General features: G+C 59.4%; 101 protein-coding genes, 2 tRNA genes and 3 pseudogenes (2 of these 106 cut by a window edge). 45 read left to right on the top strand and 61 right to left on the bottom strand.

From position 1 onward, the window contains the following. From pyk to I6G83_RS22045, 3 genes are all read right to left on the bottom strand, one after another. A protein-coding gene (gene pyk, locus I6G83_RS22055; protein ID WP_054307257.1) for a pyruvate kinase crosses the window boundary here: on the bottom strand, nt 1-1,100 show its 5' portion. Its footprint begins 328 nt before the window's first position; 1,100 of the gene's 1,428 nt are visible here — the first part of the coding sequence; it begins with the start codon at nt 1,098-1,100; its stop codon lies beyond the left edge, outside the window. A 272-nt stretch (nt 1,101-1,372) separates the two neighbouring features. Beyond that, the gene (locus tag I6G83_RS22050) at nt 1,373-1,846 is read right to left on the bottom strand and encodes a FidL-like protein (protein ID WP_082394688.1); all 474 of its coding nucleotides are present in this window, start codon (nt 1,844-1,846) and stop codon (nt 1,373-1,375) included. A gap of 1 nt (nt 1,847) precedes the next feature. Next, nucleotides 1,848-2,672: a winged helix-turn-helix domain-containing protein gene (locus tag I6G83_RS22045; RefSeq protein WP_072186164.1), complete on the bottom strand. Its 825-nt coding sequence runs from the start codon at nt 2,670-2,672 to the stop codon at nt 1,848-1,850. Between the two features lie 584 nt (nt 2,673-3,256). Here I6G83_RS22045 and I6G83_RS22040 point away from each other — a divergent pair. The 11 genes from I6G83_RS22040 to I6G83_RS21990 all read left to right on the top strand — a co-directional run bounded on the left by I6G83_RS22040 (nt 3,257) and on the right by I6G83_RS21990 (nt 14,397). After that, nucleotides 3,257-3,778, top strand: a complete 522-nt coding sequence (locus I6G83_RS22040) for a fimbrial protein (RefSeq protein WP_054307254.1) — start codon at nt 3,257-3,259, stop codon at nt 3,776-3,778. 78 nt (nt 3,779-3,856) lie between these two features. Beyond that, on the top strand, nt 3,857-4,402 hold the full coding sequence (locus tag I6G83_RS22035) for a fimbrial protein (RefSeq protein ID WP_054307253.1): 546 nt from the start codon (nt 3,857-3,859) through the stop codon (nt 4,400-4,402). Nucleotides 4,403-4,442: 40 nt separating this feature from the next. Next, nucleotides 4,443-6,974, top strand: a complete 2,532-nt coding sequence (locus I6G83_RS22030) for an outer membrane usher protein (protein ID WP_054307252.1) — start codon at nt 4,443-4,445, stop codon at nt 6,972-6,974. Between the two features lie 55 nt (nt 6,975-7,029). Further along, entirely contained in the window at nt 7,030-7,785 is a 756-nt protein-coding gene (locus tag I6G83_RS22025; RefSeq protein WP_054307251.1) for a fimbria/pilus periplasmic chaperone, read from the top strand. Nucleotides 7,786-7,844: 59 nt separating this feature from the next. Further along, entirely contained in the window at nt 7,845-8,408 is a 564-nt protein-coding gene (locus tag I6G83_RS22020) for a fimbrial protein (RefSeq protein ID WP_152972228.1), read from the top strand. 80 nt (nt 8,409-8,488) lie between these two features. Then, on the top strand, nt 8,489-9,010 hold the full coding sequence (locus tag I6G83_RS22015) for a fimbrial protein (RefSeq protein ID WP_054307249.1): 522 nt from the start codon (nt 8,489-8,491) through the stop codon (nt 9,008-9,010). Nucleotides 9,011-9,042: 32 nt separating this feature from the next. Beyond that, nucleotides 9,043-9,576, top strand: coding sequence for a fimbrial protein (locus tag I6G83_RS22010; protein WP_054307248.1), 534 nt, complete (start codon nt 9,043-9,045; stop codon nt 9,574-9,576). Nucleotides 9,577-9,624: 48 nt separating this feature from the next. Then, nucleotides 9,625-10,662, top strand: coding sequence for a fimbrial protein (locus tag I6G83_RS22005; protein ID WP_054307247.1), 1,038 nt, complete (start codon nt 9,625-9,627; stop codon nt 10,660-10,662). Nucleotides 10,663-10,713: 51 nt separating this feature from the next. After that, nucleotides 10,714-11,718: a fimbrial protein gene (locus I6G83_RS22000; protein WP_161805798.1), complete on the top strand. Its 1,005-nt coding sequence runs from the start codon at nt 10,714-10,716 to the stop codon at nt 11,716-11,718. Nucleotides 11,719-12,061: 343 nt separating this feature from the next. After that, nucleotides 12,062-13,789, top strand: coding sequence for a PglL family O-oligosaccharyltransferase (locus I6G83_RS21995; RefSeq protein WP_314732498.1), 1,728 nt, complete (start codon nt 12,062-12,064; stop codon nt 13,787-13,789). Further along, on the top strand, nt 13,786-14,397 hold the full coding sequence (locus tag I6G83_RS21990) for a response regulator transcription factor (protein ID WP_054307244.1): 612 nt from the start codon (nt 13,786-13,788) through the stop codon (nt 14,395-14,397). Before I6G83_RS21995 ends, I6G83_RS21990 begins: the two co-directional genes overlap by 4 nt. A 64-nt stretch (nt 14,398-14,461) precedes the next feature. Here the strand turns inward: I6G83_RS21990 and I6G83_RS21985 are convergent, their stop codons facing one another. Beyond that, nucleotides 14,462-14,680 (bottom strand): hypothetical protein, encoded by a 219-nt coding sequence (locus tag I6G83_RS21985; RefSeq protein ID WP_054307243.1) that lies wholly within the window; start codon nt 14,678-14,680, stop codon nt 14,462-14,464. Further along, nucleotides 14,670-15,320, bottom strand: coding sequence for a hypothetical protein (locus I6G83_RS21980; RefSeq protein WP_054307242.1), 651 nt, complete (start codon nt 15,318-15,320; stop codon nt 14,670-14,672). The genes I6G83_RS21985 and I6G83_RS21980 overlap by 11 nt, the downstream gene beginning before the upstream one ends. A gap of 503 nt (nt 15,321-15,823) precedes the next feature. On the opposite strand from I6G83_RS21980, the gene I6G83_RS21975 reads away from it, so the two are divergent. From I6G83_RS21975 to I6G83_RS21965, 3 genes are read left to right on the top strand one after another with little or no spacing between them, the layout of a single operon-like run. After that, complete coding sequence (locus tag I6G83_RS21975) at nt 15,824-16,720, top strand: ABC transporter substrate-binding protein (RefSeq protein WP_054307241.1); 897 nt, start codon at nt 15,824-15,826, stop codon at nt 16,718-16,720. Then, nucleotides 16,717-17,655, top strand: a complete 939-nt coding sequence (locus tag I6G83_RS21970; RefSeq protein WP_054307240.1) for an amino acid ABC transporter permease — start codon at nt 16,717-16,719, stop codon at nt 17,653-17,655. The genes I6G83_RS21975 and I6G83_RS21970 overlap by 4 nt, the downstream gene beginning before the upstream one ends. Continuing rightward, nucleotides 17,648-18,409, top strand: coding sequence for an amino acid ABC transporter ATP-binding protein (locus tag I6G83_RS21965; protein ID WP_054307239.1), 762 nt, complete (start codon nt 17,648-17,650; stop codon nt 18,407-18,409). The genes I6G83_RS21970 and I6G83_RS21965 overlap by 8 nt, the downstream gene beginning before the upstream one ends. A 2-nt stretch (nt 18,410-18,411) precedes the next feature. On the opposite strand, the gene I6G83_RS21960 is transcribed toward I6G83_RS21965, so the two are convergent. The 5 genes and pseudogenes from I6G83_RS21960 to I6G83_RS23685 form a co-directional block, all read right to left on the bottom strand. Then, nucleotides 18,412-19,746 (bottom strand): MmgE/PrpD family protein, encoded by a 1,335-nt coding sequence (locus tag I6G83_RS21960; RefSeq protein WP_054307238.1) that lies wholly within the window; start codon nt 19,744-19,746, stop codon nt 18,412-18,414. Nucleotides 19,747-19,762: 16 nt separating this feature from the next. Beyond that, a complete protein-coding gene (locus tag I6G83_RS21955; RefSeq protein WP_054307237.1) occupies nt 19,763-20,098 on the bottom strand; it encodes a hypothetical protein in 336 nt (111 codons plus the stop codon). Continuing rightward, nucleotides 20,095-21,279 carry an amidohydrolase gene (locus I6G83_RS21950; protein ID WP_054307236.1) on the bottom strand — a complete coding sequence of 395 codons (1,185 nt, stop codon included), beginning with the start codon at nt 21,277-21,279 and terminating at the stop codon, nt 20,095-20,097. Before I6G83_RS21950 ends, I6G83_RS21955 begins: the two co-directional genes overlap by 4 nt. Then, on the bottom strand, nt 21,280-21,816 hold the full coding sequence (locus tag I6G83_RS21945) for a GNAT family N-acetyltransferase (RefSeq protein WP_054307235.1): 537 nt from the start codon (nt 21,814-21,816) through the stop codon (nt 21,280-21,282). It lies immediately after the preceding gene. Nucleotides 21,817-21,947: 131 nt separating this feature from the next. Beyond that, a pseudogene (locus I6G83_RS23685) lies at nt 21,948-22,139 on the bottom strand (adenylosuccinate lyase); the annotation flags it as partial. Between the two features lie 353 nt (nt 22,140-22,492). On the opposite strand from I6G83_RS23685, the gene I6G83_RS21935 reads away from it, so the two are divergent. Genes I6G83_RS21935 through I6G83_RS21925 form a run of 3 tightly spaced genes read left to right on the top strand, consistent with a single transcriptional unit; the run spans nt 22,493 to nt 24,547 of the window. Further along, nucleotides 22,493-22,915 (top strand): dehydroquinate synthase/iron-containing alcohol dehydrogenase family protein, encoded by a 423-nt coding sequence (locus I6G83_RS21935; protein WP_054307233.1) that lies wholly within the window; start codon nt 22,493-22,495, stop codon nt 22,913-22,915. 4 nt (nt 22,916-22,919) lie between these two features. After that, nucleotides 22,920-24,251, top strand: coding sequence for an LLM class flavin-dependent oxidoreductase (locus I6G83_RS21930; RefSeq protein ID WP_054307232.1), 1,332 nt, complete (start codon nt 22,920-22,922; stop codon nt 24,249-24,251). 11 nt (nt 24,252-24,262) lie between these two features. Then, nucleotides 24,263-24,547, top strand: coding sequence for an aminotransferase class I/II-fold pyridoxal phosphate-dependent enzyme (locus I6G83_RS21925; RefSeq protein WP_371851008.1), 285 nt, complete (start codon nt 24,263-24,265; stop codon nt 24,545-24,547). Here I6G83_RS21925 and I6G83_RS23605 read toward each other — a convergent pair. Beyond that, nucleotides 24,495-24,661 (bottom strand): annotated as a pseudogene (locus I6G83_RS23605) (Arm DNA-binding domain-containing protein); the annotation flags it as partial. The gene I6G83_RS21925 and the pseudogene I6G83_RS23605 overlap by 53 nt on opposite strands. A gap of 158 nt (nt 24,662-24,819) precedes the next feature. Next, nucleotides 24,820-24,895: transfer RNA gene (locus I6G83_RS21920), tRNA-Asn, on the bottom strand. A 319-nt stretch (nt 24,896-25,214) separates the two neighbouring features. Here I6G83_RS21920 and nac point away from each other — a divergent pair. From nac to I6G83_RS21905, 3 genes are all read left to right on the top strand, one after another. Beyond that, nucleotides 25,215-26,138 carry a nitrogen assimilation transcriptional regulator NAC gene (nac, locus tag I6G83_RS21915; protein ID WP_015672978.1) on the top strand — a complete coding sequence of 308 codons (924 nt, stop codon included), beginning with the start codon at nt 25,215-25,217 and terminating at the stop codon, nt 26,136-26,138. Between the two features lie 172 nt (nt 26,139-26,310). After that, nucleotides 26,311-30,399, top strand: a complete 4,089-nt coding sequence (locus I6G83_RS21910) for an autotransporter outer membrane beta-barrel domain-containing protein (RefSeq protein ID WP_062779071.1) — start codon at nt 26,311-26,313, stop codon at nt 30,397-30,399. A 166-nt stretch (nt 30,400-30,565) separates the two neighbouring features. After that, nucleotides 30,566-35,686 carry an autotransporter family protein gene (locus I6G83_RS21905; protein WP_062779074.1) on the top strand — a complete coding sequence of 1,707 codons (5,121 nt, stop codon included), beginning with the start codon at nt 30,566-30,568 and terminating at the stop codon, nt 35,684-35,686. Nucleotides 35,687-35,823: 137 nt separating this feature from the next. On the opposite strand, the gene I6G83_RS21900 is transcribed toward I6G83_RS21905, so the two are convergent. The 11 genes from I6G83_RS21900 to mtfA form a co-directional block, all read right to left on the bottom strand. Then, nucleotides 35,824-37,041, bottom strand: a complete 1,218-nt coding sequence (locus I6G83_RS21900) for a multidrug effflux MFS transporter (protein ID WP_232238934.1) — start codon at nt 37,039-37,041, stop codon at nt 35,824-35,826. Between the two features lie 55 nt (nt 37,042-37,096). Then, entirely contained in the window at nt 37,097-38,296 is a 1,200-nt protein-coding gene (locus I6G83_RS21895; RefSeq protein ID WP_054307529.1) for a cytochrome P450, read from the bottom strand. 14 nt (nt 38,297-38,310) lie between these two features. Next, complete coding sequence (locus tag I6G83_RS21890) at nt 38,311-38,568, bottom strand: acyl carrier protein (protein WP_054307530.1); 258 nt, start codon at nt 38,566-38,568, stop codon at nt 38,311-38,313. Between the two features lie 30 nt (nt 38,569-38,598). Beyond that, nucleotides 38,599-39,150: an NADPH-dependent FMN reductase gene (locus I6G83_RS21885; RefSeq protein WP_054307531.1), complete on the bottom strand. Its 552-nt coding sequence runs from the start codon at nt 39,148-39,150 to the stop codon at nt 38,599-38,601. A 4-nt stretch (nt 39,151-39,154) separates the two neighbouring features. After that, nucleotides 39,155-40,855 carry an acyl-CoA dehydrogenase family protein gene (locus I6G83_RS21880; protein WP_054307532.1) on the bottom strand — a complete coding sequence of 567 codons (1,701 nt, stop codon included), beginning with the start codon at nt 40,853-40,855 and terminating at the stop codon, nt 39,155-39,157. After that, complete coding sequence (locus I6G83_RS21875) at nt 40,845-42,593, bottom strand: acyl-CoA dehydrogenase (RefSeq protein WP_232238933.1); 1,749 nt, start codon at nt 42,591-42,593, stop codon at nt 40,845-40,847. The genes I6G83_RS21880 and I6G83_RS21875 overlap by 11 nt, the downstream gene beginning before the upstream one ends. Beyond that, nucleotides 42,593-44,341 (bottom strand): fatty acyl-AMP ligase, encoded by a 1,749-nt coding sequence (locus I6G83_RS21870; protein WP_054307533.1) that lies wholly within the window; start codon nt 44,339-44,341, stop codon nt 42,593-42,595. The genes I6G83_RS21875 and I6G83_RS21870 overlap by 1 nt, the downstream gene beginning before the upstream one ends. Continuing rightward, nucleotides 44,338-46,059, bottom strand: coding sequence for a thioester reductase domain-containing protein (locus tag I6G83_RS21865; protein ID WP_054307534.1), 1,722 nt, complete (start codon nt 46,057-46,059; stop codon nt 44,338-44,340). The genes I6G83_RS21870 and I6G83_RS21865 overlap by 4 nt, the downstream gene beginning before the upstream one ends. 11 nt (nt 46,060-46,070) lie before the next feature. Continuing rightward, nucleotides 46,071-54,221, bottom strand: coding sequence for a non-ribosomal peptide synthetase (locus I6G83_RS21860; RefSeq protein WP_054307535.1), 8,151 nt, complete (start codon nt 54,219-54,221; stop codon nt 46,071-46,073). Nucleotides 54,222-55,148: 927 nt separating this feature from the next. Continuing rightward, a tRNA-Asn gene (locus I6G83_RS21855) sits at nt 55,149-55,224 on the bottom strand. A 102-nt stretch (nt 55,225-55,326) separates the two neighbouring features. After that, complete coding sequence (gene mtfA / locus I6G83_RS21850; protein ID WP_054307538.1) at nt 55,327-56,115, bottom strand: DgsA anti-repressor MtfA; 789 nt, start codon at nt 56,113-56,115, stop codon at nt 55,327-55,329. 194 nt (nt 56,116-56,309) lie between these two features. Between mtfA and I6G83_RS23675 the strand changes: the two genes are divergently transcribed. From I6G83_RS23675 to I6G83_RS21825, 6 genes are all read left to right on the top strand, one after another. Further along, complete coding sequence (locus tag I6G83_RS23675; protein ID WP_255265495.1) at nt 56,310-56,432, top strand: hypothetical protein; 123 nt, start codon at nt 56,310-56,312, stop codon at nt 56,430-56,432. 62 nt (nt 56,433-56,494) lie between these two features. Next, nucleotides 56,495-57,298 carry an alpha/beta hydrolase gene (locus tag I6G83_RS21845; protein WP_015672974.1) on the top strand — a complete coding sequence of 268 codons (804 nt, stop codon included), beginning with the start codon at nt 56,495-56,497 and terminating at the stop codon, nt 57,296-57,298. After that, nucleotides 57,295-57,666, top strand: a complete 372-nt coding sequence (locus I6G83_RS21840; RefSeq protein ID WP_054307032.1) for a RidA family protein — start codon at nt 57,295-57,297, stop codon at nt 57,664-57,666. Before I6G83_RS21845 ends, I6G83_RS21840 begins: the two co-directional genes overlap by 4 nt. 168 nt (nt 57,667-57,834) lie before the next feature. Continuing rightward, nucleotides 57,835-59,238: an amino acid permease gene (locus I6G83_RS21835; protein WP_054307031.1), complete on the top strand. Its 1,404-nt coding sequence runs from the start codon at nt 57,835-57,837 to the stop codon at nt 59,236-59,238. Between the two features lie 122 nt (nt 59,239-59,360). Continuing rightward, on the top strand, nt 59,361-59,900 hold the full coding sequence (locus I6G83_RS21830; protein ID WP_174545394.1) for a type IV secretion protein Rhs: 540 nt from the start codon (nt 59,361-59,363) through the stop codon (nt 59,898-59,900). 12 nt (nt 59,901-59,912) lie between these two features. Next, on the top strand, nt 59,913-60,320 hold the full coding sequence (locus I6G83_RS21825) for a putative T6SS immunity periplasmic lipoprotein (RefSeq protein WP_054307030.1): 408 nt from the start codon (nt 59,913-59,915) through the stop codon (nt 60,318-60,320). A gap of 32 nt (nt 60,321-60,352) precedes the next feature. Here I6G83_RS21825 and paaY read toward each other — a convergent pair whose 3' ends face one another. The 13 genes from paaY to paaA form a co-directional block, all read right to left on the bottom strand. Next, nucleotides 60,353-60,949, bottom strand: coding sequence for a phenylacetic acid degradation protein PaaY (paaY, locus tag I6G83_RS21820; RefSeq protein ID WP_054307029.1), 597 nt, complete (start codon nt 60,947-60,949; stop codon nt 60,353-60,355). A gap of 11 nt (nt 60,950-60,960) precedes the next feature. Beyond that, complete coding sequence (gene paaX, locus I6G83_RS21815; RefSeq protein ID WP_054307028.1) at nt 60,961-61,902, bottom strand: phenylacetic acid degradation operon negative regulatory protein PaaX; 942 nt, start codon at nt 61,900-61,902, stop codon at nt 60,961-60,963. A gap of 91 nt (nt 61,903-61,993) precedes the next feature. Continuing rightward, complete coding sequence (paaK, locus tag I6G83_RS21810; protein WP_054307027.1) at nt 61,994-63,301, bottom strand: phenylacetate--CoA ligase PaaK; 1,308 nt, start codon at nt 63,299-63,301, stop codon at nt 61,994-61,996. A gap of 16 nt (nt 63,302-63,317) precedes the next feature. Further along, complete coding sequence (gene pcaF, locus I6G83_RS21805; protein WP_015672965.1) at nt 63,318-64,523, bottom strand: 3-oxoadipyl-CoA thiolase; 1,206 nt, start codon at nt 64,521-64,523, stop codon at nt 63,318-63,320. Next, nucleotides 64,520-64,960 (bottom strand): hydroxyphenylacetyl-CoA thioesterase PaaI, encoded by a 441-nt coding sequence (paaI, locus tag I6G83_RS21800; protein ID WP_054307887.1) that lies wholly within the window; start codon nt 64,958-64,960, stop codon nt 64,520-64,522. Before paaI ends, pcaF (I6G83_RS21805) begins: the two co-directional genes overlap by 4 nt. After that, nucleotides 64,957-66,492 (bottom strand): 3-hydroxyacyl-CoA dehydrogenase, encoded by a 1,536-nt coding sequence (locus I6G83_RS21795; RefSeq protein WP_054307888.1) that lies wholly within the window; start codon nt 66,490-66,492, stop codon nt 64,957-64,959. The genes paaI and I6G83_RS21795 overlap by 4 nt, the downstream gene beginning before the upstream one ends. Nucleotides 66,493-66,494: 2 nt before the next feature. Further along, on the bottom strand, nt 66,495-67,286 hold the full coding sequence (gene paaG / locus I6G83_RS21790) for a 2-(1,2-epoxy-1,2-dihydrophenyl)acetyl-CoA isomerase PaaG (protein WP_054307889.1): 792 nt from the start codon (nt 67,284-67,286) through the stop codon (nt 66,495-66,497). 3 nt (nt 67,287-67,289) lie between these two features. Further along, entirely contained in the window at nt 67,290-68,063 is a 774-nt protein-coding gene (gene paaF / locus I6G83_RS21785) for a 2,3-dehydroadipyl-CoA hydratase PaaF (protein WP_054307890.1), read from the bottom strand. Between the two features lie 9 nt (nt 68,064-68,072). Continuing rightward, nucleotides 68,073-69,131 (bottom strand): 1,2-phenylacetyl-CoA epoxidase subunit PaaE, encoded by a 1,059-nt coding sequence (gene paaE, locus I6G83_RS21780; protein WP_015672960.1) that lies wholly within the window; start codon nt 69,129-69,131, stop codon nt 68,073-68,075. A 14-nt stretch (nt 69,132-69,145) separates the two neighbouring features. After that, complete coding sequence (gene paaD, locus I6G83_RS21775) at nt 69,146-69,643, bottom strand: 1,2-phenylacetyl-CoA epoxidase subunit PaaD (protein ID WP_054307909.1); 498 nt, start codon at nt 69,641-69,643, stop codon at nt 69,146-69,148. A gap of 11 nt (nt 69,644-69,654) precedes the next feature. Then, nucleotides 69,655-70,413, bottom strand: a complete 759-nt coding sequence (gene paaC / locus I6G83_RS21770) for a 1,2-phenylacetyl-CoA epoxidase subunit PaaC (protein WP_015672958.1) — start codon at nt 70,411-70,413, stop codon at nt 69,655-69,657. Nucleotides 70,414-70,420: 7 nt separating this feature from the next. After that, nucleotides 70,421-70,708, bottom strand: coding sequence for a 1,2-phenylacetyl-CoA epoxidase subunit PaaB (gene paaB, locus I6G83_RS21765; RefSeq protein WP_015672957.1), 288 nt, complete (start codon nt 70,706-70,708; stop codon nt 70,421-70,423). 15 nt (nt 70,709-70,723) lie between these two features. After that, nucleotides 70,724-71,662, bottom strand: coding sequence for a 1,2-phenylacetyl-CoA epoxidase subunit PaaA (gene paaA / locus I6G83_RS21760; protein ID WP_015672956.1), 939 nt, complete (start codon nt 71,660-71,662; stop codon nt 70,724-70,726). Nucleotides 71,663-71,981: 319 nt separating this feature from the next. On the opposite strand from paaA, the gene paaZ reads away from it, so the two are divergent. After that, the gene (paaZ, locus tag I6G83_RS21755) at nt 71,982-74,060 is read left to right on the top strand and encodes a phenylacetic acid degradation bifunctional protein PaaZ (protein WP_062779077.1); all 2,079 of its coding nucleotides are present in this window, start codon (nt 71,982-71,984) and stop codon (nt 74,058-74,060) included. 54 nt (nt 74,061-74,114) lie between these two features. On the opposite strand, the gene I6G83_RS21750 is transcribed toward paaZ, so the two are convergent. Further along, nucleotides 74,115-75,656: a sensor domain-containing diguanylate cyclase gene (locus tag I6G83_RS21750; RefSeq protein ID WP_054307863.1), complete on the bottom strand. Its 1,542-nt coding sequence runs from the start codon at nt 75,654-75,656 to the stop codon at nt 74,115-74,117. Between the two features lie 135 nt (nt 75,657-75,791). Between I6G83_RS21750 and I6G83_RS21745 the strand changes: the two genes are divergently transcribed. Beyond that, complete coding sequence (locus I6G83_RS21745; RefSeq protein ID WP_054307864.1) at nt 75,792-75,986, top strand: hypothetical protein; 195 nt, start codon at nt 75,792-75,794, stop codon at nt 75,984-75,986. 11 nt (nt 75,987-75,997) lie between these two features. On the opposite strand, the gene I6G83_RS21740 is transcribed toward I6G83_RS21745, so the two are convergent. Next, a complete protein-coding gene (locus tag I6G83_RS21740; RefSeq protein WP_054307865.1) occupies nt 75,998-76,417 on the bottom strand; it encodes a VOC family protein in 420 nt (139 codons plus the stop codon). Nucleotides 76,418-76,668: 251 nt separating this feature from the next. On the opposite strand from I6G83_RS21740, the gene I6G83_RS21735 reads away from it, so the two are divergent. Both I6G83_RS21735 and I6G83_RS21730 read left to right on the top strand, forming a co-directional pair. Next, nucleotides 76,669-77,442 (top strand): SDR family oxidoreductase, encoded by a 774-nt coding sequence (locus I6G83_RS21735; RefSeq protein ID WP_015672951.1) that lies wholly within the window; start codon nt 76,669-76,671, stop codon nt 77,440-77,442. A gap of 54 nt (nt 77,443-77,496) precedes the next feature. Continuing rightward, nucleotides 77,497-78,414, top strand: coding sequence for a LysR family transcriptional regulator (locus I6G83_RS21730; RefSeq protein WP_054307866.1), 918 nt, complete (start codon nt 77,497-77,499; stop codon nt 78,412-78,414). 1 nt (nt 78,415) lies between these two features. Here the strand turns inward: I6G83_RS21730 and lpxL are convergent, their stop codons facing one another. Beyond that, nucleotides 78,416-79,336 (bottom strand): LpxL/LpxP family Kdo(2)-lipid IV(A) lauroyl/palmitoleoyl acyltransferase, encoded by a 921-nt coding sequence (gene lpxL / locus I6G83_RS21725; RefSeq protein WP_054307867.1) that lies wholly within the window; start codon nt 79,334-79,336, stop codon nt 78,416-78,418. Between the two features lie 331 nt (nt 79,337-79,667). Between lpxL and I6G83_RS21720 the strand changes: the two genes are divergently transcribed. From I6G83_RS21720 to I6G83_RS21705, 4 genes are all read left to right on the top strand, one after another. Further along, complete coding sequence (locus I6G83_RS21720) at nt 79,668-79,865, top strand: DUF883 family protein (protein WP_072186191.1); 198 nt, start codon at nt 79,668-79,670, stop codon at nt 79,863-79,865. A gap of 15 nt (nt 79,866-79,880) precedes the next feature. Further along, nucleotides 79,881-80,129: a GlsB/YeaQ/YmgE family stress response membrane protein gene (locus I6G83_RS21715; RefSeq protein WP_054307869.1), complete on the top strand. Its 249-nt coding sequence runs from the start codon at nt 79,881-79,883 to the stop codon at nt 80,127-80,129. A gap of 104 nt (nt 80,130-80,233) precedes the next feature. Next, nucleotides 80,234-80,638, top strand: a complete 405-nt coding sequence (locus I6G83_RS21710) for a YidB family protein (RefSeq protein ID WP_015672946.1) — start codon at nt 80,234-80,236, stop codon at nt 80,636-80,638. Nucleotides 80,639-80,857: 219 nt separating this feature from the next. Next, nucleotides 80,858-81,940 (top strand): endonuclease/exonuclease/phosphatase family protein, encoded by a 1,083-nt coding sequence (locus tag I6G83_RS21705; RefSeq protein ID WP_054307870.1) that lies wholly within the window; start codon nt 80,858-80,860, stop codon nt 81,938-81,940. Nucleotides 81,941-81,973: 33 nt separating this feature from the next. Here the strand turns inward: I6G83_RS21705 and I6G83_RS21700 are convergent, their stop codons facing one another. Further along, a complete protein-coding gene (locus tag I6G83_RS21700) occupies nt 81,974-82,978 on the bottom strand; it encodes an NAD(P)H-quinone oxidoreductase (RefSeq protein WP_054307897.1) in 1,005 nt (334 codons plus the stop codon). A gap of 164 nt (nt 82,979-83,142) precedes the next feature. Next, nucleotides 83,143-83,352: a hypothetical protein gene (locus I6G83_RS21695; RefSeq protein ID WP_054307896.1), complete on the bottom strand. Its 210-nt coding sequence runs from the start codon at nt 83,350-83,352 to the stop codon at nt 83,143-83,145. Nucleotides 83,353-84,161: 809 nt separating this feature from the next. Between I6G83_RS21695 and cspE the strand changes: the two genes are divergently transcribed. Beyond that, nucleotides 84,162-84,374, top strand: coding sequence for a transcription antiterminator/RNA stability regulator CspE (gene cspE, locus I6G83_RS21690; RefSeq protein WP_015672942.1), 213 nt, complete (start codon nt 84,162-84,164; stop codon nt 84,372-84,374). 174 nt (nt 84,375-84,548) lie between these two features. Here cspE and I6G83_RS21685 read toward each other — a convergent pair whose 3' ends face one another. Both I6G83_RS21685 and I6G83_RS21680 read right to left on the bottom strand, forming a co-directional pair. Then, nucleotides 84,549-84,980 carry a hypothetical protein gene (locus I6G83_RS21685; protein WP_054306026.1) on the bottom strand — a complete coding sequence of 144 codons (432 nt, stop codon included), beginning with the start codon at nt 84,978-84,980 and terminating at the stop codon, nt 84,549-84,551. A gap of 201 nt (nt 84,981-85,181) precedes the next feature. Continuing rightward, complete coding sequence (locus I6G83_RS21680; protein ID WP_054306027.1) at nt 85,182-85,820, bottom strand: hypothetical protein; 639 nt, start codon at nt 85,818-85,820, stop codon at nt 85,182-85,184. A gap of 361 nt (nt 85,821-86,181) precedes the next feature. Here I6G83_RS21680 and I6G83_RS21675 point away from each other — a divergent pair, with 361 nt between their 5' ends. Both I6G83_RS21675 and dsrB read left to right on the top strand, forming a co-directional pair. Further along, the gene (locus tag I6G83_RS21675) at nt 86,182-86,547 is read left to right on the top strand and encodes a hypothetical protein (protein WP_138111612.1); all 366 of its coding nucleotides are present in this window, start codon (nt 86,182-86,184) and stop codon (nt 86,545-86,547) included. A gap of 120 nt (nt 86,548-86,667) precedes the next feature. Continuing rightward, entirely contained in the window at nt 86,668-86,868 is a 201-nt protein-coding gene (gene dsrB / locus I6G83_RS21670) for a protein DsrB (protein WP_041412152.1), read from the top strand. A 226-nt stretch (nt 86,869-87,094) separates the two neighbouring features. Here dsrB and rcsA read toward each other — a convergent pair whose 3' ends face one another. Continuing rightward, nucleotides 87,095-87,727 (bottom strand): transcriptional regulator RcsA, encoded by a 633-nt coding sequence (gene rcsA, locus I6G83_RS21665; RefSeq protein ID WP_054306028.1) that lies wholly within the window; start codon nt 87,725-87,727, stop codon nt 87,095-87,097. Between the two features lie 712 nt (nt 87,728-88,439). On the opposite strand from rcsA, the gene I6G83_RS21660 reads away from it, so the two are divergent. Next, entirely contained in the window at nt 88,440-89,180 is a 741-nt protein-coding gene (locus tag I6G83_RS21660; RefSeq protein WP_054306029.1) for a GNAT family N-acetyltransferase, read from the top strand. Here I6G83_RS21660 and I6G83_RS21655 read toward each other — a convergent pair. Beyond that, nucleotides 89,167-90,582, bottom strand: coding sequence for a pyridoxal phosphate-dependent decarboxylase family protein (locus I6G83_RS21655; RefSeq protein WP_054306030.1), 1,416 nt, complete (start codon nt 90,580-90,582; stop codon nt 89,167-89,169). The genes I6G83_RS21660 and I6G83_RS21655 overlap by 14 nt on opposite strands. Nucleotides 90,583-90,685: 103 nt before the next feature. On the opposite strand from I6G83_RS21655, the pseudogene I6G83_RS21650 reads away from it, so the two are divergent. Beyond that, nucleotides 90,686-91,550: pseudogene (locus I6G83_RS21650) on the top strand (LysR substrate-binding domain-containing protein). A gap of 614 nt (nt 91,551-92,164) precedes the next feature. Beyond that, nucleotides 92,165-94,864, top strand: a complete 2,700-nt coding sequence (gene mgtA, locus I6G83_RS21645) for a magnesium-translocating P-type ATPase (RefSeq protein ID WP_054306031.1) — start codon at nt 92,165-92,167, stop codon at nt 94,862-94,864. A gap of 14 nt (nt 94,865-94,878) precedes the next feature. Here the strand turns inward: mgtA and I6G83_RS21640 are convergent, their stop codons facing one another. The 3 genes from I6G83_RS21640 to I6G83_RS21630 all read right to left on the bottom strand — a co-directional run bounded on the left by I6G83_RS21640 (nt 94,879) and on the right by I6G83_RS21630 (nt 96,588). Continuing rightward, nucleotides 94,879-95,652 (bottom strand): DUF3307 domain-containing protein, encoded by a 774-nt coding sequence (locus I6G83_RS21640; RefSeq protein ID WP_054306032.1) that lies wholly within the window; start codon nt 95,650-95,652, stop codon nt 94,879-94,881. 2 nt (nt 95,653-95,654) lie between these two features. Then, nucleotides 95,655-96,254, bottom strand: coding sequence for a hypothetical protein (locus I6G83_RS21635; protein WP_054306033.1), 600 nt, complete (start codon nt 96,252-96,254; stop codon nt 95,655-95,657). Nucleotides 96,255-96,408: 154 nt separating this feature from the next. After that, nucleotides 96,409-96,588, bottom strand: a complete 180-nt coding sequence (locus tag I6G83_RS21630) for a hypothetical protein (RefSeq protein ID WP_015672931.1) — start codon at nt 96,586-96,588, stop codon at nt 96,409-96,411. Nucleotides 96,589-96,804: 216 nt separating this feature from the next. Here I6G83_RS21630 and I6G83_RS21625 point away from each other — a divergent pair, with 216 nt between their 5' ends. The 3 genes from I6G83_RS21625 to arsC all read left to right on the top strand — a co-directional run bounded on the left by I6G83_RS21625 (nt 96,805) and on the right by arsC (nt 98,932). Further along, a complete protein-coding gene (locus I6G83_RS21625) occupies nt 96,805-97,137 on the top strand; it encodes a metalloregulator ArsR/SmtB family transcription factor (protein WP_054306034.1) in 333 nt (110 codons plus the stop codon). 64 nt (nt 97,138-97,201) lie between these two features. After that, nucleotides 97,202-98,491, top strand: coding sequence for an arsenic transporter (locus I6G83_RS21620; RefSeq protein ID WP_054306035.1), 1,290 nt, complete (start codon nt 97,202-97,204; stop codon nt 98,489-98,491). Between the two features lie 15 nt (nt 98,492-98,506). After that, nucleotides 98,507-98,932, top strand: a complete 426-nt coding sequence (arsC, locus tag I6G83_RS21615) for a glutaredoxin-dependent arsenate reductase (RefSeq protein WP_054306036.1) — start codon at nt 98,507-98,509, stop codon at nt 98,930-98,932. Between the two features lie 39 nt (nt 98,933-98,971). On the opposite strand, the gene benD is transcribed toward arsC, so the two are convergent. The 11 genes from benD to I6G83_RS21560 all read right to left on the bottom strand — a co-directional run bounded on the left by benD (nt 98,972) and on the right by I6G83_RS21560 (nt 108,526). Next, nucleotides 98,972-99,754, bottom strand: coding sequence for a benzoate diol dehydrogenase BenD (gene benD / locus I6G83_RS21610; protein WP_015672927.1), 783 nt, complete (start codon nt 99,752-99,754; stop codon nt 98,972-98,974). Then, the gene (gene benC / locus I6G83_RS21605; protein ID WP_054306040.1) at nt 99,735-100,784 is read right to left on the bottom strand and encodes a benzoate 1,2-dioxygenase electron transfer component BenC; all 1,050 of its coding nucleotides are present in this window, start codon (nt 100,782-100,784) and stop codon (nt 99,735-99,737) included. Before benC ends, benD begins: the two co-directional genes overlap by 20 nt. An 11-nt stretch (nt 100,785-100,795) precedes the next feature. Continuing rightward, entirely contained in the window at nt 100,796-101,281 is a 486-nt protein-coding gene (gene benB, locus I6G83_RS21600; RefSeq protein ID WP_015672925.1) for a benzoate 1,2-dioxygenase small subunit, read from the bottom strand. Continuing rightward, nucleotides 101,278-102,639, bottom strand: a complete 1,362-nt coding sequence (locus I6G83_RS21595) for a Rieske 2Fe-2S domain-containing protein (RefSeq protein WP_054306041.1) — start codon at nt 102,637-102,639, stop codon at nt 101,278-101,280. The genes benB and I6G83_RS21595 overlap by 4 nt, the downstream gene beginning before the upstream one ends. Nucleotides 102,640-102,723: 84 nt before the next feature. Further along, nucleotides 102,724-103,653 (bottom strand): catechol 1,2-dioxygenase, encoded by a 930-nt coding sequence (gene catA, locus I6G83_RS21590; RefSeq protein WP_054306037.1) that lies wholly within the window; start codon nt 103,651-103,653, stop codon nt 102,724-102,726. A gap of 135 nt (nt 103,654-103,788) precedes the next feature. Further along, complete coding sequence (gene catC, locus I6G83_RS21585; protein ID WP_015672922.1) at nt 103,789-104,079, bottom strand: muconolactone Delta-isomerase; 291 nt, start codon at nt 104,077-104,079, stop codon at nt 103,789-103,791. Between the two features lie 13 nt (nt 104,080-104,092). After that, on the bottom strand, nt 104,093-105,208 hold the full coding sequence (locus I6G83_RS21580; RefSeq protein ID WP_054306038.1) for a muconate cycloisomerase family protein: 1,116 nt from the start codon (nt 105,206-105,208) through the stop codon (nt 104,093-104,095). Between the two features lie 3 nt (nt 105,209-105,211). Further along, nucleotides 105,212-105,970, bottom strand: a complete 759-nt coding sequence (gene pcaD, locus I6G83_RS21575) for a 3-oxoadipate enol-lactonase (RefSeq protein ID WP_054306039.1) — start codon at nt 105,968-105,970, stop codon at nt 105,212-105,214. Then, on the bottom strand, nt 105,970-107,172 hold the full coding sequence (gene pcaF / locus I6G83_RS21570; protein WP_062779080.1) for a 3-oxoadipyl-CoA thiolase: 1,203 nt from the start codon (nt 107,170-107,172) through the stop codon (nt 105,970-105,972). Before pcaF (I6G83_RS21570) ends, pcaD begins: the two co-directional genes overlap by 1 nt. Beyond that, nucleotides 107,150-107,830 (bottom strand): 3-oxoacid CoA-transferase subunit B, encoded by a 681-nt coding sequence (locus I6G83_RS21565; protein ID WP_054307844.1) that lies wholly within the window; start codon nt 107,828-107,830, stop codon nt 107,150-107,152. The genes pcaF (I6G83_RS21570) and I6G83_RS21565 overlap by 23 nt, the downstream gene beginning before the upstream one ends. 9 nt (nt 107,831-107,839) lie before the next feature. Beyond that, nucleotides 107,840-108,526 carry a 3-oxoacid CoA-transferase subunit A gene (locus I6G83_RS21560; RefSeq protein ID WP_054307843.1) on the bottom strand — a complete coding sequence of 229 codons (687 nt, stop codon included), beginning with the start codon at nt 108,524-108,526 and terminating at the stop codon, nt 107,840-107,842. Nucleotides 108,527-108,777: 251 nt separating this feature from the next. Here I6G83_RS21560 and I6G83_RS21555 point away from each other — a divergent pair, with 251 nt between their 5' ends. Then, nucleotides 108,778-109,602 carry an IclR family transcriptional regulator domain-containing protein gene (locus I6G83_RS21555; RefSeq protein ID WP_371851007.1) on the top strand — a complete coding sequence of 275 codons (825 nt, stop codon included), beginning with the start codon at nt 108,778-108,780 and terminating at the stop codon, nt 109,600-109,602. A gap of 120 nt (nt 109,603-109,722) precedes the next feature. Here I6G83_RS21555 and I6G83_RS21550 read toward each other — a convergent pair whose 3' ends face one another. Together I6G83_RS21550 and I6G83_RS21545 are read right to left on the bottom strand one after the other, a co-directional pair. Beyond that, entirely contained in the window at nt 109,723-112,005 is a 2,283-nt protein-coding gene (locus tag I6G83_RS21550) for an FdhF/YdeP family oxidoreductase (protein WP_054306348.1), read from the bottom strand. Nucleotides 112,006-112,477: 472 nt separating this feature from the next. Further along, nucleotides 112,478-113,443: a Dyp-type peroxidase gene (locus I6G83_RS21545; RefSeq protein WP_054306347.1), complete on the bottom strand. Its 966-nt coding sequence runs from the start codon at nt 113,441-113,443 to the stop codon at nt 112,478-112,480. 315 nt (nt 113,444-113,758) lie between these two features. On the opposite strand from I6G83_RS21545, the gene I6G83_RS21540 reads away from it, so the two are divergent. Next, nucleotides 113,759-114,577, top strand: the 5' end (the start) of a protein-coding gene (locus I6G83_RS21540) for an FdhF/YdeP family oxidoreductase (protein ID WP_054306346.1). The gene runs 1,497 nt beyond the window's last position; 819 of the gene's 2,316 nt are visible here — the first part of the coding sequence; it begins with the start codon at nt 113,759-113,761; its stop codon lies off the right edge, out of view.

Genomic DNA, 114,577 nt, shown 5'->3' with positions numbered 1-114,577 from the left:
CCCGTCCGGGAGAGCACCACCAGATGCGTCAGCGGTAAGGCTTCGGAAAGCGCGCGGATAGTGCGGCGGAGATCGCTTTCACTGCTGATGCGGGCAGGCGACGCCGCGGGATTGCGCCCGGCGGCGGCCAGTGCGGCAATACGGCTGATGCGGTCAACGGCTTCGACCGGGTAGCGCCCTACGGCGGTTTCACCTGAAAGCATCACCGCCGATGCCCCGTCAAGCACCGCATTGGTGATATCGCTGACTTCGGCCTTGGTGGGGAGAGGGTTGTCAATCATGCTGTGCAGCATTTCTGTCGCCACGATGGTCGGCTTACCCGCCCGGGACGCTTCGCTGAGGATCCGTTTCTGATACAGGGCGACGTGGTCAATGGAGGTTTCTACGGCCAGATCGCCACGGTCGATCATAATTACATCCGCGGCGTCCACAATATCGGCAAGATGAGCGATGCCGCCGCTGTTTTCAACCTTTGCCACAATGCGCGGAACGGGGGCTGCGATCAGCGCGCGAATGGCCTCGATATGCTCGCGGCTTTCGACAAAGCTGATGCCGATATAATCAACGCCAATGGATTTGGCAAAGGCAATCATGGCGCGGTCTTTGTCGGTGACCAGGGATTGCCCCAGGTCAATGCCGGGGACGTTGATGCCTTTGCGGCTTTTTAATTTGCCGTCCATATTTGCCCGCAGGTAGATGTCCCTGTCCTGAATTTTTTCCACCACGAAGGACAGTGTGCCGTCGTCGGCAAAAATCTGGTTGCCCGCGGATAATTTCTCATGCAGGTGTTCATAGCCGACCGGCACTTTTTCCGTGCCGTCATGGCGGGTGTCCGTCGTCAGAATGATCGTATCGCCGCGGTTAAATGAAGGCTCATGAGCAAGCTGCAGCGTGCGAATTTTGCGCCCCGGAATATCCAGCAGAATCGGCACGTCCGGAACGGTGTGGCGCAGCAGGGCCACGGTTTCAGCGTGCCATTCCGGCGTATTGTGCGAGCCGTTTAAGCGCGCAACGGACATGCCGGCATGACGCAATTTAATTAATACGTCGGGGTGGTTTGAGGCTGGGCCGATAGTGGCGATAACGCGAGAGTGGGTCATAAATGGCTCCTGTTTCAATTTCGGCTATTTATGACAGTTTTATGACGGCACGATAAATCATTAAAAAACATTTAATAGATAAAATGATTATTACGCAGAAATATTCTCCGGAGAACTAAGGAATGGCTTCATTTCTATTATTTAGAATTATATATATTATTTTTTTCTAATTATAACCCCCACGCTGGCAGCTCAGACAAGGGGGGAGCGTTGGCCGGTTCTTCACACTCTGTTTATGCTGCCGCCGGCCGGTTATCCCGGCCGGCGGCGCCTCAGATTTTCTGGCACAGCATGGTGGGGAAGGAGAGATGGCTGAACAGGATCAGATTCTCGTTCAGTTTGGAGATGTCCACCGGGTAGCCGGGCGTTTCCCCGCCGATTTCATAAAAATAAGCCAGCATCGCCTGCGGCGTATTATCCAGCGGCTTGGGCCGGCTATGGGTAAACTTCACGGTGTAAAAGCCGTCGCGCGCGGCGCGGGCATAGGTAAAGTAGATCATTCGGTCCAGATGTGCGGCTTTCTCGCGGGTTTGTATCGTGCCGACAATATCCACGTAGCCTTTTCCCGCCGGCTCGAAGAAGTAGTGTGCGTTCGCATGCAGTGAAATGGGCGTGTTTTCCGTCACGTTTTTGCGGACCCGCATTTCGGCTTCACAATGCAGCAGCGCCGTGGCGGCACGGGCCGGAAATTGCGGGGCCGATAACAGCGCTATCAGGCTAACCATAAAACAGATTCGTGTCTTCATGCTAATTCCCTGCAAAATTTTTGATGGTGTAGCAGCGTTCGTATTTTTCCGTGGTGGTGACCGAACAAACGCCCATAAAGCTGACCTCGTTGAATTTATCCTCGGCCCACATTTTTTTATAAAAGATCACGTTTTTGATGTGTCGGCAGTCCAGCTTTTCTGCGGCAATATCCTGTTTGGCCATAGCGATCTGCACGTTTTTGCCATAGGCATTTTTATAGTCCAGCGAGTACACCTCGCAGCTGCCAAGGGTGAAAAGGTAGGAGTACGGCTCCGGCACAATCTTCAGCTGCCTGGGCGTGTGAATATAGTCATACCCCAGCCAGACGCTTAATACGCCGAGTAACGCCATGGCGATACCGCGTTTTACATAGCGGCGGCGTGCGCCGCTTTTAGCGGCCGGCGTTGTTGTCAAAGCCGTTTTCTCGCTCAGTTCGTGCTGCCGTTGCTCATCGATGCGTTTGTCATCCTCGCTCTTTTTTTCTTCCTGTTCTCGGTGCTCTTCCTGCGGCGGTGAGGTGGCCCGCTGGGCGATCGCATCGGCGTCGGAACGGGTTTCCGCATGCATAATAGCGCGTAACGCCGGCTCTATCTCGGCGTCCAGACGAAAGCCGACCTTCGGCACGGTAGTGATGATCTTTATGTTTTCACTCAGGCTGGAGAACGATTTGCGCAGCTCGCTGATATAGGTATTTAAGTTACTGTTGGAGCCGGTAAAACCATAGTCCTCCCACACGTTGCGCAATAAAGTTTCTCTCTCCAGCGTGGTGCCGTTGAATTTGATTAACTCCAGCAATAAGCGGTTAGCCGGGTTGGATAAGTTCACCTTTTGCGATGGATCGTTATGTAAAGCGAGCGTTTTTTCCGATGGTGTATAAACAATGATTAAATTTATTATGTATTTCATAAGGATGGGATGATTCCTAGTTATAATAATGTTTATAGGGTTATACACTCGGTAAACGACCGTCAAGTCACTATGGTAAATATTTTCACTTAATATAATCCAGCTAAACTTGAGCCTGGTTAAAAAAACTTTACGCGACAAATAAAAACTTATTATTCTTTATTAAAATCTTTGTATCTATGTTTTGTTGGTGTAAAAAACTATATATCTTGCTGTTTAAGGTATGTTTTGCTGTTTGTTGCCGATATTCCCTATCATTGTCATCGCTGTCACGGCAGACCTGTATACCTGTTTGATGGGAGTCTGTTTCCTGACATTCAGAGGTAAAAACTCTCTAATAATGGAATAAGAAAATTCTTCTGTTTATAGGTTGATTCGGAATGCATATCACTTTCATTGCGTAAGTGTGGGCGGTGTGCAGAGAAGGCAGGGAGGCATGACAATGCGCATTAATAAATGCACAACCATGACACTACATTGGAATTTAATAAGGAATTTAACAAATGAAATTAAACAAAATCATGATGGCCGGCGTATTGGTATTCGGTGCTTCCACCATGGCGCACGCAGGCAATCAGGGACAAGGGGTGGTTAATTTCAAAGGAGCGATTATTGATGCGCCATGTTCCATCTCGCCAGAAACCGTTGATCAGACCGTCGATCTGGGGCAAATCTCCAAAGTGGCTCTGAAAGACGGCGGCAAATCCGTCAAGAAAGAGTTCCAGGTGCTGCTGGAAAACTGCGAGCTGGAAAAAGACAAGAGCACCGTTTCTCTGACCTTCACCGGCGTTGAAAACAGCGACGGCCGTCTGGAAATTAACGGTACGGCAAAAGGTGCCAGCATCGCGCTGGTGGATACCGCAGGCAAACCAATCAAACTGGGCACCGCAACTGCCGCACACAAGCTGGCCGAAGGTAAAAACATTCTGCGTTTCGGCGCTTACCTGCAGGGTGACGGTGCGTCTGCAGCGGTCGTTCCTGGTGATTTCACCAGCGTTGCTGACTTCACCATGTCTTACCAGTAATCGCCAGCGAGTCAATGAACACATGCGGGTAGCCATACCCGCATGTTATCCCATAAAGGATTATGTGGTGGAAACGTGATGCGTTGGTTGAAACCCTGGATAACCGCGGTTCTTTTATTGTTATTGGTAATGCCTGCTATGGTTCCTGTCGCGTCCGCCGCTCTATCCGGCTGGGGAACGGTGCATATGGGGGGCGCGATTATTGACAGCGCCTGTGCGATTGCGGCCGGCGAGCGCGATCAAACGGTCGATATAGGGACGGTTCCCGTCAGTCAGATCATCAGTCAGGGGCAGGGTAACGCCATTCCTTTTAGCGTGCGCCTCGTTAACTGTTCGCTGGAAAGATATGCCTCAACGCTGCCCGACTGGCACTATTTTCGGATCACCTTTGACGGACCGGCGGAAAGCAACGGGTTCGGCCTGCAGGGTGAAGCGAAAGGCCTGGCCATCCAGATTAGTGATGAACAAGGCAATGTGGCTGCGCCCGGCGTGGCGATGCCCAAGAACGACATTCACCCAGGGAATATGCAGCTGAATTATTTTGTCAAGCTGGTTGGGAATAAACAAAGGCTACGTACCGGCGATTATTTTTCTACGATCAGATTCAAGCTCGATTATTACTGATCGGTAGCCGATAAATTTATATTACGCAAGGTCTGCAGATATGGATTGGTGTTCTGCTAGGGGTTTCTTTCGCCCGAAAACAATAGGGATATTAATTGCGCTCGCCATTAACGGTTTACCTGCCTGTGTGCTGGCGAGCGACGCAATTGAATTTAACACCGACGTGTTGGATTTGAATGACCGAAATAATATTGACCTCAGCCAATTTTCTCGTCGCGGATATATTATGCCGGGTGCATATAACATGACGATCCGGCTGAATAAACATGAATTACCGGAACAGCAGGTTATGTTCTATGTGCCTGACGATGACGACAAGGGCAGTCAGGCCTGCCTCTCTCCGGCGCAGGTGGCGCAGCTGGGGCTGAAAGAGGATATCAACAAGAAACTTACGTGGTGGCATAACGGCGAATGTCTGGATATGCACAGCCTGAAGGGGATGGAGGCTACCGGCGATCTGTCGGCGGCGGCGCTGTATCTCAACATGCCGCAGGCCTATCTGGAATATACCTCCGAGGACTGGGATCCGCCCTCGCTGTGGGATGACGGTATTTCCGGCCTGCTGTTTGATTATAACGTCAACGCGCAGGGCACCCGCCAGCAGCGGGACGGCGAGCGCGATTATGACTTCAGCGGCAACGGTACCGCCGGCCTGAACGTCGGCGCCTGGCGCCTGCGCGCCGACTGGCAGGGCAATATCAGCCATCAGAGCGGCAGCGGTCAGGGCACGGAAAAGAAGCTGGACTGGAGCCGTTACTACGCGTTCCGCGCCCTGCCTGCCTGGCGCTCGCGCCTGACGGTGGGGGAAGACTACCTGGATTCGAACGTGTTCGACAGCTTCCGTTACACCGGCGCCAACCTGCGCTCCGACGACAATATGCTGCCGCCTAACCTGCGCGGCTATGCGCCGGAGGTGGTCGGCGTGGCGAAAACCAACGCCAAGGTGACCGTCAGCCAGCAGGGGCGGGTGCTGTATGAGACGCAGGTGGCGGCGGGGCCGTTCCGCATTCAGGATATTAATGACGCCGTGTCCGGCAAGCTGGACGTGCGGGTGGAAGAGCAGGACGGCAGCGTGCAGAAGTTCCAGATGGAAACCGCCAGCATTCCGTACCTGACCCGGCCGGGCAGCGTGCGCTACAAACTGGCGGCGGGCAAGCCCTCCGACTGGCAGCACCGCACGCGCGGGCCGATGTTTGTCGGCGGTGAATTTTCCTGGGGCGTCAGCAACGGCTGGTCGCTGTTCGGCGGCAGCATCCTCGGCGGTGATTACAACGCGCTGTCGCTGGGGGTAGGCCGCGATCTGCTGATGCTGGGGGCGATTTCGTTTGACGTGATCCAGTCGCGCGCGCATATCCCGCAGGATGGGACGCTTAGCGGCGGTTCTTATCGGGTGAACTACTCAAAAAACTTTGATGAGTACGACAGCAACATCACCTTTGCCGGCTATCGCTTTTCGGAAAAGAACTTTATGACCATGAGCGAATATCTGGATGCGCGCTACTACGGCTATCAGATTGGCAGCAGCAAAGAGATGTACACCATCAGTTTTAATAAGCAGTTCCGCGACCTGGGGGTCAGCACCTTTATCAGCTACAACCACCAGACCTACTGGGACCGGGCGGCGAACGACCGCTACAACCTGACGGTATCGCACTACTTCGATCTGTGGTCGATGCGCAATCTGAGCCTGTCGCTGTCGGCTTACCGCAATACCTATGACGGCGTCAAAGACGACGGCGCCCATTTGTCGCTGTCGATCCCCTGGGGCAGCAGCGGCAGCCTGAGCTACAACGCCTCAATGGCGAAAGGGGATAACGGCAACAGCCTGAGCTATTACGACCGTATTGATGAACACAATAACTATCAGGTCAGCGTCGGCAAGACGCGCAGCGGCGCCTCGGTCAGCGGCTATATGAACCACGAAGCCGATGCCGCGCAGCTGAGCGGCAATATCAGTTACCAGGAGGGGCAATACGCCGCGCTCGGCCTGTCCGCGCAGGGCGGGGTGACGCTGACGCTGGAAGGCGGCGCGCTGCACCGCGTCGGCACGATGGGCGGCACGCGCCTGATGCTGGATACCGGCGGCGTCGCGGGCGTACCGGTGCGCGGCTACGGCAGCACCAGCAGCAGCAATATGTTCGGCAAAGCGGTGGTGACCGACATTAACAGCTACTACCGCAATAAGGCCAGTATCGATCTGAACGAACTGGCGGACAACGCGGAAGCCAGCGATTCGGTGGTGCAGGCCACCCTGACGGAAGGGGCGATCGGCTACCGACGCTTTAATGTGATTGCCGGTGAAAAGGCCATGGCGATGATTCGTCTGGCGAACGGCGATACGCCGCCGTTCGGCGCCACGGTGTTTAACCTGCGTAAGCAGGAGACCGGCATCATTAACGATAGCGGCAAGGTTTACCTGAGCGGCATCAAGGCGGGCGAAAAAATGCGGGTGTTCTGGAACGGCGCAGCGCAGTGCGCCATTTCGCTGCCGGATCCGCTGCCGAAAGACGGTTTCAACCACCTGTTGCTGCCGTGCCGGCCGCTGGAACCGTCGGCCAACGCGGCGCGGTAGCCTGTTCTTCCGGCATAGCGCAGTTTTTATGATGATTGAATGGAGTAATGAAGGAATGAAACCAAGTACTTTGCTGATGATGTCCGCCTGCCTGCTTAGCGGTGCGGCGATGATACAGCAGGCCAGTGCCGCCATCGCCCTGGATCGCACCCGCGTGGTGTTCGACGGCGGCGCGAAATCCGTCAGCCTGAACGTCAGCAATCAGAACCAGCAGCTGCCCTATCTGGCGCAGGGGTGGATTGAAGACGAACAGGGCAACAAGATCAGCGACCCGCTGGTGGTGCTGCCGCCGGTGCAGCGTATTGAGGCCGGCAAGCCGAGCCAGGTGAAAATCCAGGCGCTGCCGGGCGTCAAACAGCTGCCGCAGGACCGGGAAACGCTGTTCTATTTCAACCTGCGTGAGATCCCGCCCAAAAGCGACAAGCCGAACACGCTGCAGATTGCCCTGCAGACGCGGGTCAAACTGTTTTACCGCCCGCCCGCGATTATGCAGGGCGTCGAGGCGCTGACCAAACCCTGGCAGGAAAAGCTGACGCTGACCCGGCAAGGCGACCGTTATACGGTGAATAACCCGACGCCGTATTACGTCACGCTGGTGGATGCCAGCAGCCGGAAGAACGGCAAGAGCGCGCCGGGTTTTGAACCCTTTATGGTGCCGCCGCTGGGCAACGCCAGCCTGTCGGTCAGCGCGGCGGCGCTGGGCAGCGCGCCGGTGCTGACTTACATCAACGATTACGGCGGCCGTCCGCAGCTGACGTTCCACTGCGCCGGCAACGGTTGCCAGGTCGTGGCGGAAAACCACCGCAGTTAAGCCGGTAAGGGGGCAAGGGAATGACCATCATACGCAGTCAATCAGGCCTGTCGGTCGCCATGCTGTTGCTGTGCGCGTCGGGGCTGGCCCCGCGCGCCGCCGCTGCGGCGGATAACTGGCAGGTGGAAGGCGCCAACGGCGTGCTGCACGTGCACGGTGTGTTGACGGAAAGCGCCTGCCGGCTGGAGATGAGCTCCGCCGAACAGAGCGTATCGCTGGGCAATACCGGCAGCGGGCGTCTGCAGCAGGCGGGCGATCGCGGCGAGCCGGTGGCTTTCCAGCTGCGGCTGCGCGACTGCATCCGCACCAACGGCAGCAGCCGGGACGAGCGCGGCGGCGTATTGAGCTGGGGCGCCAACCAGCCGCTGGTCAGCGTGCGTTTTATCGCGCCGGCGGATGATGACAATGCGCAGCTGATTAAAGTGCAGGGCGTCTCTGGTTTAGGCCTGCGCATGCTGGATGCCGCAGGGCAGGATATCCGGCTGGGTTTTCGCGGTAAGCCGCAGTTCCTGACGCCGGGTCAGGACGTGCTGACGTACCGGGTGATGCCGGAGCGCACCGCCGCGCCGCTGCAGGCCGGCGCGTATCACAGCCAGATTAATTTCAGGCTGAATTATGACTGAACGGCGCAAGCGTATAACCAGTGATTGAACAGATGGCAACAGGACGCGGGCCATTTTCTTAAGGCCGACGGAGAGGGTTTATGCATCGTTATTCAAGCCGCAACCGGAGTATTTGGCCGGCGATGGGGATATTTTTGCTGGCGCCGGTTTTTTCCCCCGCTCAGGCGGTGACGGGCGGCAGCGGCGGTACGGAAATAAAAATTTTTGGCACGTTAGTGGAACCGCCGCCGTGCCAGATTAATAACAATCAGGTGATCGATGTGCCGTTTGGCGAGATTGGGGTCAACAGAATCGACGGTAAGAATTATTTACAGCAGATCAATGCGCCGCTGGATTGTAAAACCAGCGAGGTGAAATGGGATCTCTGGATGGAGGTTCACGGCCAGGCGACGGCGTTTGATAAAGCCGCCATCCAGAGTTCCGTTACCGATCTGGGGATCCAGCTGATGATGGACGGTCAACCGCTGGAGCTGAATAAGCCGGTGCTGATTTCGCCTGTCCCGGCGCTGAAATTTGAGGCCGTACCGGTAAAAAAAGCGGGTGCGGAGCTGCCTGAAGGGGCGTTTGACGCCTCTGCCACGCTGCTGGTGGAGTACCAGTAATGTTTTGGGATCATTGGCGAAAAGGAGCTGCCATGCGAACCGTCATTTACCGTCAGGGCCTGGCGCTGCTGTTAAGCCTGCTGATGCCCGTCCCCGTGCTGCAGGCCAAGGAGAATTTGTATTTCCACGGCTCGCTGGTGGCCGAGCCCTGCACGCTGGCGCCTGAGGATGCAGAGATCGAACTCGACTTTGGCAACGTGGTGGATAAGTACCTGTACCTTAACCAGCGCACGGCCGGAAAAATGTTTTCCATCCGTTTGACGCAGTGCGATATCAGGCTGGGGAGCCTGGCGGAAATCACTCTGAAAGGGGAGGAAAGCGGCGCGCTGCCCGGCCTGCTGCAACTGGCGGGCGGCAGCCTGGCACAAGGCGTGGCGATCGGGCTGGAATCCACCGAAGGGCAGCCGTTGCCGATCAACAAGGTCTACCGTCACCAACTGCATGACGGCAGCAATACCTTTAACCTGATGGGCTACGTGCGGGCTGAGCCTGACGCGCTGAAGAACCATACGATTACGCTCGGCAGCTTTAGCGCGGCGTTGACGCTGATGGTTGATTATCCCTGAGCGGGACGCAGAGAAACGTCATATCACATGGTCATGACGAATGAGTGAATGGAGAAAGAGGAGCAGAGAATGAGGATAACGGCTGTGTTGCTGGGAGCACTGACGGCGCTAGCCGTTCAGGCGGAGCCGAATAATACCTGCTGGTCTGATCCGGTTAATATCGCTTCGGTGGACATTTCGTTGGCGTCTTTCTCCAGTAATCGGGCGGGCGCAGAGGCACGGATGACATATTCAACCAATCCGCAACGGTTCAGTGCTATCTGCAACCGAAGCGCTGAAGGCTTTACCATGACGCATTACGTTGATATGGGGCCGAGTTTGATACCGTCGGATATCAATCCCGGTTATTTTAAATTGAGTAATGATATTGATATCAGGATTGCTAGTGAGAGCATGAATTCTCCGGGGTATAGGTATTTCCCTTTGGCTCCTCCTTACTCATTAGAGGCAAATGGTAGGCCGCCTGTCGGACAAGGCGTTGTAGTGAATGATTTCTATGTCGCCGGGAGTGGAATAATAGATTTAAGATTAAGGCGGGATATTATTGGCGGGGCGATCGTGGTGCCCTCCAATACCGAGTTGTTCTCCGCCTACCGGATTATGAATTCTCGGCCTTTTGCACCACGTGCCAGTCGCCCAGTCGTCCAGGCTCGCACGCGTTCTGGCGGACAGGTGATACCGGTGACGCCGGAATGTTCGATTAATCAGGGAAATACGATCGGTGTTAATTTCGGCGTACTGCAAACGAGCCGGATTTCCAGTGAAAGCCGTAGTGACGCGTTCTATAGCAAAGATATTTCCTTGAACTTTAGCTGTAATACCAGCCTGACGCAGGATATTAAGGTGCAGCTGGTGGCAGACAGCACAGATTTTTCTGCCGACCTTATCCGTTCCGATCACCGTGAGTTGGGATTCTCGCTGAAGCATAATGGGAGTTTTGTTAAACCGATGGGCTCATTTATCGCCCGGATTGAGAAAGGGGCGGGGAGTGAGAGTATCGTCTTGGCACCGGTAAAAGATCCGCATGTTTCATTGCAGGGCGGTGAGTTTCACGCCTCAGCGACGTTGGTGATTACGTCGCTTTAGTATGGGATAGTGAGAAGTTGTTTACATTATATTATGGATATGAAAAATAACATGAAATGGACGCTGTTGTTGATCCCGTTATTATTCTGGCTGCCCGCCCACGCGGAGCTGGATAATACCTGCTGGGGGGATCCGGTGAATATTGCTGTGGTGGATATTGCTGCTGCGCCTTTTACCAGAAATACCAAAGGGGCTGAAGCAATAATGAAGTATCGAATGAACCCTATAGAGTTTAGTGGGATTTGTAATAGGAGCGTAAATTATATGTCAATGACCCATTATGTTGACATGGGGCCGACGCTTGTACCCTCTGAGATGAATGCTGGGTATTTTAAATTAACTGATGATGTGGATGTTAGGATAGGGAGTGGCTCACCAATTAAATACTTCCCTTTGGTACCTTCTGATGGGTTGATTGGCTTGAAGTCTCCCAGCTCATATGGGGAAAATATAAAGGTTTCTGGGTTCAGTGTGGCCGGTAGTGGGATCGTGGAGATAAAATTAAGGCGGGATATTATTGGCGGCGCTATTGTCGTACCGTCAGATACCGAACTTTTTTCAGCCTACAGGGTTATGGATTGGCTACCTCCTCCGCCGCGACCAAGCCGGCCGATAGTTCAGGCGCGTACCAAAGGCGGCGGACAGGTGATAGCGATAACGCCGGAATGCTCGATTAACCAGGGTAACGTTATTGAGGCGAATTTCCATACGCTGCAAACGGATCAGGTGGTCAGCCGCAGCGATGGCGAACGCTACAGTAAAGATATCGCCCTGCGCTTTAGCTGTAATAGCAGCCTGACGCAGGATATTAAGGTGCAGCTGGTGGCGGATAGCGCCGGTTTTTCATCAGATCTTATCCGTAGCGATAATAGCGCCTTAGGGTTCGCGCTAAAACATCACGGTCAGTTGGTGAAGCCGATGACCTCATTCCCCGCCCGGCTTGACGCGGGGACGGGCAATGCAACGGTTACCCTGACGCCGGTAAAGGATCCTGACGTTGCGTTAACCGCCGGTGCTTTTAACGCTTCGGCCACCTTGGTGATTACGTCGCTTTAGCTTCCGGTTTTCTTAAAAACTTATTCTGCTTTAAATTAACGTTTAAATAAGACTCCGTAAGAACGCTGTCATCTTATTTGTTCTTATTTTATCTGATAATCATGCCTCTGGTGTTTTATAAGTGGAGTAATACACCGATCATGAAAGGGCTTGGCGGGTGCGCAATAGTTGGCTATGGGGTGAATTAAATAACGGTGTCGCTGCAGGCCGCCTGTCGTATCAGTAGCTGTTAAGCCTCATTGCTGAATAAATATATTTATCTGCCAGGCGACAGTCTTGTTTATTTTAATCAGGGATCGTTTTAGGAATGGCGTCATTGAAAATAACGCATTGTACTACCGCTGTGTTGTTATATCAGCGGCTGCCGGCGCTGGTTTTGTGCCTGTGGTTTGTCGTTGTCATGCATATTTATCTACCAAACGGCGGCGGTATTGGCCTGAACCTGCCGCTCAATGTGCTTACCTGGATGGCGATGGCCGGGGTGACGCTCATTATTTGGCAATGCCGGCCAAAAAATAAATATCTTACGACAACGCTGGCCGGCCGATTATTTTTTATCGGCGCGGCGCTGCTGTTTATTCCGTTGGCCTATACGCAGCCGGAGTGGCTGGCGCAGGCCGGCTGGCGTCTGGCGGGGCTGGCGGGCGGCCTGCTGTTTTACTTCACCCTGTCGCAATATCGTATGCCGCTGCGTTTTCGTCGCCTGCTGCTGCAAATGATGCTGTGCGCGGTGGCGCTGCAGGCGGCGCTGACGCTGTGCCAGCTGTTCTGGCCGGGGCTGACGCAGGCGTGGATGGAGTATGTGCCCGGCGGTCGTCCCTATGGCATTTTCCAGCAGCCGAACGTGCTGGGCAGCTTTATCGCCATGGGCGTGGCGCTGGCGCTGATGCTGTGGCTCCAGCCGCAGTTTCGCCTGTCTGTTCGGGTTGCTGAACGCTGGCGCAGCCGGCTGCTGGCCGGATTGCTGCTGCTGTTGCCGGCGGTGCTGGTCTGGGTACAGTCGCGCACCGGCTGGCTGGCGGGCATGGCGGCGGCGATGCTGATGCTACTGATGCACCGGCGTAATGCGCCACGGCGCAGCCTGACGGCCGCGCTGTTGATGGCGCTGGGGGCGGGACTGGGGCTGCTGGCGCTGTGGCAGGGGTTACTGGCTGAGCAGGGGCTGCGCCATGTCAGCCATACGGTCTCCAACCATGCGCGTTACACCATGCTGCGCGACACGCTGGCGATGATTGCCGAACAACCGTGGTCAGGCTGGGGATACGGCGGTTTTGAGTACAGTTTTCAACATTTTCGCGTGCATCAGGCGCTACCGACCGCCGTGACGGAGATTGCCCGCCATCCGCATAACGAGCTGCTGCTGTGGTGGGTGGAAGGCGGCGTGGTCGCCCTGGCCGGCGTCGGGCTGTTTATCGCCGGCGGCATCGTCCTGCTGCGGCACATCCTGCGCCTGGCGCAGGGCGAGAGACGGCGGGAAGCCATCGCGCTGCTGCTCGTGCTGTTGCCGCTGCTGCTGCACACCCAAACGGAATACCCCTTTTACCTGTCGTTGCCGCACTGGATGGCGTTTTTGATGCTGCTGGCGATGCTGGAGCGGCGCGCCATGCCGGTGATGCGTCGCCGGCGTTTGTCGCCGTGCTGGCGCATGCCGCTCGGCCGGGGAATACAGGCGCTGGCGTTAGCGACCCTGGTGATGATGACGGGGGCGTTAAGCGGCGGTTATACGCTGACGCTGGCGGAAAGGGGCGGTTTTCGGCTGATGGGCGAGATGGACGCCATGTCATGGTTTAGCGATTGGGCATATCGCGATCGTCGTCAGTTTGACCGGCAAATGTCTTCTCTGCTGACGTTTAACCAGACGGGAGATGAACGGCGTTTGCAGCAGTATGCATCCTGGGCGGACCGTTATTTGAGGCGTCGCGTTGACGCCAATGTTTACGCCGCGCTGATCCAGATTTTGCAGTACCAGCAACAGGACGTACCGGCGGAACAGCAACGACGTGAGGCGGCGCTGTTGTTTCCTACAGACGCGCGTTTTCAGCCTATGACATCTGATGAGGGAGCGTTATGAATCAGACCATTTCCGTTTTTATCGATGACCCGGACCTTTTTTTTGTCGCGGGCTTAAGGCTGGCGCTGGAGCAGCACTTTAGCCTCCGGGGGATTGCACTGTGTTATTTATACAGTACGGCCTCGCCGGCCGATCTGGTGATTATCGCCGCCGGGGAAGGGGTTGCGGGGCAGTTTTGCCACCTGCCGCGTCCGGATTATTGGATGCCAACGGCATACCTGACCCTGCGTGAGCGGCCGGAAGTGCCGCTGCTGACGCTGCCGGCCTGCCAGCGGGAAACCGGCCGCCTGTACCGTTGCGATCCGCTGGAAAAAATCATGCGCCAGATTGACGTCGCCCTGCAGGCCAGTGAAATGCACCATGCGCGTATGCATCGCTGTTATTGGTGCGACAAGCATGCATTAACGCCGCGCGAATATGAGATTGTGCGGCGTTTCGGCCGTGGCGAACTGCCGCAGGATATTGCGGCGCAGTTGCGGCTCAGTGTCAAAACCGTCAGCCTGCACAAACGCGCGATGATGCGCAAGATGCACCTGAGGAACAACGCAGATTTGTATCACTGGCTGCAGAATGGCGGCTTAAACAACCCGCCGGTCTCATCACGATAAAGACAAAAAGGCAGATGCCGTTATGCCTCTGCCTGCTGCTATTGGATCAGAATCGCTTAAAACGCTACTCATCGGGGCGTTCAGGCAGAATTTTAACAATAAGGTATACAGCGGCGATACTAATGGCAATGTATATAAATCGTTCATGCCATGTTTCAAAGTGGAAGAACCAGTAGATACATAAAAAAACCAACGCCCCGCCAAGCAAAGAAACAGCATACTCCAGGAAGCTATGAAACATGCGCTTCCCGATTGATAATCTTTCTTTTTTATCACTTGCCATAACTAACCTCTTTCTCTACAAGGTCCAGAATCTGATTGAATGCTGCTTCTCCCTGCGATCTTCTCACTCTTAATGCTTCAACAAAAGGATGCAATGCCGGCTCAACAAGAAAATAAAGGAAGTCATGGTTTCTTTGACGCAGCGCGTAATATATTTCTGGTTCAGTGCGTTGAAGCCGTCGAGAGGTATAAATACTACGCTCTGCCATGCCGCCTGCCAATAGCGTATTGCCGACAATACCGCCTCGCAGTGCGACCATAAGAGTGCTGCGCTGGGCTATCGATGTTGCTATTTTTTTTGATATTATGGAGTTGGTTATTGCACGGCCAAATATGGACGATCCAATTTTAGCGTAAATTTTATCTCTTTTATTTTCGGGCATGTATTGATTGAATTTGTTTAATACGGTTTCTATCGTTCTTGCAAGATTTTCATTTTGAAGAATGCCGTATCGAACAGCTTTAATAAGTCTGAGGCGTTCCGTATCCCGGTGATGTCTGGAGTCAGTGTCCAGATAACTATAAGCCAGATAGCCTAAGTCTTGAGGCACCGATAATACGCCATCAACGAAACCAACGGCCGTTTCGGGAGAAATAATAATCTTCGCGATACGCTTCGCTATGTCTTTGTAAGTTTTCATACAGATTCCCTTCTTACTATTTTTTTCGTTAGACTAAAGCAAAGATAAAGTAAAAACAACTCTAATTTTAATTTGTGCTCTTTTGTGGGAGGAAAACAAATGAATTATAAATATAACAATTAACTGACCCCGGAAATACTGACAATAATGAATCAATCAGCTTTTACGATTGAGAAATTGACTCGATGAATGATTAAGTGCGTACGCTGATTGAAGGGGGGATTGGACTTGGACTGACCCGTATGCGGCAGGAGCGGCTGCCGGCCCTGGGGAGTCCATGGTTTGAATGAAAAGAGCTCTTAAGTCTGCCCCTGACTTTCCCACTTTTTCGAAATCTTTATCTCTTTTTTTAATTTGTCAATAAAAGGTATATGCCCGCAAAATCAGGTCTAAGGCAGGGCAGGTGTTGCTCTATGAATGATAAAACCCCTCTGATGGCCTTGCCTCTTTTACCGCACCTCTTTTGTGGTTTTGACAGCGTTTAACCAGGAAAAGGCTTCTTTATGACGTTATCTAAGTTACTGCTCCCTTTGCTGATTGCCGGGAATCTTTCTTCTGCGTGGGCTGCCGAACAGATTGTTTCGTCTTCCACCACCTTTCATGTCACCACTGATGATGCGCTGAAAAGTAAGCTTCCGGCGGATATTGCCAAACGCGGATATATCGTTGCAGGCACCAATCCGAATACTCCGCCAACCACTTTTTTTCAGGAAGACAATAAAACGCTCGCCGGGCGTGAGATTGATGTGATGAATGCCGTGGCGGCAAGGCTCGGTGTGGAAGTGCGCTGGCAGGATACCGGCGGTTTCGACAACATCATTCCGGGGCTGAAATCCGGTCGCTATGACGTCGCGCTATCCAATATCAATGCGACCAAAAAACGTCTCGAGCAGGTCGATTTCGTCAGTTATTACGATGCGTCGCGCTTGGGTGTGATCTCGCGTAAAGACGCCAATATTGCGCCATTTACCTCTTTTGATGCGGTGTGCGGGCAGGAAGTAGGGGCAGGAGCGGGCACTACGCAGATCGGGCGTCTTGAAGCGGCCAGCAAAATTTGTACTGATGCCGGTAAACCGCCGATCAAGATTGCCGTATTCCCGGATCGTCCTTCAGGCGTACAAGCTGTGGTCAGCGGTCGGGTACCGATGTTCTTCGGCCCGTATGAAGGTCTGACGTATCAGGTTAGCCAGGTTAAACCGCTGGCGCTGACCGGCACCATTCATGTGGATGATGCGCCTGTATCTGTGGCGTTTTCTAAACAGTCGGGACTGGAAGATGCGGTGCAGGCATCCCTGAACTCGCTGATCAAAGACGGCACTTACCAGCAGATCCTCGATAAATGGTCCATCGGTTTTGGCGCAGTCAAAGAATCAAAACGTAATGAAGAGATTTTCGGATGAGCAGTGAAACACACGAACAGCAGCCGGAAGCACTGCGGATCGTCGGTAAAAAATATATCGGGCGCTGGATAAGCGCCCTGATCGTATTGCTGATATTGCTGGCTATGGGGAACTCCATGCTCAGCAATCCGCGTTTTGAATGGTCGGTGATCGCCGAAAACTTTACCGGCCCGTCGATCATTCAGGGCGTACTGATGACGTTGCAATTGACCGCAATTTCCGTGGTTTTTGGCTTTGCAGGCGGCACGGTTCTGGCATTGATGCGCCTGTCATCCAATCCGGTGCTTGTCGCCGTCAGTTGGGGGTATACCTGGTTTTTCCGCGGGGTGCCGATGCTGGTTCAGTTGTTTCTCTGGTACAATATTGCCGCGCTTTACCCGAATATTTCGATTTCGCTGCCGTGGGTAGGTGAAATCTGGAGCGCTTCCGCGAACTCCCTGATTAGCCCGTTCAGCGCCGCCGTGATTGCATTAGTCATGCATCAGTCTGCCTATGCCGCGGAGATTATTCGCGCCGGTATTCAGAGCGTCGGCGCTGGACAAATCGAGGCGGCACGCGCCTTGGGTTACCGCCCGTCGCAGATATTTCGCCACACCATTTTGCCGCAGGCGATGCGGGCTATTCTGCCTCCTGCGGGGAATGAAGTGATCGGTCAGCTGAAAGCCACGGCGGTCGTTTCGGTGATTTCATTACAGGATGTGCTGTTCTCGGCGCAGATTATTTATCAGCGCACCTATGAAGTGATCCCGCTGCTGCTGGTCGCCACATTGTGGTACCTGTTGCTGACGTCGTTGCTGTCGGTGATCCAGTATTACGTTGAACGACATTTTAGTCGCAGCAGTCACCGTAAGGTGAAACGTAAAGTCACGAAAACCGGAGCAGTCCGCACGGTCAGCACTGTCAGTCTCAGCGCAGGAGAAACCAGCCATGGGTGAAGCCATTGAATTTCGCAAAGTCACCAAGCGTTTCTCCGGTAATACCATTCTGGATGAAATCAGTCTCGATATTCCGGCCGGTTCGGTCACGGTGATCCTCGGGCCTTCCGGCTCAGGGAAATCCACCTTGCTGCGCTGTATCAATCATCTTGAAAAACTTGATGGCGGCACAATCCGCATCGGTGGCGAACTGGTTGGTTATCAACAGAAAGGAACCGCGTTGTATGAACTGGGCAGCCGCAAAATTGCCGCACAGCGCAGCCGCACCGGCATGGTGTTTCAGCAATTTAACCTGTTTCCGCACCGTACGGTTTTGCAAAATATTATCGATGCACCGCTGCGGGTGAAGAAGCAAAACCGTCAGCAGGTAGTCAGTAAAGCCCGCGCGTTGCTCCAGCAGGTCGGATTAGGCAGCCGCGAAGATGACTGGCCTCAGCAGCTTTCCGGTGGTCAGCAACAACGCGTGGCAATTGCCCGTGCGCTGGCGATGGACCCGGAAGTGATGTTATTCGATGAACCGACCTCCGCGCTGGATCCCGAACTGGTGGGCGAAGTGTTGCAGGTGATCAAAAAGCTGGCGCATTCAGGGATAACTATGGTGATCGTCACCCACGAAATCGGCTTTGCACGTGAAGTGGCGGATAGCGTCATCTTTATGGAGGGCGGAAAAATTGTGGCGTCGGGACCGACGAAAAGCGTGCTGGATGAAGCGGAGAACGTCCGTGTCCGCCATTTTCTGTCGACTGTTTTATAACGTCATCCCGTCACCCGTTTCCCAAACAACATCTTTGCCAGCCGTGGCAGACTGCCGCGGCTGTCCAGCCTGCTCAGTGCCACGATTTCTGTCCGCTGTGCGTCAGTGAAATCCGGCAAGCAGACGCGCAGTTTCGCCGGTAAATCAAACGGGATCGCCAGACTTTGCTGACGGGTGAAACGCCGTTGCAGCAGACTGCCGTCGCGTAAGAATACCGTCACCTGATGAAAACGTGCAGCGGGGTTCAGCTCGTCCGGCGGTGCGGAGAAATCCGGGCAACGCGAGACACGTCCTGCCAGCGCGGCTGTGCCTGCGTCCACCGCCTGCGGGGTGAAATCCTCTAAACGTAAGTTTCCGCGCAGCAGACAGGCTGCAATCACGTATTCCAGACTGAACCGCGCTTCAACGCCGGTTGCCGGTTTTCGCACCGACGCCGCAATATCACCGCCCGGCGGGAAAGACACCTCGATCCGTTCGATGGCGCCGATCAGTGCGTCTGTGCTTTGACCGGTTTGCAGCCAGTCATGACGAATAGTCCGCGCGGCATCGGCAGCGCTGTGCGTGCCACCGCAGGTCGGATAGGGTTTGAATTCCAGACCGGGCGAGACAATCCGCCACGGCGCGCCCCAGTCTGAAATGAGTTTTTCCGGCTGTTGCTGGCCGGCGCAATAAGCCGATAAAAAGCTGTCAAGCACATTGTCTGTCTGGCCGTGAAAGCCTGCCAGCATCAGCTGTGCGGCAATGACGGCGGTCTGCGCCGCTAACCCGGCGTGCAGCGGTTTGACGTCACTGCCGAACTGCGCACGTAAACCTGCGGATTGCGTCGCCGCGATACCCAGAATCAACGCCGTTTGCCGTTCAGTGGCATTCACCAGCCGCGCACAGGCCGCGGAGGCCGCAATCGTGCCGAGCGTGGCGGTATTGTGAAAACCGAGTTTGTAATGCTGAGAACCGGCGGCCAGCCCGAGGCGTCCGGCCATTTCCACTCCGGTCACGTACGCATCGAGAAACTGCGCGCCGCTGATGTCTGGTCGTTGTGAGGCCAGCGCCAACAGCGCGGGCAAAATCACCACGCCGGGATGGCCGCGAAAGTCGGGATGGAAATCATCAAAATCCAGCGCGTGACCGGCATACCCGAGCAGTAACGCGTGAGTTGCCTGATCGTCAGCGCGGTAAACCTGATGCAAACTGTTCAGTCCTGCATCGGGTAAATCGCCGTGTAAAACCGGCAGGGTGACTGCCAGAAAATCCAGCAACCCTTCGCGGGCTGCTTCATGAGCGGCTGGAGAAGGGGATGAACTGAGGATAAGTTTTGCCAGCGACTGCGTTAATGTCATAGGCTCATCTCCCGCTTCAAGCCCGAGTAACCGGAGATAATAAATCAACGAAATGTTCACGCTCGCAGAGCGCATGCAATTGCGTCAGAAAGGGGGCTGAAACCGGGATCCCGTCGCGCTGGCGTTGCCGATACCTCTGGTTTTCCGGTTCACCAGCCACTACCTGGGTATCAGGGCGCCATTTCCCTTCCTGGAGTAATTTGTCGTAATGCGACGGCATTGATATGCCGTGAGAATCAATGCCCAGCAAATCGGTTTCCAGCGCAATATTTTCGGGCATTCCCCACCCGGTAAAAATGGTCATGGCCTGCTGAAGACGTAATTGCGCCGAAAAATGCTTCCGCTGACTCATGCGATTTTATCCTTACGGAGAATTTCCTCACTGAGAGTGCGCAGCGCTTGTACCGCCAGTTGCGACAGGTAATGTGCAGTCGGAAACAGGGCGCGATCATCAACGCGAAATTGCGGATGATGCAGCGCGTAAGGGCCGCCGGAGCCGATCATGATGAACGCGCCGGGCAATTTTTGCTGATAGAACGCGAAGTCTTCCCCAATCGGGCTGGCTTCAACGCGGCGGGCTTCGAAGCCGGAGCCTTCACCATGCGCCAGCGCGAAATCCACCCATTTGGCCGTGTTGTTCACCGACGGTGGGCCGGGTTGCCAGTCGAGGATGATGTCGGTATCAAATGCAGCAGCGATGCCCGCGAGAACCTGCCGGAAACGGCGTTCTATCAGTTCCCGTGTGTCCTGATTAAAGGTGCGGACGGTGCCTTCCAGCCAGGCGGAATCCGGGATCACGTTCCAGGTACTGCCGCTGTGAACCTGAGTGATGGAAACCACCGCGTTGTGTGCGGACTGCACGTTGCGGGCGATTAGGGTTTGCAACGCGGAAATCACCTGTCCGGCGATAATAATCGGGTCGTTGCCTTCGTGCGGACGTGCCGCGTGGCTGCCGGTACCGGAGATGGTGATCGCAAAGCGATCCACGCCCGCTGTTAATGCGCCTTCTTTGCTGCCGATAACGCCGACCGGTAAAGAAGGATCGTTATGAATGCCGAAAATGACGGCGGCGTTGTCGAGTGCGCCGGTGTCAATCAGCGCCGGGGCACCGTGACCGGTTTCTTCCGCCGCCTGAAACAGAATGCGCACCGTGCCGAAAAGAGAATCTTCCTGTGTTTTCAGCAAAATCGCCGCGCCAAGCGCCGCCGAGGTATGGAAATCGTGGCCACAGGCGTGCATCACACCGGGATTTTGCGAGGTGTAATCCACTCCGGATTTTTCTTCAATCGGCAGGGCATCAATATCAGAACGCAGCACCACCAGTTCGCCGGGATTGATGCCGCCAATTTCTGCCACCAGACCGGTTTTTAGCGGCAAATCTATCACGCGGATTTGATACTTCTCCAGTACCGCCCGGATGCTGGCTGTGGTGTTAACTTCTTCGTTGGACAGCTCCGGATGGCGGTGCATGTGGTGGCGAAAATCCTGAATAAACGCCGCCAGCGGCTGATGTTCCTGCGTGATATCTGACATTTAAGCTCCTGTAGGTGGCTGATGTTCCAGCCAGCGGGTGTGGCCTTTTGCATCGAGAATTTTTTTCAGGTACAGCGTGGTGTGTCCTTTGCCGAGGTCTCTTTCGAAGACCGGCTGAAAACCCAGTTTCAGGTACATATCGCGCAGCCACGGGTGGCTGGTGGCGGTGCCGAGTGAGTAAGCCGGGGCTTTCAATTCGCGGCTCAGAATGTTGTCTTCCAGCCAGCCCAGCAGTTTTTTGCCGAGTCTCTGACCGGAGTAATCTGGATGCGTGCCGAACCAGCCAATGTGCGGCAGGCCCATGGGGCCAGGCATTGCACCCCACGGGAAGCGCAGGGTCACCGAAGCCACCATCCGCTGGTTATCAAAGAGCGCAAACACCGCATGATCGTCGAGGTGTTGTGTCACGCGTGCCAGATCGGTGGTGGCAGCATCAAACTGAATCCCGAGTGTTTTGATTGGCGCGTAGGCGGCCAGCATCAGCGCCAGATAATCGTGTTTATCATCCAGCGTCAGCCGCCTGAAATGCTGTGTCATAACCCGGGTTCCTCAGGCGAAGTCAGATGACCGGACTGCACGGCAAAGCGGATGACGTCATCGACTTTTTGCGCGGGGCTGCCGGTGTAATGGGCCGGATCCAACCCGTGGTCAAGATCCTGTTCAGTAATACTGGTCGCCAGCTTCGCAATGCTCAGCGCGGCCTGTTGCGAAATCACACCCAGTTCACCTTCGGCTGATGCCAGCGCAACGTCGACATTTATTTGCTGTGTCAGGCGATTTTGCGCTGACCAGATTTTCCGCATTTCTGGTGTGCCAAAATTATTACCAAGTAAAAGAAAAGCTATCGGATGTGAGGACATAATACTCTCTTCTTAATAAGGGTTGATTAACGTTGTTTTTAAGGTTGTAATTAAAAACAAACCAGTCGGATATAAGGGAATTTCAGACGCATCTGTTTTTATTTCGTTAAATTAGTCCTGCCTGACACTATCATTTCTTTTATTTAGCACCGGATGCAAGGGGTTTGTAGGTTATAGCGAAAATTAATCTATGCTATTGCGAATAAGTTAATAAGGATGCGCACTTAGCTCTTTTTTAATTTTTTCAATTCCCGTAGGATATTTTCAAGAACACTTGAATATATCCCACATCAAGTTCCCGTTTAATTACGGGCAGTTTCTCTTTAACCAGACGACAAATACAGGGCATCGACGTGTTCGCCATAAAATCACCGCAGACCTATCATTATCAACCGGGCCTGCTTTCACGCACCGGTGAGCTGCTTGCCGATCATTCCTCCGATATCGCGATCATCACCAGCCCGAAAGCGTGGCGGGCGGTGAATCCGCAACTGGAAGCCAGCCTGAAGGCGGCCGGTATTCGCTGGCAGGTCAATTTTCTCACCACGGAATGCTCCGATGCGGCTATCAAAACGCATCTGGTCAGCGTACGGGAACAAAACGCCACGCTGGCACTGCCGCCACTGAATGGCGACCGTGACATGATCATCGCGGCCATTGCCCGCGAAGTGAAATTCTCCACCGAAAATGCCGCCCGCTTGCCGTTCTCAATGGCTGCGGAAAATATCGAAAAAGCCCTGCGGGCAACTGAAATTCACCATTATTCTCAGGGATAACGCCATGACCTCTTCTTCATCTTCTTCAAAAAACACCCATCAATTGCGTCTTGGTCTGTTTGTGCAGCCGCTCGGGCATCATGTCAGTGGCTGGCGCTTAACTGAAAACCTCGGTTCGCCGACCGATATCGACTGGCTGACGTGGATCGCCAAAAAAGCCGAAGAGGGAAAATTTGATATGTTCTTCATTGGCGATGCCCTGGCAACCAGCGTCTACCGTTTGCCGTCTACCATGGCGCGGCTCGAACCGCTGACTCTGCTGTCGGCACTGGCAGTGCAAACCCGCCATATCGGGCTGGCCGCCACGGCTTCAACGACATTCAGCAATCCGTTTAATCTGGCACGCAGCTTTTCTTCTCTTGATCACATCAGCCACGGCCGGGCGGCGTGGAACGTGGTGACGTCGTTTTCAACGGATGTGGCGCGCAATTTCAGCCGTGACGATATGCCCGCGCATGCTGAACGTTACGCCGTAGCACATGAGTTTCTCGAGGTGACGTTCAAACTGTGGGAAGGCTGGCAGGAAGGGGCGGTGCAGCCGGACAACGCCAGCGGCCAGTATTTCGTCAATGAGAAAATCAATTCGGTGAACCATCAGGGCAAGTATTTTCAGGTACAGGGGCCGCTGAATATTACCCGTTCGCCGCAGGGGCGTCCGGTGATTATCGAAGCGGGTTCTTCTGCTGACGGCCAGAAACTGGCAGCGGCCACCGCCGAAGTGGTATTTACCGCTGCCGCAACGCTGGAAGAAGCACAGACGTTTTACCGTGCGCAGAAACAGCAGGTGAAAGAGGCCGGACGTAACCCGGAACATGTGCTGATTTTGCCGGGCGTAATGCCCATTGTCGGCCGCACACGGGAAGAGGCGCGCGAAACCTGGCGCGAACTGAATTCGCTGGTAGATATTGATAATGGCATCCGCCAACTGTCCACCCGCTTTAATATGGATCTGAGTGTGTTTCCGCTCGACGGGCCGGTGCCGGATGTGCCTGCCGGTGAAGGTAATCAGAGCCGTGTGAAACTGCTGACCGATCTGGCGTATCGCGAAAATCTGACCTTACGTGAACTGGCCGCAATTGCTGCCGGTTCGCGTGGGCATCGCGTGCTGATCGGTACGGCGGAAGATATCGCCGATGATTTCCAGCATTGGCTGGAAGAAGGCGGGGCAGACGGTTTTAACATCATGCCTGCAGTGATGCCGGAACAGCTTTCGCTGTTTGTTGAGCTGGTGATCCCCGAATTGCGTCGTCGCGGGTTGTTCCGTGAAGAATATGAATTCAGCACGCTGCGTGAAAACCTCGGTCTGCCTGAGCCTGACTTTACCCCTCAGTCTTAACTTTAGCGTCGATGACGATTTCTTTGTCAGGCCGCGTTCAGCGCGTGTCACTTTCCGCTAATGCGGCGGAGAAACAGCACCCCAATGACCTGAAAAAAGCCGGAGTGGATATTTTGAATCTCACCACCGGCGAACCGGATTTTGATACACCCGATCACGTTAAACAGGTGGCATACGAGGCGATTGCGCGTGGCGAAACTAAATACACGCCGACGCCGGGGACTCCGGCGTTGCGTGAGGCACCAGAGAAACATCGGGACAGGCACCTAAGCCGAGGTGGGATTCTTTACCATTGAGACGATATTTGAGATACCAGAGACGTGACTCGAAAGGTACAGGCCATGATAATCGGAAACTTTGAAAGGTTGAGCGGATGGTTTTAAGCTGCGGATTGTAGTGTTGAGACATATGGCGCTCACACCATAATCGAACTGACATGACCCAAAAGCAAACCACCAATCTTTCCCGATGCGGAGGGGGAATGAAAATGCATCGGGAAGGATTTTCACGCTAACTTTTTGAATCTAATTCGTATAAAGATTCGTGAAGATGCATGAAAACATAAATATGGCTCCTCTGACTGGACTCGAACCAGTGACATACGGATTAACAGTCCGCCGTTCTACCGACTGAACTACAGAGGAATCGTGTGAACGGGGCGCATAATAGCGAGGCCGCCGGGGCTTGTAAAGCCTGAAAAAACGCATTTTGGCGCGTTTGCTGCAAGAATGCCCAACCTGCTGCATTCTTGAGTGGTTGGACGCGCGCCGGCAGGCAACATTGCTTCTTTTTGGTGCAGCGGGCCGCCGCCGCCGGCGTTTGCGCGCATATCGCCGCCGCTGGAGGTTGTCGCTTTTCCCTTTTTTTTTAGCCTGTTGGCGACGTTATTGGTTTTTCCCCCTGATTATGGCCCGGATCTTGCTGTGGGGTTAACGTTGTTCTTTTGCGCATAACGGGGGCTCCATGAATTTCAGACGTCTTAAATATTTTGTCAAAATCGTCGATATCGGCAGCCTGACGCAGGCAGCGGAAGTGCTGCATATTGCGCAACCGGCGTTAAGCCAGCAGTTGGCGACGCTGGAAGGCGAACTCCAGCAGCAGCTGTTGATTCGCAGCAAACGCGGCGTGATGCCGACCGAGGCGGGCAATATTCTTTATGCCCACGCGCAGACGATTCTGCGCATGTGTGAGCAGACGCAGGCCGCCGTCAGTAATATCGGGCTGGCGGTCAGCGGGCAGGTCGCGCTTGGTTTCGCATCCGGCTGCGCCGCCGCGCAGCTGGCGACGCCGCTGCTGCAGGCGATGCGCGATGCGCACCCCGGCATTCTGCTGCGTCTGCATGAAGATACCGGCCCGGCGCTGACCGATCAGGTTGCCAGCTGTGCGCTGGATATGGCGGTGATATACGGCGCAAAGGCGCCGCAGGGGTTCAACACCACGGTGTTGGCGAAGGAAGATCTGTATCTGGTGGCGTCGCGTTCGGTACCCAACCCCGGTGACTACATCGATCTGCGGGCGCTGGCGCGGCTGAACCTGTTTTTACCGCACCGGGGAGACAGCGTGCGCGATCAGGTGGAAGACGCGATGGCGGTGCGTAAGCTGGCGCTGAACGTGGTCGGTGAAATTGAATCGCCGACCATGCTCAGCGCCGCCATCGCCGGGGGACTGGGGGCGACCATTCTGCCGGAGTCCGCCGCGCGGGCGCTGACCGGCCCGGCCAGAGCCTGGATGGCGCGCATCAGCAACCCGTCGTTGGCGCTGCCCTTGGCGCTGTGCGTGTCCGTTCAGCAGCCGCTGTCTGAAGCGGCGCAGGCGGTTAAAGCACAATTATTGGCGATGATTACCGCGCCGAACCAGCCGAAACGCGCGCTGACGCTGGTGCAGTAACGCCGCCAGGCGACTGTTTCTTCCTACCTTTCCCCGGCAGCGGACGGCGCAGGTTGCCTTCCGCACGTCTTTTCTGAATTGTTGCGCCCTGCGTGGCGCATTCTTTGTTCCTCTGCCAGCCTTATTGGGCCGCGGTTGGCGGCATAATAACAATCAAACAGAGGGATGGTATATGGAAAAGCTCTGGGGGCATCCATCGTTACCGGTCAAAACCCGGCTGTCGCGGCTGTATGTCGCGCTGGCGGCGGCGCTGACGCTGGCCGGTACGGTCGGCGCGGCCTATGCGGAAAACATCAATGTCGAAAACGGCGAGAAGCGGATCAGAGAGGTGGACGGCGCCGGATTCGGTAAGGTCAGCGGTAAGGGCAGCGAGTGGCGGGTCAGTGATGTACTGTCGATCAGCGCCGGGCTGTATGTGCTGGATGGCGGTGTGATGAGCATCGGCCGGCTGGATTCGGCAGGCTCGATTGTTGGCACTAACCGTTCGACGGAAATTGTCGTTAGCGGCAGCGGTTCGCATCTGCAAATAGAAAGTTATCCGAGAATTGAAATCCTCTCTCTGTCCGATCATGGCCGTTTTAGCAGCGCGAGTGATAGGTTAGAGATCCATGGCGGCCTGATAATAGGCAGTCGCGGCACCCTGGATGGCCATGCGCAGGATGATGAAGATGTGGTGGAGAAAGGGTGGGATATTTTTACCCTGGGGGAAGCACAGGCGCCCGGCATATTGGATCCTAATATCGTCGTCTTCTTTGATCGTGATACATATTTGGGCGGGCGCTGGAACTCCCTCATCTTCAACCATACTGCGGATGACTATCAGTTTGTCAACAGCGTCAGGGACGACGAGGGACATGCGTCAATAGCCAATTTTGCCGGCAATACCACCATGTCCGGCGACCTCAGTGAGTTCCACGGCGATATTTTCGTTAAAGGCGGCAAGCTGACGATTAACTCTGATGTGGGGCGCTACAAGAGTGATCCTCCTTATCAAGGTTTATACGTTGAGCGCGGCGGTACGCTGATCCTCAACGGCACCATCGGGGGATTTGGACGCGGCATCGGTTTTACCACTTCACTGTTTGTTGATCCCGGCGCGAGGCTGGGCGGCGATGCGACCATCGGTCGTACGATTATCGAGGGCGGCGGCCATATTGCTCCCGGCGACGGCAGCACGGGCAAGTTCGACATCAACAGCTATCTGACCTTTAAAGACGGCGCGTTTTATGACGTGGATATCGCCGCCGACGGCCGCAGCGATACCATGGCGGTGGTCGGTCAGACGACGATCGGCAACAACGTGAAGGTGCTGGTGAATATGCTGGATCCCTACACCAGCTATCAGGATGAACAGACCTACCGCATACTCACCTCCGAAAAAGATATTGCCGGCATGTTCAGCGAAGCGGTGCTGGATTCGGCCTTTCTGGAAGCGACCTTTAAACGCGGCCAGCAGTTTATCGATCTGCTGATTAAACAAATTACCCCCGGCGGTGATGTGACGCTGGACGGCGATCGCCACGTTTCCCAGTCTGTCTCCTATGCCGGCGCGGTCAGTATGGGTCAGGATAAAGCCAGCAAGTGGTTGATAGACGGCGGTACGTTCAGCGCTAAAAAGCTGATTATCGGCTCTGAACGCCAGTCGCAGGCGGCGGTGCAGGTGGAGAACGGGGCTAAATTGGTGACCGAACGGGCAAGGATCGACTACGGTCTGGATGATGCCGACTATCAACACCGGCCGATGGCGACGATCAGCGGTAAAGGCAGTGAGTGGCAGGTCAACGACTGGCTGTCGCTCGCCGGCAAGTTGGACGTGCTGGACGGCGCGCAGGTGAAGGTTGGCGATCTGCTGGCCTCTGAACGTCCCGCCGAGGCGAAAAAATCTGCGGAAATTTACGTCAGCGGTGAAGGCTCGCATCTGCACACCCGGGGAACTACCGACGCCGATGTGCTGGCGCTGGCAAACGGCGGGCGCTTCAGTAACGATAATAAACAGTTAACGCCGCGCAGCGCGCTGGTGATCGGCAGCCGCGCCTCTTTTGACGGCTATTCGGCGGATGGCCCTTACGGCCACGAGATCTGGCCGCTGCCTACGCTGGGCGAGGCGCAGGCGCCCGGCGTGATTGACCGCGATATTGTGATCACCACGCCAACCGACCATCGGGGTATGCGGGGGTCGATTATTTTTAACCATACGTCGGACGACTATCAGTTCGCCAATACCATCATCGGCAGTGGATCGATGGCCAACGTGGCCGGGCAGACCACGCTGACCGGCGATCTCTCGCAATACGGCGGGCGCATTTTCGTTAAGGGCGGCAAGTTAACGATTGACGGTGATGTAGGCACGAACGTGGAGGAGTCCGAAAAACTACAAGGGTTGGCGGTAGAGAACGGCGGAACGCTGCTGCTTAACGGTAATGTGGGGCATATCATCGAGGTTTCTCCAGGGTTTACGGATTTTTCAACGGCATTGTTCGTAGGCAGCGGCAGTGTACTGCGCGGTAATGCGACGACAGGCCGGGTGAGTATCGGGCGCGGAAGCCATCTTTCCCCCGGGGATCCTGACAATAACGCTATCGGTCAATTTATCATTAAGAGTAATTTGGGCTTCAATGAGGGCGCGTTTTATGACGTTGATATCGCCGCGGATGGCCGCAGCGACTATGTGAGGTCACAGGGCGGCGCCTACATTGATAAGAACGTCAAGGTATTGGTCAATACCCTCGATCCGCACACCAGCTATCGGGATGGGCAAACCTACCGCATTCTGACCGCCGGCGGCGGCGTTAACGGTATGTTCAGTGAAGCGGTGCTGGACTCGGCCTTTTTGGACACGGAGTTGACGCGCGATCATCAAAACGTCGATCTGACCATCCGGCAGAAAGAGACCGGCGGCGGTGGTGACGACGGCCATAGCGGCGGCGGTGACGATGGTCATACCGGCGGCGGTGATGACGGCCATACCGGCGGTGGTGATGACGGCCATAGCGGCGGCGGTGACGATGGTCATAGCGGCGGCGGTGACGATGGTCATAGCGGCGGCGGTGACGATGGTCATAGCGGCGGCGGTGATGACGGTCATAGCGGCGGTGGCGACGACGGCGATAGCGGCGGCAAGCCGGACGCGCCGGGCATCTTCCAGACGGTGGCGACCAGCGACAACCAGTGGAACACCGCCGGGGCGCTGAGCTCGCTGGCGCAGCAGGGGCCGTCGCTCGGGCTATACAACGCGCTGCTGATGCTGAACGCGGCCGAGGCGCGGGATGCGTTTAACCAGCTGTCCGGCGAGCAGTATGCGTCGGTGCAGGCGAGCCTGCAGCAGAGCGGCACGCTGGTAGGCAGCGTGGTGAACCAGCATATGCAGACGATGTTCGACGGCGACAGCCTGACGGTGCCGCCGCTGGCGATGAGCCTGGTGCAGAGCCCGGAGCGCGAGCGCAACGGGGCCTGGGGTCAGATGTTCGGCAGCTGGACGCGCAGCAAGGGCGACGGCAACGTCGGCAAGCTGGACAGCAACACCGGCGGTTTCCTGGTGGGGGCAGACCGTGAGCTGAGCGACGGGGTGCGGGCGGGCGCGTACGCGGGCTACAGCCGCACGCGTTTCGACGTAGATAGCCGGGCGTCGTCGGGCCACAGCAACAACTACCATCTGGGCCTGTATGGGGCGGGTCAGCGCGATGCGCTGGCGCTGCGCGGCGGTGTGGGCTACAGCTGGCACCGGATAGAGAGCGAGCGCAACGTGGGCTTCGGCGGCTATCGCGACCGTCTGACGGGGGATTACGACGGTAATACGTTGCAGGCGTTTACGGAGCTGGGCTACCGGCTGCGCTATGAAGCGGCGAGCGTGGAGCCGTTCGTCAACCTGAGCTACGTGCGTCTGCATACGGATGCGGTGCAAGAGCAGGGCGGCGCGGCGGCGCTGAGCGTGAAGGATGAAACGATGAACACCTTCTACTCGACGCTGGGGCTGCGCGGTGCGACGGATATCCCGGTGTCAGGGGTAGACGTAACGCTGCACGGCAAACTGGGCTGGCAGCACGCGTATGGCGATACGGACACTTCGGCGCGGATGGCGTTCGCCAGCGGCGACAGCTTCACCAGCAAGGGTGCGCCGGTGGACAAGGACGTGGCGGTGGTGGGCGTTGGTCTTGATGTGCCGCTGACGCGTTCAACGCGGATCGGGGTATCCTATCAGGGGCAGTATGGCTCTCAGCAGCAGGCCAACTCGGTCAATGCACAGCTGACGGTCTCGTTCTAACCCGCCGTATTTACAGGTGCGGGCTGCCGGATTCTCCGGCAGCCCTTTTTATTTCAAACAATCCTATTCTGAATTCCGGCGCCCGCGTGGCGCATTCCCCGTTCCTATGCCAGCCTTATTGTGCCGCGGTTGGCGGCATAACAATAATCAAACAGAGGGATGGTATATGGAGAAGCTCTGGGGGTATCCATCGTTACCGGTCAAAACCCGGCTGTCGCGGCTGTATGTCGCACTGGCGGCGGCGTTGACGCTGGCGGGTAATATCAGCGCGTCCTATGCGGAAAATATTAAGGCAGAGGATAGCGTGGGACGCGCGGGCGATATTAACCCGATATATGTGAACGGCGCATTTATTATCGGCAGCCTGGATGGTACTCCGTCCCAGGATGAAAACGGTAAGGTATGGCGGCTGTCGACGTCGGGGCCGGCGCAGGCGCTCGGTGTGCTGGATGCCGACATCGTGGTGGATACCGATACGTATAATATGGGAATGTCGAATTCTATTAGCTTTAACCATACCACAGATGGTTACCGCTTTGTGAATGCCATCATCGGCGACGGGACAATAGCGAATGTTGCCGGAAATACGGAGTTAACCGGCGATCTCAGTCGTTATAACGGGCACATTTTCGCCAAAGACGGCAAGCTGACGGTTAATACCGATATCGGCACGGAAGATGACCTGCTGATCAGAACGCAGCATCTCTATGCCGAAGATGGCGGGACGTTGATCCTTAACGGCACGATAGGGAGATTTGCGCGCAATATCGGTTTTTCAACCTCACTGTTTGTTGAACCCGGCGGCATACTGGGCGGCACCGCGACCATCGGCCGCACGGTGGTGGAGCGTGACGGGCATTTTTCCCCCGGCGACGGCGGCATCGGCAAGTTTGATATCAACAGCTATCTGACCTTTAACGACGGCGCGCTCTATGATGTGGATATCGCCGCCGACGGCCGCAGCGACAGTACGGCGGTAGTGGGCCAGACCACCATCGGCAAGGACGTCAAGGTTCAGGTTAATGCCCTTGACCCGCATGCCAGCTATCAGGATGGACAAACTTACCGCATCCTCACGTCTGAAAAGGATATCGACGGCACGTTCAGCGCTGCGGTGCTGAAGTCGGCGTTTTTAGACGCGACGCTTGAGCACGGCAAGCAGTTTGTCGATCTGATCGTGAAGCAGCTCGGGGCCGTCGGCGATGTGATCCTGGACGGTAGCCGGCATATTTCTCATTCGGTCTCCTATGGCGGTACGGTCAGCGTCGGGCAGAATCAGGTCAGCGATTTACTGATTGACGGCGGCACCTTCAGCGCTAAAAACCTGGTGGTCGGCTCCGAGAGCCAGCCGCAGGCGACGGTGCGGGTGGAGAACGGCGCCCACCTGGTCACCGGCGATGCCACGGTGAGCTATGGGCCGGACGATACCGACTACCGATACGGCCCGAAAGTGGCCGTCGCCGGTAAAGGCAGCGAATGGCAGATTGCCAACCGGCTGGCGCTGGCCGGCAAGCTGGATGTGCTGGACGGTGCACAGGTGACGGCCGGCGAGCTGGCGGTGGCCGACCGGCCCTGGAACGGCACAAAAAGCGCGGATATTTACGTCAGTGGTGAAGGCTCACGCCTGCATTCTCAGGGGCGCAGCGACGTTGATGTCCTGTCATTAGCTGACAATGGCCGCTTCAGCAACGACGGCGGCAAGCTGGCGCTGAAAAAGGCGCTGGTTATCGGCAGTCGCGCTTCTTTTGACGGCTATGTGCCCGCAGATGGTGATAACAGTTGGACGCCGCCTACGTTGGGTGGGGCGCAGGCGCCCGGGCTACTCGATCCGGGCATTGCCCTGACCGCGCCGACCATTATTTTTAACCATACCGCAAGTGATTACACGTTCGCCAATACTCTCACCGGCAGCGGCGTGATGGCTAATGTCGCCGGTCAGACGACGTTGACCGGCGATCTCGGCAATTACTTCGGCGATGTGTTCGTCAAGGGCGGCAAGCTGACCATCAATACCGATCTGGGCACCAATCCTGATTATCAGCTGTTAAAAGAGCATAAACTGCGCGTTGAAGACGGCGGAACGCTGATCCTTAACGGTACGATGGGAATGTTTGCCCGTAATGTCGGCTTTTCGACCTCACTGTTTGTTGAATCCGGCGGCGTGCTGGGCGGCGATGCGACCATAGGCCGCACGGTGGTGGAAAACGGCGGCCATCTTTCCCCCGGAGACGGCGGCATCGGCAAGTTTGCTATCAACAGCTATCTGACCTTTAACGACGGCGCCTTCTACGACGTGGATATTGCCGCAGACGGCCGCAGCGACAGCACGGCGGTCGTGGGCCAGACCACCATCGGCAAGGACGTCAAGGTCCAGGTTAATGCCCTTGATCCGCATGTCAGCTATCAGAATGGACAAACTTACCGCATCCTCACGTCTGAAAAGGATATCGACGGCACGTTCAGCGCCGCGGTGCTGGACTCGGCGTTTTTAGACGCAACGCTTGAGCACGGCAAGCAGTTTGTCGATCTGATCGTGAAGCAGCTCGGGCCTGTCGGCGATGCACTTCTTGACGGTAGCCGGCATATTTCCCATTCGGTTTCCTATGGCGGTACGGCCAGCGTCGGGCAGAATCAGGTCAGCGATTTACTGATTGACGGCGGCACCTTCAGCGCCAAAAACCTGGTGGTCGGCTCCGAGAGCCAGCCGCAGGCGACGGTGCGGGTGGAGAACGGCGCCCACCTGGTCACCGGCGATGCCACGGTGAGCTATGGGCCGGACAATACCGACTACCGATACAGCCCGAAAGTGGCCATTGCCGGTAAAGACAGTACATGGCAGGTAGCCAACCGGCTGGCGCTGGCCGGGGAGCTGGACGTGCTGGACGGTGCACAGGTGACGACCGGCGAATTGGTGGTGGGCAACCATCCTTGGGACAGTACAAAAACGTCAGAGATTTATATCAGCGGTGACGGGGCGCACCTGCACTCTCGGGGATACAGCGGGGTGGGCGTGTTGTCATTAGCCAACAATGGCCGCTTCAGTAACGATGGCAGTAAACTGGCGCTGAATACGGCGCTGATTATCGGCAGCCGCGGCTATTTTGACGGTTATTCGCCTACGGATGTCAATGGTCATGAGATCTGGAATCTGCCGGCGTTGGGTGAGGCGCAGGCGCCAGGCATCCTGGACCCGAACATTGTGGTGGATACTTTAACCTACAACATGGGCATGCAGCGTTCCATCATCTTTAATCACACTGCAAGCGATTACCAATTTGCCAATACCGTCAACGGTGACGGCACGATGGTTAATGTGGCCGGCCAGACCACGCTGAGCGGAGATCTTACCGGATACAATGGGTATGTTTTCGTTAAGGGCGGCAAGCTGACGCTCAATGGTGACATGGCGACCAACATTAGTTTTTACCCAAGGTATCAGGAACTGCGTGTGGAAGATGGCGGTACGCTGATTCTTAACGGCACCGTGGGTGCTTTTATCGAACAATCACTGGGTAACCCGGGTTTTTCCAGTTCGCTGTTTGTTGAATCCGGCGGCGTGCTGGGCGGCAATGCGACCATTGGCCGTACGGTGGTAGAAAGCGGCGGCCATCTTTCCCCCGGCGACGGCGATATAGGTAAATTGACCGTCAGGAGCTATCTGACCTTTAAGGATGGCGCGTTCTACGATGTGGACATTGCCGCGGACGGTCGCAGCGATACGGTGGGGATGCAGGGTGAAACGACTATCGGCAAGGACGTTAAGGTGCTGGTCAATGCCCTTGACCCGCACACCAGCTATCAGGACGGACAGACCTATCGCATCTTAACCTCTGGCGACGGTATTAAAGGCATGTTCAGCGAAGCGGTGCTGGACTCGGCCTTTTTGGACACGGAGTTGACGCGCGATCGGCAAAATGTCGATCTGACCATCCGGCAGAAAGAAACCGGCGGCGGTGACGGCGGCCATAGCGGCGGGGGTGATGACGGTAATACCGGCGGCGGTGACGATGGTCATAGCGGCGGCGGTGACGATGGTCATAGCGGCGGCGGTGACGATGGTCATAGCGGCGGGGGTGACGATGGTCATAGCGGCGGGGGTGACGACGGTCATACCGGCGGTGGCGACGACGGTGATAGCGGCGGCAAGCCGGAGGCACCGGGCATCTTCCAGACGGTGGCGACCAGCGACAACCAGTGGAATACCGCCGGAGCACTGAGCTCGCTGGCGCAGCAGGGGCCGTCGCTCGGGCTGTACAACGCGCTGCTGATGCTGAACGCGGCCGAGGCGCGGGATGCGTTTAACCAGCTGTCCGGCGAGCAGTATGCGTCGGTGCAGGCGAGCCTGCAGCAGAGCGGCACGCTGGTAGGCAGCGTGGTGAACCAGCATATGCAGACGATGTTCGACGGCGACAGCCTGCCGGTGCCGCCGCTGGCGATGAGCCTGGTGCAGAGCCCGGAGCGTGAGCGCAACGGGGCCTGGGGCCAGATGTTCGGCAGCTGGACGCGCAGCAAGGGCGACGGCAACGTCGGCAAGCTGGACAGCAACACCGGCGGTTTCCTGGTGGGCGCAGATCGTGAGCTGAGCGACGGGGTGCGGGCGGGCGCGTACGCGGGCTACAGCCGCACGCGTTTCGACGTCGACAGCCGTTCGTCGTCAGGCCACAGCAACAACTACCATCTGGGTCTGTATGGTGCAGGGCAGCGCGATGCGCTGGCGCTGCGCGGCGGTGTGGGCTACAGCTGGCACCGGATAGAGAGCGAGCGCAACGTGGGCTTCGGCGGCTACCGCGACCGTCTGACGGGGGATTACGACGGCAATACGCTGCAGGCGTTTACGGAGCTGGGCTACCGGCTGCGCTATGAAGCGGCGAGCGTGGAGCCGTTCGTCAACCTGAGCTACGTGCGTCTGCATACGGATGCGGTGCAGGAGCAGGGCGGCGCGGCGGCGCTGAGCGTGAAGGATGAAACGATGAACACCTTCTACTCGACGCTGGGGCTGCGCGGTGCGACGGATATCCCGGTGTCAGGGGTAGACGTAACGCTGCACGGCAAACTGGGCTGGCAGCATGCGTATGGCGATACGGACACTTCGGCGCGGATGGCGTTCGCCAGCGGCGACAGCTTCACCAGCAAGGGTGCGCCGGTGGACAAGGACGTGGCGGTGGTGGGCGTCGGTCTCGATGTGCCGCTGACGCGTTCAACGCGGGTCGGGGTGTCCTATCAGGGGCAGTATGGCTCGCAGCAGCAGGCCAACTCGGTTAATGCACAGCTGACGGTCTCGTTCTGATTTATCCGCGACAGGATGACGGAAGATGATCGTTAACGCCCGATGATGCCATCGGGCGTTTTATTTTGTAGACACGGCAGTGATAAAAAACCGCCGAGGAGGGGAGATTTCAACGGCGGTTTATCGTTAAGGGCGCATTATTCTACGTTTATGGCCAGTTCGCGTTCTGCCCGTGATTTATGGCTCCAGATAAACGACAGCGCCATCAGCGCGGCGAATAACAATATCGTGGCGGTCATGGCGCCGGTCATGCCCAGCGATGCGGTAAGCAATGAGGCGACGCTGATGGAGACAAACGCCACCGTGGTGACCATAAAGCCGAGCGAGCTGGCGCAGGCGCCGGCCTGGTTGGCGAAATGTTTAATCAGATAGGCAGAACCGGTGGGCACCAGGAAGCCGTTACCGAAGGTGATCAGGCAGAAAGGCGTGATAATCTTCCAGGCGGAGGTGATAGGGATGAAAATGGGGGTGATAAACAGCAGCGCCGCGCCGGTGCAGCCCAGGATAATCCCGGCCCGCATACAGCCGCCGTCACCCAACGACGGGTACAGGCGTTTGGCCACTTCGGTACCGGCGATAAACGTCAGGGCAATGGGCAGGTACATTAGGCCGATCGTGCTGGCGGAATAACCGATATGCGACAAAATAAACGGCAGCAGCGATAAAAACACCAGGTACTGGGTAATGCCGCAGGCGATCGCGCCGGCATGCCCCATAAAAAAGCGGCTCGACAAGAAGGAACCGTAGCTTTTCAGCACCCGTGAGGCAGAGAAGCGGCTGCGGTTAGCCGGCGCCAATGATTCCCGATAGATAAACAGCGTCCAGGCGAGCAGCGCCAGCGTCAGGGCGAACAGCAGCCAGAACACCATTTTCCAGCCAAATGCGGCGGTCACGTATCCGCCAATCAGCGGCGCCAGCGCCGGCGAGAGGCCGCCCAGGGCCATCATCATGGTGAATAATTTCTGAACCTCATGCCCCTCAAAGAGATCGACAATCATCGGTTGCCACAGAACATAGGCCGCGCAGCAGCCAATGGACTGAATCAGGCGACACAGCAGGAAAACTTCGATGCTGGTCGCATACAGGCAGCCCAGCGTGCCGGCCAGAAACAGCGCCAGGCCGACCACCAGCGGCGCTTTACGCCCCAGTTGGTCGGAGAGGGCGCCGTAGAACAGCTGGCCGAAGGAGAAACCGGCCATATAGATGCTCAGCGACAGGCCGACATTGCCGGCATTGGTCTGATAAAACTGCTGAATATTGGCAAGCGCCGGCAGGTAGAGATCGGAGGCAAACAGCCCGATCGTGGACAGCAGCGCGACGTAAACCAGAAACAGAACTTTCTTTGTACCTTGCATGGTAGCTCTCATCATCAAATTAAACGGTGCCCGGCCGCTTGCGGCCTTAAGGCATTTACCAGGTAACCGGCAGCGCTTTCAGGCCGTATAGCACCATCTCGTCGCGATAGGCCAGCGATGTCTGCGGCACGGCGATCGACAGATCCGGAATGCGGGTGAAAATGGCGCGGAAGGCGATGGCCAGTTCGGCCCGGGCGAAGTGCATGCCCAGGCATTTATGGATGCCGTGCCCGAAGCCCAGTTGGGTTTTTTCGCAGCGGTGCAGATTAAAGGCGTCCGGCTGCTCAAACACCGTTTCATCACGGTTGGCCGAACTCAGCATGATCAACACGCCTTCACCCGCTTTGATGTGCTGGCCGCCGATCTCCAGATCCGCGGTGGCCGCGCGCGGCAGACCCGCGTGGTTGATGGTCAGGTAACGCACCAGTTCATACACCAGGTCGTTGCCCAGCGACGGATCGGCAAGGAACGCCTGGCGTTGCTGCGGGTTATTGATCAGCGTCACTACGCCCAGCCCCATCGCCAGCGCCATCGTGTCGTAGGCGCTGAGCAGCAGCAGGGCGGCCAGACCGACAATCTCGTCATGGCTGGGCTGGTTATCGGCCTGGGCTTTGCGGATCAGTCTGCCCAGTAAATCTTCGCCCGGCGCCTGCTCTTTTTCCGTCACGATACGGTCAAAGTAACCCATAAGCTCAATCGCCGCCTGCTCCGCCTGGGCGGGCGGCGTACTGCGATCCAGCACGGTGTCGGTGCGGCTTTGCACAAAGGGATGGTCCGCCACCGGCGTGCCCAGCAGTTCACAGATGATTTTGGCCGAAGCGGGAACGGCGAACGCCTTCACAAAGTCGACCGGGGGTTGCAGCGCCAGCATCTCCGTCAGCTGCTGGTCGATAATGGCGGCCATCCGTGGTTTTAGCTGCTCAACGTGCGAGTTGAGAAACTCCTCGGTGACGGATTTACGCAGGCGGGTGTGGTCCGGCGCATCAAGCTGGAGGAAAAAGCCCGGCGGAGGCGGCACTTCGCCGGAAATATAGGTCGGGAAACCGGTGCTGCGGGGGTCGGAGCTTAACCGGCGATCGCTCAGCGCTTGTTTAACATCATGATATCGGGTAACCAGCCAGGCAAAATCGCCGCGCGGCGTTTTTACCCGGACGACCGGGCACTCCTGGCGAATAAAACGGTACTCTTCCGGCGGATTGAACGGACAGGCGCGTTTGGTAGGCAAACATTCCAGATGTGGGACGCTATTCATCATTTTCTCCCGGCCGTTCAGGCCGCCGTTTTCTTCAGTTCACGCGCTAAAAAGGCGTGCAGTTGTTCAACGGACGGGTTATCCCACAGAGTGGTGGGATCCAGCTCCAGGCCGAGATGATCCTCAATTTCGCCGATCAGGGTCAGCGTAAACACGGAATCCATGCCGTAATCGGCAAAGTTGGCATCCTCTTTGATGGCCGCAGGCGCCAGCCGGCAATAGGTGGCGACGCGTTCGATCAGCCAGTGTTTCAGGTCGTTTGCAGTAGCGTTCATGATTTTTCCTTACTCATTGTTTTTTGGTTTTTATTGTTCTGCGCAAAGCGCATGGTCAATCTCGCGCCATAAGGCGTGCAGCCTTGGCCCGATCTGCGGGTGTTCAACCAGCGTTTGCTCGCTGGCGTCCGGCAAGACATACGGCGCTTCCAGGGTGGCGCACGGGCTGCAGGCGTCTATCTGCCGGCAACCCATGATTTGCAGCGTTTCCGCCAGCTGCGCCTGCGCCAGTTCCGCGCGGATGGAAATATTCGGGAACGCCAGCGGCTTATCGAGCAGCTCGCCGCTGCTGACAATCCAGTCCAGGGCGTTTTTCATCACGCCGGTGACGCCGTGGGCATACTCCGGGCTGACCAGCAGCAGCAGATCGGCCCGCGCCAGGGCGCTGCGCCAGTGGACGACGTTGGGATCGCGCGTCTCCTCGTTGTCTGCGTTAAACAGCGGGATCGCATCCAGACGCGTATAAATTTCAAAATTCAGGTGTGCGGGGCGTACGCGGTCCATCGCGCGTAAAAACAGGCTGTTTAACGAGGCGGCGCGCAGGCTGCCCGAAACGCCTAAAATATGAAAGGTCTTGCTCATACAACTAACTCTCCCAACCCTGTAGCGGGTATTGCATCAAATCGAAACTGACCTGCCGCTGGTAGGCGTCGCGCAGATAGTCGAACACCCGATCGCTCTGCGCCTCCGACAGCCCGTCGTCGGCGTTCAGTTGCAGGTGCGTCAGCTGACGCTTCACCATCAGCTGCGTCAGCGGCAGCGGTAGTTTTTGCGGCATGGCGCGGTGCCAGGCCAGGCAGGCGGCAATGGCGATCAGACCGGCGTACAGCGCGCTGAGGCGGTAGTGGCCGGCCGGCGCGGCGGCGGAAATATCACGCGGGTCGAGCGCCTGCAGGTCGCGCAGCAGCTGCGATCTGGCGGTGATGACCCGCGTCGCCAGCGCGTCATCCAGCAGCGCGGCGTTGTGCAGCAGGCTGTCCAGCAGCGGGTCGCGTCCGCCTGGCGCCACCTGAAGGCGGGCGAAATCGATAGGCTCTTCAATCGGCGTTTCCGCAGCCAACTGCGGCGACAGCTCGGCCGGCTCGGCGACCGCGGCGGTTTTTCGCGCCAGCATAAACAGCAGCGGCAGCAGCGTCAGCTCGCAGGCCGGGCGGCCGATATGCGCGAAGCCGGCGGGTTTGACGTCGCGCAGCAATTTCTGGAACAGGCCGTACTCGCCGTCGGTCTGGTAAAAACTGGCGCCCAAGTGGTCGGCCAGACGATTCATGGCGCCGATCAGCAGTTTAGGCACGACAATCTTGACCGCCGGGGCATACAGACAGCAGAACGCCGGGTGAAGGTGAAGCGCGCGGGCGCTCAGCCGGCTGAAGCTGTCCGCCAGCAGCAGATCGAGCAGGGCGTTGCTCAGGATTTGCCGCGCGGCGGGAAACTCAGCCAGACAATGGCCGTATAAATGTCGCTGCAGGCTAAAACGCGTCGCCAGACGCAGCCCGGAATCGAGAATACCGACAAACATCCCCGGCAGCAGGGTGCGCGTCACCTGGAAGGAGCGCATGGCGGTTTCCAGCGCTTTGCCTTCCTCACCCATCAGCAGTTGATCATCGGCCATCGCCGGTAGGCGGACACGTTCGCAGCGGATGCCGCCCAGCTGTACGCCGCGCATTCCCACGCTTTGATGGCGGGGTAAGTCCTGCAGCGCGCCGGCGGGCAGCTGCGCCCGGGCAACCAGTATTTGCGTGTGGCTGCGGCTGCCGGGCTGCGGCGAGGTGCGGGCGAAGGCGACGAAATGGCTGCAGCGGGCAATATTGGAGGTGACCTGCTTTTCACCATCCAGTACCCACTGCCCGTCCTGCCGCGTGGCGGAGAAGGCGACCGCCGTCAGATCGTTGCCGTGCTCCGGTTCATAATAGGAGCAGGCCAGCTTTTCATTGTCGCGCAAGGCCTGAGCGACGGTCTGCTGCTGTGTCGGCGAGCCGATCGCCCAGATATTGCAGCAGGCGATAAAGCTGCTGCCGGCGTAGCCCAGCCCCAGGCAGGGATCTTTACGGTACAGCACCCGGAACAGATCCATCAGGGTATCCATGCCGCGCCACTGCCCGCCCAGCGCCGGCGGAATCAGGCACCGGCTGAACCCCAGCGCATCGAGCCGGGCTTCGCCCTCTGCCCACATGCTGTCGGCGTTGTCCGCGGCCAGGACTTTAGCGGACCAGCCGGCGTAAGCGTCGTCGCCGGATGGCGTTAACCCGCGTTCAAGACGGGCGACGGTCAGCGTATTGTCAACGTTCATGGTGCGCTCCCTGCGATAAAAGGGTGTCGTCGTCACCGCACGGATGCTCGGCGAACGACTGCTTTAACGACGGCCAGGCCGCGTGTTGTTCCGGGCCAGCGGCCAGATCGAGATGGCGGGCGATCAGGTGCAGGCACAGCGGCAGCCAGTGGCGGCGGCGGCCAGGCGCATGCTGAAGCGCGGGGTTATTGAGCCAGAACAGCAGACAACAGGCTGCGATAAACAGCCACTCGTAGCGCTGCAGCCCCTGTAGGACCGGCTGTGGAACCGCCGGCCAGGCCAGCGGCGCGGCGGCCAGCTCGTCGACGGTTTGCCGGCTGACGCGCAGAAGCTCGCCGAGCAGGGCGTTTAGCCCCATATCTTCCGCAGCCTCGGCATGCCGTTGCTGCAGGCGCTCAATCAACGCCGGCAGGGCCTGCACCAGTGAACAGCCGTTGCGGGAAAAGATGGTCAGCGACGCCAGCGGCAGCGCTTCCGGCTGCGGGGCGTCCAACTGCGCCAGCTGGTCCAGCGCGGCGAGATCCGCCGTGCCTTTTTTGAAGTGTCTGATCAGCGTCGGCAATTGCGGCACCAGGGCGACGCGGTTCACTATCGTGCTGCCGTCGAAGATGGGCACAATTTGGTGATCGCGGATTAATTTCTGGAATGCGCCGCCGGCATACAGGTCGCTGACAAATCCCCGGGCGCCCATCTGCTCTTCGAGCCGCGTGAGCTGCTGAGCGACCAGGCTGGGGATCGCCGCTTTCGCCAGGGCGGAGATCACGCTCATTTCCTGCGGCAGGTAACCGGCGTGGCGGGCGGCGACCCAGGCGGTCACCTCCGACAGCCAGGCGACGGTCGTCGATTCAGCCAGCAGCGTCTGCACCGTATCCAGTTCTATCATTCGCCGGCCATACAGCCGGTGTTGCTGAACCAGTTCAAGGGTCAGTTTGATGCCGGCGTCCAGCGCGCCGACCGACAGGCCGCAGCAGGCAGTGCGGGTGAGCTGGAGCGCGCGCAGCGTCAGTTCAAGCCCCTGGCCGGCTTCGCCGACCAGCGCTTCCGCCGGCAGGGGGGCGTCCTGCCACCGCTGGCCGCTGATATCGGCGCCGCGGATGCCATAGGTGTTCACTTTGTCGAGGTGACGCCAGCAGCCGGGCGGCAGCCGGCGCGTATCCACCAATAGTACGCTTAGATTGCGCGCACCGCCGGGAGCGTCGCCAGTGTTCGCCAGCACGGTAATAATGTGGCCGCGCGTGGCATTATTGATCAGCCACTTTTCTCCTTGCAGACGCCAGCCTGACGCCTGGCGGGTTGCCGTGGTTTGCGTCGCCATCAGATCGGCGCCGCGGCCGCGCTCCGTCAGGCCCCAGGCCAGCGGCTCATGGGCCAGCAGCGCCTGGCGGATCTGCGCGATCTGCTGCGGCGTGCCGCCGAGCCAGACGCAGACGGCGCCAAGGAAGGTTTTTCCGTGCCCGATGGCGACGGTGAGATCGATGCCCGCCAGCGCGCGCCAAAGCTGCGTGATTTGCTCAAGGCCGCGCAATTTCCCGCCATGCTGCGCCGGCAGATAGAGCAACTGCGCGCCCTGCCGGTTTAGCCAGGCGACCGTTTCCGCCGGGAAGGCGGCGTCGTTGTCCTGCTGCATCAGACGTTCGCGGTTGCAGGCCTGTTCCGCCTCCTGACGCCGGTCCGCGGCGTCCTCGGCGCTCAGTGGCGCGGCGTGAACCGGCGCCAGCGCCTGTAATAGTTTCTCCATCAGGCCTCCCCGGCGCTGTGCGCCGGCTGCGGCCGGCCCAATGCGTCGCTGGCGGCGTTGGACAGCCACTGATGACGCGTGCGCAATGTCTGCTCGAAGAAGCGCTGTTTCATCGCCGTGCGCTGGATTTTACCGCTGGTCGTCCGGCTGACTTCGCCCGGCGGCACCAGAATCACGGCGGCGAGCGGCGCGCCCCATTCGCTCTGCACCCAGCTTTGGATCTGCGCGCTGAACTGGTCGAGTTCGGCATCGTTAAATGAACCGGGTAATTCATGGCAGACCACCAGCGTTTCCTGCGCCGCCGCCAGGTTAACGCCGAAGACGGCGCCGTAGCGTCCCGCCAGCGACGGAAACTGACGGCGCAGACCGTGTTCAATATCCTGCGGATAGAGGTTTTTACCGTGAGTGATAATCACCTCTTTGATGCGCGCGCTGACGAAGATCTCGCCCTGTTGCAGGAAGCCGATATCGCCGGTGCGCAGATAGGGCCCCTGACCGCATGCGGTATAGGCGGCGAAAGTTTCTTCGGTGGCCTGCGGCTTATTCCAGTAGCCTTTGGCGACGCTGCCGCCCTGGAGCCAGATCTCACCGCTTTCGCCGGCATCGAGCAGCCGACGGCTGTGGGGATCGACAATTTTCACCTCATAGTGTTGCGCCGCGCCGCAGCTGACGAACCGGCGCGCGGGTTTGCCGGCTTCTTCCTGCCGGACGACGATGCGCGGCGGGCGCGGCGGCGCGCCGGAAATAAACACCGTACACTCCGCCATACCGTAACAGGGCTGCATGGCGCTGGGCTTAAAGCCGGCGGCGCGGAAATAGTCGGTAAACTCGGCGATGGTGTCGGCCTGCACCGGCTCGGAACCGTTGATCAGGTAATGCAGCGTGGAGAGATCCAGCGCGCTCAGCTCGTCCGGGGTGATGCGACGGCGGCAGAGTTCAAAGGCGAAATTTGGCGCGCAGGAGTGGTTGATAGCGAAGCGCTCAATCATCTGCAGCCAATGCAGCGGTCTTTTCAGGAACTGGGTGGGCGTCATCATGTAGCAACTGCTGCCCAGCAGCAGCGCCGGCAGCAGCTGCGCCATCAGTCCCATATCATGGTACTGCGGGATCCAGCCGCCGAAGCGGGTGTCATCGGCATAACCCAGCGTCTGCTGGAAGCTGGCGGCGTTATGGATCAGGTTGCCGTGCGTCAGCATCACGCCTTTAGGATCGCCGGTGGAGCCGGAGGTGTACTGCAGGAGCGCCAGTCCGTCGCGCGTCGGCGATGGCAGCGGCAGCGACCGGCACGGCGCGTCATCCCGCAGGGCGATAATCTGCACCGGGCAGTGAAGCGCGGCCTGCTCAAGCCAGGCCTGAACGGCCGTTTCGTCCTCCGGCGAACACAGCAGCGCCGCGATGCCGGCGTCGCGCATGATGTTGTTCAGACGTTGGCGCTGGTGCTGATACTGGGTCGGCAGCGGAGAAGGCACCGCGACCATACCGGCGTACAGGCAAGCGAGGAAGCCGACGGCAAAATATTCGCTGACCGAGGTCGGCAGCAGGATGCGGCTGCCCGGCGCGCAGGTATCGTGCAGGTCGGCCGCCAGATGCAGCGCCGAGTTACGCAGTTGTCGGTAACTGACCGGGCGATTTTTTTCATCGCGCAGCGGATGGTTCACCCTCATCAGCGCCAGGGCGTCAGGGGTTGCGGCCGCGTGATGATCCAACGCCGCCGGCAAGGTGTTAAAACGAGGGGGAGTAAGCGTCATGAGCAGCAGCCTCCGCAGGTGGCAATTACGTCGTCCGGTGCGGGCAAAAAGCCGCTGGCAATAAAGTAATCAACGTAGCGGTTGAGTAACGCCTGATCGAGCGGCTGGGCGGCAATGCTGCTGCCCGCGAGCGCCCGGCTCAGGTTGCTGTAGTCATAATGCGGGTTCGCCCCCTCATCGCCGGCGTCTTTAGACGGCACGTCCTCGCCGAACAGTGAGAAGAATTTACCCAGGGCGTTGTCCTCGCCGTTTTCCAGCGCGTTGGCCAGCCGCTGATACCACTGCGGATAGCTGACGGCATCCAGCCTGAAGCCGTAGACGCGCAGCATGTCGATAACGGCGCTCCAGTGTACGGGGGCCGACTGCGTCAGGTGATAAATTTGATTCTGCTCCCCGGCGGACAGGGCGATATGCGCGACGGACTGCGCGCAAAAGTCTACCGGCGAGATTTCCAGCATCACGTCAAACGGCAGTGCGGTTTGCAGCTGAATACAGCTTTTAATGGCGGCATTCAGGTAGGTGTCGGTTGAACAGGCGCCGTTGCTCTGAGCGCCGGTGATTTGTCCCGGACGGTAAATACAGAACGGCAGGCCGCGCTCTCCGGCCAGCGTAATCAGCCGTTCGGAGACCCACTTGGTTTGCCGGTACCCCCCGGCCAGACCGTCGGGATGCGCGAGCGGTTCTTCGCGGAAAGCGTGCTCGCCTGGCTTGCCGGGAAACACCGACAGCGAAGAAATATAGTGCAGCGGCTTGATGCGCTGCGTGCCGGCCAGTCGCAGCACTTCCAACGTACCCAACACGTTGGTGGGCTTTAACTGACGGTACGGCATGGCGTAACTGGAGATCGCTGCATTATGCACGATCATCTCAATATCCTGGCACAGGTGCCGCCAGGTGGCTTTATCCACGCCTAAATAAGGCCGGCCGACGTCGCCGGGAATGCCGACAATGCGCATTTCATCGCCGGGCTGCCGCAGGCCATACTGCTGCAGATTGCCCAGAATGCGCTCAAGCGCCTGTTGAGGATCGTCAGAGCGGACGATCACCCACAGCGTGGCCTGGGCGCGGTCGAGAAACTCCCGCAGCAGGAACGCGCCGGTATAGCCGGTGCCGCCGGTGAGCAGAATATGGCGGAAATCGCGGGTTATCGCCGGCAGGGCGTCCGGCTGAACGCGGATATCATCCGGCAGCCGGGCCTCCGCCAGCAGTTCGCTGTCGCTGAGGTTCTGCAAACCGGTCGCTGCGGTGCGGTGCTTGCCCTTGATATAGGCGGCAAGGGCGGCGACGGTCGGGTTTTTAAACACGTAACGCAGGCCGATCGGCGTATCAAACAGCCGGCGTACTTGCGACACCATCTGCACCACCGACAGGGAATCGCCGCCCAATTCAAAGAAGCTGTCTTCAATGCCGACCTGCGAGACGGACAGCACCTCCTGCCAGATCCGGGCGATTTTTTCCTCATGCTGGTTGCGCGGGGCGATGTACGCCTGCTGGCTGCGTTCATTTCTGGACGGCGCGGGCAGGTGTTTACGATCTATCTTGCCGTTGGGCAGCTTAGGCAGTTCAGACAGCACCACAAAATGTGCGGGCACCATCGCTTCCGGCAGTACGTCGCGAATAAAGTCGCGCAGCTGTCTGGCGACCTCGGCGTCATGCTCCTGCGCCAACGGGTTGTTCGAGAGTGTGGTCGATACGGTCATGGTCAGTTTTTTTTCCATGTTAACAGCGCTCACTGGGATACCTCGGCGGTGCCGGCGCGGCGGCGCCCGGATGACAGAGCCTGGTGTTGCGTCAGTTCCAGGTCGAAGTGGCGCAGGCCGTCTTCCTGGCTCAGGGTCAGCCGTACCTGGTAGCCCAACGCCTCAAAGTGGCTGGCGATATCTTCCGGATAGAGGCGGTCTGGCTCGGACACCTCCCACAGCCGTTTCTCAATATCCCAACGGGTCTGATCCTCGTGGGCTGCCGCCAGCAGCGTCATCAGATCGAGGCTGGCCTGCAGGCGGTAGTTAGGCAGGTTGCGGACGATGATGCGCCGCTGCGGGTCGATATCGCGCAGTTGGCCGCACAGCGTCGTCAGCGCCTGCGAGCCGAAATCGGCGCCGAGCCAGTCCAGTGCTTCGTAAGGCGCGCCGCTTTCCTGCCGGCTGATAATGACGTCATAGCGGAAGTCGTTCAGTTCGTTTGCCCGCTTGCCGCGTTTAAGCTCCAGCCGGAGTTTGCGCGTGCTGCCGAACAGCGTGTTGAAGGCGTGGAAATAGCGGAACGACAGGCACAGCTCTTTTTCTGCCGCCATATCCCGGGCGATCTGCTGACGGATTTCCGCGACGCGGGCCAGCGGCGACGCTTTAAAGAACTGCACGCTGGTGTGGAAGGCCGCCAGCTCATCCAGACTGCGGACGTCGCCGAGATAGATCGCGCCCTCTTCGTCAGTAATGCGCAGCGCTTCTTGCAGCACGTTCTTCAGGTAGCCGAGATCCGGGAAGTACTGGATAACCGAGTTCAGGATCACCAGCGCGTCCGGTCTGGCCTCAATGGCGGCAAGCTGCATGGCGTCGCCTTGGGTGAACTGAATGTGCGCCGCGTTCTGCAGCGCCGGCGGCAGCGACTGACGGGCAACTACCAGCGCCTCGGCGGACAGGTCCAGCCCGTGGTACGACTGGCTGTCCAGCGCCAGATGGCGCATGATTTGCCCCATCCCGACACCGACGTCGATCAGATGAGCACGTTCGCAGGCGCGGATTTTGTTCAGCGTGTGGCCCAGCCATTCGCGCATCTCAACCGGCGGGATCGGCTCGCCGGTGTAGCTGCTGAGCCAGCCGGCAAACTGCCGGTCCTGCTCCTGGCTAACCTCATAGTTGGCGCGATCCTGGTAAGCGTTATTCCACAGCTGCCCCCAGTGGGCGATCAGGTTATCTGCCGAACTGTCGGTCTGCCGGCGATCGGCGTGCGTTTCAATATACGCCACCAGTTCATGGCGGTCGTTTTCCAGCCTGGCGGCGATGACGGCGACATTCTGCACCAACGGATGCCGTGACAGCGCGCTTTCTATTTCATCAAGTTCGATCCGGTGGCCGAGAATTTTGACCTGGCGGTCAATACGGCCGACAAACTCGATCTCACCGTCGGCATTCCACAGTGCCCGGTCGCCGGTGCGGTAGAAAGGACGGCCGAAGTCGGGCTGCATCACGAAGCGTTCGGCAGTCAGCGTCGCTTTGCCCAGGTAGCCCTGGCAAACGCCGTCGCCGCCGATCCACAGCTCTCCGGGTACGCCGATGGGGCTTGGGTGGCCGCCGGGGCCGAGGATCAACATCTGGGTGTTGGCGATCGGTTTGCCGATCGGAATGCGTCGCGCCGAGGTTGCCGAACCGGCGGGTAACGGATGCACGCTCGACCAGATGGTGGTTTCGGTCGGGCCGTACATGTTGTACACCGTGGCGGCGAGCCGCTGGCTTAACTGTTGCGCCAGCCCGGCCGGGAAGGCTTCCCCGCCGATCAACACCGCACGCAGGGCGGACATCGCCTCAGCGGCGGCCGGTTCGGCCATGACGGCGGTCATAAAGGAAGGGGTGCTCTGCACCATACTGATCTGATGGCGCTGCAAAAGCTCGGCAAAACTGAACGGCGCATCGCGCTGTTCATTGCGGTGCAGCTGTTGCAGTTGTTCGAGCGCCTGCAGCCCTTCCATCACGCGGTCATTATCAATGCCGAAGTCGATCAGCCCGGCAATTTCATCCACGCCTGACTGGTGCAGCTGGTTCAGCAGCGGCATGACGCTTTCCGGCGAGCCAAACAGGCCGGAGCGCTCGAAATAGCGTTCGACCGCCATATCAAGCAGCGACTCCAGATCGTCGGCCGGCAGATCCTGCTGGAATGTCAGCCCCATACTGGCGCTCAGTTCGCTCAGCAGACCGGTTGAGGTGCGCAGGTAGTCGCGGAAGGGGCCTTTGGCCACCGACTTGGCGAGCTGTTCATCCGGCAGCAGGAAGGTATGGATCATCAAGGTGACGTGTCCGTCTCCCGGATGACCGGCGCTGCGCCATGCCTGACGATAGGCGGCAATCTTTTGTTCAAGCTGTACAGTATCCTGCCCCAGCAGGTGCGTCAGCAGATTGACGCCGTACGTACCCGCCAGCTCGAAGGTGGTGATATCGCCGGAGGAGGTGAACCAGATCGGCAGCTCGCTCCGCACTGGAGACGGGTACACCGTCAGGTCGACCTCTTGCCCGCTGCCGTTCACGCGGCGCAAACTGCCGCCTTGCCACAGGGTGCGCAGCTCTTTGAGCTTTTTCAGCATGACGGTTTTACGCTGCGGGTAACTGTCCGGCGCCAGGGCAAAATCGTTGGTATTCCAGCCGGAGGCGAAGGCCAGCCCGACGCGGCCGGCGGACAGGTTATCAACCAGCGCCCACTCTTCGGCCAGCCGCAGGCTATCGTGCAGCGGCGCGACAACGCTGCCGCAGCGCAGCTCGACGCGCTGGGTCACGCTTGCCAACGCCGCGGACATCACGGACGGGTTCGGGTAAAGACCGCCGAAGGCGTGGAAGTGGCGCTCCGGTGTCCAGACGGCTTTAAACCCATGGGCGTCGGCATAGCGCGCCGCGTCCATCACCAGCTGGTATCCCTCCTGACGACGTTCGTTATTGGTTGCCGCGCCAAAGAAGAACAGGCTGAAGTCCAGGCTGCGCTCGCGGGCGTTCTCCTGCGGCGCCAGGTTGTTGATCAGATTTTCCGGCGCCAGCACCACGCTGGCGCCGCGTGTCAGCGGCCAGAAAATCTCCAGAACGGAAATATCAAACGAAATACTGGTCAGCGCCAGCAGGCTGTCGTCCGGCCGGCAGCCGACCGCACCATCCATACCGATCAGGAAGTTGGTCAGGTTTTTCTGCAGGATAACGGTGCCTTTCGGCTGACCGGTGGAGCCGGAGGTATAAATGATATAGGCCGGCGTATCGTGCTGCGCCAGCGGCTGCGGGTTGTGATGACGCTGCCCGAGCAATTCGCGGTAGGACGGCCACTCGATACGGGTGGATACCGGCAGTTGCGGGGTGTCGCGCTGGGTCACCAGACAGGCCAGACCGGCGTCCTTCACGATATAGTCCAGCCGTTCAGCGGGGTAATCGGGATCCAGCGGCAGCCAGGCCGCGCCGGCTTTATGGATGGCGATCAGGCTGGCCACCAGTTCAATGCTGCGGCGCAGACAGACCCCGACCAACGCTCCCGGTTTGACGCCGGCGTCCTGCAGCCGCGCCGCCATGGCGTTGGCCAACTGATTGAGCTCGTCAAAGCTGACGCGCTCATCGCGACAGCACAGCGCCTCCCGATCCGGATGTTGCTGCGCCTGACGTTCGAACTGGCGGTAGGCGCAGTCGTCAGCCTGATAGTTGACGGCGGTTTGATTCCACTGCTGCAGCAACGTCTCCTGGACGGACGGCATCAGCGGGGCGGTCAGCACCGCTTGCAGCGGCGCGGCGACCATCTGTTGCAGCGCCCGCAGATAATAGTCCGGCAGCAGATCGCACAGGGTTTCGCTGAGCTGGCCGATATTACAGTCGAACCAGAGCGACAGCTGCTGACTGACGGGATCCATCAGATAGTTGACCGCCAGCGTAAAGTTGGTGTCGGCCACGCCGAAAGCCTGGGAAATCACCGAGTTCTCATCCCCCCAGCTACGGTGGAAGTCCATATAGTTGATGTAACTGTCCAGCACGATTTCCTGGCCATAGTCGCGCTGCATAGCTGTCAGCGGGTAGCGGCCCCAGCGCCAGGAGTCGGCCTCGAAGCGTGCGATGCGCTCGGCCAGTGCGACAAATGACTCCGTCTCCAGCGACAGGGCCAGCGGCAGCGTATTCAGGAAGACGCCAATCATTTTGTCGGCGTCCTGTGCGGCGGGCCGTCCGTTGAACACCAGCCCGGTGGCGACCGCCGTTTGTCCTGTCAGCACGGCCTGCACTTTAAGGTGTGCGGCGACCAGCAGCGCTTTCAGAGGGAGCTGATGGGCCGCCGCCAGCGCATGGAGGGCGGGCGTCAGCGCCGGCGGCAATGGCGCGCGTACGCATTTATGCCGGGTGGCGGATACCGCTTCCCGACGCGGCAGCGGCGCAGGGTTCAGTTCGGCAAGTTGGGTTTGCCAATAGGCTGCGGCCTGCGGATCCTGCATGATTTGCAGTTCCGCCGCGATAAAATCGCGGTAATGACTCTGTAGCGCGTCACGTTGCGGCTGACGTCCCGCCTGCAGTTCGCGGTAATTCTCGACGATTTCGTCCAGCATCAGCAGGTCGCTCCAGCCGTCCAGCACCACATGGTGCTCAATCACGGAAAGCTGGAAACGTTGCGGGTGCAGTGCGTGAGTGTGGAACGTCAGGCAGGGCGCGTTATTCAGCGGCAGGTGGCGGAATTTCGCCTGCTCAACCCAGTTTTGGATAAACGCCTGCTGCTGCGCCGGCGCCAGATGGCTCAGCGACGTTTCCGCCGCGATGCTGACCGGCGCCTGCGGGTGCACCAGTTGCACGGGCTGGCTGTAGCTGGAGAGGTCGAAGCTGCTGCGCAGCAGCGGGTGACGCCGGCAGGTTTCTTCTACCGCCTGTTGCAGCAGCGCCGGCTCCAGCGCGAGCTCCACGGTTAATGAGGTGACGACGCGGTAGACCGAGGTGTCGCGTTCGATTTCCGCCTGCCAGGCCATCGATTTTTGCATGGCGGACAGCGGATAGGCGTCTTCCAGCCCGGCGGGCATACTTTGCCGGTCCTGTTCACTGAGCAGCGAGAATGGCGCGATGGCGACGTGCTGTTGCGCCTGGAACGGCGTGAGCTGTTTGGCTAACTGGCGCAGGTTGGGGTTGCGGTACAGGGCGCTCAGTTCGACGGCGTAGCCCGCCTTCTCCAGGGCGCTGCGCACCCGAATCGCCATCATCGAGTCGCCGCCCAGGCTGTAAAATGCGGCGTCCGGGGCGATGTCGTCACGTTGCAGCACCTGCCGCCATACGGCGGCGACCCGTTGCTCATCCGCCGTCAGCGCCGCAGCTTCCGCAGCCGGTTGTTGCTCAGGGGCCGGCAGCGCTTTGCGGTTGACCTTGCCGTTGCTGAGGTAAGGCAGCGTCGGCAGCATGACCCACAGCGCGGGCACCATATACTCCGGGAGGACGCTGCCGAGCCGGCGCGCAATGTGCTGCGCCGCGGTCGGGTCGTCATCCGCGTTGTCCAGCACCAGATAGCCGACCAGCTGTGCGGCGTCGGCGCCGCTGCGGTGCGTCGAGACCACCGCATGTTTTACCTGCGGCAGCGCCATCAGCTGGGCCTCGATTTCTCCCAGTTCGATACGCAGCCCGCGGATTTTCACCTGATGGTCGATACGGCCTAAAAACTCCAGGCCCCGCAGCTCCGTCAGGCAGACCAGATCTCCGGTGCGGTACAGTTTTTCACCTTGCGGCGCCAGCGGTTTTAGCGAGGCGGGCAGCGGCAGGAAGCGCTGGGCGCTCAGCGTCGGCTGATTGATATAGCCTTCGGCAAGCTGCACCCCGCCGATATACAGCTCGCCGACGCTGCCCGGCGGCAGCGGACGCTGCTGCGCATCCAGCACCCAAAGCTGGGTATTGGCGACTGGGTAGCCGATCGGCACGCTGCTGGCCGGTACGGCTGCGGCCGCGCAATGCCAGTAACTGACATCGACCGCCGCTTCGGTTGGGCCATACAGATTATGCAGCGCACAGTGGGGCAGATGCTGATGCGTCCGTTCGACGCTGGCGATTTTTAACGCTTCGCCGCTGCAGAACAGCAGGCGCAAAGCCGGCAGCGGTTGACCGTTAAGCTCGGCTAAAAACAGGTCCAGCATCGGCGGCACAAAGTGCATGGTGCTGATCTGCGCGGTTTGCAGCAGGGCGATGAGCCGGCGCGGATCCTTATGGCTGCCCGGCGGCGCGACCACCAGCGTTGCGCCGACAATCAGCGGCCAGAAGAACTCCCATACCGAGACGTCGAAGGTAAACGGGGTTTTTTGCAGGACGCGATCGCGCGGGGTGAGCGCATAAGCTTCCTGCATCCATAAAATGCGGTTGGCGATCGCGCGATGGCTGACGACGACGCCTTTGGGCTGGCCGGTCGAGCCCGAGGTAAAAATAATATACGCGGCGGCATCCGGTGACGGAGCGGGCAGGCTGATGTCCGGCCGGTGATCGGACAGGGCGCCGGCGTGAATTTCCTGTACGGCGGCATCCAGCGCCGGCGGCGTATCCAGATAGATCAGGGTGCGGATGGCGGCCTGTTCAAGCTGGGTCTGCAGGCGCGCCCTCGGCAGTTCCGGGTCAAGGGGCACATAGGCTGCGCCGGCCTTTTGAATGGCGAGCAGCGCGACGGTCATGGCCAGCGAACGTTCGCCGTACAGGCCGACGGCGTCGCCGGGCCGGACGCCGTGCGCCAACAGATTACGCGCCCAGGTTTCACTGCGCTGGATCAGCGCGCGGTAACTCAGGGTATCGTCGCCAAACTGCAGCGCGATGGCGTCCGGCGTTTGCTGCGCCTGACGGTCAATGTATTGCGGTAATGTCCGGTGCAGATCGTACGGGCGCGAGGTCTGGTTGAATGCGCGCAGGGCCTGCTGGTCTGCCGGCAGCAACAGCGTTTGCGCCGGGCAGTCGATAGCCTGGTGGGTCAGACACCAGCGCATAAATTGCATCAGCCGGTCGGCATGACGCTGGAGCAGCTCGGCGCTGTGGTTATCCGGGTTGGCGTCCCACAGCAATTCGATGCCGTGGCGGCGGATAAAGATCGTCAGGGTCAGATCGGCTATCGGCCCGGTGGTGAACTGATGACATTCGACCTGGCGATCGCCAAACACGAGGGGCTGCTCAAACGAGATAATATTGAGCAGCGTGTGGGTCAGTTTATCCTCCGGCGCCCCCAGTCCCAGCGCCCGGTGGATATCCTCATTGCGGTATTGCTGGTGTTTAATTGCCTGCGCCAGCAGCTGGCGGGCATGTTGCGTCAGTTGCTCAAAGCTGTCGATACCGTCAAATGACAGCCGCAGCGGTACTTCATTGGCGTGCATGGCCGGCTTTTGCAGGGCGATCTGATTGGCGCGTCCGGTGACCGCCAGCCCAAGATGGATATGCTGTTGTTGGGTCAGGCGATGGCAGTAGGCGGCGAAGAGCGCCAGAAGTAGCTGTGACGGCGAAGCGGTATGGGCGGATGAGGAGGCGGTAATCTGTTGGTAGAGATCGTCGTCGACGGTATGTCTGATTTGCAGCAGGTCTCTGGCGAATGTGGATTTCCGTGCGCCCAGGGTGGTCGACCCTTCGGCGTGCGCCAGATGCGTTGTCCAGAAATCCCGGTCGCGCTGGCTGCGGGGACCGGCGGCGTAATTATCGCTATGATTAAACCAGGCGTCGTTGCTGACCCAGCGGGACGGCGGCACCGGCGTATTATGCCGCTCGGCGTTATAGATTTCCGCCAGGCGCGCCGTCAGTAGAGATTGGCCATAACCATCAAGCACCAGGTGGTGATATTTGCAGTAAAGCAGCGTTTGTCCCGTTTCCAGCGCGATCAGGTGCCATTGCAACAACGGCGCTGAGCCGTCCAGCGCGAAAGGGAGGCGGGTTTGTTGCGCCATCCACTGCCGGGCCTGCGTCATTTCGGCAAAGCGGTGGTGAAAAATCAGCGCGCGGGCGGGGAAGTGCGGTGACTGGACGACATCATCTTCCGTCTCCTGGACACAGACGCGTTGTAACTCGGCTTCTTCGCCGAGCCGGTTCAGGGCGGAGTCAATGCTGTTCAAGCAGAGGTCATCCCCTAAATCAAGAAAGAAACTCGCATTGAAGCGAAAGTTTTCCGTATCAAGTTTGGCAGCGGCCCAAATTGCACGCTGTGCCGGCGTAAGTTTATTTAATGACATTGTCATTCCAGTTTGCGCTAAGAGATAAATGGATACTTGGTTGCGTTCATTTATAGCGATACAGGCCGCTGCCAACGCTGACGCTTTTCCTGAACATATCGGTTGGGCGCAACAATCCCCCCGTTCCGACATAATCAGACGGTTCAACGGCTTAATGATCAGTTTCGTTCACTGTGTGTTACACGGGGGCAGTGGGTTCGGGCAAGGGGCAGCCCGCTCTTATTATTTTAGAGATAATAGATCTGCCTGTGCGGGTGTTTACGTTGGGGCTAAGTGTGTCGCATTGTAAATTTCCGTCCTCTGAAAACGGTATTATTATGCACAACAATAATGAATTTAATTAACGCATTGACTATATTCAATAGCGATCGGTAAGGCAAATGGTTAACGCGCATTACATGTTACAAAATGTTATCCAACTGTTAACCCATTGCTTTGCCTCGTGTTAATTCGCTTGTTATTGTTTTTATTATATTTTTTTGACTTTTATATGAATGTGCCGCTGCAGGCGCTGCCCGTTATCTCCATTTTATCTGATGAAGGGCGGGCTGGTTATCTGTAGCGTTACTTGATTTTTCGCAGAGTTATGATTGGGCCGGCATGACCTTTCGAACGAAAATGAATAACGCGAAAAGGCGGGGTGATGATGTTTTATGACGGGAAGCGGCGTTTTTTATTGAAGATATCACGGTAGAGGGAGACTATCGTTAATCACGCTAAAAACAATTAGCAGGAAAATTAATTGTTGCGTTATTCACAGATGCATCGGTTGAGGTGATAATTAATTTCGTTATTACCAGGCAGGACGCGTGGCGGGTAATATATCGGATGTGGCAATTAAAACATCGGTCGGGAACGGGGCGTCGGATTGACTCGCTGTTAAGCAAAAAGCCCGCTTAAGTTTCCTTAAGCGGGCTTTTCTAAATATGGCTCCTCTGACTGGACTCGAACCAGTGACATACGGATTAACAGTCCGCCGTTCTACCGACTGAACTACAGAGGAATCGTGTGAACGGGGCGCATCATATCCAGCCGCCCCGGGTGTGTCAACGCTAATTTAGCGCTTTTGATTCAACTGCTCAGCAACTGAGCAGGGCGGGCGTCATCACGCGTCGCCATCGCCGTGCGCGGCCTGCCAGCGCTGCAGCCGCGCCAGCGGATCCTGACGGTAGAAACGGCAGAACTGCGGGTATAACGCCGGGAAGCGCTGGGCCAGCAGGTCCGGCGCGCTGAAGAAATATTCCGACAGCACCGCGAAGCACTCGGCGGGGTCGCTGGCGGCATAGGCGTCGATGCTGGCGGCTTCCTCGCCGACCAGATCGATTTCGTCCTGAATGGCGTCCATCGCGCCGTGCAGCTCGTGCTCCCAGAGCGCCACCTCGCGCAGCGGCATCGGCGGTACGCCGTTGGCGACGCCGCCGTTACGCATATCCAGCTTATGCGTCGCCTCGTGGATCACCAGGTTAAACCCGGACAGATCGAACGAGTCCTGCACGTCCTGCCAGTTCAGCACGATGGGGCCTTGTTCCCAGCTCTGTCCGGACTGCACCACCGGCCCGGAATGCACCAGCCCCAGATCGTCCTGCCACTCTTCTTCCACCACAAACGGCGAGGGATACAGCAGGATCTCATTAAAGCCGTCCAGCACGTCGACCCCCAGCTCCAGCACCGGCAGGGCGAACAGCAGGGCGATACGCATCTGCATCAGCGGCGTCAGCGCCAGCCCCTGCAGCGGCACGATGCGCTTTTGCTGCAGCAGCTTTGCAGCCAGCTCCGCCAGCCGGCGGCGCTCATCGTCGTCAAGCGGCATCAGCAGCGGAATAGCCAGCGCTTCCTGCCACTGGTCGGGCGTCAGCGCCGGAGAGGGCGTGGTTTTCCATGGCCATTTAATCATCGTGGGCACTCATCAATGCTTATGGGTACGGTAGCGTCAGGCTTGCCTGAGTAAAAATGCCGCAAAGCCGGCCGTGATAGCAAGTGTTTTAAGCGGGAGGCATAAAAATGCGCACGGCGACTATTCAAGCACTTAGCGACGCCTGCGTCAGCGAGCGCAATCACAGTTAAGCGATATACCCGCAGGGGCTATGCATGGCGATTCAGACGCGTGGCGATGGATTAACGGAGGCGGAGAAAAGTTTCACCGGTAAAACTTTTATGGCGGATAATTTATTTTATTCTACCGGGCGCGCATTGCCTCTGTTCATTTCTTGACAACATTTTGGCCGGTTGCTAATAGTTAAGCCATATATTAAATAATAAACAAAGTTCAATATATGAAACTAATGCCGGGGAGTTATGATAATGGTTCGACGGTGGATAATGAGGCGGAGATTCTGGCCTCATTTCAGCGCCGCAGTCGTGATATTTATCAGGCGTTCAACCATGACGCTAATATTCCTTACGGAAAATTAGCGCGTCAAACGTTTGACTGGCTATATTCCCCGCATCCTGCCGTTGGCACGCTGATATTTATTCACGGCGGCTACTGGCAGTTTTGTAATAAAGAGGACTTTGCCTTTATCGCCGCAGCGCCGTTGGCGCTGGGGATAGACGTGGTGCTGGTGGAGTATAGCCACGCGCCGCAGGCGACGCTGACGGATATCGATGGAGAAATCGGCGCGGCGCTGAGCGCGATCCAGCGCCGACTGGCGCAGCGGCCGCCGCGCGGCCCGGTCTGGCTGGCCGGGCACTCGGCCGGCGGGCAGCTGGTCGCCCGTTGGCAGCAGCATCCGCTGGTTGATGCGGTGTTCCCCATCAGCGGCATCTTTGAACTGGAGCCGCTGCTGGCGACCTACGTCAACCACCGGCTGCGGCTGACGGCGGCGGAGATCGCCGCGCTCAGCCCGGCGCGGCATATTCCCGAGCGGCTTACGCCGATGACGCTGTACTACGGCGCGCTGGAGCTGCCGGAACTGATCGGGCAAAGCGAACATTACTGCCAGGCGCTGCGTCAGCAGGGCCTGACGGTCGGGCTGCAGCCGGTGGCCGGCGCCAATCATTACAACGTGCTGGACGCGCTGTTTGCCGCCGACGGCGCGTTGATTCAACAACTGCAACAGGGGGAAGATGGCCGATGAGAACCATCGTTGACACCGGGCTGCCGGATATCGGGCAGCCTTTTTCATGGGCGACGCGCGGCGGCGGCATGCTGTTTACCGCCCACGGGCCGGTGCGGGCGGACGGCAGCATCGAAACCGGCGCGGCGGAGCGGCAGATTGCGCTGACGTTCGACAATCTGGCGCAGACGCTGCGCGCCGCCAACAGCCACAGCGATAACGTGCTGCAGGTAATTATTTATCTGACCGACGTGAACGACGTTAAATTGCTCGATGAGATATATAAACGCTATTTTAATCCGCCGTACCCCAATCGTTCGACGGTGATTGTGGATAAACTGGTGGTGCCGGGAATGAAAATAGAAATTACCGTCACTGCCTGCGATTAAATTATTTACGTATAGATCGCCAACGTCGATATCGTTATTTTTTTTGAACAATATTGCGGTCGATAAATATATCGGGCCGGGGGTTGCTGTGTTCACCGAACGGCTGTTTTACGCGACCGGCATTATTGGCCGGCCGTTTCCCGTCATGCATCAACAAGGTAGAGCATAATGAAAGATCAGGCGCGTTTTGATGAGATCGCCAGGCGGCAGGGCGGACTGAAAAAGCAGCTGACGGCCGGACAGATGTCGATGCTGGCCATCGGCGGCGCGATAGGCACCGGCCTGTTTCTCGGCAGCGCTTATGCGATACAGATGGCCGGGCCGAGCGTGTTGCTGAGCTATCTGATTGGCGGCGTGGTGGCGCTGCTGCTGATGGGCTGTCTGGCGGAGATGACCTCGCAGCACCCGACCTCCGGCTCGTTCGGCGATTACGCCGAGTTTTATCTCAGCCCGCTGTGGGGTTTTTTACTGCGCTACTCCTACTGGTCATGCGTGGTGCTGGCGGTGGGCACCGAGGTGACCGCTATCGGCATGTATATGCAGTTCTGGTTCCCGGATACGCCGGCCTGGCCGTGGGTGCTGCTGTTCTCCGCCGCGGTGGTGGTGATTAACCTGGTCGGCGTGAAGTCTTTCGGCCAGGTGGAATACGCGCTGTCGACCATCAAGGTGCTGGCGATTGGCGCGTTTATCGTTATCGGCATCGGCATTCTGAGCTTTTCCGCCAACCCGCACTTCGGCCTGCACAATTTTACCGCGGGCGGCGGCTTTTTCCCGTTCGGCCTGAGCGGCATGTGGTTTGCGGTGATCGTGTCCATCTTCAGCTACCTGAGCATCGAGATGATTGCGGTCGCCGCCGGCGAGGCGAAGAATCCGGTCGTGGCGGTGCGCAGCGCCTTTAAGGGCACCATTTTGCGGCTGTTTATCTTCTATATGCTGTCGATTGCGCTGATGCTGGCGCTGGTGCCCTGGCGTCAGTCCGGCACCGGGGAAAGCCCGTTTCTGCTGGCGATGAACGTCATTCACCTGCCGGCGGCCGGCGGCATCTTTAACTTTATCGTGCTGATTGCCGCCCTGTCGGCGATGAACAGCCAGCTGTATATCACCACCCGTATGCTGTTTTCGCTGGCGCGCGCCGGGCAGGCGCCGGCGGCGCTGGGGCGGGTCAGCCGGCGCGGTATCCCGCTCAACGCGCTGGCGATGTCATGCATCGGCATTGTGGTGTCGATCGTACTCAGCCTGGCGGCGCCGGAGAAATCCTTCGCCGCGATGATGTCGATCTCGGTATTCGGCGCCTGCTTTACCTGGCTGATGATTTTTATCACCCACCTGTTTTTCCGGCGTCACCACGCCGGGACGCACCTGAGGTTTCGCCTGTGGGGGTTCCCCTATACCACGCTGCTCGGGGCGGGCCTGATGCTGGCGCTGATGATTTCCACCGCGTTTACCGACTTCTTCCGTATGACGCTGTGGTTCGGCATTCCGTTTACCCTGCTGCTGGCGGGTGCTTATTTATATCGACTGCGCCGCCGGCCGGCGGACCATGCGGTGAGGCCGACGCCGGGCATAGAGTAGCGGGGCGGAAGCGCCTACTGCAGGAGTATGCGTGATTTTGCGACGGATTCTGAGAGTAAAAGTATAGCCTTTTATTTATAGTGGTTTTACCGGACTTTAAATAACGGCAGGAACAGGGAGTGATGATGCAAAGGGAAGAAGGAAGGCTCAGACTTTTGACGTTGCGGGAGGTCGCTTTAGCAAAGACTGTTTTTGGTGGTTCAATTGATTATCCCAGAGTGTGGGTTCATTGTGACAGTTATCTCCCGTTTGGTTTACAGCGTAGTGGTACAGCAATGGCGCCAAATGGTGAGCTGTACTTTAGAAAAGAGCTATATATGCCGGATTTTGCGGCACTACATGTAACGACCGAAATAGAACATCTCTTTATTCATGAAATGATGCATGTATGGCAACATCAGAGGGGGATGTGGGTGAGGACTCGTGGCTTGCTGAGTTGGGCCACTAGTTATTCTTATATGCTGGATGGAAAGCCAATGCTGAAATACTCATTAGAACAACAGGCTCAGATAGTGGCTGATTATTATGTATTAAAGACATACGGGTTTGATGAGTGGGATATTCAGCGCCGGAAACCACGCCCTGTGGTTACCTATAGAGGGCGGCCCGATAGAAGAACCATTGGGGGAAAATACCGTGCAACGCTTGCCCGTTTTCCATAAGGACTCACCATTGTGCTAAATATCAAATTAACCATTGTGGTCTGTAGCGCTGTGCTGCTGACTGCCTGCGAGTCCAGGCTGCTGGATATCCAGCCAGCCGAGGTGACTATCAAGGATAATCGTCTGTGCGTGTCTATCCCGGCAGGGAAAAATGAATACCTGAACGGATTACAAATCGTTGATGCAGAGGGGCGCATTTTCCGCAAATATTTTGCTGCAGACGCCAGCGTAAATCCCGTCCCCGTATTTTCCGGCCGCTGTATTCCTGATTTCGGTTATTCGTTTAAGGCGGGCGGCCAATATGGTATCCAGGTGGAAACTTTCTTTACCGATGCCCGGCGGCCCGGCGGGAACAGCTACTCGGCGTCGTTCAGACTGTACCGCGAGCATGGTTCGCTCAAGGTGGCCGCGACACGGTGACGGATTGCCCGCGGCGGCCCCCCGTCGGCGGCTTACAGCTGGCTTTTCGGCACCAGGCGATCGCCGAAGGTCAGCCGCTGGCGGTCCGGCTCCGGCTCGCTCAGCGGCGCCACTTCCCGCAGGGTGGTTTTGCAGCGCGTCACCAGATCCTGATACTCCTGGGTGCCGACGCGCTTCCAGCTCAGTTCCTGTTCGGTCAGCTCGCGCAGCACCCGCGCCGGGCTGCCGAGCACCAGCTTATTGGCGTCAAATACCGCCGCGGCCTTGATAAACGAACAGGCGCCGACGATGGTGTTTTCACCGATGACCGCGCCGTCCATCACCACCGCATTCATACCGACCATCGCGTTGCGGCCGATCCGGCAGCCGTGCAGGATCGCGCCGTGACCGATATGGCCGTCCTGTTCCACCACCGTGTCCTGCTGCGGGAAACCGTGCATCACGCAGTTGTCCTGAATATTGGCGCCGTCCTCAATCACCAGCCGGCCGAAGTCGCCGCGCAGGCTGGCGTTGGGGCCGATATACACCCCTTTGCCGATAATCACATCGCCGATCAGCACCGCCGTCGGATGCACATAGCTGCTGGGGTCGACCACCGGCGTCAGGCCGTCAATTTGATATACAGGCATGGGGTTACTCCTCAATAGGTGACGTTATCGCGCGGCAGGCCGCCAAAGCGCCGGTAATAGCCGGCTGCGGGCGCCGGCAGGGCGCCGATGGTGGTTTCCGCCAGCGCGCTGACATACTCCGTCGCGGCGCGGTCGACGCGCTGATAAATATTGATGCACAGGTTGCGGGCGATTTGCCCCTCCCACTGGGCGGGCAGCAGCGCATCCGGCAGCAGCGGGTCTTTCAGCACCACGCGGCGGAAGAAGTGAATTAATAATAGCTTGATCTGAAAGCAGCGCCGGGGCGTCAGCGCCGCGTCGTCCGCCTCGCGCAGCAGCGCCATCAGCGGGCGGAAGGAGACGATAAACTCATGATAGTAGCCGGCGACCTGCTCCAGCGCCCAGCAGTCGGCCACCCGCTGGCGCAGGGTGTCTTCGGAGCGGGCGTAGGGATAGTCGGCGCGAAAATAGATCACCTGCTCGCTGGCGTTCAGCTCGCCGAGCAGGGCGGTGACGTCGGTCTGCGCGTGCGTCGGCGCCGCCATCAGGTTGCTGGCCAACTGGCCGAACCCCAGCCAGCCCAGCTGTTTCTTCAGCCGTGCGCGCTCGCTTTTTTCCGCCGTTTCCAGCAGCAACAGCTCCCACTTGCCGTCCCACTCTGGCTGCTCGCTCAGGTAAATCTTGGATTCGGCGTGGCGGAACTGGCGCATACCCTGTTCGGTCACGCGGTAATAGCTGCGGCGGCCGATTTTTTCTACGTCCAGCCAGCCCTCTTTTTGCAGGCGGAATACTGAGGTGCGCACAAAGCGATCGCCAAAGCCCATCGATTCCAGCAGGGCGCTCAGGCTGCCCAGCCACACTTCGCCGCCGCGATGGCTCAGCGCATCGCCATACAGGGAAATAATCAGCGACGTGCCGCTAATCGGCTGAGCCTCTAATGCATGGTGGATAAAGTCATCCAGTTTTTGTTCCATATTTTTCCACGAGTTAGGCTACGGTGAGTCACCACATTACCATATCCCTCTGCCGCTGCCAGCGGCAGCGCCGTCCCTGGCGCCGGCGGCGTCAGCGGGGACGCAGGTCAACCACCCGCTGCGCCTTGCCTTCCGAACGCGGGATATCGCCGCAGTTGGCGATGCTGACGTCGGTGCTGACGCCGACGATCGATTTGATATGGTGGCGCAGCTGGTGGCAGATATCGCAGCGCTGCTGGTGGCTGAGGTGGAGCGCCGTCTCCTTCAGCTCCACCCGCACCGCCAGCGTATCCAGGTGGCCGGCGCGGCTGACCTGCAGCTGATAGTGGGGCGACAGATGTTCGAACTGCATAATCTGCTCTTCAAGCTGCGACGGGAAAACGTTGACGCCGCGGATGATCAGCATATCGTCGGAACGACCGGTGATTTTGCCCATGCGCCGCATCTGGCGCGCGTCGCCCGGCAGCAGGCGGGTCAGATCGCGGGTGCGGTAGCGGATCACCGGCAGCGCCTCTTTGGTCAGCGTGGTGAACACCAGTTCGCCGTGCTCGCCGTCCGCCAGCGGCGCGCCGCTGTCCGGGTCGATAATCTCCGGCAGGAAATGGTCTTCCCAGATGGTGGGGCCGCCGCCGCTTTCGGCGCACTCCATCGCCACCCCCGGCCCCATCACTTCCGACAGGCCGTAAATATCCAGCGCCTTGATGCCCATGCGGGTTTCGATTTCATGGCGCAGCGCCTCGGTCCACGGTTCGGCGCCGAACACGCCGATACGCAGCGAACAGCCGCGCGCGTCGCCGCCCAGCTTGCGCTCCAGCTCGTCAATCAGCGTCAGGCAGTAGGAGGGCGTCACCATAATCACGTCGGGCTTAAAGTCGAGGATCAGCTGCGCCTGCTTTTCCGTCTGTCCGCCGGACATCGGGATCACCGTTGCCCCCAGCCGCTCTGCGCCGTAGTGGGCGCCCAGCCCGCCGGTAAACAGGCCGTAGCCGTAGGCGACGTGCACTTTATCCCGCGACGTGGCGCCGGCGGCGCGCAGGCTGCGCGCCACGATGTCGGCCCAGTTGTCGATATCGCGCTGGGTATAGCCCACCACCGTCGGCCGCCCGGTGGTGCCGGAGGAGGCGTGCACGCGCACCACCTGTTCCATCGGCACGGCGAAGGTGTCGAACGGGTAGTTGTCGCGCAGATCCTGCTTGGTGGTGTAGGGGAACAGCGCCAGATCGCTCAGCTGGCGTAAATCGTCAGGGTGGACGCCGGCCTGATCGAACTTGCGCTTATACATCGGCACGTTCTGGTAGGCGTGGTTCAGGGTCCACTTCAGGCGCCGCAGCTGCAGCGCTTCAATCTCGTCGCGCGAGGCGAACTCAATGGTGTCGAGGGGCTGGGGATTGGTTGTCATTATTTTGGCCTCAGTGTTAGACGCGTTCAATAATCATGGCGATGCCCTGACCGACGCCGATGCACATGGTGCACAGCGCATAGCGGCCGTCCCGCCGTTCCAGTTCGTGCATGGCGGTCAGCGCCAGTCTGGCGCCGCTCATGCCCAGCGGGTGGCCGAGCGCGATGGCGCCGCCGTTGGGGTTGACCTGTTCGGCGTCGTCCGGCAGGCCGAGCTGGCGCAGCACCGCCAGCGCCTGGGCGGCGAACGCCTCGTTAAGCTCAATCACGTCCATTTGCGCCAGGCTCAGCCCGGCGATCTCCAGCACCCGGCGGGCGGCCGGCAGCGGGCCGATCCCCATCAGGCGCGGCTCCACGCCGCAGGCGGCGGTGGCGACAATGCGCGCGCGCGGCGTCAGCCCCTGCTGCAGCGCCATCGCCTCCGAGGCGACGATCAGCGCCGCCGCACCGTCGTTAACGCCGGAAGCGTTGCCGGCGGTGACGCTGCCGGGCTGGCGGAACGGGGTTTTCAGCGCCTGCAGCTGCGCCAGCGAGGTTTCCGGGCGCGGGTGTTCATCCTCGCTCACCCGGGTCACCGCGCCTTTTTTCCCTGCAATGCTGACCGGCACGATTTCCTGCGCCAGAATGCCGGCGGCCTGCGCCCTGGCGGCGCGCTGCTGGCTGCGCAGGGCGAAGGCGTCCTGATCGGCGCGATCGATCGCGAACTGCGCGGCGACGTTTTCGGCGGTTTCCGGCATTGAGTCGGTGCCGAACTGCTGCTGCATCAGCGGGTTGACGAAGCGCCAGCCGATGGTGGTGTCAAACATCTGCGCCTGGCGGCTGAAGGCGCTGTCGGCCTTGCCCATCACCAGCGGCGCGCGGGTCATCGACTCTGCGCCGCCGGCCAACAGCAGATGCGCTTCGCCGGCCTTGATGCTGCGGGCGGCGATCGCCAGTGCGTCCAACCCGGAGCCGCACAGCCGGTTGACGGTGGTGCCGGAGACGCTCTGCGGCAGCCCGGCCAGCAGCAGCGCCATGCGCGCCAGGTTGCGGTTATCCTCCCCGGCCTGGTTGGCGCAGCCGAGGATCACATCGTCAACCTGCGTCCAGTCGACCTGCGGGTGACGCGCCATCAGCGCCCGCAGCGGCAGGGCGGCCAGATCGTCGGCGCGCACCGTCGCCAGCGCGCCGCCGTAGCGGCCGATCGGCGTGCGTACCCCGTCGCAGATAAAGGCGTGGTTCATGGCTGTTCCTCCAGAAGCTGATGGCCAAGGCGGTGGGCGCGGCCGCGGAACCAGGCCACGGTTTTCCCCCGTTGATTGATAATTTCCACGTCGTACAGCCCGCCGGTTTTACCCTGATGACGCACCTCGGCGCTGGCGATCAGCCGATCGCCGGCCAGCGCCGGGCGGATAAAATCGATGCTGCAGCCGGCGGCGACCGCCGCCAGCCCCTGACTGTTGCAGGCGTAGGCGAAGGCGGTATCGGCCAGGCTGAACAGCTGGCCGCCGTGACAGGTGCGGTGGCCGTTCAGCATCTGCGGGCCGACCTCCATGCTGACCTGCGCGAAGCCGCAGTCGACCGCCTCCAGCCGCATGCCCATCGCCTGGGCGCAGCTGTCTTGTTGAAACATATGTTCGGCGCAGCGCTGCGCCAGCGCGCGCGGCGTATTGGCGTTCATGATTCGGCTCCTGACGGGGGAAGGGCGTGGCCGGCGGCGTAGCGGCGCAGCAGCGGCAGCGGACGGTAGCGCTCTTCCAGATAGAAGCGCTGCAGATTTTCCAGCGTGGCGAGGATGTGTTTCCAGCCCAGCGCCTGTCCCCAGGCCAGCGGCCCGCGCGGATAGTTAACGCCGAAGCGCATGGCGTTATCGGTATCGGCGGCGCTGGCGATGCCTTTGTTGACCACGTCCAGCGCCTCATTGACCAACATGGCGACGGTGCGCATCACCAGCAGGCCGGGATAATCCGGCAGGGTGATGACCCGTTTTCCCAGCGATTGCAGGAACTGAATCACTTTGGCGTTATCCTGAGGGTTGTTTTGCGCCGCGCAGCTGATAACCAGGGTGTCCGCCCGCCGGTAATCGGCCGACAGATCGAACAGCACCACCGGCGTGCCGGTATTCTCGGCCACCTGACTGGCGGACTGGCCGTTAGTTAACATAAAAGTAACATCATCGATCGTCGCCAGCGGGCTGGTCTGGCCGGGTTGTTTGACCGAGGCCGCATTTTCCGTCAGCAGCGCGGCGAAATCCGCCAGCGGCGACCAGTCGCCGTGCAGCGTGACCCGGGCCAGCGGACCGGCATGCGCCGCGGCGGCGTAGCTTGCCTGCGGCGCATCGGCATCGTCGCCATAGCGGTAGAAGCCGCGGCCGCTCTTGCGCCCCAGATGGCCGGCGGCCACCCGCTCCTGCTGCGCCAGCGACGGGGTGAAGCGCGTATCGTTGAAGAAGGCGTGAAACACCGACTGGGTGACGGCGAAATTAACGTCCTGGCCGATCAGGTCGGTCAGCTGCAGCGGCCCCATGGCGAAGCCGCCGGCGTCGCGCAGCACCGCGTCCAGCGTCGCCGCATCGGCGATTTGCTCTTCCAGCGCCCGCAGCGTTTCGGCATAGAACGGCCGGGCGACGCGGTTGACGATAAAGCCCGGCGTCGAGCGGCAGTGCACCGGCCGCTTACCCCACTGCAGCGCCAGCCGGTTCAGGCGTTCACGCGTCTGCGCGCTGGTTTCCAGCCCGTCGACAATCTCCACCAGCTGCATCAGCGGTGCCGGATTGAAAAAGTGCATGCCGGCCATGCGCTGCGGATGTCGCAGCGCGGCGGCGATGGCGGTAATCGACAGCGACGAAGTGTTGCTGGCGAACAGCGTATCGGCCGGGCAAATCTCCTCCAGCTCGCGGAACAGGTCCTGTTTGATCGCCAGCTTTTCCGCCACGGCTTCGATCACCAGCGCGCTGTCGGCCAGCTCCGTCAGCGCGCCGGCGATGCGGATGCGCGCCAGCAGCCGTTCGCTGGCGTCGCGATCCGCCTTGCCGGCATCGACCCGGCGCATCAGGCGTCGGCTCAGCGTCTCGTACGCGCGCTCGGCGGCGGGGCGGTCAATATCGTACAGGGCGACCGGGTGCCCGGCGGCGGCGGCGACCTGCGCGATGCCGATGCCCATGGTGCCCGCGCCGATCACCGCCACGGGCGGGGTAAGGGAAGTTGCGTTCATGATTATTTTCCGCTGAAGACCGGTGGGCGTTTGGCGAAGAACGCGCTGACGCCTTCGCGATAGTCGTCGCTGCGGCCGCCCAGACGCTGCAGATCGCGCTCCAGCTCCAGCTGCTGATCCAGCGTGTTGGTGGCGGCGCTGTAGATGGCCTTTTTGATCAGCCCCAGGCCGTAGGTCGGCTGGGTGGCCAGGTGGCGCGCCAGCGCCTGGGTATGGGCCTCCAGCTCGCCGCCGTCCACCACCTGCCAGATCAGCCCCCACTCCTGCGCCTGACGGGCGCTGATCTTATCGCCGAGCATCGCCATGCCCATCGCGCGGGCGTGGCCCGCCAGACGCGGCAGGAACCAGCTGCCGCCGGAGTCCGGCACCAGCCCGAGCTTGCAGAAGGATTGGATAAAGTTGGCGTTGTCGGCGGCGATAACGATATCGCAGGCCATCGCCAGCGCGGCGCCGGCGCCGGCGGCCACGCCGTTCACCGCGCAGACGATCGGCTTGGGCAGCGCGGTCAGGCGGCGGATCAGCGGGTTGTAGAAACGCTCAACCGACAGGCCGAGATCCGGCGCCTGCTGGTCGGCGTTGACGGTGCGGTCGTTCAGATCCTGGCCGGCGCAGAAACCGCGTCCGGCGCCGGTCAGCAGTACGCAGCGCACCGCCTCATCGCGCTCGGCGAGGGTCAGCGCTTCCGCCAACTGGTGGTGCATCTCATCGTTAAAGCTGTTCAGCCGGTCGGGGCGGTTCAGGGTGATGGTCAGCACGCCGGCGTCGAGGTGAGTGAGAATCAGGTTGTTATCCATGGATCAGCGCCCTTTATAGTGTGGGGTACGTTTTTCGAAGAAGGCGGCAATGCCTTCACGACGATCTTCGGTGGCGGCCAGCGCGGCAAACTGCTGGCGCTCCATGGCCAGCCCCTGCGTCAGCCCGGTTTCATCGGCCTGACGCAGCGCCTGTTTGGCGGCGCGCAGCGCCAGCGGCGCCTGCTGCGCGATGCGCGCGGCGAGCTGCTGCGTGCGCTCCAGCGTCAGCGCGTCGACGCAGACTTCGCTCACCAGCCCGCTCTGCAGCGCCAGACGAGCGTCGATGGCTTCGCCGCTCAGCACCATCTGGCTGGCGCGGGACTTGCCGACGCAGCGAATCAGCCGCTGGGTGCCGCCGGCGCCCGGCATCAGGCCGAGGGTGATCTCCGGCAGGCCGAAGCGGGCGCTTTCGCCGCAGATTACGATGTCGCAGGCCAGCGCCAGCTCGCAGCCGGCGCCGAGCGCATAGCCGTTGACCGCCGCCAGCAGCGGCTTGCTGAACTGGGCCAGCCGCTGCCACAGCAGTGGACGCGGATCGCGCAGGGTGGCGGGCAGATCCTGCTGCTGCAGTTCGTGCAGGTCGGCGCCGGCGGCAAAAAAGCGCGCGCCGCCGGCGATCACCACCGCGCCGGTGTCGTCGTCGGCCTCGGCCTGCTCCAGCCGTTCGACCAGCTGTTGCAGGCTGGGGGTGCTGAGCGCGTTACGCGCCTGCGGGCGGTGCAGCGTCAGGGTGAGCACGCGGCCCTGCTGCTGATGCAATATCCAGGGGGTTGTCATCGGCGGCTCCTACACGTCGAAGTCCAGCGTCACGCCGTCGCCTTTCGGCCACGACTGACAGCTGAGGATGTAACCGGCGGCCAGCTGATCCGGCTCGAGGCTGTAATTGACGCCCATCTCGACCTCGCCGGCGATCAGCTTGCATTTACAGGTGGCGCAGACCCCGCCTTTACAGGCGTAGGGCAAATCCGCCCCCTGGCGCAGCGCGGCGTCGAGAATGCTGTCGTCCTGCGCCGTCACGTCGATCTCCTGGCGGCGGCCGTCGAGCTGAATCGCCACCCGGGTGGCGTTGCGCCCGGCGGCATCGGCCGGTCTGACGCTGACGCCGCTGGTGTTGAAGCGTTCGCTGTGGATGCGCTCGGCCGGCATGCCGGCCTGTTCCAGCACGCGCTGGGCGTCGTCCATCATCGCTTCCGGGCCGCAGATAAAGGCGTGCTGATAGTCGCTGAAGTCCAGCAGCGTCGCGCCGATGGCCTGCAGGCGTTCTTGGTCGATGCGGCCGCTGAGCAGCGGGCTGTCCAGGCTCTCCTGGCTGAACAGGTACAGCGGCTGGAAGCGCTGCGGGTAGCGGTTTTTCAGATCGGACAGCGCCTCTTTAAACATCACTGAGCGGCTGCTGCGGTTGCCGTAGATCAGCGTGAACTGGCTGTCCGGCTCCAGCAGCAGGGTGGCCTTGATGATGGACAGCATCGGCGTAATGCCGGAGCCGGCGGCGATGGCCAGATAGTTGCCGTGGCGCTGCGCCTGCGGCTGGTAGCCGAAGCGCCCCTGCGGCACCATCACCTCCAGCGCGTCGCCGACCCGGAGCCGTTGATTGACAAAGGACGAGAAGCGCCCCTGATGGATGGCCTTCACGCCGATTTGCAGCAGCCCGTCCTGCGGCGCGCTGCAGATGGAGTAGCAGCGGCGCAGCTCTTCGCCATCGAGGCTGGCCTTCAGCGTCAGGTGCTGGCCGGGGGTATAGCGATAGGCGCTTTTCAGCTCGTCGGGCACGCGCAGGGTAATGGCGACGGCGTCCGGCGTTTCGCGTTCAATAGCGGCGACATTCAGGCGATGAAAAACCGTCATGATGTTCTGCGCTCCTAGATGCATTTGAAATAATCGAACGGCTCACGGCAGGCGCAGCAGCGGTAGAGCGCTTTGCAGGCGGTGGAGCCGAACTCGCTGATTTTCTCGGTATCTTCACTGCCGCAGCGCGGGCACTGCACCAGGCCGTGGCTGTCCGGTCTGTCGCAGGTGTGGCCCTGCGGCGGCGCGACGCCGTAGGCGCGCAGCCTGGCGCGCGCGTCGGCGTTCATCCAGTCGGTGGTCCAGGCGGGATCGAGCCGGATAGCGACCGTCACCGGGCTGAAACCGGCGGCGGCCAGCTGGCGGATGATGGCGTCCTGCAAAAATTCGGTAGCGGGACAGCCGGAATAGGTGGGCGTAAAAATAATGCGCCAGCCGTCACCGTCGCGCTCCACCTTGCGCACCATGCCCAGATCGGTAATCGACAGCACCGGCAGCTCCGGATCGCTGATCTGCTGCAGGCAGTGCCAGATCTGCGGGATCTCGGCGGGCTCCAAGTGGGGAAGGATCATCAGCCACCTCGCTACCAGTTGCAGTTGGGGTAGGCGCGCTGCAGGAACTGCATCTCGGCGAGGATAAAGCCGAGGTGTTCGCTGTGTTGGCCCTGTTTGCCGCCGAGGCGGTACGCCGGCTGCTCCGGCAGCGTCAGCGTGGCCTGACGCAGGGTGTCGCTGACCAGCTCCTGCCACGGCGCCTGCAGCCGGCGCGGATCGACGGCGATGCCCTGGTCGGCCAGCTCCAGCTCGGTGTCGTCGGCGTGGAACAGCTCGGCGGTAAAGCGCCACAGCGCATCCAGCGACTGCTGAATTTTCTGATGGCTGGTTTCGCTGCCGTCGCCGAGGCGGATCATCCAGCCCTGGCTGAAGCGCAGGTGATATTCCGCTTCTTTCAGCGATTTGGCGGCGATAGCCGCCAGCTGCGGATCGCGGCTGGCGCTGAGTTCGCGCTGCAGCAGCAGGTGGTAGGCGTCCAGCAGGAACTGGCGCACCAGCGTATCGTTGAAGCCGCCGTTCGGCTGTTCGGCCAGCAGCAGGTTATGGAATTCGCGCTCGTCGCGGCCGAACGCCAGCCGGTCCTCGCTGCATTCCGGGCCGATCAGCGTGGCGGCGTAGCCGAGGATATTGCGCGCCTGGCCGAGCAGGTCGAGGCCGATATTCGCCAGCGCCAGGTCGATCTCCAGCTCCGGCGCGTGGCCGCACCAGGCGCACAGGCGCTGCGCCAGAATCAGCGGCGTATCGCCCTGACGCAAAAGATAGGTAATACGGGGATCGCGTTGCGTCATGGCCGCCTCACATGTTCTTGATGCCGTCGGGAATGGTGTAGAACGTCGGGTGGCGGTAGATCTTGTCCTCCGACGGGTCGAAAAAGGCCTCGCGATCTTCGGCCTGCGAGGCGATCAGGTGGCAGGACTGCACCACCCAGATGGAACAGCCTTCGTTGCGTCGGGTGTAGGCGTCGCGGGCGTTTTCCAGCGCCATCCGGTCATCGGCGGCGTGCAGGCTGCCGACGTGGCGATGCGCCAGTCCCTGTTTGCTGCGGATAAATACTTCATACAGCGGCCATTCGGCGTGAGTCATGGGTAAATCCTCCTGTTAAGCTGCCCGCGTGCGGTTTTTTTCGGCGTGCGCCATGGCGCCTTCGCGCACCCAGGCGCCGTTTTCCCAGGCCTGGCGTTTGGCCTGCAGACGTTCGTGATTGCACTGGCCCTGGCCTTTGATCACCTGGTACAGCTCGCTCCAGTCGATCTCGCCGAAGCGGTAGTGGCCGCTGGCCTCATCCCAGGCCAGATCCGCATCGGGGGCGGTCATGCCCAGCGCTTCGAGCTGCGGGACGGTGTTGTCGACAAACTTCTGCCGCAGTTCGTCGTTGCTGTGGCGTTTGATTTTCCACGCCATGCTCTGCGCGCTGTGCGGCGAGTCGTTGTCGCTGGGGCCGAACATCATCAGCACCGGCCACCAGAAGCGGTTGATGGCGTCCTGCAGCATGGCCTTTTGCTGTTCGCTGCCGTGCGCCAGCGCCATCACCGCCTCATAGCCCTGGCGCTGGTGGAAACTCTCCTCTTTACAGATTTTCACCATCGAGCGGGCATAGGGGCCGTAAGAGGCGCGGCACAGCGCCACCTGGTTGACGATGGCGGCGCCGTCCACCAGCCAGCCGATCACGCCGACGTCAGCCCAGTTCAGCGTCGGGTAGTTAAAGATGGAGGAGTACTTCATCTTACCGTCGAGCATCTTCTGGTAGATGTCCTGCCGCGAGCAGCCCAGCGTTTCGGCGGCGCTGTACAGATAGAGGCCGTGGCCGGCCTCGTCCTGCACCTTGGCCAGCAGCACCGCTTTGCGGCGCAGGGTTGGGGCGCGGGTCAGCCAGTTGGCCTCCGGCAGCATGCCGATCACTTCCGAATGCGCGTGCTGGCCGATCTGGCGGATCAGGTTCTGCCGGTAGGCGTCCGGCATCCAGTCTTTGGCTTCGATGGTGGTATCGGCGGCCAGCTTGGCGTCGAAGTGCTGCTGATGTTGAGCGTCAGTGGTCATGATTACCTCATTGATGATTCGTATTTTTAAAGTGAATAATAAAAATGTGAATCACTTTAATAACCATAAAGCTACAAGCTGATAACCTAAAGATCAAACACGGTTGTCAGGGTTTTGCGACGCTCTTCACAATGGGTTGATTTAATTTATTGATTTAAAATTGATTTGTTTGGCGATATTTTCTATTGCGGCGGGCGTACGGTCAGCTTTACAGCGACGTTGTTTGCTTTTTGTTAAATTTTACCTTGGCGCTGACTGGAAAATATGTGATACGTAATTACGCTTTGTGATGTCACTTTATGAATTCAGGAGAAGCCGCATGCAGCAGTTGAACAGTTACCTGTCGGGGCGTTGGCTATACGGCCAGGGGCAGGCTCGCGAGATCCGTCACGCACTCACCGGCGAGCCGTTGTATCAGGTGTGCTCTGAGGGGCTGCCGCTGGCCGATAGCCTGCGCTATGCGCGGGAGCAGGGCGGCCGCGCGCTGGCGGCGATGACGTTCCAGCAGCGCGCGCAGATGATGAAGGCGGTGGCGAAATACCTGCTGGCGCACAAAGAGACGCTGTATGAGATCTCGTACCAGACCGGCGCGACGCGCAACGACGGCTGGGTGGATATTGAAGGCGGCATCGCCACGCTGTTCTCCTATGCCGGCCTGGCCGGTCGTGAACTGCCGGACGACACCCTGTGGCCGGAAGACGAGCCGATCCCGCTGTCGAAGCAGGGCCAGTTTGTGGCGCGCCACGTGCTGACCTCGCGCCCCGGCGTGGCGCTGCATATTAACGCCTTCAACTTCCCCTGCTGGGGGATGCTGGAAAAGCTGGCGCCGACCTGGCTGGCGGGCATGCCGGCGATCGTCAAGCCCGCCACCGCCAGCGCCCAGCTGACGCAGGCGATGGTGAAGCTGATTATCGACAGCGGGCTGGTGCCGGACGGGGCGCTGCAGCTGATTTGCGGCGGCGTCGGCGATCTGTTTGACCATCTGGACTATCAGGATGCGGTGACCTTTACCGGTTCGGCGCAGACCGGCCGGCAGCTGCGCGCCCATCCGCAGCTGCTGGCAAAGTCGATCCCGTTCACTATGGAGGCCGACTCGCTGAACTGCTGCGTGCTGGGGGAGGACGTTACGCCGGAGATGCCGGAGTTTGCCCTGTTTATTAAAGAGGTGTGCCGTGAGATGACCAGCAAGGCGGGGCAGAAATGCACCGCCATTCGTCGGGTGATGGTGCCGGCGGCGCAGGTTGAGGCGGTGAAGCAGGCGCTGCTGCAGCGCCTGGCGGCGGTGAAGGTCGGCGATCCGCGGCTGGAGCAGGTCAGGATGGGGGCGCTGGTCAGCCTGGAACAGCGGGACGACGTGCAGAAGAAGGTTGAGCAACTGCTGCACAACGGCTGTGAACCGCTGTGCGGCGCCAGCCTGCAGTCCTTCAGCGTGCAGGGGGATGATGGGCACCAGGGCGCGTTTTACCCGCCGACCCTGCTGTACTGCGCCGATCCGCTGCGCAATACCGCGGTGCACGATATTGAAGCCTTTGGCCCGGTCGCTACCCTGATGCCGTACGACAGCGGCGAGCAAGCGATTGAGCTGGCGCTGCTGGGGCAGGGCAGCCTGGCCGGTTCGCTGGTCACCGCCGATGCGGCGGTGGCGACGCGCTTTATCCGCGCCGCCGCCTGCGCCCACGGGCGGATGCTGGTGCTGGACAGCGCGGCGGCGGCGGAGTCGACCGGCCACGGTTCGCCGCTGCCGATGCTGATGCACGGCGGGCCGGGACGCGCCGGCGGCGGCGAAGAACTGGGCGGCCTGCGGGCGGTGAAGCACTATATGCAGCGCACCGCGCTGCAGGGCAGCCCGAGCATGCTGGCGGCGATCGGCAAAGAGTGGGTGCGCGGCGCCGAGGCGCTGGAATCACCGGTTCATCCGTTCCGCAAGTATTTTGAACAGCTGCCGATCGGCGAAAGTCTGCTCACCGCGCGGCGTACGGTGACCGAGGCGGATATCGTCAACTTCGCCTGCCTGAGCGGCGACCATTTCTACGCCCATATGGATAAGCTCGGCGCGGCGGAGTCGCTGTTCGGCGAGCGCGTGGCCCACGGCTACTTTGTGGTGTCGGCGGCGGCGGGGCTGTTTGTCGACCCCGGCGTCGGGCCGGTGATCGCCAACTACGGCATGGAAAACCTGCGCTTTATCGAACCGGTGAAGATCGGCGATACCATTCAGGTACGGCTGACCTGTAAGAAGAAAATCCGCAAGCCGCAGAAAAGCGCGGAAGATCGGCCGCACGGCGTGGTGGTGTGGGATGTGCAGGTGCTGAACCAGCATCAGCAGGCGGTGGCGCTGTACAGCATTTTAACGCTGGTGGCGCGCCAGCAGGGAGATTTCCCGTCATCCGAGGCGCAATAAACCGCTTCTCTTTCCTGCGGGGCCGCTGCGGCCCCGCTGTTATTGGCGCCGCCGTCAGGCGTGACAAACCTGGTTCTTGCCGTTTTTCTTGGCCTGATAGAGCGCCGCATCCGCCTGTTTTATCAGTGCGACCGGCGTGCTGTCGGCGGCGTTGCCGGGCGTCTGAACGGCAACGCCGATGCTGACGGTAATCTGGCCCAGCGGGCTGCCTTCGTGGGGGATCTGCATCTGGCGCACGTGCGCCAGCACCCGTTCAGCGCAACCCATCGCGCCCGCCAGATCGGTATCCGGCAGGATGATGGTCAGCTCTTCGCCGCCGTAGCGCGCCACCAGATCGCCGACGCGGTTGGGCATCGCCTGCAGCAACTGGCCGATCTGCTGCAGGCAGCGGTCGCCGGCGACGTGGCCGTAGATATCGTTGTACTGTTTGAAGTAGTCGATATCCAGGATCAGCAGCGCCAGATTGCGCGCATAGCGGGCGGCGTGGTTGCTGTGGTTGGCCAGCGCCATATCGAAGCGGCGGCGGTTGGCCAGCCCGGTCAGGCCGTCCAGCAGCGCCAGCTCTTCCAGCGTCTGATTCATCTGCGTCAGCTGATCGCGGGTGCGCACCAGCTCCGCCTCTGTCTGCAGGCTGTGGTTGATTTGCCTGATCAGCGTGATGCCCAGCGCCAGCAGGATCGCCAGCAGTATGCTGCCGCCGAGGGCGAACAGCCCGGTGTCTTTACGCCAGCTGCTCAGTACGTCGTGCTTCGACAGCCCGGCGGCGATCACCAGCGGGTAATGCGGTACGCGAGAGTAGCCGTAAATACGCTCCACGCCGTCAAACTTCGACACCAGCGTGGCGTTGCCGAACGTTGAATAAGGCAGAATCTGCCGGAACAGCACGCCGAGGGACACGTTTTTGCCGATGCTTTCCGGCGCGTACGGGCGACGGTATAAAATGGTACCGTCCGCCAGCAGCAGGCTGAGCGCATCCTGATCCTCAAGGGCGAAGTCATCGTAAAAGTCGCGGAAATAGTCGACATACAGCGTCGCCAGCACCACGCCGGCGAAGCTGCCGTCCGGGTTATTCAGCCGGCGCGAGATGGGGATCACCAGATCGTCGGTCGAGCGGCTGCGGATCACTTTACCGATATAGAAGTTATTATCGTTGTGGCGCTGATGATATTGGAAATAGGCGCGGTCGCCGTTGTTGGCGTGAGCGCCGGTCCGGCCGAAGGATGTGACCACCCAGCGCCCCTGCGCGTCGAAGATAAAGCTGCCGTGCAGCTGCGGTGAGTTATTCACCTGATCGTGCATCACCTTTTGCAGGCGTCGCTGCTGCGCGGGGCCGAGGCCGTCGTGCTCGGCGCGCTCTTTCAGCTCCAACAGGCTGTTATCCACCTGTTTAAAGGTGTCGTAGGCATGCTGCGCCAGCGAGCGCGCCAGATTGGAGGCGCCGTTATCGGCGCTTTGCAGGTCGAGCTTGCGGGCGTGCCAGCCTTGCCAGATGTTAAACACGAGCAGCGTAACGACGACGATAACCACGAACACGGCGGCCTGAAACAGTAACGGCGAGGTGCCGGATTTTGCTGACTCTGGAGGCGGTTGCGTCATATCATCCTGATTATCGGGTAGTGATTAATACGAGTAAGGCATTGGCTGATGCTGCGTTGACACCCGCCCGGCCAGGCGGGGGCGGAGTGATAAATTTAGTACAAGTTAACTGATTAATACAGGCAGGGAGACAAGGTGTCGGACTACATGATCATTACGCTGTTGACGTTGACGGCCTATTATCCGCTGACGCTGGCGGCGCTGGCCGTGATGATGGCGATCGCCGTACGGCGTTGGCGATCGCCCTATTGGCGGCTGGCGCTGCTGCTGTTGACGCTGCTGTTTGTGCTGTTCGCCATGGCGGCCTACAGCTGGCATCACGCGCGCTGACGCCCGCCGGGCTATTCGACGTTGATCATCCAGTTGACGCCGAACTGGTCGGTCAGCATACCGAAGCCTTTGGCCCAGAAGGTGGGTTGGAAAGGCGTGGTGACCGTGCCGCCCTGCGCCAGTTTATCAAAAATGTCTTTACCTTGCTCCACGCTGCTGGGGTTCAGCGACAGCGAGTAGCCCCGGTGGGCGCCGTTGTCGCCGCCTTCCTGCGGGCAGCCGTCGGAGGCCATCAGCACGCCGTCGTCGATCAGCAGATGCGCGTGCATCACCGCTTCCGGGTTGACCTCCGGCATGTCGTCCTGTTTGGCGTCGGCGGGCAGATCCTTATAGCGCATCAACATTTCCAGCCTGGCGCCCAGGTGCTCGACGTAAAAATTAATCGCCTGTTCGCAGTTACCGTTAAAGAACAGATAGGGTTGAATCTGCATGGTATGACCCTCGGATTAGCTCCAGCTCCCACCGCCTGAGGGCGCTGAAAATGGTTTCGCCGGGCAACTGTTGCCAGGCGTGATTTATCAGTGTAGCGCCTGGCGGCAGGAAGACCGCGCGGGGGATCACGCTCTGCGCATACGGCATGATTAACCGAAAAAGCGGGACAGTGCATCCCGGTTTTCGCCGATTATCTGTGCGGCAAGCCTTTCTATACTCAACAGCACCTTCACTAAAGGAGCTTAAGGTTATGGGAAGTCAATCTCTTGATGGCAAAGTGGTGCTGATCGCCGGCGGGGCGAAGAATCTGGGCGGGCTGGTGGCGCGCGATCTGGCGCAAAACGGCGCGGCCGCGGTGGTGGTGCACTATAACAGCGACAGCAGCCGCCCGGCGGCGGAAGAGACGCTGGCGGCGGTCAAGGCCGCGGGGGCGCAGGCCATCGCCGTTCAGGGCGACCTGACCCGGCCGGCCAACGTCGCGCGGCTGTTTGAAGAGGCGGTTAACGCCTTCGGCAAGGTGGATATTGCCATCAACACCGCCGGCCTGGTGATTAAAAAGCCGATCGCCGAGGTGACGGAAGCCGATTACGACACCAGCTTTGACGTGAACGCGAAAGCGGCGTTCTTCTTTATCCAGCAGGCGGGGAAACATCTGGCGGATAACGGCCGGATTGTCACCATCGTCACCTCGCTGCTGGCGGCCTATACGCCGTTTTATGCGGTCTATCCCGGCAGTAAGGCGGCGGTAGAGCACTTTACCCGCGCCGCGTCGAAGGAGTTTGGCGAGCGGGGGATCAGCGTCAATGCCATCGGGCCGGGGCCGATGGATACGCCGTTCTTCTACGGGCAGGAAAGCGAAGAGGCGGTGGCCTATCACCGCAGCGCGGCGGCCCTGAGCGCGTTCTCCAAGACCGGGCTGACCGATATTGAAGATATTGCGCCGATCGTCAAATTCCTAGTGACCGACGGCTGGTGGATCACCGGGCAGACGCTGTTTGCCAACGGCGGCTATACTACCCGGTAATTGACAATAAAACTGGCTGCGGCGCAACGCCGCGGCCGCAGCATGAGGCGCCGGGTGGATAAAATAGGGAGACTGCGGGTCTTTATCCAGGTCGCCGAGGTGGGCAGTTTTGTGCGCGCCTCGGAAATAATGCTGATGCCGAAAACCACGGTGTCATCGGCGGTTCAGCAGTTGGAAAGCGAGATGGGCGCCCGTCTGTTCCACCGCACAACGCGGCGGGTGCAGCTGACCAGCGACGGCGAGCGCCTGCTGGAGCGCGCGCGCGTCCTGCTCGATGAGATGGCGGCGTTGGATCGGCTGTTTTTACCGCCGGATGCGTCGATCGGCGGCCGGCTGACGGTGGACGTGCCCAGCCGCATTGCGCGGCGGATTATTGTGCCGGCGCTGCCGGAGTTCTTTACCCGTTATCCCGATATTCAACTGTTTCTCAGCGCCAGCGACCGCCATATCGATCTGGTGCAGGAGGGCGTGGACTGCGTGGTGCGGGTGGGGGAGCTGCATGACAGCAGCCTGGTCAGCCAGAGTCTGGGGCGGTTGGGCATGATCAACTGCGCCAGCCCGGCGTATCTGCAGCGGCAGGGCGTACCGCTGCGTACCGAACAGCTGACGGCGCACTGGGTGGTGGGTTATGCCCAGCCGAGCCTGATGACGGCCAACGTCTGGCAGTGGCGGCAGCAGGGAGAGCCGGTGGAAAAGGCGCTGCCCAGCCGGGTGACGGTGAATAATGCGGAAAACTATATCGGTTGCTGTCTGGCGGGAATGGGGCTGATTCAAATCCCGCGTTTTGACGTGCAGCATTATCTGGACGACGGGCAGTTGGTGGAGGTGCTGCCGCAGGCGCGCGCGCCGGCGATGAATCTTGCGCTGCTGTATCCGCACCGGCGGCAGCGTACGGCGCGCTTCAGCGCCTTTGCCGACTGGTTCGGCCGGCTGATTGCGCCATTTTGCGAAACGGCGCAGTCAGCCGACTGAGCTAGTAGAGAGACGCTTCGCCTGCGGGGCGCGTCTTGAAGCGGCGGTGCAGCCACATATATTGGTCGGGGGCGAGCAACACCTGATCCTCAACCACCTGATTCATATAGGCGGCCGCCTTGGTGTCGTCATCCAGCGGGAAATCGTCCAGCGGCGGCTGAATAATCAGCTCGTAGCCTTTGGCATGCGGCAGACGGCGCGGCACGAAAGGAACGATGGCCGGCCGGCCCATGCGCGCCAGCATATAGGTGCCGGTGGTGGTGGCGGCGTCCGGCACCGCGAAGAACGGTACAAATACGCTGCTCTGCCGGCCGTAGTCATGGTCCGGCGCATACCAGATGATTTCGCCCTGTTTCAGGCAGCGGATCATGCCTTTGACGTCCTTGCGGTCAATCATGTACTTGTTGGAGCGCAGGCGGCCCCAGGTCTGTACATATTCCATCAGCTTGTTGTTGTGCGGACGGTGAACGCCGATGCCCGGGTTCTGCATGCCGAAGATGCGCGCCCCCAGCTCCAGCGTCAGAAAATGCATGCCGATCAGCAGCACGCCGCGGCCGCCTTCACGTGCTTGCTGCATATTTTCCATGCCGCTGACGGTAAACCAGCGGGAAATCCGCCAGTCTGGCCAGAACCAGGCCATGCCGACCTCAAACAGGCCCATGCCGACCGACTCAAAATTGCGGGTCACCAGGGCTTCACGCTCTGCCGCGGGCATTTCGGGGAAGCAGAGCTCCAGATTTCGGCGGGCGATATTGACCCGGCGCGGCATAAAGCGCTTGGCGATTCTGCCGAGCAGATGGCCGAGGCGATAAATAAGCGGATAGGGGAGAAGAACCAATAAATAAAGTAGGCCGAGACCGATCCAAAGCAGCCAGTATCGAGGGCGCAAAAAAGAGCGCTCAAAAGTTGGGCTTAATAACATTTGCTTTCAACTTCCTGCTGTTACGTTTTTTTCTCAAAGATAGATTTGGTGAATGATAATAATATAATTTGAAACAACCGATCGACTTTTTCCCTTTAATGCCATTTCGCGCCTGCTGTCCGGCGGGAGCGAAAGCTGTCTGATGATTCAGACGACGTGAAATAGGTAACGCGCTGATTTTTGACTATAGTAATAAGGTGCCATGCGCCGTGGCGTTCGGCACCCTGGCGTTGCCGATGGGCGACGAAGCAGGTGAAACATAAGGCGGAAAGACGCGCTTACACGGGCTGTAATGCAGGCTTTCCAGATTATGTTATGCTAAGGAATTGAAATGTTTGTTAAAAATGATAGCAAAGATGGTGTAGAATCGGCCGGCGGCAGCGCCAGGGCGTGTGCATGTGAAGTGCGCGCCTGTGTGAAAGAAGCTGCCGATCGTTCTTGTCGTTATGTTAAAGACAACCCGTGGGCAGGGGTTGGCGCCGGTGCCGTTATTGGCCTGGTAGTCGGTTTCCTCTTGGGCAAAAAGTAAATAGGGAGAGTACAAATGGGCATCATTTCCTGGATCATTTTTGGTTTAATCGCCGGTATTCTGGCTAAATGGATCATGCCGGGTAAAGATGGTGGCGGCTTTATCATGACCATCATTTTGGGTATTATCGGTGCGGTTGTCGGCGGCTGGATCAGTACCTTCTTCGGTATGGGTCGCGTCGATGGCTTTAACTTGGGCAGCTTTGTGGTTGCCGTAATCGGTGCTCTGGTGGTGCTTTTTGTCTACAGAAAGATCAGAAGCTAATCCGGTGCTGATCAATAATGAGGGTCGCCGCGGCGGCCCTTTTTCGTTTAATTACAGGTGACGATCGCCCGGCCGATGGGCGGCGATCCGAGAAGGGGAAGAGTATGGGCTTGTTAGATGGCGCATTAGGCAATGTTTTAGGCAACGTGCTGGGTAATGCACTGGGTAACGGCGGTAAAGGCGGGATTGATATCGCGGCTATTCTGCAATGGGTTGAACAGCAGGGCGGCTTGCAGGCAATCCTGAACAAGCTGCAGCAGGGACAGCTGGGTGATATCGTCGGCTCCTGGTTGGGCAACGGTGAAAACCAGGCCATCAGCGGCGATCACGTGCAGCAGGCGCTGGGCAGCGATGCCATTGCGCAGCTGGCCGCCAAGCTGGGCGTTGACGCTAACCAGGCGTCTGAAACCGTCGCGCAGCTGCTGCCGACGCTGGCGGATAAAGCCTCGCCAAACGGTGAAGTCAAACAGGACGAACTGGCCAGCTACGTAGGTAAGCTGTTCAGCTAAATCTTGATGCCCCGGTGCGCCGGGGCATGTTTACATCGGACCTGCCACGCCTGCGCCGCAGGCGGATTTAAGAACCTCCTTGCTTGATCTCCAAAATATTCCTGTGATCGCCGCTGGCGGACACCGCGCTGTTTGTGGCAACCTTTGGCTGCCGCGCGGATGTGCGCGGCCGGCCGGCGCGTAACTCCGCCGGTGATTAACCAACAAGAGGAACGTTGTGTGACAGGGATTATCTCAATACTGACGTGTTTATTGGCGTTGGTGACAATTGCGCCGATTTCAACGCATCCGGCCTGGTGGATCCGCGTATGGGATTTTCCCCGCCTGCAGATACTGGCGCTGGCGTTATTGACGCTGGTACTGAATGTAGCGCTGTTGCCCTGGTCATCGCCATGGGTCTGGGGGCTGGCGGCGGTCAACCTGGCCTGTGTGATTTATCAGGCGCGCTGGATTTATCCCTATACGGCGCTGAGCAAGCCGCAGGTGCTGGATTTTACCGGCTATGATAAAAAGCCGCGGCTGCGCATTCTGGTGGCCAATGTGTTGACGCCGAACCGCCATGCGGAAAAGCTGCTGGCGCTGGTGGCGGCGGAGCGACCGGACGTGCTGGTGGCGGTGGAAACCGACGGCTGGTGGGAACAGCAGCTGACGCCGCTGGAGCAGGATTACCCCTACACGCTGAAATGTCCGCAGGACAACCTGTACGGCATGCACGTTTATTCGCGTCTGCCGCTTGGTGACGCGGAGATTCAGTACCTGGTGGATAAGGAGATCCCGTCGATGCATATGCTGGTGCAGCTGGCGGACGGGCCGCAGGTGCGTCTGCACTGCGTGCACCCGATGCCGCCCAGCCCGACGGAGAATGATGAATCGGAAGATCGCGATGCGGAGCTGGTGCTGGTAGGGAAAAGCGTGGTGGATGCGCAAACGCCGGTCATTGTCACCGGCGATCTGAACGATGTCGCCTGGTCTACCACCACGCGCCTGTTCCTGAAAATCAGCGGGCTGCTCGATCCGCGTCGCGGCCGCGGCATGTACAGCACCTTCCATGCCGGCTATCCGTTCTTACGCTGGCCGCTGGATCACGTGTTCCACAGCGATGATTTTGTGCTGGGCAGCCTGCGTCGTTTACCCGGCATCGGCTCTGACCACTTCCCGATCATGGCCGAGCTGGTGTACTCGCCGAAGAAAGGCGCGCAGCAGGAGAGCCTGCAGCGGGAGAGCGAGGATGAGGCGCTGGCCGAGGAGAAACTGGCCAGCACCGACGCCACGCCGGCGGACGTTCACGCCCCCGGCGCCTGAGCCGTTGACCCCGCCGCCCGGCGGGGTCAGCGTTTACAGGGTCAGCATAATCTTGCCGATATGCGCGCTGGACTCCATCAGCCGGTGCGCGTCCGCCGCCTGCTCCAGCGGGAAGGTCTGAAAGATGTGCGGTTTGACCGCGCCGCGTTCCAGCAGCGGCCAGACTTTTTGCCGCAGATCGGCGGCGATTTGCGCTTTATCCTGCACGCTGCGCGCGCGTAGGGTGGAGCCGGTATGGGTCAGTCGTTTCAGCAGCAGCGGCATCAGGTTCAGCTCCTTCACCACGCCGTTCTGGGTGCCGATTTGCACAATGCGCCCGTCCATCGCCGCCGCCTGATAGTTTTTCGCCACGTATTCCCCGGCGATCAGATCGACAATCACGTTGGCGCCCTTGCCGTTAGTGGCTTTCATCGTCTGTTCGACAAAGTCTTCCGTGCGGTAGTTGATGGCCACGTCGGCGCCGAGCGCCAGGCTGGCGGCGCGTTTTTCTTCCGAGCCGACGGTGGTGATCACATGGGCGCAAAATGCCTTGGCCAACAGGGTGGCGACCGTACCGATCCCGGAGGTGCCGCCGTGGATCAGCACGGTTTCGCCGGCCTGCAGATGGCCGCGCTGGAAGACGTTCACCCAGACGGTGAAGAAGGTCTCCGGAATGGCGGCGGCCTCCGTCATGCTTAAGCCCGCGGGAACCGGCAGCGCGTTGCTTTCATGCACCCGGCAGTATTCGGCGTAGCCGCCGCCGGCGATCAGGGCGCAGACGCTGTCGCCGATGCGATAGTGCTGGACGCCTTCGCCGACGGCGACCACCTCCCCGGCGATCTCCAGCCCCGGGATATCGGATGCGCCCGGCGGCGGCGCATAGTGTCCGCGCCGCTGCAGCACGTCCGGACGATTGACCCCGGCGGCGGCGACCCTGACCAGAATTTCTCCCGCTGCCGGCTCTGGCAGCGGGCGCATGGCCGGCTGCAGCATTTCCGGGCCGCCGGCGGCGGCAATCTCAATAACGCGCATCTGTTCGGGCAGGCGTGTGGCGGTCATGCGGTTCTCCTTATGCAATGAGGCGATGCTACATCTCAGTGTAGATAAATAAGCGTTGCGGGACAGTATACGGAGAATGTTACAGCAAGCCGGAACGGCGGATGTAGAAGAAAGGGCGGTTGACGCTCAGGAAGGCGTAAAGCGCCGCCGGAAGCGGCGTAGGATTAATCATTAGGAGGAATGCGAAATCCTTTCAATGAAACAACGAAGTGTTCTTTTCCCTTGGTGATTTTGGCGCCGCGATCGCACCATAACGTAGCGAGCTGAAAGAAATCATCGCTGCCGATATCGTACGCCAGCTCAATCTTTTTCGCCGTGCCGGAACGGATAAGCGTTTCCGCCTGCTGATGGTTAACTGCTTTTATAGTAGCCATAGACGATCCCTGGAATAACCGATAAGGATAGGGCGTCGATTATCATATGGCTTTATTGTGACGCTAGTGTGACGTTAATGTTACTTGCTGGCGGGAGGCAAGCCGGGGCGATTCCCCGGCAAGGGAAGGGTTTAGCGGTCGTTTGGGCGCACCAAACTGCTTTTTCTGACGCCTTTGAAGTGTTTATACATCGCAAAACCTGCGATACCAGCCAAACCGGCCAAAATTAATAAGTATTCAGTCGCCATAACGTGACCTCGATAAAGTGCCCTGGAAGGGGCATAGTTGTGACGGAAATCACACTGAGCAGCAATGAGAAGATTCCTGAAGCGCGACGCCGCAATGCAGGCATAAAAAAAGCGCCTATAGGGAGGCGCATAAAAATTTACAACACAGCTTGTAGTGTTCATCACCAGGAGGAGTGGTGAACTTGGCACTATTTTATGGCCTGGCGCAGCAAGACGATATAGGGATAACTCCGAAAGCCGTTGTGGCAAAGAGATGGCTGAAAACAACGCCTTGTGCGCTAAAAACGCGCACAGGGCGTAAAAACTGAACGAATGACGGACTTTAACGCCGCCGATGACGAAAAGAGTTGCTATTAAACACCCATCGTGCGTTAATGCAGTCGGCCTGTTGGTACAGACCTATTTATGCACGACATTTTGAGTAAAGTAGTTCAAATCTAGAGCGTTATCCCTGATAGCCTTCTTTGACGAATTTCCTTTCCGGTGCCTCCATAAGTAACTGATAACCGGCTATTTAACGCTGCCGATGGCGGCTAACATATTTTATTAAAGGAAATCGACATGTCCAACATGATCAAAGGTCAAGTGAAGTGGTTCAACGAGTCTAAAGGTTTTGGTTTCATCACTCCTGCAGACGGCAGCAAAGACGTGTTCGTACACTTCTCTGCAATCCAGGGTAACGGCTTCAAAACTCTGGCTGAAGGCCAGGACGTTCAGTTCTCTATCGAGAACGGCGCTAAAGGTCCATCTGCGGCTAACGTTACCGCTATCTAATCGGCTCTTCGCTGATTAACTAAAAACCCGCCAAGGCGGGTTTTTTTGTGTCTGGCGAAAAAATTTCTGTCGGATGATGAGCACCTCACTGTTAGTGCCTGGTATAACCGATTGGTCGCCTGCAGTCCAAACCCGTAAACTCCGGAAGGCGAACCAAACCCTGTTTCAGCGCGGTTACTCGGTATACTCACTGCGATAAATTTCGACGCTCACTAAATTTAATTCCGTTGACTGATAAAAAGATACCACATCTTTGCTTTGCGCCGAGCGCCAGCATTCAGCTTCAGTCTGGCACTGTTGCTGTGGTTGATAACCTTTAGAAACCAGGTAATCACGAATTTTGCCGGTATCCGTTGTGCCGTTGAACTGTATGCCGAATACCAACGCCTGCGGACCACTGATGTTGCTATAATTAAATTCATAATTATTTGAAATTCTTGGCATATTTTTCAGTAGTTCGGGGGTGTAATATTCATACTCCCGCGTATCTTGTTCGGTATAGTGGGCGCTGCCGGCAAACTCCATCTTCACGTATGGCAAGGCCGCAGTCAGTACAATCCCGGCGGCTACTATCACGCCCAACGCGACAGTGACATTTTTTCTCACAGACCACTCCTGTGCTCCCCCCGAACCCATCCGATGGCCAGGCTGACCAAAAAGCCCATGAGGAAGATCCCAACTGCAGCGCCTATTGATTGCCACCATTCATCAAACCAGAACAGTGCAACAAACGCGGCTATAGAGAATAGGCCCAAGACAACCGACTCGACTAAATCAGCGGTTTGACGTCCCACGAATTTGACGAATTTAGCGAGAAAGGATTTTATCGAGTTCATTATCAACACCTGCGCAAAACTGCTGTGATGGGCTGCTTATGTAAATTAGGTATGGTTCGAGGAAGTCCTCGACAAGAAAATAGGCCATATCAAGGTTCATTCCCCGCACTTTGTAATAGAGCCACGGATATTTCACTTGCATCCTACGTGATGCTAGAGCGGATTGCTCGATCATCCCTTGGAACATGACAATGTTCAGTGATACCGTGGTGCTGTATGAGATGAACCGCTTGTAAATCATCCCGTAGCTGGCCTTGCGGATAAGGGTTGATGCTATTTTATTGGCGACGTAAAACTGTGCTAGGCTGCGGCCAACTAACTTCCCCTCAACGCGGTTTAGTTTTCCGTTGACCGTTTTTTTGCCGTTATCATTTAGCTTGGTGTAAAACTCAGTGATGACAATCATCACCAGTTTTCTGATCGGCTCTTCTTTGTTTACTGCAGAACGAATTAGGGCGATAAATCGCTCTGTTTCTTTGCTGTTCCGCGCTTTAAGGTCACTGCCAGCAGCGCCAGAACCTTCCCATGTACGGCGGACACTATACCCAAATGTTACTGGTATAGATGCAATCCCTTCAGCGATCCCCTGCGCAACTTGCCTTGCGTCCATATGTCTTCCTTAAGTTAAATCAACCTAATTCAATCTAAGCGAAGGATAACCGGTGGCGGCGGCGTATATCAATTCTTGTTGTTTCCACTTCGTGATGCGTGGCGCAAAGATCCATCCCGTTGCACTTTTGCAAAACTTCCGGCGCTGTCCAAAACACCCGTCAAGCTTCGCCACACCTGACATCAAGGTACTGTTCGCTTATTGCCGGAAAGGTGTTAGCTCATCTGCAGAACCTCACGGAATACAAAATAGGTCATTTCATATTATAAAGTTAACATTTTTACCAAGCTTTTCGTGTCGATCTGCTTTTGCAAACCGTTGAAAAACGTTGCAATGGCCTATCTTTCGCAGAAGCCCAACCATGGCGTGGGCTGAGGGTGGCAATTACGGAAAAGATCCTTTGCAAAAATTTTATAAAGTAAATCGTGCAGACGGGGGCTGTGTAGAGCGGTTTCCGTGGCGTATGGCTCCGTGCCCTGGCTGTTCTGCGTGGCGTGGTGTTGCGTTCGTTGATGAGGTGATTCTGGGAACTCATTTGAAGAAAACGCAGGATGAAAATAACATACTGATTATTATTAATTTACTTTATGTACTTAATGTCTTTTTACGCCTGAAGATAAAAAAAGCCCGCCACTGCCGGCGGGCAAAAGTTCCTTGTTACTTCTTCATTTGCAGGCACCTCTCTGGGGGGAGATACCGTGATACAGACTACCCGCCAGCGGTGTAAGATTCTGCTGGCAGAGTGTTAAGAATGCGAAAAAGCGCGGCGGCAGATAAAATGGCGGCCGGATGTCCGGCATCGCGTACGCTGTTATACACTGAGAGCAACAAACGAGGAGAGGTAATGATGAAAGTCAACGATACGGTAACGGTGAAGACCGACGGCGGTCCGCGGCGCGAGGGCACCATTCTGGCGGTGGAGGTGTTTAATGAGGGCACGATGTATCTGGTGGCCCTGGAGGATTACCCGGCCGGCGTATGGTTCTTCAATGAGATAGACAGCCGCGACGGCACCTTTGTCGAGCCGCACAATGCGCAGAAAGATTAGCTGAGCTGACCAGTTGCCGCGTTCATAAATGGATTCGGCCGGTTATTTTCACCCTGCGTAATGATAACGTCATGCCCGTATGCTGGGAATAAATATGAATAACCCGCTGCGGCAAAAAATGTCGCAGTCAGGCGCTTCATGTTTAATGACAAAATACGTGGTTATACGCAATTTTGTGGTTATTCAAGCCGGTCGATGGCCGATTGCTGTGGTGATATTCCCGTCATCAACGGCTGTTAACAAATATTCCGCTGGTCAGCGTATCGGTTAACCGCACCACGTGATAGATGATCTGCTTATTATGCGTTTTAATCTTGCGCTTGATATTCCCTTTATGGGAGGAGACCGTCTTTGCCTTAATTTGCATCTGGTCGGAGATCTGGATGGTGCCCTGTCCGGACATCCACATACGTAACATATTCGATTCGGTTTGGCTTAGCGTGACCGGCGTTTGGTCCAGAGTGGTCTTCTCCGAGCGGGTGGTCGGCTTGCGTTCCAGGTAGTGGCTCAGCAGCTGATTCATCGTCTCCGGCTTGATGGACTTCGACGAGATGATGACATTTTTACGCACATATAAGTAGTCGTCAAAATGCACGTTGGTGATGGCCATAAAGATGAAGAACAGCGTATCCGGATGCAGTGAGATCACCCGTTTAATGCGTTCCGTGGCGTTGCTTTCATGGATGAAGCAGTCTTCGTTAATAAATACCAGACTGGGTTTCAAACGCGTGCACTTTTCGTGCAGATTATCAATGTCTGTCGCGGCGTTTATTTGCCGTTTTTTCACACCGTTCGATGTCAGGTAATCCGTTAGACCCAATCGCGTATAGCTGCATGAGTCCATGATGATCGTTGGCATATTGCACCCCCACTTAAATCCGTTTTACCGCGGTAATAATGAGAAAAAGCCTGAAAGCCAAAAGGCAAAAAAATCAAAATATCACTAATTAAGAATGTTCTACCAATAAACGCGAAGCGGCTCAATGATATTTTCTGACTAACCTTAGCAAACCGATGAATTCATAAGTTTGACTTAAGTTAGCATGACGCATCGTCAGCGCCGCCAGATCACAACATTCGTCCTGTAGCCTAAGACGGCTAAGCACCGCTCGCCTGTTCATCGAGTCTGTTTATCATGTCACGATTTTAAATTTCACATTGCTAGGAAAATTCTTAAAAAAAATTCATGTGTTGTTTTTTTGATTGCTATTGGTCTGTTTTTTGTACGCATTTTTTCTTCCCTAACCTCGATGGTAGAAGAAAAATCCTATAATTCACTGGGTTAGAGTGGCGTCTCATTTTGTTGAGAATGGTAATCTTTTCATTTTGTATCATCATAGGTCTTCTGTTGTCACATTTCTTTAATATTTCTAGTCTATTTTTCGTCCAGTAAAACAATGTAGAACAAAGAATTAGCATTTTGTTGATGGTTCGTTGATGAATGTGTGACAGGGGAGTGAGCACCCATTGGTTTTTCTGAACTATTGCTGGCGACATTTTGTGCCCGGTACTTGCGCCCGGTAGGCGATCCGCTTAATTTGCTTGGGTTAACCCATTCTATGGAGAGGTCGATGGTGAGGAATAATCAGTTTGGTCAATGCATCGGCGATGCGCTGCCAGAGTGGCAGCCTGCAGGAGAGCCGGGACTGCAGACGCTGTGCGGGCGCTTTTGTCGCCTGGAGCCGCTGGATATTCAGCGCGATGCCGCAGCGCTGTTTCACGCCTATCAACTGGCTGAGGATGGCCGCGACTGGACGTACCTTTCCCATGAATACCCGCAAACGTTGGATGAATTTACGCATTACCTGCAAAGTCAGGGGCAGGCCGGCGGCAGAAAAACCATGACGGTGTTTGACCAGAGCAGCGGCAGGGCGATCGGCAACTGCGCTTTTTTGCGCATCGACCAGGCCAATGGCAGCGTGGAACTGGGTATGATCAACTGGTCGCCGCTGATGCAGCGTCAGGTGAGCGGCAGTGAGGCCATCTTTCTGATGTTGCGCCATGTTTTCGACGATCTCGGCTATCGCCGCTGCGAGTGGAAATGCGACCAGCTTAACGCGCCGTCGCGTGCGGCGGCGCTGCGTTTTGGCTTCAGTTTTGAAGGCACCTTCCGTCAGGCGGTGGTGGTCAAGGGGCGCACCCGCGATACCGACTGGCTGTCCATGCTGGACAGCGAATGGCCGCAGCGCCGCGCCGCCTTCAGCCGCTGGCTCGCCGCCGACAACATGGACGACGACGGCCGGCAAACTCAGCGGCTGCAGGCGTTCGCCGCCTGGCACGCCGGCGCCCCCAGGGCGGTCACGCCGCTGTAAAACGGCACGTCCGTAGCGCTTCCAGCGCCAGCGCGATATCTTTCTCTTCCGTCATCCAGTTCACCAACGCGGCGCGGACTGCCGGCTGGCCGCGATAGCGGGTGGCGGTGCAGCGAATCGCGCCGTGTTGGTTCAGACGCTCCAGGAAGCCGTCGCGCGCCGCCTCGGCGTCGCCGACCACGTCCGTCAGGGCAAAGCACACCACGTTGAGATTGACCGGCGCCAACAGCTGGAAACCCCGGCTGGCCGCCAGACCCTCGCCGAGCCGTTTTGCCAATTGGACGTTGCGTTCGACCATATCGCGCACGCCGCTGCGGCCGTAGGCGACCAGCGACATCCACAGCGGCAGCGCGCGGAAGCGACGCGAGTTCTCCGGCGTCAGATGCAGATAATTATCCGGACGCAGGTCCGGCGCTTCCAGATAGGCCGACTGGTTCTGAAACACCTGCATCTGCAACGCCAGGTGGCGGGTAAACTGGATGGCGCTGTCATAGGGCACATTTAACCACTTATGCGCATCGACGGTGATGGAGTCCGCCTGCTGCCAGCCTTCCAGCAGCGGGGCGTAGGCCGGGGAACTGGCGGCGATGCCGCCGAACGCCGCATCGACATGCAGCCAGAACCCGTAGCGCTCGCGCAGCGCCAGCAGCCGCGGGATATTGTCGAACGCCACGGTATTGACCGTGCCGGCGCTGGCCAGCACCAGGGTCGGCGTCGTCGGGTGCGCGGCCAGATGGCGCTCCAGCACATCCGGGTCAATGGCTTCCGAATCCGGCAGGGTGGCAATAAGCTGCAGCGCGTCGCGGCCGATGCCCAGCATGCTGAGCGCTTTTTCGCTGCTGGAGTGGGGGCTGGCGGCCAACACCTGCACCTTGCCCAGCGCCGCCATGCCTTGCTGGGCGACATTGACGCCGCACCGTTCCCCCAGCCACTGGCGGCCAATCGCCAGCCCGCAGAAGTTGGCCATCGTCGCGCCGCTGACCAGGGTGCCGCTGAAATCCGCCGGCAGGCCGAGCAGGCTTTTCAACTGTTCAATCGCCGCCAGCTCAATGGCGGCGGCGACGGTGTCATGGCTGAGCTGGCTGTTTTGGTCGATGGCGCTGACCAGCCAGTCGGCGGCCAGCGAGGCGGGCGTGACGCCGCCGGTGACAAAGCCGAAATAGCGTGGGCCGGCGCTGGCGGAAATCCCGTCGGCGTAGCGTTGCCAGAAGTAGTCCAGCGCGGCCTGCGCGCCCACCCCCTCGTCAGACAGGCGATCGTCGCCGGGCTTGAGCTGTTGGGCCGCAAGCGGCGGACAGACCGGGCGTTCATGCAGCCCGGCCAGGAAGGTGGCGGCCAGTTGACGGACCTGGTCAAGAATTTGTGGGAATTGGCTTAAATCCTGCTGCAAAGATGGGTGCATCATTGGCTCCGGTCATAGCGTGGTGTAGTAAGCGTAGAGTAAACGGCTTGCCAGCCGGGGAAAATCGAGAAAAAATGGCACTTTTGGATAGCAAGGCTAACCAGTGAAACTTGAACGTCTGCCTCTGCAGTTTCTGCCAACCTTTATTATCGCCGCGCGGTTAGAAAACTTGCGTGCTGCGGCGCAGCAGGTGCATTTGACGCACGGAGCCGTCAGCCAGCAGATTCGGCAGCTGGAGCAGGCCCTGGGATACCGGCTGTTTGAACGCCGCGGCCGCGGCGTGCGTTTAAACGGCGCCGGCCGCGAGCTGCTGGCGGCCGCGGAGCCGGCGCTGCAGGCGCTGGAGCAGGGCGTTCTGCGCGCGCGCCGTCGACGCCGGGCAGGGGCTGCGCATCAGCGTATTGCCATCCTTTGCCCACTATTGGCTGTTGCCGCGTCTGCCCGCGTTCCAGGCGGCGCATCCGGATATCGTTTTGGATATTGATGCTTCTCTGGCGGTGCAGGATCTGGCGCACCACGGGTTCGACGCGGCGATCCGCATCGGCGCCGGCGAGTGGCGCGGCGTGCAGGCGCAGCGGATTGCCGACGGTGAGGTGATTCCGGTCGCGACGCCCGACCTGGCGCAGCGCTGGCAAACGGCGCTGTTGCAGGGAGATGAGGCGCTGCCGCTGCTGGAGCATGACGTCACGCCGTGGCGCGCCTGGTTCCGGGCGCGGGGCATGGCGGAGTGCGGGAGACCGTTAGCGCTGTTCAACGATGCGGGGCTGCTGCTGCGCGCCGCCGAGCAGGGCTTTGGCATTGCGCTGGTGAAGAGCCTGCTGGTCAGGGATATGCTGGCCGCCGGCAGGCTGGTGGCGCTGGCCGATGCCTGGCGGCCGGAAGGCATTGATTACTACCTGGTCTGGCCGCAGGCCAATGATAACCCGGCGGTGCAGCGCTTGCTGGCCTGGCTGCAGCAACAGCTGTGACGCGCCGCTTGCGGCTAATTGTTGGCGGCGATTATTATTTTGCCGTCAGGTTGACGCTTCGTTTAATAAAACCCGCTTTACTTCATAACCCTGCATTATTATACTTCGCACAAAATCTATCAGGAGAAATTAATTGGACAGTTTTAGTTGCGATAAATTAAATACGGCAGGCTGACCTATCTTCTTCTGATTTGTTGCTTGCCGCTTTTGGCGGGCAGCACCTTCCCAGTTATTTCTGTGTTGTGCATCCCGAATAATAACGCTGTCTCCACCGCCTGCGCGTCGTGGAGGATTGAATTCGGATAGCGATATGGCACTTTTCCGCTTTAGCCTGTTCCCTCCAGGCCTCCCTTCGCACTTGCACTGAGCCAGGCTCGGCGTGCGTTCGGCCATGCTCTGCGCAGCCTGGTCGGCTGATTCTGATCAACGTGCTTCACCCGCTGGGTGATAAGGAGGCGTCATGGACGATCATCCCGGATTTTTATGGTCTGCGTTACCTGCGGAATAATCTTTCCTGCCGGTAAATATAATTAAATAAATTCTTTCTGCGCGACGCCAATATTTTCCTGGCGGGGGCACCCTTGCGCGCAGAATAAAAATAAGAGCATAGCGTTATGACTTTCTTCAACCATAAAACTCATCGCCATTCGCAGGGCCATGAGTCGTATGCCATCGCGCAAGAGGCAAAAAACAGCATTGACCAGACGCTGGCGCAGCTTAACTGCAACCGCCTGGGTCTGACGCAGGACGACGCGCAGGAGCGGCTCGCCTACTACGGTGCGAACCAGGTCGCCCATGAGAAAGCCCCCCATGCGTTGCTGCAGCTGCTCGGCGCCTTCAACAATCCGTTTATTTTCGTGCTGATGGTGCTGGCGGCGATCAGTTTCTTTACCGACTACTGGCTGCCGGCGCAGCGCGGTGAAGAAACCGATCTCACCGGCGTCATCATTATTCTGATCATGGTGACGTTGAGCGGACTGCTGCGCTTTTGGCAGGAATACCGCACAAATAAAGCAGCGGAAGCGCTGAAAAGCATGGTGCGCACCACCGCGACGGTGCTGCGCCGCAGCAGCTTCAGCACGCAGCCGCTGGTGGTGGAGATCCCGCTGCGCGAGCTGGTGCCGGGGGATATCATTCAACTGTCGGCCGGCGATATGGTGCCGGCGGACGTGCGGCTGCTCAGCTCGCGCGATCTGTTTATCAGCCAGGCGATTCTGACCGGGGAAGCGATCCCGATTGAAAAATATGACACGCTGGGCAGCGTCAGCCAGAAATCCTGCGACGCGGCAGCCGCCAGCGAAAGCCAGCTGCTTGAACTGAGCAATATTTGCCTGATGGGCACCAACGTCGCCAGCGGCACCGCCAGTGCGGTGGTGGTGGCCACCGGCGGGCAGACCTATTTCGGTTCGCTGGCGAAATCAATCGTCGGCAGCCGCGCGCAGACGGCGTTTGACCGCGGGGTGAACAGCGTCAGCGGGCTGTTGATCCGCTTTATGCTGGTGATGGTGCCGGTGGTGTTGTTGATTAACGGCTTTACCAAAGGCGACTGGGGCGAGGCGGCGCTGTTTGCGCTGGCGGTCGCCGTCGGCCTGACGCCGGAAATGTTGCCGATGATCGTCAGCTCCAACCTGGCGAAGGGCGCTATCGCCATGTCGCGGCGCAAAGTGGTGGTGAAGCGGCTGAACGCCATCCAGAACTTTGGCGCCATGGACGTGCTGTGCACCGATAAAACCGGCACCCTGACGCAGGATCGCATTATTCTGGAGCACCATCTGGACGCCGGCGGCGCGTCCGACCGTCAGGTGCTCTACCTGGCATGGCTGAACAGTTTTCACCAGAGCGGCATGAAGAACCTGATGGATCAGGCGATTGTCCGCTTCGGCCGCGGCAAACCGGGGATTGAAGCGCTGGGGCGTTACAGCAAAGTGGATGAACTGCCGTTTGATTTTATCCGCCGCCGCCTGTCGATCGTGGTGCAGGATGAACGGCAGCAACAGCTGCTGATCTGCAAAGGCGCGGTGGAGGAGATGCTGGCCATCGCCAGCCATGTGCAGGAGGGCGACAGCCGGGTGGCGCTGGATGAGCCGCGCCGCGCGGCGCTGCTGGCGCTGGCTAACCAATATAATGAGGACGGCTTCCGCGTGCTGCTGCTGGCGACGCGCGAACTGGGTGAGCAGGGCTGCGCGCTGCCGCTCAGCGTGGATGATGAACGCGACCTGGTGATCCGGGGGCTGCTGACCTTCCTCGATCCGCCGAAAGAGAGCGCGCTGGCGGCGATCGGCGCGCTGCAGGAGCACGGCGTGGCGGTGAAAGTGCTGACCGGCGATAACCCGGTGATCACCTGCAAAATCTGCCGCGATGTCGGGCTGGAGCCGGGCGTACCGCTGTCCGGGCCGCAAATCGAGCTGATGGACGATCGCCGGCTGGCGCAGGAGGTGGAACTGCGCACCGTGTTTACCAAGCTGACGCCGCTGCAAAAATCCCGCGTGTTGAAAACCCTGCAGGCCAATGGCCATACCGTGGGTTTTCTCGGCGACGGCATCAACGATGCGCCGGCGCTGCGTGATGCCGACGTGGGTATCTCGGTAGACAGCGGCACCGATATCGCCAAGGAGTCGGCGGATATCATCCTGTTGGAAAAAGATCTGATGGTGCTGGAAGAGGGGGTGATCAAAGGGCGCGAGACCTTCGGTAACATCATCAAGTACCTGAATATGACCGCCAGCTCTAACTTCGGCAACGTGTTCTCGGTGCTGGTTGCCAGCGCCTTTATCCCGTTCCTGCCGATGCTGGCGATTCACCTGCTGATTCAGAACCTGATGTATGACATTTCACAGCTGTCGCTGCCGTGGGACAAAATGGATAAGGAGTTCCTGCGTAAGCCGCGCAAATGGGATGCCAAAAATATCGGGCGCTTTATGATCTGGATTGGCCCGACATCGTCGATTTTCGACATTACCACCTACGCGCTGATGTGGTTTGTGTTTGCCGCCAACAGCGTTGAGCACCAGGCGTTGTTCCAGTCGGGCTGGTTTATTGAAGGGTTACTGTCACAAACGCTGGTGGTGCATATGCTGCGTACCCAGAAGATCCCGTTTATCCAAAGCACGGCGGCGCTGCCGGTGCTGCTGATGACCGGGCTGGTGATGGCGGTTGGCATCTATATTCCGTTTTCACCGCTCGGCGCCTGGGTGGGGCTGCAGCCGCTGCCGTGGGAATACTTCCCGTGGCTGGCCGCGACGCTGGTCAGCTACTGCGTGGTTGCGCAGCTGATGAAGCGTTTTTATATCCGCCGCTTCGGCGCCTGGCTGTAAGCGACGGCGGCCGGTTACCATAGCCAGGTAATCAGCAGCCCCAGCATAATTGTCAGGGTGAAAGAAAACAGCGTACCGAGCATCACATACTCGGTACGCATTTTATCGTCGCTCTGGCGCAGGTCGCCAAAGCGGAAAATCGACTTGGCCGCCAGCAGAAAGCCGATGGCCGGAATATGCCCCAACAGCACAAAGGACAAGATCAGCGTTCTTTCCAGGTAGCCGATCTGTTTGCCGGCGCGCAGCAGTGAATCGTTGTCCGCCTTGGCGTTCGGCGGCATCTGCGGCGTCCAGCTTGCCAGCAACTGCCCAATCAGCAGGCCCATCGGCATATAGATCAGCCCGTACCCCAGCGCCGCCAGCCCGACGCGCCAGCCGTCGACACGCTGCCATAACGCCTCAAGCAGCACGCTAACCTGCGGCACAATGGCCAGCCACAGCAGCACCATCACCAGCAGATGCAGGCCTTGATCCAGCAGGAAACTAGCCGCCGGCTTCATTGGCGCCATCAGCGTCACCTTCGCTAAATCAATCAGATAGTGGCTGACGCCGACCGCCAGCAGCGTCAGCAGCACGTCCGCCGACGATAAGCCGCCGTGCAGCATAGCAAAGCCGGCGACGGCCCAGGCCGCCACGACGCCGTGCAGCAGGGCGTGCAGCAGTAAAAAACGCGAACGATGGCGGTGACGAGCCTTATCTTGCACCCAGGCGCGGGGCTGCAGCGGGAAATCCGCCAGCAGATGGAGCACCAGCAGCCAGATCAACAGCGGCGCATAGGTCAAATCCATACTTAAATGATCCTGTTAATTGCATCAATGAACCGGATAATTTCATCATAGGCCGCGCGCTTCAGCGTTGCGGAGACGGTTGATGCCGCCTTGCGCACCGCGGCGGCCGCCTGCGCGTTGGTCGGCGCCAGCATGCGCGCCTGCACGACCTGCGCTTCTGCCTGCGACAAACGGCTAAGGTTATGATCTAGCATCGGCAGCAGATCGCTGACAATGGCATTGGCGCGTTCATTGTCAATTTTCAGAGCCAGCCTGCAATTTTTTGTCATCTGGTCCAGCGCGTTGCCGGAATTGAGGAAGGCGCTGCCGTAGCCGTCACCCCGGCCCCGGCGTTTGCCCAGGCCGACGGCGATGCGCGCATCCCAGAGCGCGTCAGCATGGTGCGCTTTTAAGGCGCAGCGCAGATAGACCGCCAGCCACAGGCCGTGCTCCGGCCGTCCCACGGCCTGAAACGCGTCGCCGCGGAAAATCTCAAACTGCGTCAGCTGGTTGGCCTGTTGCAGCGCCGTGAGTTCGGTGTGTAACTGTGCGAGGTAACGCGGGGTGTCAACGCGTCGTGAGTTGACGAGATCGCCGGTGATAACGCTGATTTGCGCTTTCATATAAGGCTGTCCAGAAAACGAACGGACCTTTAAATTCGCATCTGGAGGCGAATTTGTCAATTATTCGTACTCAGATACGAATTTTGGTGATATTCGTATCCTGAGGCGAATTTTTATGTGTGGAATAAACGGGAAAATCCAGGCGTGTCAAGGTTTAGAAGCTTTTCATCATCACTTCGCGCGGCTGTTCTGCGCCGTGCTTGAGCAGATAGTCGAATGACTTTTCCGTCTGCTTAAGCTGCTGCAGGAACGCCTGCGGTGAGAGATCGTGCTGTTTGCCGCTCATATAGGCTAATGCCAGTTCTTTGGCCTGATAACGTGAAAAATTGTACATGGCGCCCCCTTTGGCGATGTCGGATTGTCATTGCGGCGATTGTAGAGCGCTGTCTGAAACATGAACAGCGGCTTTGCCGTATCGATTCGATAGCTGAAACTTTCACGCCGTACGGCGTGGTCGAACGGTAATATATGAATTTCCATATATGTCCTTGACAGCGTTCCGTGCGGGTCTACTATTTGCCGGACGATGAGATAAGGAGCCTGCGCAACGATGCTGACGCCATTACAACTGTTTAAAAACCTGTCGGACGAAACCCGGCTGATGCTGGTGCTGCTGCTACGGCAGAGCGAAGAGCTGTGCGTGTGCGAACTGGCGGCGATTTTGACGCTGCCGCAGCCCAAAATCTCCCGTCATCTGGCGATGTTGCGCGTAAGCGGTCTGCTGCTGGATCGCCGCGAGGGCAAGTGGATCTACTACCGGCTCTCGCCGCATATGCCGGCCTGGGCGGCGGGCATTATCGAGCAGGCCTACCTTAGCCAGCAGGCGGCGTTGAGTCGGCTGGTGAAACGCGTCGGCGACGACGGGCTGGCACGGTGCCGTTAAGGCAAAGCATGTCATCTGACACATTCGAATTTTCGAATATAAAACCCAAAAACAAGGAGCGAGTATGTGGCTGGCAGGCGCGATTTTTATCCTGACCATCGTATTGGTTATCTGGCAGCCGCGGGGACTGGGCATCGGCTGGAGCGCCTCACTGGGCGCGCTGCTGGCGCTGCTGAGCGGGGTGGTGCAGCTCAGCGATATCCCGGCGGTGTGGCATGTCGTCTGGAACGCCACCGGCACCTTTATCGCGGTGATTATTATCAGCCTGCTGCTGGATGAGTCCGGCTTCTTTGAATGGGCGGCGCTGCACGTTGCTCGCTGGGGCAAGGGGCAGGGACGGCGGCTGTTCTGTTATATCGTGCTGCTGGGGGCGGCGGTAGCGGCGGTGTTCGCCAATGACGGCGCGGCGCTGATCCTGACGCCGATCGTGATCGCCATGCTGCTGGCGCTGGGCTTCAGCCCGGCGGCGACGCTGGCGTTTGTCATGGCCGCCGGCTTTATCGCCGATACCGCCAGCCTGCCGCTGGTGGTCTCCAACCTGGTGAACATCGTATCGGCGGACTTCTTTAAGCTGGGCTTTAATGATTATGCGGCGGTGATGGTGCCGGTCAATATCGCCGCCATTATCGCCACGCTGGCGATGCTGCTGCTGTTTTTCCGCAAGGATATACCGGCCCGCTATGACGTGGCGCTGCTGAAGACGCCGCGTGACGCCATCCGCGATCTGTCGACCTTCCGCGCCGGCTGGGGCGTGCTGCTGCTGTTGCTGGTCGGCTTCTTTGTGCTGGAGCCGCTGGGCGTGCCGGTCAGTCTGGTGGCGGCGGTGAGCGCGCTGGTGCTGCTGCTGGTGGCGAAAGGCGGCCGGACGATCAATGTCGGCAAAGTGCTGCGCGGCGCGCCGTGGCAGATTGTTATTTTCTCGCTGGGGATGTATCTGGTGGTATACGGCCTGCGCAACGCCGGGCTGACCGACCTGCTGTCGACGGTGTTGAACCGCCTGGCGGAACAGGGGCTGTGGGCGGCGACGCTGGGCACCGGTTTTATCACCGCGTTTCTGTCTTCGGTAATGAATAACCTGCCGACGGTGCTGATCGGCGCGCTGTCGATTGACGCCAGCAGCGCCGGCGGCGTGGTGAAAGAGGCGATGATCTACGCCAACGTGATCGGCAGCGATCTGGGGCCGAAAATCACGCCGATCGGCAGCCTGGCGACGCTGCTCTGGCTGCATGTGCTGGCGCGCAGGGATATCCGTATCACCTGGGGCTACTATTTCCGCGTCGGTATTGTGATGACGTTGCCGGTGCTGTTCGTGACGTTGGCCGCTCTGGCGCTGCGTCTGTCGTTGACGGCTTAACCTATGGGAATGCTAATGAAGACCATCACCATCTACCATAATCCGGCCTGCGGCACGTCGCGCAATACGCTGGCGCTGATCCGCAACAGCGGCGTCGAGCCGACGATCGTGCTGTATCTGGACACGCCGCCGAGCCGTGAAGAACTGCGCCGGCTGATCGCCGAGATGGGCATCCCGGTGCGGGCGCTGCTGCGTAAAAACGTCGAGCCGTATGAGCAGCTGCAGCTGGCGCAGACGCACTGGAGCGATGAGCAGCTGATCGATTTTATGCTGCAACAGCCGATACTGATTAACCGGCCGATTGTGGTAACGCCGCTCGGCACCCGGCTGTGCCGGCCGTCGGAGGTAGTGCTGGATATTTTGCCGGACGCGCAGCAGGGGGCATTTACCAAGGAAGACGGTGAAAAGGTGGTTGATGAACACGGGCGACGGCTGCGTTAAGGCGGGACGGCAGAGCGGCAAGCCGCTCTGCCGGATCTGTCAGCCTAAATCGCCGCCGGCCACCGGCAGCACGCTGCCGTTAATATAGCTGGCCGCGTCGCTGGCGAGGAATAAAATGGCGTCGGCCTGTTCGTGCACCGTGCCGTAACGGTGCATCAGGCTGCTGTTCAGCGTCTGATCGACCACCTGCTGATACCACGCTTCCTCCTGCGGCGTCGGCGTCTCCCGGTTGCGCGGCGTCAGGCGCGGCGGCGCGTCGGTGCCGCCCGGCGCGGTGGCGTTGATGCGGATGCCGGCGCCGGCGTACTCAAACGCCAGCGAGCGGGTGAGCGCATTCACCCCGCCTTTGGCGGCCGAATAGGGCACCCGGTTGACGCCGCAGGTGGCGACGGAAGAGACATTGACGATCGCGCCGCCGCCCTGCGCCAGCATGTGCGGCAGCACGGCGCGACAGCCCCACAGCGTCGGGAACAGCGAACGACGGATCTCCGCTTCAATCTGCGCCGGCGCATACTCGGCGAACGGCCGCGCCCAGATGGTGCCGCCGACGTTGTTCACCAGAATATCCAGCCGGCCGAAGTGCCGCTGCGCCCGATCGATGGCCGCCTGCGTCTCCTCCCAGCTCTCCAGATCGGCCTGTATCGCCAGCGCGTCGCAGCCCCGCTCCTGCAGCGCCGCGGCCACCTCCTGCAGATAGGGCGCGCGGTCGATCAGCGCCAGCCTGGCGCCTTCCCGCGCCGCCTGTTCGGCCACCGCCTTGCCGATCCCCTGTGCCGCACCGGTGATTGCCATCACCTTGTGGCTAAAACGTAGCTGTTGCATCAGCGACTCCTTGCGCCGTCTGGCTGGGGGCGAATTTTTCATAGTGGAAACTGGCCGGCGTAAAGGCGCGCCGGCGGAAATCGTGCAGCACCGCCTCGACCATCGGCGGCGGGCCGCACAGGTAGACGTCCACGTCGCCGTCGTGCAGCAGCGCGTCATCCAGATGCTGGGTGACGTAGCCTTTGCGCGCCGCCTGCGAGGCGTCGCTGGCGACGCAGGTCAGGTAGCTGAAGTCACTCAGCCGCGATCGGTAACCGTCCAGTTGCTCCAGCTTCACCAGGTCGCAGTCGTGGGTGACGCCGTAGAGCAGCCGCACCGGCCGTTGGACGCCGTCCTGCGCCAGTTGCTCCAGCATCGATAAAAAGGGCGCCAGCCCGGTGCCGCCGGCGAGAAACAGCAGCGGCCGCGTCACGTTGCGCAGATAAAAGCTGCCCTGCGGGCCGTGCAGACGCATTTTGTCGCCGGGGCGCGCCTGTCCGCTCAGGTAGCTGCTCATCGCGCCGCCCGGCACGTTGCGCAACAGGAACGACAGCCGGCGCGCGTTGGGCGGTGAACTGAACGAGTAGGCGCGGCGGGCGTCGCTGCCCGGCACCTCGATATTGACGTACTGGCCGGGCAGAAAGGCGATGCCGCTGTGGATGTCATCCAGCTGCAGCGTCAGCTCCAGCGCGCTGTCCGACAGCGCAGCGGCGCTCACCACGCTGGCGGAGAAAGTTTCGCAGCCGGTTTTGCACAGCGCGGAGGCCATCGGCACGTCGATCACGCAGTCGGAGTGCGGCACCATCTGGCAGGTCAGCACCTGGCGCTGTCCGGCCTCCTCTGCGGAAAGGGCGTCCTCGAGGTAGTCATCCCCCAGCTGATAGTCGCCGCGTTCGCAATGGCATTTACAGCTGCCGCAGACGCCGTCGGCGCAGTCCATCGGCAGATTGACCTGCTGACGATAGGCGGCGTCGAGCACGGTCTCACCGGGGTTGCATTGGATAAAGCGGCTGACGCCGTCTTCAAAATTAAGTGCAACGCTATAGCTCATCATCGCCCCCATCAAACATGGTAAATATCAATCACATGACTGATATAGTCGTTATTGAGACGGATCGTTTTGCTCACAATCTGCGGCTGCTCGCCGTCGAGCGCAATGCGGCAGCGGCAGCTGCCGAAAAACAGATCGGTTTTCTGATAGCGGTGGCTGTGGGTGCTCCAGTTGTAGCGCACCTCCACCTCGTCCGCCGTGGCGGAGAGCAGCTCCACGTTGCTGATCTGGTGGGTGGTGCGCGGCTCCGGCGTGCTGGCCGCCGAGCGCTCGGTTTTGATGCGGTAGACGCGGTCTTCCAGCCCTTCGCGGTTCGGGTAGTAAATCAGCGACACTTCGCGCTGCGGATCGCGGGTGAGCCGGTCGTCCTCGCCCCAGGAGGGCATCCAGTATTCGACCTGCGGGCTGTAGCACGCCAGCCATTCGTCCCACTGACGGTCGTCCAGCAGGCGCGCCTCACGGTATAAAAACTGTTCGATACGTTGCTGTTGGCTCATGACTGCACCTCGTCGTCGTTCAGGCTGCGCAGCAGGGTCTGCTGCCAGTGATGGTGATGGGGGATATACAGCGCTTCATCCTCGGCGCGCAGGCCGCTCATCAGCGGACGGATCGCCATTGCCCGTGCGTTGTCGTCGGGGCCTTCCAGCCAGCGGGTGGCGCCGCGGCTGATATCGCTCCAGGGCATATTGCCGGCGAGATAGCCCTGCTGGCAGGCGCGGAACTCTTCCAGATCGTCCGGCGTGCCCATGCCGCTGACGTTAAAGAAGTCTTCATACTGGCGGATGCGCAGGGCGCGGTCTTCGGCGCTTTCTCCCTTCGGCGCGAAGCAGAAGGTGGTGACCTCGGTTTTATCCACCGCGATGGGGCGCATCACCCGCAGCTGCGTGGAGAACTGATCCATCAGGTAAAGGTTGGGGTAGATGCACAGGTTGCGGGTATGGTTGACCATAAAGTCGGCGCGCGTCTCGCCGAAGCGGTCGCTCAACCGGCGGAAGTGTTTGAACACCGGCCGCACCTCCGGGTTAATCGCCCGGGTCCACAGCAGCATATGGCCGTGTTCAAAGCCGTAGACGCCGCCGGTGCTTTTCGACCAGCAGGTGGCGTCCAGGGTTTGGGTGCTGTTGGCGTCGTGGCTGCGGCGCGACATGGTCGAGACATAGTTCCAGTGCACCACGCTGACGTGATAGCCGTCGACGCCGTTCTCCATCTGCAGTTTCCAGTTGCCGTCATAGGTGTATGACGAAGCGCCGGTCAGTATTTCGATGCCGTCTTCCGCCTGGTCGACAATCAGGTCCAGCACCTGACGGGTATCGCCCAGATACTCCTCCAGCGGCAGTACCTGGTCGCTCAGGCTGCCGAACAGAAAACCACGGTAGGAGGCGAAGCGCGGCAGGTGTTTCAGATCGTGCGAGCCGGCCTGTTTGAAGCACGGGGGATAGCCGCCGACCTTTTCGTCTTTGGCCTTGAGCAGGTTACCGGCGTTGTTAAACGTCCAGCCGTGGAACGGGCAGGTAAAGGTGGCCTTGTTGCCCGTTTTGCGGCTGGCCAGCATCGCGCCGCGGTGCGAGCAGCTGTTGATCATTGCGTGCAGCTGGCCGTGTTTATCGCGGGTAATGATCACCGGTTGGCGGCCCATCGTCAGGGTATAATAGTCGCCCGGCTCGGCGACCTGGCTTTCGTGCGCCATATAGACCCAGTTGCCTTCAAAAATAGCCTTCATTTCCAGTTCAAATATCGCCGGGTCGGTAAATATCCCGCGGTTACATTGATAAACGCCTTGCTCTTTATCTATCCGTATCGAATTTTTAATTTTCTGTTCCAGTGTGGAATAAATAGCAGTTGTCGATGAGTTCATGCTAATGACCTCGTTAATCACGTTGCGTAGGGTGCCCTGGGAAAATATATTTCCCATGGCGATTATTATGGTTTTATGGGTTTATTAACTTTCCAGCGCGCGCGGGCGTTTAATCCGCTGTTCCTCTGCGCTGTCGCCGGCGGCGTAAAGCATAAAATCAAAGCGGATTTCGGTATGTTCACCGGGCAGATCGCGCTGTGCGGCCAGCGCCGGGTCGCTGATTTTGACCGGGTCGGCGATCAGTTCATCGCGCGTGGCGAAGGCAAAGTCGTCCCACAGATAGCGGTCGCCGTTCAGGTTGATTTGGGTGGTGAGGTGCTTGTGTCCGGGGGCGGCGACAAAAAAGTGGATATGCGCCGGGCGGTTGCCGTGGCGGCCAAGGCGATCGAGCCACGCCTGCGTCGGGCCGTCCGGCGGGCAGCCGTAGCCGGAGGGCAGAATGCTGCGCACCGCGTAGCGGCCATCGGCGTCGGTTTTCACCCGGCGGCGCAGGTTGTAGTCGCTCTGCGATTTGTCGAAGAACGAGTAGTTGCCCAGCGTATTGGCGTGCCAGATATCGACGACGGCCCCCGGCAGCGGATGGCCGTGCTGGTCGCGCACCTGGCCGTGCAGCCACATGACTTCGCCGCTGTCCGCGCCGTCATCCATCCGCGCGTAGCCCTCGCTCAGCGGCGCGTTGGCGACATACAGCGGCCCTTCGATGGTGCGCGGCGTGCCGCCGTTCAGGCCCTGCTGGCGTTCACGTGCGTCCTCACGCATATCCAGGTAGTGCTCCAGCCCCAGGCCGGCCGCCAGCAGCGCCGCTTCCTGCCGGCCGCCGAGGCGGTGCAGGTAATTGACCGCCTGCCAGAACTCTTCCGGGGTAATATCAAAATCGTCGATCAGCTGGCAAATATTGCCCAGCAGCTGGCGGGTGATGGCTTTAAAACGCGGATCGCCGTCGTTGCCGGTTAAACCGCTGCTGATATCCAGCAGCTTGCTGACGTCTTCAGACTGATTGAAGGATACGGACATTGCAGACTCCTCATTATTATCGCGCCGTCATAATGGCGATGGCCGACAGCGGCGTATCGCCATTATTCAGGCAGTGCTCGGGTTGATTACGCCGGAAATAGCCGGCTGGCCCGCGGAGATGGTTTATTTTCTGCTTTATTTATCGTCATCATAAATAGATGACGGATGTCGGCATAATGCCTCAATATGCATTTCCATATAGGGGAACAGCGGCAGCGCCGATAATATCTCGTGCAGCTCGCTATTACTGTCAACGTCAAAAATACTGACGTTGGCGTATTTCCCCGCCACGCGCCACAGGTGGCGCCATTTTCCCTGCGTCTGCAGCTCTTGCGCATAGCGCTTTTCGCGCAGTTTGATCTCATCGGCGACGGCGGCCGGCATATCGGACGGCAGTTGTACGGACATTTCGACTTTGAACAGCATCAGACAGGCTCCTTTAGGTGCGCTGATAAAAGCGCAGTTTGTCTTCATCGACCTCGATGCCGAGGCCCGGACCGTCCGGCAGCGTGACCTGCCCGGCGGCGAAATTCAGCGGCTCGGCGATGATGTCGTCTTTTAACAGCAGCGGGCCGAACATTTCCGTGCCCCAGGCCAGCTTCAGCGTTGACCAGGCGTGCAGCGACGCCACGGTGCCGATGCTGCCTTCCAGCATGGTGCCGCCGTACAGCGCGATGCCGGCCGCGTCGGCGACGTGCGCCAGTTTCAGCGCCTGCGCCGGGCCGCCGGCCTTGGCGATTTTCAGCGCATAGGCGCCGCGGAAGCCGCCGGCGGCCAGCGCGTAGCCGTCATGGGCGTCGGCCACCGCCTCATCGGCGAGAATCGGCAGGGTAAAGCGCTGGCTCAGCTGCGTCAGCGCGGCGCGGTCCCACAGCGCGACCGGCTGTTCCACCAGATCGATGCCGATTTCCTGCAGCGCGGCCATGCCGCGCACCGCGGTGGCGGCGTCCCAGGCCTGATTGACGTCGACGCGGATACTGGCGTCCGCCCCCAGCGCCCGGACGATCGCCGTGGTGTGGCGCAGGTCGTCGGCCAGCGCTCTGGCGCCGATCTTGAGTTTGAAGGCGCTATGCCGGCCTTCCGCCAGCAGGCGTTGCCCCTCGGCGATATCGCGCTCGGTATCGCCGCTGGCCAGGGTCCACAGCACCGGCAGCTGCCGGCTCTGCGCGCCGCCGAGCAGGGTGCTGAGCGGCTGATTCAGCGCCTTGCCCTGCGCGTCGAGAAACGCGGTTTCCAGCGCCGATTTGGCAAAGGTATTGCCCTTTACGCTGGCGTTCATCCGGTTGACCAGCGGCGTCAGGCCGTCAAAATGCTGGCCGACCAGCAGCGGCGCCAGATAGGTGTCGATGGCGGACTTGATCCCTTCCGGGCTTTCAGGTCCGTAGCTCAGGCCGCCGATGGTGGTGGCTTCACCCCAGCCGACCAGGCCGCCTGCACAGGTGATACGGACGAGGGTCAGTGTCTGGCAGCCCATGGTCGCCATCGACAGTTTGTGCGGCCGGATGGTGGGGATATCGAGCAGCCAGCTTTCAATACGTTCAATACACAGCGTCATGGTTTACACCTCGGTCAGAAAGTCGAGCACCCGATGGGCGAACAGCGTCGGGCAGGCAATATTGGCAATGTGCGAGGCGGGCAGGGTCGTCAGTTCGGCCTGCGGCGCGTTCTCCTGCAGGAAGTGCGCGTCGTCCGGCGTGGTGACCGGATCCAGCTCGCCGGCGATCGCCAGCATCGGCTGCGGCATGCGCGCAACCTCGGCCCGCAGATCCGCCAGCGCCAGCGCGTCGCAGCAGGCGGCATAGCCGGCGGCGTTGCCCTGCGCCAGCCGTGCGATCAGCGTCGCCACCTGCTGCGGTTCGCGGCGGCGGAATTCCTCGCTGAACCAGCGCGCCGGCGAAGCGGCGGCAATTTCCGCCAGGCCGTCGCGGCGCGCCTGTTGTGCGCGCTGGCGCCAGCCTTCGGCGCTGCCGATACAGGCGGCGCTATTGGCCACCACCAGCCGCCGCAGGCGCTGCGGCTGATAGCGGTTCAGCCACAGGCCGGTCAGCCCGCCCATCGAGATGCCGCAGAAATGTGCGCGCTCCACCTCCAGCCGGTCGAGCAGGGCGATGACGTCGCGGCCGAGAATTTCCAGCGTCAGCGGGGCGGCGGGCAGCGGCGTGCCGCCGTGGCCGCGCTGGTTATAGCGCAGCACGCGGAAGTGGGCGCTGAACAGCGCCATTTGCGGCTGCCACAGATCCAGCGTGGTGCCCAGCGAATTGGACAGCACCAGCAGCGGCGCATCGGCCTGGCCGTCAAGGCGGTATTCAATCTCCATCACACCCTCTCGATAATCATGGCGATGCCCTGACCGACGCCGATGCACATGGTGCACAGCCCGTAGCGCCCGCCGCTCTGCTGCAGCTGATAGGCGGCGTTCATCACCAGCCGGCCGCCGGAGGCGCCCAGCGGATGGCCGAGCGCGATCGCGCCGCCGTGCGGGTTGACCTGCGGCGCATCGTCCGGCAGCGAGAGGGCGCGGGTCACCGCCAGCGCCTGCGCGGCGAAGGCTTCGTTCAGTTCAATCACGTCCATCTGTTCCAGCCGCAGTCCGGCGTTGTCCAGCACCTTGCGTACCGCCTGCGCCGGGCCGAAGCCCATGATCGCCGGTTCGATGCCGGTTACCGCGCTGGCGACGATGCGCGCCAGCGGCTGCAGGCCGTGCCGGCGCAGACCGTTTTCGCTGGCCAGCAGCAGGGCGCAGGCGCCGTCGTTCAGCCCGGAGGCGTTGCCGGCGGTAATGCTGCCCTGTGGGTGAACCACCGGCCGGAGTTGTTCCAGCGCGGCCAGGCTGGTGGCGCGCGGATGTTCATCCTGGCTGAAGCACAGCGCTGCGCCTTTTTTCTGCGGGATATTTACCGCGATCAGTTGGCTGGCGAAGAAGCCGCTTTCCTGCGCGGCGGCGGCGCGCTGCTGGCTGCGCAGGGCGAAGGCGTCCTGATCCTGCCGGCTGATACCGAAGCGCTCCGCCACGTTCTCGGCGGTTTGCGGCATGGAATCGACGCCGTACAGCGCTTTCATCTGTGGGTTGATAAAGCGCCAGCCCATGGTGGTGTCTTCCAGCCGCATGGCGCGGCTGAAGGCGCTTTCCGCTTTACCCATCACAAACGGCGCGCGCGACATGCTCTCGACGCCGCCGGCGATCAGCAGGTCGCCTTCGCCGCTTTTAATCACGCGTGCCGCCATCGCGGTGGCGTCCAGGCTGGAGCCGCACAGCCGGTTGACGGTGCAGCCGGGCACGGAGACCGGCAGCCCGGCCAGCAGCAGCGCCATGCGCGCCACGTTGCGGTTATCTTCGCCGGCCTGATTGGCGCAGCCGAGCAGTACGTCGTCCAGCGCGCTCCAGTCCAGCTGCGGGTGGCGCTGCTGCAGCGCCTGCAGCGGCAGAGCGGCCAGATCGTCGGCGCGGATCCCCGCCAGGCTGCCGTTCAGTTTGCCGAACGGGGTGCGCACCGCGTCACACAGATAGGCGTGAGTCATCGTGTTGTTCTCCGTGTTGCAGGGCAAAGGTCAGTTCAACCGGGGTGATGTCCTGCAGCTGGCGCGGCGTCAGGCCGGCAAAAATTTCGCGTACCACCAGTCCGCGGTCGGTGACGTCGATCACCGCCAGATCGCTGTAGATGCGGGTGATGCATGCGACGCCGGTCAGCGGATAGCTGCACTCTTTGACGATTTTGCATTCGCCTTTTTTGGTCAGGTGTTCGGTCATCACATACACCTGACGCGCGCCGATCGCCAGATCCATCGCGCCGCCGACCGCCGGGATCGCCCCCGGCGCGCCGGTGCTCCAGTTGGCCAGATCGCCCCGTTCCGATACCTGATAGGCGCCCAGCACGCAGATATCCAGGTGGCCGCCGCGCATCATGGCGAAGGAGTCGCCGTGGTGGAAGAAACAGCCGCCCGGCAGCAGCGTCACCGGCTGCTTGCCGGCGTTGATCAGCTCGGGGTCTTCGTCGCCGGCCGCCGGCGCCGGCCCCATGCCGAGGATGCCGTTTTCACTGTGTAAAAAGATCTCTTTATCGGCGGGCAGGTAGTTGGCGATCTGGGTCGGCATGCCGATGCCCAGATTGACGTAAGCCCCTTCAGGAATATCACGCGCGATACGTTCGGCCAGCTGTTGATGCGTCAGTTTTGACATGATGGATCCTCAGGCCGAAAGCCGTTGTGGGGTGGAGGGCACGCCGACCACCCGTTGCACGAAAATGCCCGGCGTGACCACCGCCTCGGCGTCCAGCTCGCCGAGGGGCACCAGTTGGCTGACCTCGGCAATGGTGCAGCCGGCGGCCATCGCCATAATCGGGCCGAAGTTGCGGCCGGTCTGGTTATAGACCAGGTTGCCCCAGCGGTCGGCGCGCGCGGCCCTGATCAGCGCGAAGTCGGCCTTCAGCGGCAGCTCGAACACGTAGTGCCGGCCGTCGATTTCGCGCACCTCTTTGTCCGCCGCCAACTGGGTGCCGTAGCCGGTCGGGGTATAGATGCCGCCGAGGCCGGCCCCCCCCGCCTGAATGCGCGCCGCCAGGTTGCCCTGCGGGAGCAGCTCCAGCTCCAGTTCGCCGCGGCGGTAGAGTTCGTCAAATACCCAGGAGTCGGACTGGCGCGGGAATGAACAGACGATTTTGCGTACGCAGCCGGCTTTCAGCAGCGCCGCCAGCCCGAAGTCGCCGTTACCGGCGTTGTTGCTGATCACCGTCAGGTTGCGCGGGCGGCGGCGGATCAGGGCATCCAGCAGGGCGTAGGGCTGGCCTGCCGGGCCGAAGCCGCCCACCATCACGCTGGCGCCGTCGGCAATGTCGGCGACGGCGTCATCGGTGGACGGCACGCTTTTATTAATCATTTCTTCTCCTCGATAGGCTGATTTCTGACGCCATATTGGCCAGGCTTAAATTCAACTTAGGGGAGGAAAAAATCGCCAGCAAGTGCGAATATCAGATGTTTGTGCGATTATCGGACGGTTTGTTATTTTGATGTTAATTCTGTGATGCAGCTAACTAATTCACCCCTTTGCCGCCGCAGACGGGTTGCATTAGCCGGCGGCAGGGGGTATTTGCATGATTATTAACAAGAAGGAGAGGCGGGATGAGTGATATGCCGGCGTTGGGCGACGGTGAACTGCAGCGGCTGCAGGAGATCGGCGAGCTGAGCAATGATAAATACAAGGGCGATCCCAATTTTATGGCGTCGCTGGCGCGCGGGCTGGAGGTGTTGCAGGCCTTCAAGCCGCAGTATTCACAGATGTCAGTGTCGGAAATCAGCCAGATCACCGGCATTCCGCGCGCGGCGGTGCGGCGCTGTCTGTACACCCTGAAGGCGCTGGGGTTTGTACACTGTCCTGACGGCCGCCACTACCGGCTGTTGCCGCGGGTGCTGACCGTGGGACATGCCTATCTCTCCTCGTCGGAGCTGGCGAAGACGGCGCAGAATTCGCTGGATTACCTGAGTAAGCAGCTCGATCAGTCCTGCTCGGTGGCGACGCTGGACGGCGATAATATTCTGTATATCGCCCGCGCTTCGGTAAAACGCATTATGACTATCGACCTCGGGCGCGGCAGCCGGCTGCCGGCGTACGCCACCTCAATGGGGCAGGTGCTGCTCAGCGCGCTGGACGAGCCGCAGCTGGAGGAGTATTTGGCGCGGGTGACGCTGGAGCCGCTGACGCCGTTTACCGTGGTCAGCGAGGCGCAGCTGCGCGAACAGCTGGACCGGGTGCGGCGTCAGGGCTATGCGATTAACGACCAGCAGTTGGAGGTCGGCCTGCGATCTATCGCGGTGCCGATGCATTCGCGCAAAGGCGGCGTGGTGGCGGCGATGAACGTCGGCGTCAACGCCTCGCAGATATCGGCGCAGGCGCTGCGCGAACGGGTGCTGCCGTTGCTGCAGCGCACGGCGATGGATCTGGCGCTGCTGTTGTAACGTCGTCGGATGCTTCCGGATAAGCGGCATGATGCGCCCGCTCTGGTGGGGTCTGGCGAAGACATGGGTTGAAGAGATCTTCAACCCATGGTGATAACGCAGGTGAATGGTTGCGCGCCGTTAGCCGGCGAGGGTTACGCGCACCGGTACGGATTTATAGGAGGGAGTGCCGCACTCCGGATCGATGTAGTCCAACGGCACCAGCACGTTGGCTTCCGGGTAGTAGGCGCCGACGGAGCCGGGGGCGATGTTGTAAGAAATTACCGTGATATTTTCCAGACGCAGCCTGCGCCCGGCGGCGACGGTTTCGATATGCACCCGATCGCCGTGCTCCAGACCGCGTTTTTCCAGATCGATATCGTGCATAAACAGAATATCGCGCCGGCCGAATACGCCGCGGTAGCGATCGTCCATGGCGTAGATGGTGGTGTTGTACTGGTCGTGGCTGCGCAGGGTGATCAGCCGCAGTACATCATCGCCCTGCACCTCGGCGTCTTCCTGCACCCCTGTGAACACCGAGAACATCGCCTTGCCGCTTGGCGTCGGCCACTGACGTTCGGTCGGCGGCAGCGGCATGCGGAAGCCGCCCGGCTGCGCGATGCGCTGATTGTACTGTTCAAAACCGGGGATGGTTTTTTCAATCAGGTCGCGGATCAGACTGTAATCGGCCACCAGTTCCGACCACGGCACCTTGCTGTCCGGCATGGCGGCCTGCGCCAGCCCGGCGACGATCGCCGGTTCGGAACGCAGCAGCGGCGAGGCCGGCTGCAGTTTGCCGGAAGAGGCGTGCACCATCGACATGGAGTCCTCCACCGTTACCGACTGGCGGCCGCCGGCCTGAATATCCAGCTCGGTGCGCCCCAGGCAGGGCAGGATAAAGGTTTCTTTCGCCACCAGCAGGTGCGAACGGTTGAGCTTGGTGCCGAGGTGGACGCTCAGATCGAGCGCCTGCATCGCCGGGAAGCACAGCTCGGGGTCCGGCAGGGCGACGGCGAAGTTGCCGCCGAGGCAGATCAGGGCCTTGGCGTCGCCCGCCACCATCGCCTGCATGGCTTTCACCGCGTCATGGCCGTGCGCTTTCGGCGGCGTAAAGCCGAAGACGGCTTCCAGATTGCGTAAAAATTCCTCCGACGGTTTTTCCGTGATGCCGACGGTGCGGTTACCCTGCACGTTGGAGTGGCCGCGCAGCGGGCAGATCCCGGCGCCCGGCTTGCCGATATTGCCGCGCATCAGCAGCAGATCGGCGATCAGGCGCACGTTGGCGGTGCCTTTGTTGTGCTGGGTGATGCCCATGCCGTAGGTGATGATGGTGGCGTTGGACTTGGCGTAGGCCAGCGCCACTTTTTCCAGATCTTCGCGCGTCAGGCCGCTTTCGTTTTCAATCGCCGGCCACGGCGTAGCCGCAAGATCGGCGGCGAACGCCTCAAAGCCCTGGGTGTGCCCGGCGATAAAATCGCGGTCGAGCGCCGTGCTGTTTGCGCCCTGCGCGGCGTCGTACTCCAGCAGCGCCTTGGCGATGCCCTTCAGCGCGGCGGCATCGCCGCCGGCCTTCACCTGATAGTAGGTGGAGGCGATATTGGTGGAGCTGTAGGTCGCCATTTCAATCACGTTCTGCGGATCGGCAAAGCGCTCCAGCGCCCGTTCGCGCAGCGGGTTAAACACGATAATCGGCACGTCGCGGCGCGCCAGTTCGTGCAGGGTGCCCATCATGCGCGGGTGGTTGGTGCCCGGGTTGTGGCCGATGGATATCACCAGTTCGGCGTGGTCGAAGTCATCCAGCGAGACCGTGCCTTTGCCGATGCCGATAGACTGCGGCAGGCCGACGCTGGTTGGTTCGTGGCACATGTTGGAGCAGTCCGGGAAGTTGTTGGTGCCGAACTCGCGGGCGAACAGCTGGAACAGATAGGCGGCCTCGTTCGAGGCGCGTCCGGAGGTGTAAAACTCCACCTGATCCGGCGACTGCATGCCGCGCAGCACCGTACCGATGCGCAGGAAGGCCTCCTCCCAACTGACCGGCCGCAGGGTGTCGCTCGCCTTGTCGTATGCCAGCGGGTGCGTCAACCGGCCGTAGCCCTCCAGCTCAAAGTCGGTTTTCTCCAACAGCGCGCTGACGGTATTGGCCGCCAGAAACTCCGGCGTGACGCGTTTGCTGGTGGCTTCCCAGGTCACCGCCTTGGCGCCGTTTTCACAGAACTGGAAGGTGGAGTGGTGCTCTTTATCCGGCCAGGCGCAGCCTGGACAATCAAAGCCGTCCGGCTGGTTGGTGCGCATCAGAGTGGCCGGTGCTTCAAAGGTCTCCATCTGCGTTTTTACCGCGATGGCCGTCGCTTTCAGTGCTCCCCAGCCGCCGGCCGGGCCGTCATAGGGCCGGATACCGGGAACTGCGCGTTTTTTCTTGGTCATATCAACTCCTGAACTCCTCGTAGCGGGAGATATTTTTATGCGGGAGAATGCATTGGCCGGCGCCGTTTGACGGGAGACCGACCACGACTTACTACGGCCTGAACATGACGCGTGCGTCATGTCTTGCTCTGCGCAGGTGAAACAGAGCGAGCGGGGGTCAGACCGTAATAAATGCTGTACCGGTAACGCGGCCGCGCAGACGCCGCCTTGCCGGGGTAATAGTGTGCTGAGCCGTCTCCTGTTAAGTTAAAATGAATTAACTTCGGATATTTATGGGGCGCTTGCGGGCGCCGCCGGGGGATTATTTTTTTTGCGATCATTAACCGGTGTCGCGGTAATAAATATTCCCCGGATATTCTCTGGTGTGAAATTAATGCGGCGTGCAACGAATAATTATTTTTATTTTGGCATGCAGCGCGTTGAGTAACACGCTGCACGTTTTATTATTTCCGTGAAATATTTATGACGCGCCTTAGTGCAGCTGAGGCGTATTGGTGCGCGTCGCCAGCTGTTCTAACAGCGTAGCCGACGGGATAAAGAACAGGCTGCCGGTCACCGCGCGGCTGAAGTCGAGCAGCCGGTCATAATTGCCTTCCGGGCGGCCGACAAACATATTTTCCAGCATCTGTTCAATCGGTTCCGGCGAACGCGCATAGCCGATAAAGTAGGTGCCGAACTCGCGCATGCCCGGCCGGCCGAACGGCATGTTGTCGCGCAGGATTTTCACCTCGTTGCCGTGCTCATCTTCAAGGGTGGTGAGCGAGCTGTGGGAGGAGGAGGGCTTTACCTCCTCGTCTAGTTCGATATTGGACTGCTTGTGACGGCCGATAATGCCTTCCTGCTGCTCCACGCTCAGGGCGTTCCAGCCGGTCATATCGTGCAGATACTTCTGCACCAGCGCGTAGCTGCCGCCGGCAAACTCGGCGTCTTCTTCACCGATCACCGTAAACGCGGCGGCTTCGCGGCCTTCCGGGTTTTCCGTGCCGTCGACGAAGCCGATCATCGCGCGCTGGTCGAAGTAGCGGAAGCCGTGCACCTCATCGACGACGCTGACGGCGTCGCCCAGTTTATCCAGCAGCTGAGTCGCCAGTTCAAAACAGAGATCCATATCGTCGGCGCGAATATGCAGCAGGATGTCTCCCGGCGTAGCGACGGCGACGCGGCCGCCGGCGCCGATCTCGCGGAACGGGTGCAGCTGCGCCGGGCGCGGCTGGCCGAACAGCGTGTTCCAGGCGGTCGAGCCGAAGCCGCAGACGCAGGACAACTTCCCGGCCGGCGCTCTTTTCCCCACCGAACGCACCAGCGCAGCGACGTCGGCGCACCAGTCGCGCACCGTGGCGTAGTGCTCGGGCGCGGCGTTGAGGGTGGCGACAATAAAGATGGCGCTGCGCGTCACCGGGCTAAAAACTGCTTGTGAATCATCGTAATTGTTGTTCATGAGTCCTTTGCCGTAAAAGTGAGAATGCACCTGATATTTTAGAAGTAAAAAGTGGCGAGTGCCAAAGGCCCGGCTGAATAGGAAACCGGCATTTTACTTTATGGTGTCAGCATCAACATATCCGTTACAGCCACAATAACAGAACTTAACAGGGTGCGTGATAGATTGTATCTATTGCGCAATAAAACCAACCAATTTGACGGTATGTTGCCCGGAGGTAAAATAATTTCACATCGCAGAAATAGCCGACATTAAATAACTAAAATATTGATTAGCTAGCGGCCGGCTATTTATTAAAAAGATATCGAGACAATTATGAAATTCAAATCAAAAATAAAGCCGTATAAAGCGGCCGCGGGCGGTTGGGGCTCACTGGAAGCCACCACGCGGTTTGTTTTTGATAGCAAACAAGCGCTGAAAAATATGGTCAACCTGATGCGGATGAATAAATCCAAAGGGTTTGACTGCCCGGGCTGCGCCTGGGGCGACGATAATAAAAGCACCTTCAGCTTCTGTGAGAACGGCGCCAAAGCGGTGACCTGGGAAGCGACGCGGCGTCACGTCGACAGAGAGTTCTTCGCCGCGCACCGCGTCAGCCGCCTGTATCTGGAAAGCGACTATTTTCTGGAATATCAGGGCCGGGTGACCGAGCCGATGCGCTATAACCGCGCTACCGACCATTATGAACCCATTAGTTGGGATGACGCCTTCGCCCTGATCGGTCAACACATTAAAGGGATGGATAATCCGAACCAGCTGGAGCTGTACACTTCCGGGCGCGCCAGCAATGAGGCCTCCTGGCTGTACCAGCTGTTCGGCCGGGTGCTCGGCACCAATAACTTCCCCGACTGTTCCAATATGTGCCACGAAGCCAGCGGCTACGGCATGCAGCAAAGCCTGGGGGTGGGCAAGGGCACCATCCATCTGGACGATTTTGACCAGGCGGACGGCATCTTTGTGTTCGGACAAAACCCCGGCACCAACCACCCGCGCATGCTGCACAGCCTGCGCCACGCCGCCGAGCACGGCGCGCGCATCGTCACCTTTAATACGCTGCGTGAGCGCGGACTGGAGCGCTTTGCCGACCCGCAAAAACCGCTGGAAGTGGTGACGCCGTTGGCCGGCGAAATCAGC

The sequence above is a fragment of the Serratia rubidaea genome (genome assembly GCF_016026735.1).
GTDB classification, from domain to species: Bacteria; Pseudomonadota; Gammaproteobacteria; order Enterobacterales; family Enterobacteriaceae; genus Serratia_B; species Serratia_B rubidaea.
This window is presented reverse-complemented; position numbering and strand designations above follow the sequence as displayed.

Coding starts and splice junctions, on each gene's coding strand:
- I6G83_RS22050 (WP_082394688.1), bottom strand. CDS start 1,846: ATGAAGACACGAATCTGTTTTATGGTTAGCCTGATAGCGCTGTTATCG.
- I6G83_RS22040 (WP_054307254.1), top strand. CDS start 3,257: ATGAAATTAAACAAAATCATGATGGCCGGCGTATTGGTATTCGGTGCT.
- I6G83_RS22035 (WP_054307253.1), top strand. CDS start 3,857: ATGCGTTGGTTGAAACCCTGGATAACCGCGGTTCTTTTATTGTTATTG.
- I6G83_RS22030 (WP_054307252.1), top strand. CDS start 4,443: ATGGATTGGTGTTCTGCTAGGGGTTTCTTTCGCCCGAAAACAATAGGG.
- I6G83_RS22025 (WP_054307251.1), top strand. CDS start 7,030: ATGAAACCAAGTACTTTGCTGATGATGTCCGCCTGCCTGCTTAGCGGT.
- I6G83_RS22020 (WP_152972228.1), top strand. CDS start 7,845: ATGCTGTTGCTGTGCGCGTCGGGGCTGGCCCCGCGCGCCGCCGCTGCG.
- I6G83_RS22015 (WP_054307249.1), top strand. CDS start 8,489: ATGCATCGTTATTCAAGCCGCAACCGGAGTATTTGGCCGGCGATGGGG.
- I6G83_RS22010 (WP_054307248.1), top strand. CDS start 9,043: ATGCGAACCGTCATTTACCGTCAGGGCCTGGCGCTGCTGTTAAGCCTG.
- I6G83_RS22005 (WP_054307247.1), top strand. CDS start 9,625: ATGGAGAAAGAGGAGCAGAGAATGAGGATAACGGCTGTGTTGCTGGGA.
- I6G83_RS22000 (WP_161805798.1), top strand. CDS start 10,714: ATGAAATGGACGCTGTTGTTGATCCCGTTATTATTCTGGCTGCCCGCC.
- I6G83_RS21990 (WP_054307244.1), top strand. CDS start 13,786: ATGAATCAGACCATTTCCGTTTTTATCGATGACCCGGACCTTTTTTTT.
- I6G83_RS21985 (WP_054307243.1), bottom strand. CDS start 14,680: ATGGCAAGTGATAAAAAAGAAAGATTATCAATCGGGAAGCGCATGTTT.
- I6G83_RS21980 (WP_054307242.1), bottom strand. CDS start 15,320: ATGAAAACTTACAAAGACATAGCGAAGCGTATCGCGAAGATTATTATT.
- I6G83_RS21975 (WP_054307241.1), top strand. CDS start 15,824: ATGACGTTATCTAAGTTACTGCTCCCTTTGCTGATTGCCGGGAATCTT.
- I6G83_RS21970 (WP_054307240.1), top strand. CDS start 16,717: ATGAGCAGTGAAACACACGAACAGCAGCCGGAAGCACTGCGGATCGTC.
- I6G83_RS21965 (WP_054307239.1), top strand. CDS start 17,648: ATGGGTGAAGCCATTGAATTTCGCAAAGTCACCAAGCGTTTCTCCGGT.
- I6G83_RS21960 (WP_054307238.1), bottom strand. CDS start 19,746: ATGACATTAACGCAGTCGCTGGCAAAACTTATCCTCAGTTCATCCCCT.
- I6G83_RS21955 (WP_054307237.1), bottom strand. CDS start 20,098: ATGAGTCAGCGGAAGCATTTTTCGGCGCAATTACGTCTTCAGCAGGCC.
- I6G83_RS21950 (WP_054307236.1), bottom strand. CDS start 21,279: ATGTCAGATATCACGCAGGAACATCAGCCGCTGGCGGCGTTTATTCAG.
- I6G83_RS21945 (WP_054307235.1), bottom strand. CDS start 21,816: ATGACACAGCATTTCAGGCGGCTGACGCTGGATGATAAACACGATTAT.
- I6G83_RS21930 (WP_054307232.1), top strand. CDS start 22,920: ATGACCTCTTCTTCATCTTCTTCAAAAAACACCCATCAATTGCGTCTT.
- I6G83_RS21925 (WP_371851008.1), top strand. CDS start 24,263: ATGACGATTTCTTTGTCAGGCCGCGTTCAGCGCGTGTCACTTTCCGCT.
- nac (WP_015672978.1), top strand. CDS start 25,215: ATGAATTTCAGACGTCTTAAATATTTTGTCAAAATCGTCGATATCGGC.
- I6G83_RS21910 (WP_062779071.1), top strand. CDS start 26,311: ATGGAAAAGCTCTGGGGGCATCCATCGTTACCGGTCAAAACCCGGCTG.
- I6G83_RS21905 (WP_062779074.1), top strand. CDS start 30,566: ATGGAGAAGCTCTGGGGGTATCCATCGTTACCGGTCAAAACCCGGCTG.
- I6G83_RS21900 (WP_232238934.1), bottom strand. CDS start 37,041: ATGCAAGGTACAAAGAAAGTTCTGTTTCTGGTTTACGTCGCGCTGCTG.
- I6G83_RS21895 (WP_054307529.1), bottom strand. CDS start 38,296: ATGATGAATAGCGTCCCACATCTGGAATGTTTGCCTACCAAACGCGCC.
- I6G83_RS21890 (WP_054307530.1), bottom strand. CDS start 38,568: ATGAACGCTACTGCAAACGACCTGAAACACTGGCTGATCGAACGCGTC.
- I6G83_RS21885 (WP_054307531.1), bottom strand. CDS start 39,150: ATGAGCAAGACCTTTCATATTTTAGGCGTTTCGGGCAGCCTGCGCGCC.
- I6G83_RS21880 (WP_054307532.1), bottom strand. CDS start 40,855: ATGAACGTTGACAATACGCTGACCGTCGCCCGTCTTGAACGCGGGTTA.
- I6G83_RS21875 (WP_232238933.1), bottom strand. CDS start 42,593: ATGGAGAAACTATTACAGGCGCTGGCGCCGGTTCACGCCGCGCCACTG.
- I6G83_RS21870 (WP_054307533.1), bottom strand. CDS start 44,341: ATGACGCTTACTCCCCCTCGTTTTAACACCTTGCCGGCGGCGTTGGAT.
- I6G83_RS21865 (WP_054307534.1), bottom strand. CDS start 46,059: ATGGAAAAAAAACTGACCATGACCGTATCGACCACACTCTCGAACAAC.
- I6G83_RS21860 (WP_054307535.1), bottom strand. CDS start 54,221: ATGTCATTAAATAAACTTACGCCGGCACAGCGTGCAATTTGGGCCGCT.
- mtfA (WP_054307538.1), bottom strand. CDS start 56,115: ATGATTAAATGGCCATGGAAAACCACGCCCTCTCCGGCGCTGACGCCC.
- I6G83_RS23675 (WP_255265495.1), top strand. CDS start 56,310: ATGGCGATTCAGACGCGTGGCGATGGATTAACGGAGGCGGAGAAAAGT.
- I6G83_RS21845 (WP_015672974.1), top strand. CDS start 56,495: ATGAAACTAATGCCGGGGAGTTATGATAATGGTTCGACGGTGGATAAT.
- I6G83_RS21840 (WP_054307032.1), top strand. CDS start 57,295: ATGAGAACCATCGTTGACACCGGGCTGCCGGATATCGGGCAGCCTTTT.
- I6G83_RS21835 (WP_054307031.1), top strand. CDS start 57,835: ATGAAAGATCAGGCGCGTTTTGATGAGATCGCCAGGCGGCAGGGCGGA.
- I6G83_RS21830 (WP_174545394.1), top strand. CDS start 59,361: ATGATGCAAAGGGAAGAAGGAAGGCTCAGACTTTTGACGTTGCGGGAG.
- paaY (WP_054307029.1), bottom strand. CDS start 60,949: ATGCCTGTATATCAAATTGACGGCCTGACGCCGGTGGTCGACCCCAGC.
- paaX (WP_054307028.1), bottom strand. CDS start 61,902: ATGGAACAAAAACTGGATGACTTTATCCACCATGCATTAGAGGCTCAG.
- paaK (WP_054307027.1), bottom strand. CDS start 63,301: ATGACAACCAATCCCCAGCCCCTCGACACCATTGAGTTCGCCTCGCGC.
- pcaF (WP_015672965.1), bottom strand. CDS start 64,523: ATGAACCACGCCTTTATCTGCGACGGGGTACGCACGCCGATCGGCCGC.
- paaI (WP_054307887.1), bottom strand. CDS start 64,960: ATGAACGCCAATACGCCGCGCGCGCTGGCGCAGCGCTGCGCCGAACAT.
- I6G83_RS21795 (WP_054307888.1), bottom strand. CDS start 66,492: ATGAACGCAACTTCCCTTACCCCGCCCGTGGCGGTGATCGGCGCGGGC.
- paaG (WP_054307889.1), bottom strand. CDS start 67,286: ATGGATAACAACCTGATTCTCACTCACCTCGACGCCGGCGTGCTGACC.
- paaF (WP_054307890.1), bottom strand. CDS start 68,063: ATGACAACCCCCTGGATATTGCATCAGCAGCAGGGCCGCGTGCTCACC.
- paaE (WP_015672960.1), bottom strand. CDS start 69,131: ATGACGGTTTTTCATCGCCTGAATGTCGCCGCTATTGAACGCGAAACG.
- paaD (WP_054307909.1), bottom strand. CDS start 69,643: ATGATCCTTCCCCACTTGGAGCCCGCCGAGATCCCGCAGATCTGGCAC.
- paaC (WP_015672958.1), bottom strand. CDS start 70,413: ATGACGCAACGCGATCCCCGTATTACCTATCTTTTGCGTCAGGGCGAT.
- paaB (WP_015672957.1), bottom strand. CDS start 70,708: ATGACTCACGCCGAATGGCCGCTGTATGAAGTATTTATCCGCAGCAAA.
- paaA (WP_015672956.1), bottom strand. CDS start 71,662: ATGACCACTGACGCTCAACATCAGCAGCACTTCGACGCCAAGCTGGCC.
- paaZ (WP_062779077.1), top strand. CDS start 71,982: ATGCAGCAGTTGAACAGTTACCTGTCGGGGCGTTGGCTATACGGCCAG.
- I6G83_RS21750 (WP_054307863.1), bottom strand. CDS start 75,656: ATGACGCAACCGCCTCCAGAGTCAGCAAAATCCGGCACCTCGCCGTTA.
- I6G83_RS21740 (WP_054307865.1), bottom strand. CDS start 76,417: ATGCAGATTCAACCCTATCTGTTCTTTAACGGTAACTGCGAACAGGCG.
- I6G83_RS21735 (WP_015672951.1), top strand. CDS start 76,669: ATGGGAAGTCAATCTCTTGATGGCAAAGTGGTGCTGATCGCCGGCGGG.
- lpxL (WP_054307867.1), bottom strand. CDS start 79,336: ATGTTATTAAGCCCAACTTTTGAGCGCTCTTTTTTGCGCCCTCGATAC.
- I6G83_RS21720 (WP_072186191.1), top strand. CDS start 79,668: ATGTTTGTTAAAAATGATAGCAAAGATGGTGTAGAATCGGCCGGCGGC.
- I6G83_RS21715 (WP_054307869.1), top strand. CDS start 79,881: ATGGGCATCATTTCCTGGATCATTTTTGGTTTAATCGCCGGTATTCTG.
- I6G83_RS21710 (WP_015672946.1), top strand. CDS start 80,234: ATGGGCTTGTTAGATGGCGCATTAGGCAATGTTTTAGGCAACGTGCTG.
- I6G83_RS21700 (WP_054307897.1), bottom strand. CDS start 82,978: ATGACCGCCACACGCCTGCCCGAACAGATGCGCGTTATTGAGATTGCC.
- I6G83_RS21695 (WP_054307896.1), bottom strand. CDS start 83,352: ATGGCTACTATAAAAGCAGTTAACCATCAGCAGGCGGAAACGCTTATC.
- cspE (WP_015672942.1), top strand. CDS start 84,162: ATGTCCAACATGATCAAAGGTCAAGTGAAGTGGTTCAACGAGTCTAAA.
- I6G83_RS21680 (WP_054306027.1), bottom strand. CDS start 85,820: ATGGACGCAAGGCAAGTTGCGCAGGGGATCGCTGAAGGGATTGCATCT.
- I6G83_RS21675 (WP_138111612.1), top strand. CDS start 86,182: ATGGCGTGGGCTGAGGGTGGCAATTACGGAAAAGATCCTTTGCAAAAA.
- dsrB (WP_041412152.1), top strand. CDS start 86,668: ATGAAAGTCAACGATACGGTAACGGTGAAGACCGACGGCGGTCCGCGG.
- rcsA (WP_054306028.1), bottom strand. CDS start 87,727: ATGCCAACGATCATCATGGACTCATGCAGCTATACGCGATTGGGTCTA.
- I6G83_RS21660 (WP_054306029.1), top strand. CDS start 88,440: ATGGTGAGGAATAATCAGTTTGGTCAATGCATCGGCGATGCGCTGCCA.
- I6G83_RS21655 (WP_054306030.1), bottom strand. CDS start 90,582: ATGCACCCATCTTTGCAGCAGGATTTAAGCCAATTCCCACAAATTCTT.
- mgtA (WP_054306031.1), top strand. CDS start 92,165: ATGACTTTCTTCAACCATAAAACTCATCGCCATTCGCAGGGCCATGAG.
- I6G83_RS21640 (WP_054306032.1), bottom strand. CDS start 95,652: ATGGATTTGACCTATGCGCCGCTGTTGATCTGGCTGCTGGTGCTCCAT.
- I6G83_RS21635 (WP_054306033.1), bottom strand. CDS start 96,254: ATGAAAGCGCAAATCAGCGTTATCACCGGCGATCTCGTCAACTCACGA.
- I6G83_RS21630 (WP_015672931.1), bottom strand. CDS start 96,588: ATGTACAATTTTTCACGTTATCAGGCCAAAGAACTGGCATTAGCCTAT.
- I6G83_RS21625 (WP_054306034.1), top strand. CDS start 96,805: ATGCTGACGCCATTACAACTGTTTAAAAACCTGTCGGACGAAACCCGG.
- I6G83_RS21620 (WP_054306035.1), top strand. CDS start 97,202: ATGTGGCTGGCAGGCGCGATTTTTATCCTGACCATCGTATTGGTTATC.
- arsC (WP_054306036.1), top strand. CDS start 98,507: ATGAAGACCATCACCATCTACCATAATCCGGCCTGCGGCACGTCGCGC.
- benD (WP_015672927.1), bottom strand. CDS start 99,754: ATGCAACAGCTACGTTTTAGCCACAAGGTGATGGCAATCACCGGTGCG.
- benC (WP_054306040.1), bottom strand. CDS start 100,784: ATGAGCTATAGCGTTGCACTTAATTTTGAAGACGGCGTCAGCCGCTTT.
- benB (WP_015672925.1), bottom strand. CDS start 101,281: ATGAGCCAACAGCAACGTATCGAACAGTTTTTATACCGTGAGGCGCGC.
- I6G83_RS21595 (WP_054306041.1), bottom strand. CDS start 102,639: ATGAACTCATCGACAACTGCTATTTATTCCACACTGGAACAGAAAATT.
- catA (WP_054306037.1), bottom strand. CDS start 103,653: ATGTCCGTATCCTTCAATCAGTCTGAAGACGTCAGCAAGCTGCTGGAT.
- catC (WP_015672922.1), bottom strand. CDS start 104,079: ATGCTGTTCAAAGTCGAAATGTCCGTACAACTGCCGTCCGATATGCCG.
- I6G83_RS21580 (WP_054306038.1), bottom strand. CDS start 105,208: ATGACGCTGTGTATTGAACGTATTGAAAGCTGGCTGCTCGATATCCCC.
- pcaD (WP_054306039.1), bottom strand. CDS start 105,970: ATGGAGATTGAATACCGCCTTGACGGCCAGGCCGATGCGCCGCTGCTG.
- pcaF (WP_062779080.1), bottom strand. CDS start 107,172: ATGACTCACGCCTATCTGTGTGACGCGGTGCGCACCCCGTTCGGCAAA.
- I6G83_RS21565 (WP_054307844.1), bottom strand. CDS start 107,830: ATGTCAAAACTGACGCATCAACAGCTGGCCGAACGTATCGCGCGTGAT.
- I6G83_RS21560 (WP_054307843.1), bottom strand. CDS start 108,526: ATGATTAATAAAAGCGTGCCGTCCACCGATGACGCCGTCGCCGACATT.
- I6G83_RS21555 (WP_371851007.1), top strand. CDS start 108,778: ATGCCGGCGTTGGGCGACGGTGAACTGCAGCGGCTGCAGGAGATCGGC.
- I6G83_RS21550 (WP_054306348.1), bottom strand. CDS start 112,005: ATGACCAAGAAAAAACGCGCAGTTCCCGGTATCCGGCCCTATGACGGC.
- I6G83_RS21545 (WP_054306347.1), bottom strand. CDS start 113,443: ATGAACAACAATTACGATGATTCACAAGCAGTTTTTAGCCCGGTGACG.